This window comes from Nocardia wallacei, assembly GCF_029868745.1.
Taxonomy (GTDB): domain Bacteria; phylum Actinomycetota; class Actinomycetes; order Mycobacteriales; family Mycobacteriaceae; genus Nocardia; species Nocardia wallacei_B.
The window spans coordinates 1-93,264 of sequence record NZ_JARWOP010000235.1 but is presented as its reverse complement, the minus strand read 5'-3'; the positions used below and the strand labels follow the sequence as shown (position 1 = coordinate 93,264).

92 protein-coding genes are annotated in these 93,264 nt (G+C 68.6%); 33 read left to right on the top strand and 59 right to left on the bottom strand.

The genetic code is table 11. The annotated features are described in order from the left end of the window. The first annotated feature begins 126 nt into the window (after positions 1–126). The gene (locus QH470_RS20615; RefSeq protein WP_280274038.1) at positions 127–1,314 is read left to right on the top strand and encodes a WD40 repeat domain-containing protein; all 1,188 of its coding nucleotides are present in this window, start codon (positions 127–129) and stop codon (positions 1,312–1,314) included. Between the two features lie 47 nt (positions 1,315–1,361). On the opposite strand, the gene QH470_RS20610 is transcribed toward QH470_RS20615, so the two are convergent. Continuing rightward, positions 1,362–4,253: a TIR domain-containing protein gene (locus QH470_RS20610; RefSeq protein ID WP_280274035.1), complete on the bottom strand. Its 2,892-nt coding sequence runs from the start codon at positions 4,251–4,253 to the stop codon at positions 1,362–1,364. A gap of 297 nt (positions 4,254–4,550) precedes the next feature. Between QH470_RS20610 and QH470_RS20605 the strand changes: the two genes are divergently transcribed. Both QH470_RS20605 and QH470_RS20600 read left to right on the top strand, forming a co-directional pair. Then, positions 4,551–5,426: a DUF4231 domain-containing protein gene (locus QH470_RS20605; RefSeq protein WP_280274037.1), complete on the top strand. Its 876-nt coding sequence runs from the start codon at positions 4,551–4,553 to the stop codon at positions 5,424–5,426. Positions 5,427–5,535: 109 nt separating this feature from the next. Beyond that, positions 5,536–5,718 (top strand): CGNR zinc finger domain-containing protein, encoded by a 183-nt coding sequence (locus tag QH470_RS20600; protein WP_280274034.1) that lies wholly within the window; start codon positions 5,536–5,538, stop codon positions 5,716–5,718. Between the two features lie 8 nt (positions 5,719–5,726). Here the strand turns inward: QH470_RS20600 and QH470_RS20595 are convergent, their stop codons facing one another. The 6 genes from QH470_RS20595 to QH470_RS20565 form a co-directional block, all read right to left on the bottom strand. Further along, on the bottom strand, positions 5,727–6,569 hold the full coding sequence (locus QH470_RS20595; RefSeq protein ID WP_280274033.1) for an NAD(P)H-binding protein: 843 nt from the start codon (positions 6,567–6,569) through the stop codon (positions 5,727–5,729). Positions 6,570–6,636: 67 nt separating this feature from the next. Next, entirely contained in the window at positions 6,637–6,993 is a 357-nt protein-coding gene (locus QH470_RS20590; RefSeq protein ID WP_280274032.1) for a winged helix-turn-helix transcriptional regulator, read from the bottom strand. A 2-nt stretch (positions 6,994–6,995) separates the two neighbouring features. Continuing rightward, entirely contained in the window at positions 6,996–7,382 is a 387-nt protein-coding gene (locus QH470_RS20585) for a nuclear transport factor 2-like protein (RefSeq protein WP_280274031.1), read from the bottom strand. A 135-nt stretch (positions 7,383–7,517) separates the two neighbouring features. After that, a complete protein-coding gene (locus tag QH470_RS20575; protein ID WP_280274030.1) occupies positions 7,518–7,730 on the bottom strand; it encodes a CDGSH iron-sulfur domain-containing protein in 213 nt (70 codons plus the stop codon). Further along, complete coding sequence (locus QH470_RS20570) at positions 7,708–8,364, bottom strand: HemK2/MTQ2 family protein methyltransferase (protein WP_280274029.1); 657 nt, start codon at positions 8,362–8,364, stop codon at positions 7,708–7,710. Before QH470_RS20570 ends, QH470_RS20575 begins: the two co-directional genes overlap by 23 nt. A gap of 28 nt (positions 8,365–8,392) precedes the next feature. After that, the gene (locus QH470_RS20565; protein WP_280274028.1) at positions 8,393–9,400 is read right to left on the bottom strand and encodes an iron-containing redox enzyme family protein; all 1,008 of its coding nucleotides are present in this window, start codon (positions 9,398–9,400) and stop codon (positions 8,393–8,395) included. Between the two features lie 114 nt (positions 9,401–9,514). Between QH470_RS20565 and QH470_RS20560 the strand changes: the two genes are divergently transcribed. From QH470_RS20560 to QH470_RS20535, 6 genes are all read left to right on the top strand, one after another. After that, positions 9,515–9,886, top strand: coding sequence for a hypothetical protein (locus tag QH470_RS20560; RefSeq protein WP_280274027.1), 372 nt, complete (start codon positions 9,515–9,517; stop codon positions 9,884–9,886). A 33-nt stretch (positions 9,887–9,919) separates the two neighbouring features. Further along, positions 9,920–11,266 (top strand): cytochrome P450, encoded by a 1,347-nt coding sequence (locus QH470_RS20555; RefSeq protein WP_280274026.1) that lies wholly within the window; start codon positions 9,920–9,922, stop codon positions 11,264–11,266. Positions 11,267–11,356: 90 nt separating this feature from the next. Beyond that, positions 11,357–13,144 carry a thiamine pyrophosphate-requiring protein gene (locus tag QH470_RS20550; protein ID WP_280274025.1) on the top strand — a complete coding sequence of 596 codons (1,788 nt, stop codon included), beginning with the start codon at positions 11,357–11,359 and terminating at the stop codon, positions 13,142–13,144. Between the two features lie 19 nt (positions 13,145–13,163). Beyond that, a complete protein-coding gene (locus QH470_RS20545; RefSeq protein WP_280274024.1) occupies positions 13,164–13,487 on the top strand; it encodes a plasmid stabilization protein in 324 nt (107 codons plus the stop codon). Between the two features lie 39 nt (positions 13,488–13,526). Further along, the gene (locus tag QH470_RS20540; RefSeq protein WP_280274023.1) at positions 13,527–14,114 is read left to right on the top strand and encodes an Rv1733c family protein; all 588 of its coding nucleotides are present in this window, start codon (positions 13,527–13,529) and stop codon (positions 14,112–14,114) included. A gap of 60 nt (positions 14,115–14,174) precedes the next feature. Then, positions 14,175–14,612 (top strand): hypothetical protein, encoded by a 438-nt coding sequence (locus QH470_RS20535; protein WP_280274022.1) that lies wholly within the window; start codon positions 14,175–14,177, stop codon positions 14,610–14,612. Between the two features lie 23 nt (positions 14,613–14,635). On the opposite strand, the gene QH470_RS20530 is transcribed toward QH470_RS20535, so the two are convergent. Beyond that, positions 14,636–15,778, bottom strand: coding sequence for an acyl-CoA dehydrogenase family protein (locus QH470_RS20530; RefSeq protein WP_280274021.1), 1,143 nt, complete (start codon positions 15,776–15,778; stop codon positions 14,636–14,638). A 103-nt stretch (positions 15,779–15,881) separates the two neighbouring features. Between QH470_RS20530 and QH470_RS20525 the strand changes: the two genes are divergently transcribed. Next, positions 15,882–16,466, top strand: a complete 585-nt coding sequence (locus QH470_RS20525) for a TetR/AcrR family transcriptional regulator (RefSeq protein ID WP_280274020.1) — start codon at positions 15,882–15,884, stop codon at positions 16,464–16,466. On the opposite strand, the gene QH470_RS20520 is transcribed toward QH470_RS20525, so the two are convergent. From QH470_RS20520 to hpnC, 13 genes are all read right to left on the bottom strand, one after another. Then, positions 16,456–18,192 carry an FAD-dependent oxidoreductase gene (locus tag QH470_RS20520; protein WP_280274019.1) on the bottom strand — a complete coding sequence of 579 codons (1,737 nt, stop codon included), beginning with the start codon at positions 18,190–18,192 and terminating at the stop codon, positions 16,456–16,458. The two genes, QH470_RS20525 and QH470_RS20520, sit on opposite strands and share 11 nt — an antisense overlap. 114 nt (positions 18,193–18,306) lie before the next feature. Further along, the gene (locus QH470_RS20515; RefSeq protein ID WP_280274018.1) at positions 18,307–19,374 is read right to left on the bottom strand and encodes an ABC transporter ATP-binding protein; all 1,068 of its coding nucleotides are present in this window, start codon (positions 19,372–19,374) and stop codon (positions 18,307–18,309) included. Between the two features lie 25 nt (positions 19,375–19,399). Further along, positions 19,400–20,245 carry a carbohydrate ABC transporter permease gene (locus QH470_RS20510; RefSeq protein WP_280274017.1) on the bottom strand — a complete coding sequence of 282 codons (846 nt, stop codon included), beginning with the start codon at positions 20,243–20,245 and terminating at the stop codon, positions 19,400–19,402. Next, on the bottom strand, positions 20,242–21,087 hold the full coding sequence (locus tag QH470_RS20505) for a carbohydrate ABC transporter permease (protein WP_280274016.1): 846 nt from the start codon (positions 21,085–21,087) through the stop codon (positions 20,242–20,244). The genes QH470_RS20510 and QH470_RS20505 overlap by 4 nt, the downstream gene beginning before the upstream one ends. 3 nt (positions 21,088–21,090) lie before the next feature. Beyond that, positions 21,091–22,398 (bottom strand): ABC transporter substrate-binding protein, encoded by a 1,308-nt coding sequence (locus tag QH470_RS20500; RefSeq protein ID WP_280274015.1) that lies wholly within the window; start codon positions 22,396–22,398, stop codon positions 21,091–21,093. Between the two features lie 53 nt (positions 22,399–22,451). Beyond that, on the bottom strand, positions 22,452–23,750 hold the full coding sequence (locus tag QH470_RS20495) for a hypothetical protein (RefSeq protein ID WP_280274014.1): 1,299 nt from the start codon (positions 23,748–23,750) through the stop codon (positions 22,452–22,454). 58 nt (positions 23,751–23,808) lie between these two features. Further along, positions 23,809–24,810 carry an adenosyl-hopene transferase HpnH gene (gene hpnH / locus QH470_RS20490; protein WP_280274013.1) on the bottom strand — a complete coding sequence of 334 codons (1,002 nt, stop codon included), beginning with the start codon at positions 24,808–24,810 and terminating at the stop codon, positions 23,809–23,811. After that, positions 24,811–25,809 carry a phosphorylase family protein gene (locus QH470_RS20485; RefSeq protein ID WP_280274012.1) on the bottom strand — a complete coding sequence of 333 codons (999 nt, stop codon included), beginning with the start codon at positions 25,807–25,809 and terminating at the stop codon, positions 24,811–24,813. A gap of 3 nt (positions 25,810–25,812) precedes the next feature. Further along, a complete protein-coding gene (gene shc, locus QH470_RS20480) occupies positions 25,813–27,744 on the bottom strand; it encodes a squalene--hopene cyclase (RefSeq protein WP_280274011.1) in 1,932 nt (643 codons plus the stop codon). Between the two features lie 2 nt (positions 27,745–27,746). Next, entirely contained in the window at positions 27,747–28,763 is a 1,017-nt protein-coding gene (locus QH470_RS20475; RefSeq protein ID WP_280274010.1) for a polyprenyl synthetase family protein, read from the bottom strand. A gap of 52 nt (positions 28,764–28,815) precedes the next feature. Beyond that, the gene (gene hpnE / locus QH470_RS20470) at positions 28,816–30,210 is read right to left on the bottom strand and encodes a hydroxysqualene dehydroxylase HpnE (protein ID WP_280274009.1); all 1,395 of its coding nucleotides are present in this window, start codon (positions 30,208–30,210) and stop codon (positions 28,816–28,818) included. After that, positions 30,207–31,124: a presqualene diphosphate synthase HpnD gene (gene hpnD / locus QH470_RS20465; protein WP_280274008.1), complete on the bottom strand. Its 918-nt coding sequence runs from the start codon at positions 31,122–31,124 to the stop codon at positions 30,207–30,209. The genes hpnE and hpnD overlap by 4 nt, the downstream gene beginning before the upstream one ends. Beyond that, the gene (gene hpnC, locus QH470_RS20460) at positions 31,121–31,966 is read right to left on the bottom strand and encodes a squalene synthase HpnC (protein ID WP_280274007.1); all 846 of its coding nucleotides are present in this window, start codon (positions 31,964–31,966) and stop codon (positions 31,121–31,123) included. Before hpnC ends, hpnD begins: the two co-directional genes overlap by 4 nt. A gap of 104 nt (positions 31,967–32,070) precedes the next feature. Between hpnC and QH470_RS20455 the strand changes: the two genes are divergently transcribed. Next, positions 32,071–33,288: a PucR family transcriptional regulator gene (locus QH470_RS20455; protein ID WP_483243875.1), complete on the top strand. Its 1,218-nt coding sequence runs from the start codon at positions 32,071–32,073 to the stop codon at positions 33,286–33,288. A 177-nt stretch (positions 33,289–33,465) separates the two neighbouring features. Beyond that, the gene (gene ald / locus QH470_RS20450) at positions 33,466–34,575 is read left to right on the top strand and encodes an alanine dehydrogenase (RefSeq protein ID WP_280274005.1); all 1,110 of its coding nucleotides are present in this window, start codon (positions 33,466–33,468) and stop codon (positions 34,573–34,575) included. Positions 34,576–34,585: 10 nt separating this feature from the next. Here ald and QH470_RS20445 read toward each other — a convergent pair whose 3' ends face one another. From QH470_RS20445 to QH470_RS20435, 3 genes are all read right to left on the bottom strand, one after another. Continuing rightward, complete coding sequence (locus QH470_RS20445; protein ID WP_280274004.1) at positions 34,586–35,071, bottom strand: Lrp/AsnC family transcriptional regulator; 486 nt, start codon at positions 35,069–35,071, stop codon at positions 34,586–34,588. Between the two features lie 105 nt (positions 35,072–35,176). Continuing rightward, entirely contained in the window at positions 35,177–35,572 is a 396-nt protein-coding gene (locus QH470_RS20440; RefSeq protein ID WP_280274003.1) for a rhodanese-like domain-containing protein, read from the bottom strand. A 58-nt stretch (positions 35,573–35,630) separates the two neighbouring features. Then, on the bottom strand, positions 35,631–36,155 hold the full coding sequence (locus QH470_RS20435; protein ID WP_280274002.1) for a cysteine dioxygenase: 525 nt from the start codon (positions 36,153–36,155) through the stop codon (positions 35,631–35,633). 208 nt (positions 36,156–36,363) lie between these two features. Between QH470_RS20435 and QH470_RS20430 the strand changes: the two genes are divergently transcribed. Together QH470_RS20430 and QH470_RS20425 are read left to right on the top strand one after the other, a co-directional pair. Continuing rightward, complete coding sequence (locus QH470_RS20430; RefSeq protein ID WP_280274001.1) at positions 36,364–37,353, top strand: ABC transporter substrate-binding protein; 990 nt, start codon at positions 36,364–36,366, stop codon at positions 37,351–37,353. Between the two features lie 25 nt (positions 37,354–37,378). Then, on the top strand, positions 37,379–38,983 hold the full coding sequence (locus QH470_RS20425) for an ABC transporter substrate-binding protein (protein ID WP_280274000.1): 1,605 nt from the start codon (positions 37,379–37,381) through the stop codon (positions 38,981–38,983). A gap of 5 nt (positions 38,984–38,988) precedes the next feature. Here QH470_RS20425 and QH470_RS20420 read toward each other — a convergent pair whose 3' ends face one another. From QH470_RS20420 to QH470_RS20385, 8 genes are all read right to left on the bottom strand, one after another. Further along, the gene (locus tag QH470_RS20420) at positions 38,989–39,819 is read right to left on the bottom strand and encodes a nitroreductase family protein (RefSeq protein ID WP_280273999.1); all 831 of its coding nucleotides are present in this window, start codon (positions 39,817–39,819) and stop codon (positions 38,989–38,991) included. 22 nt (positions 39,820–39,841) lie between these two features. Then, the gene (locus tag QH470_RS20415) at positions 39,842–41,032 is read right to left on the bottom strand and encodes a questin oxidase family protein (protein ID WP_280273998.1); all 1,191 of its coding nucleotides are present in this window, start codon (positions 41,030–41,032) and stop codon (positions 39,842–39,844) included. Continuing rightward, on the bottom strand, positions 41,029–42,309 hold the full coding sequence (locus QH470_RS20410) for an MFS transporter (RefSeq protein ID WP_280273997.1): 1,281 nt from the start codon (positions 42,307–42,309) through the stop codon (positions 41,029–41,031). Before QH470_RS20410 ends, QH470_RS20415 begins: the two co-directional genes overlap by 4 nt. Before the next feature lie 122 nt (positions 42,310–42,431). Further along, positions 42,432–42,662, bottom strand: a complete 231-nt coding sequence (locus tag QH470_RS20405) for a tautomerase family protein (RefSeq protein ID WP_280273996.1) — start codon at positions 42,660–42,662, stop codon at positions 42,432–42,434. 1 nt (position 42,663) lies between these two features. Beyond that, on the bottom strand, positions 42,664–46,410 hold the full coding sequence (locus QH470_RS20400; RefSeq protein ID WP_280273995.1) for a non-ribosomal peptide synthetase family protein: 3,747 nt from the start codon (positions 46,408–46,410) through the stop codon (positions 42,664–42,666). 3 nt (positions 46,411–46,413) lie between these two features. Further along, the gene (upp, locus tag QH470_RS20395) at positions 46,414–47,118 is read right to left on the bottom strand and encodes a uracil phosphoribosyltransferase (protein WP_280273994.1); all 705 of its coding nucleotides are present in this window, start codon (positions 47,116–47,118) and stop codon (positions 46,414–46,416) included. Positions 47,119–47,127: 9 nt separating this feature from the next. Next, positions 47,128–47,817: an HAD family hydrolase gene (locus QH470_RS20390; RefSeq protein ID WP_280273993.1), complete on the bottom strand. Its 690-nt coding sequence runs from the start codon at positions 47,815–47,817 to the stop codon at positions 47,128–47,130. Continuing rightward, a complete protein-coding gene (locus QH470_RS20385) occupies positions 47,807–48,760 on the bottom strand; it encodes a pseudouridine-5'-phosphate glycosidase (RefSeq protein ID WP_280273992.1) in 954 nt (317 codons plus the stop codon). Before QH470_RS20385 ends, QH470_RS20390 begins: the two co-directional genes overlap by 11 nt. 180 nt (positions 48,761–48,940) lie before the next feature. Between QH470_RS20385 and QH470_RS20380 the strand changes: the two genes are divergently transcribed. Further along, the gene (locus QH470_RS20380; protein ID WP_280273991.1) at positions 48,941–50,152 is read left to right on the top strand and encodes an acyl-CoA dehydrogenase family protein; all 1,212 of its coding nucleotides are present in this window, start codon (positions 48,941–48,943) and stop codon (positions 50,150–50,152) included. Then, positions 50,149–50,640 carry a GNAT family N-acetyltransferase gene (locus QH470_RS20375; protein WP_280273990.1) on the top strand — a complete coding sequence of 164 codons (492 nt, stop codon included), beginning with the start codon at positions 50,149–50,151 and terminating at the stop codon, positions 50,638–50,640. Before QH470_RS20380 ends, QH470_RS20375 begins: the two co-directional genes overlap by 4 nt. 51 nt (positions 50,641–50,691) lie before the next feature. Here the strand turns inward: QH470_RS20375 and QH470_RS20370 are convergent, their stop codons facing one another. Beyond that, positions 50,692–51,783 carry a serine hydrolase domain-containing protein gene (locus QH470_RS20370; RefSeq protein WP_280273989.1) on the bottom strand — a complete coding sequence of 364 codons (1,092 nt, stop codon included), beginning with the start codon at positions 51,781–51,783 and terminating at the stop codon, positions 50,692–50,694. 3 nt (positions 51,784–51,786) lie between these two features. Next, positions 51,787–52,785, bottom strand: coding sequence for a pyridoxamine 5'-phosphate oxidase family protein (locus QH470_RS20365; protein ID WP_280273988.1), 999 nt, complete (start codon positions 52,783–52,785; stop codon positions 51,787–51,789). Between the two features lie 145 nt (positions 52,786–52,930). Between QH470_RS20365 and QH470_RS20360 the strand changes: the two genes are divergently transcribed. Then, the gene (locus QH470_RS20360; RefSeq protein ID WP_280273987.1) at positions 52,931–53,308 is read left to right on the top strand and encodes a cupin domain-containing protein; all 378 of its coding nucleotides are present in this window, start codon (positions 52,931–52,933) and stop codon (positions 53,306–53,308) included. Between the two features lie 540 nt (positions 53,309–53,848). On the opposite strand, the gene QH470_RS20355 is transcribed toward QH470_RS20360, so the two are convergent. Next, positions 53,849–54,355 (bottom strand): hypothetical protein, encoded by a 507-nt coding sequence (locus tag QH470_RS20355; protein WP_280273986.1) that lies wholly within the window; start codon positions 54,353–54,355, stop codon positions 53,849–53,851. Between the two features lie 138 nt (positions 54,356–54,493). Here QH470_RS20355 and QH470_RS20350 point away from each other — a divergent pair, with 138 nt between their 5' ends. Continuing rightward, the gene (locus QH470_RS20350) at positions 54,494–55,885 is read left to right on the top strand and encodes an NsdA family TPR-like regulatory protein (protein WP_483243942.1); all 1,392 of its coding nucleotides are present in this window, start codon (positions 54,494–54,496) and stop codon (positions 55,883–55,885) included. Here QH470_RS20350 and QH470_RS20345 read toward each other — a convergent pair. Next, positions 55,849–56,421: a GNAT family N-acetyltransferase gene (locus tag QH470_RS20345; RefSeq protein WP_280273984.1), complete on the bottom strand. Its 573-nt coding sequence runs from the start codon at positions 56,419–56,421 to the stop codon at positions 55,849–55,851. The two genes, QH470_RS20350 and QH470_RS20345, sit on opposite strands and share 37 nt — an antisense overlap. A 178-nt stretch (positions 56,422–56,599) precedes the next feature. On the opposite strand from QH470_RS20345, the gene QH470_RS20340 reads away from it, so the two are divergent. Continuing rightward, the gene (locus tag QH470_RS20340; protein WP_280273983.1) at positions 56,600–57,760 is read left to right on the top strand and encodes a helix-turn-helix domain-containing protein; all 1,161 of its coding nucleotides are present in this window, start codon (positions 56,600–56,602) and stop codon (positions 57,758–57,760) included. 584 nt (positions 57,761–58,344) lie between these two features. Here QH470_RS20340 and QH470_RS20335 read toward each other — a convergent pair. After that, complete coding sequence (locus QH470_RS20335) at positions 58,345–59,295, bottom strand: MBL fold metallo-hydrolase (protein WP_280273982.1); 951 nt, start codon at positions 59,293–59,295, stop codon at positions 58,345–58,347. 99 nt (positions 59,296–59,394) lie between these two features. On the opposite strand from QH470_RS20335, the gene QH470_RS20330 reads away from it, so the two are divergent. Next, complete coding sequence (locus QH470_RS20330; RefSeq protein ID WP_280273981.1) at positions 59,395–59,940, top strand: MerR family transcriptional regulator; 546 nt, start codon at positions 59,395–59,397, stop codon at positions 59,938–59,940. Here QH470_RS20330 and QH470_RS20325 read toward each other — a convergent pair. The 4 genes from QH470_RS20325 to QH470_RS20310 form a co-directional block, all read right to left on the bottom strand. Beyond that, positions 59,824–60,132, bottom strand: a complete 309-nt coding sequence (locus QH470_RS20325; RefSeq protein WP_280273980.1) for a DUF202 domain-containing protein — start codon at positions 60,130–60,132, stop codon at positions 59,824–59,826. The two genes, QH470_RS20330 and QH470_RS20325, sit on opposite strands and share 117 nt — an antisense overlap. Continuing rightward, on the bottom strand, positions 60,129–60,473 hold the full coding sequence (locus QH470_RS20320; RefSeq protein WP_280273979.1) for a YidH family protein: 345 nt from the start codon (positions 60,471–60,473) through the stop codon (positions 60,129–60,131). The genes QH470_RS20325 and QH470_RS20320 overlap by 4 nt, the downstream gene beginning before the upstream one ends. Continuing rightward, complete coding sequence (locus QH470_RS20315; protein ID WP_280273978.1) at positions 60,470–61,117, bottom strand: DUF3159 domain-containing protein; 648 nt, start codon at positions 61,115–61,117, stop codon at positions 60,470–60,472. The genes QH470_RS20320 and QH470_RS20315 overlap by 4 nt, the downstream gene beginning before the upstream one ends. Positions 61,118–61,213: 96 nt before the next feature. Beyond that, positions 61,214–61,795: a TetR/AcrR family transcriptional regulator gene (locus QH470_RS20310; RefSeq protein ID WP_280273977.1), complete on the bottom strand. Its 582-nt coding sequence runs from the start codon at positions 61,793–61,795 to the stop codon at positions 61,214–61,216. Between the two features lie 159 nt (positions 61,796–61,954). Between QH470_RS20310 and QH470_RS20305 the strand changes: the two genes are divergently transcribed. Next, on the top strand, positions 61,955–62,980 hold the full coding sequence (locus tag QH470_RS20305; protein WP_280273976.1) for an isopenicillin N synthase family dioxygenase: 1,026 nt from the start codon (positions 61,955–61,957) through the stop codon (positions 62,978–62,980). Between the two features lie 12 nt (positions 62,981–62,992). Then, on the top strand, positions 62,993–63,535 hold the full coding sequence (locus QH470_RS20300; RefSeq protein WP_280273975.1) for a YaeQ family protein: 543 nt from the start codon (positions 62,993–62,995) through the stop codon (positions 63,533–63,535). A gap of 2 nt (positions 63,536–63,537) precedes the next feature. Here QH470_RS20300 and QH470_RS20295 read toward each other — a convergent pair whose 3' ends face one another. Next, a complete protein-coding gene (locus QH470_RS20295; protein ID WP_280273974.1) occupies positions 63,538–64,056 on the bottom strand; it encodes a dihydrofolate reductase in 519 nt (172 codons plus the stop codon). A gap of 158 nt (positions 64,057–64,214) precedes the next feature. Here QH470_RS20295 and QH470_RS20290 point away from each other — a divergent pair, with 158 nt between their 5' ends. After that, positions 64,215–64,949 carry an HAD family hydrolase gene (locus tag QH470_RS20290; protein WP_280273973.1) on the top strand — a complete coding sequence of 245 codons (735 nt, stop codon included), beginning with the start codon at positions 64,215–64,217 and terminating at the stop codon, positions 64,947–64,949. 301 nt (positions 64,950–65,250) lie between these two features. Here the strand turns inward: QH470_RS20290 and QH470_RS20285 are convergent, their stop codons facing one another. Further along, a complete protein-coding gene (locus tag QH470_RS20285) occupies positions 65,251–66,549 on the bottom strand; it encodes a diguanylate cyclase domain-containing protein (protein ID WP_280273972.1) in 1,299 nt (432 codons plus the stop codon). 30 nt (positions 66,550–66,579) lie between these two features. Then, positions 66,580–67,389, bottom strand: a complete 810-nt coding sequence (locus QH470_RS20280; RefSeq protein ID WP_280273971.1) for an SAM-dependent methyltransferase — start codon at positions 67,387–67,389, stop codon at positions 66,580–66,582. 261 nt (positions 67,390–67,650) lie between these two features. Between QH470_RS20280 and trpB the strand changes: the two genes are divergently transcribed. Together trpB and QH470_RS20270 are read left to right on the top strand one after the other, a co-directional pair. Further along, complete coding sequence (trpB, locus tag QH470_RS20275) at positions 67,651–68,901, top strand: tryptophan synthase subunit beta (RefSeq protein WP_280273970.1); 1,251 nt, start codon at positions 67,651–67,653, stop codon at positions 68,899–68,901. Positions 68,902–68,911: 10 nt separating this feature from the next. Further along, positions 68,912–69,979, top strand: coding sequence for a threonine aldolase family protein (locus QH470_RS20270; protein ID WP_280273969.1), 1,068 nt, complete (start codon positions 68,912–68,914; stop codon positions 69,977–69,979). 8 nt (positions 69,980–69,987) lie between these two features. On the opposite strand, the gene QH470_RS20265 is transcribed toward QH470_RS20270, so the two are convergent. From QH470_RS20265 to QH470_RS20255, 3 genes are all read right to left on the bottom strand, one after another. Then, a complete protein-coding gene (locus QH470_RS20265) occupies positions 69,988–70,587 on the bottom strand; it encodes a metallophosphoesterase (protein WP_280273968.1) in 600 nt (199 codons plus the stop codon). Further along, positions 70,584–71,264: a nucleotidyltransferase domain-containing protein gene (locus tag QH470_RS20260; protein WP_280273967.1), complete on the bottom strand. Its 681-nt coding sequence runs from the start codon at positions 71,262–71,264 to the stop codon at positions 70,584–70,586. The genes QH470_RS20265 and QH470_RS20260 overlap by 4 nt, the downstream gene beginning before the upstream one ends. A 159-nt stretch (positions 71,265–71,423) precedes the next feature. Beyond that, complete coding sequence (locus QH470_RS20255) at positions 71,424–72,209, bottom strand: maleylpyruvate isomerase N-terminal domain-containing protein (protein ID WP_280273966.1); 786 nt, start codon at positions 72,207–72,209, stop codon at positions 71,424–71,426. 149 nt (positions 72,210–72,358) lie between these two features. Here QH470_RS20255 and QH470_RS20250 point away from each other — a divergent pair, with 149 nt between their 5' ends. Beyond that, the gene (locus QH470_RS20250) at positions 72,359–73,576 is read left to right on the top strand and encodes an oxygenase MpaB family protein (RefSeq protein WP_280273965.1); all 1,218 of its coding nucleotides are present in this window, start codon (positions 72,359–72,361) and stop codon (positions 73,574–73,576) included. Positions 73,577–73,578: 2 nt separating this feature from the next. Here QH470_RS20250 and QH470_RS20245 read toward each other — a convergent pair whose 3' ends face one another. Continuing rightward, on the bottom strand, positions 73,579–73,977 hold the full coding sequence (locus QH470_RS20245; protein ID WP_280273964.1) for a hypothetical protein: 399 nt from the start codon (positions 73,975–73,977) through the stop codon (positions 73,579–73,581). Between the two features lie 118 nt (positions 73,978–74,095). Between QH470_RS20245 and QH470_RS20240 the strand changes: the two genes are divergently transcribed. From QH470_RS20240 to QH470_RS20230, 3 genes are all read left to right on the top strand, one after another. Then, complete coding sequence (locus QH470_RS20240) at positions 74,096–74,857, top strand: DUF6319 family protein (RefSeq protein WP_280273963.1); 762 nt, start codon at positions 74,096–74,098, stop codon at positions 74,855–74,857. Positions 74,858–75,080: 223 nt separating this feature from the next. Next, a complete protein-coding gene (locus QH470_RS20235) occupies positions 75,081–76,826 on the top strand; it encodes a sodium:solute symporter family protein (RefSeq protein WP_425302717.1) in 1,746 nt (581 codons plus the stop codon). Positions 76,827–76,838: 12 nt separating this feature from the next. After that, positions 76,839–77,084 (top strand): hypothetical protein, encoded by a 246-nt coding sequence (locus tag QH470_RS20230; RefSeq protein WP_280273961.1) that lies wholly within the window; start codon positions 76,839–76,841, stop codon positions 77,082–77,084. A gap of 24 nt (positions 77,085–77,108) precedes the next feature. On the opposite strand, the gene QH470_RS20225 is transcribed toward QH470_RS20230, so the two are convergent. The 7 genes from QH470_RS20225 to QH470_RS20190 all read right to left on the bottom strand — a co-directional run bounded on the left by QH470_RS20225 (position 77,109) and on the right by QH470_RS20190 (position 87,254). Then, positions 77,109–77,912 carry an NAD(P)H-binding protein gene (locus QH470_RS20225; RefSeq protein ID WP_280273960.1) on the bottom strand — a complete coding sequence of 268 codons (804 nt, stop codon included), beginning with the start codon at positions 77,910–77,912 and terminating at the stop codon, positions 77,109–77,111. Positions 77,913–77,917: 5 nt separating this feature from the next. Further along, positions 77,918–78,835, bottom strand: a complete 918-nt coding sequence (locus QH470_RS20220) for an NAD(P)H-binding protein (RefSeq protein WP_280273959.1) — start codon at positions 78,833–78,835, stop codon at positions 77,918–77,920. 679 nt (positions 78,836–79,514) lie between these two features. Beyond that, complete coding sequence (locus tag QH470_RS20210; RefSeq protein ID WP_280273958.1) at positions 79,515–80,999, bottom strand: PepSY-associated TM helix domain-containing protein; 1,485 nt, start codon at positions 80,997–80,999, stop codon at positions 79,515–79,517. Positions 81,000–81,645: 646 nt separating this feature from the next. Further along, positions 81,646–82,227 (bottom strand): hypothetical protein, encoded by a 582-nt coding sequence (locus QH470_RS20205; RefSeq protein WP_280273957.1) that lies wholly within the window; start codon positions 82,225–82,227, stop codon positions 81,646–81,648. Positions 82,228–82,307: 80 nt separating this feature from the next. Continuing rightward, positions 82,308–83,915 carry an acyl-CoA synthetase gene (locus tag QH470_RS20200; protein ID WP_280273956.1) on the bottom strand — a complete coding sequence of 536 codons (1,608 nt, stop codon included), beginning with the start codon at positions 83,913–83,915 and terminating at the stop codon, positions 82,308–82,310. A 198-nt stretch (positions 83,916–84,113) separates the two neighbouring features. Then, positions 84,114–85,766 carry an acyl-CoA synthetase gene (locus tag QH470_RS20195; protein ID WP_425302716.1) on the bottom strand — a complete coding sequence of 551 codons (1,653 nt, stop codon included), beginning with the start codon at positions 85,764–85,766 and terminating at the stop codon, positions 84,114–84,116. Between the two features lie 117 nt (positions 85,767–85,883). After that, positions 85,884–87,254, bottom strand: coding sequence for an FAD-binding oxidoreductase (locus QH470_RS20190; protein ID WP_280273955.1), 1,371 nt, complete (start codon positions 87,252–87,254; stop codon positions 85,884–85,886). Positions 87,255–87,465: 211 nt separating this feature from the next. Here QH470_RS20190 and QH470_RS20185 point away from each other — a divergent pair, with 211 nt between their 5' ends. Further along, the gene (locus tag QH470_RS20185; protein ID WP_280273954.1) at positions 87,466–88,101 is read left to right on the top strand and encodes a hypothetical protein; all 636 of its coding nucleotides are present in this window, start codon (positions 87,466–87,468) and stop codon (positions 88,099–88,101) included. An 88-nt stretch (positions 88,102–88,189) separates the two neighbouring features. After that, positions 88,190–89,620, top strand: a complete 1,431-nt coding sequence (locus QH470_RS20180) for a serine/threonine-protein kinase (protein ID WP_280273953.1) — start codon at positions 88,190–88,192, stop codon at positions 89,618–89,620. A gap of 23 nt (positions 89,621–89,643) precedes the next feature. Here the strand turns inward: QH470_RS20180 and QH470_RS20175 are convergent, their stop codons facing one another. The 4 genes from QH470_RS20175 to QH470_RS20160 all read right to left on the bottom strand — a co-directional run bounded on the left by QH470_RS20175 (position 89,644) and on the right by QH470_RS20160 (position 92,216). Further along, positions 89,644–90,081, bottom strand: coding sequence for an NUDIX domain-containing protein (locus QH470_RS20175; RefSeq protein WP_280273952.1), 438 nt, complete (start codon positions 90,079–90,081; stop codon positions 89,644–89,646). A 202-nt stretch (positions 90,082–90,283) separates the two neighbouring features. Then, entirely contained in the window at positions 90,284–90,877 is a 594-nt protein-coding gene (locus QH470_RS20170) for a hypothetical protein (protein WP_280273951.1), read from the bottom strand. Positions 90,878–91,355: 478 nt separating this feature from the next. Beyond that, positions 91,356–91,898 carry a hypothetical protein gene (locus QH470_RS20165; protein ID WP_280273950.1) on the bottom strand — a complete coding sequence of 181 codons (543 nt, stop codon included), beginning with the start codon at positions 91,896–91,898 and terminating at the stop codon, positions 91,356–91,358. A 21-nt stretch (positions 91,899–91,919) separates the two neighbouring features. After that, positions 91,920–92,216, bottom strand: coding sequence for a hypothetical protein (locus tag QH470_RS20160; RefSeq protein WP_280273949.1), 297 nt, complete (start codon positions 92,214–92,216; stop codon positions 91,920–91,922). Between the two features lie 200 nt (positions 92,217–92,416). Between QH470_RS20160 and QH470_RS20155 the strand changes: the two genes are divergently transcribed. Beyond that, the gene (locus QH470_RS20155) at positions 92,417–93,046 is read left to right on the top strand and encodes a helix-turn-helix domain-containing protein (RefSeq protein WP_280273948.1); all 630 of its coding nucleotides are present in this window, start codon (positions 92,417–92,419) and stop codon (positions 93,044–93,046) included. 9 nt (positions 93,047–93,055) lie between these two features. Then, the coding region (locus tag QH470_RS20150) for a transposase (RefSeq protein ID WP_280273947.1) at positions 93,056–93,264 on the top strand (209 nt) is incomplete at its 3' end.

The following is a 93,264-nucleotide window of genomic DNA, read 5'->3' as shown; positions in this document are numbered from 1 at the left end:
GTCGCGCCGTGGGGGCGTCCGCGGGGTGTCATCCCCCCGGGGTGACGGGTTTGGCGGGGGGGGGGGTCATCGCCCCCGCGGGCGACCCCGGGCGCCCCGGGGGGGGGCGCCGACGGCTCCGTCCAACTGTGGGATACCAGGACCGGCGAGCGACTTGGCGAACCGCTCACCGGCCACACGGGCGCGGTCGTCGCGATGTCGTTCGATCGAGACGGTGCGATCCTCGCGACCGGTGGCCTCGATGGCAGCGTGCGACTGTGGGACGCGGCGCTCGGTCAGCCACGCGGCGTGCCGCTCGCCGGTCATTCGGGCGCGATTCGCGCGGTGGCGTTCGGTCCGGGCGGCGTCGTCGCGACTGGGGGCAACGATCGAACGGCGCGGCTGTGGGACGGGCGGTCGGGACTGCCGCGTGGCAAACCATTGGCCGGGCATACGGGGCAGGTCTGGTCGGTGGCCTTCACGCCCGACGGGGCGACAGTCGCGACCGCCGATGCAGACGAACGCGCGGTGCGGCTGTGGAATACCGCGACCGGCGACCAGCGCGGGGCCCCGCTCGCCGGCCAACTCGGTCGCGTCGGCGCCGTCGCGATCAGCCGGGACGGGGCGACCCTGGCCAGCGGCGGCGGCTTCGACGGAACCATCCAACTGTGGGACGTCGCCACCGCCGAGCCGCGCGGCACGGCGTTGACCGGACACCGTGGTCCGATCGCAGCACTCGCGTTCAGCCCGGACGGGACGACTCTGGCCAGCGGCGGAGTCGATGGGACGGTCCGATTCTGGGACCCGGCGAGTGGTCAGCCCAAGCTCGGGCCGCTCGACAGTCACGACGGATCAGTGTGGTCGGTGGCCTACAGCCCTGACGGTACGACTTTGGCCAGCGCCAACGACGCGGGCACGATCCGGCTGTGGGCCACGCGCACCGGCGAACTTGTCGGCGCGCCGCTCGCCGGGCACAACAAGCCAGTGCGGGCGGTCGCGTATAGCCCCGACGGCGCGACCCTCGTCAGTGGCGGCGACGACGGCCGCGCGCGTTTGTGGGACGCACGTACTGGAACTCCGCTCGGGATTCCGTTGAGTGGGCACGCCAAGGAAAGTCTGCTCACGGCCGTTGCGAGCATTCTCGCGGTCGCGTTCAGCCCCGATGGCACGACGCTGGTGACCGGCAGCGACGACGCGACGGCGCTGCTGTGGAACGTGGCGGCCTACTCGGGCGACCCGATCGATACTGCCTGCCGCCAGGCTGGCCGGGACCTCACCGATGCCGAGCGCGCCACATTCCTTTCAGGTCGGGAAGCTCTCCGTATCTGTCCGTAGCCAGGGAATTCAAACCGCTCCTGGCGCGGGCCTCGCCCGGCGTGGAGTCATGGGCACAGTTGTTGGTGTGGCATTCCGGGGGCGAGGCGTTTCCATTCGGCTGGGTTGAATCCGGGTCCGGCTGCCGAGCAGGCGAGGTCGGTGGCGTGGGCGACGATTCCGGTCAGGTCGCTGGTGTTCCAGAGGATTGCGGTGGTGTCCCGGCCGGCGGTGGCCAGGGTCGCGCCGGTTCGGTCGAACGTCACTGCGGCCACGTCGGAGCCGTGCCCGGATAGGGTTGCCACCAGTGCGGGGCGAGTGAGGTCGCCGACATCCCACAGCAGGGGCATGCTGCCCGCGGTGGCGAGTGTGTGCCCGTCCGGGCTGAATGCCAGATCGTCGAGGATGCCGGCGGCTGCCGTCCCGACACGGTGTGGCTGCCGTGGCCGGGAGACGTCCACCAGCATCAGGGTGGTCTCCCGGGCGTGGTCGTAACTTTCGCGTTGCTGTTTGGCGCCGGCGGCCGCCAGGACCGTGCCGTCCGGGTTGAAAGCGAGAGCCTCCGCGCCGGAAGCGTTGTCCAGGTGGGCGAGTTCTTCCGGTGCCGCGCGGTCGGACACGTCCCACAACCGCAGGCCACAGACCTCACCGACGGCGACAGTGTGTCCGTCCGGGCTGAATGCCACGGTGCTCGCGCCCCCGCACTGGCCGAGTTCGTAGCGGCGATCGGGCCGCGCCGGGTCGGTGACGTCCCAGACGAGTACCTGTCCGCCGACCGCGCCGATCAGCCCGCTCGCTGTGACCAGGGTCGTGTTGTCGCGGCTGAACGCGAGGTCGTTCAGTTCGGACGATTTTGGCAGGTCACCAGCCTTTTCCGCCGACTTCGTGCCGGTGACGCGCCAGAGACTGACTGTCCCGTCCTTGCTCGCGGTAGCGAGCAGTTCGCCGTTCGGGCTGAATTCCACGGCGCGGACGTCGTCGGCGTGTGGGAGTTCGGCGAACCGGCGCGGGTGCTGCGGGTCGGCGAGGTCCCAGAGCGCGGCCGTGTTGTCCATGCTCGCTGTCGCCAGCACCCGATCATCGGCCGGGCTGAACGCGACCCTCGCCAGCGAGTTGCGATGCCCCTGTGCGGTCCCGATGGCAGCGGGCCGGGTGTGTCCGGCGACTCGCCACCGGTTGGTCGCGCCGTCAGTGCCCGAGGTGAACACCGTCTCGCCGTCCGCGGTGAAGTTCAGGTGCCGTACCTCGCCGCGCTGGCCCTCGAAGGTGGCCAGCCGGGGTGGATCGCCGGGTGCTGCGAGATCCCACAGGAAGGCCACGCCGTCGGCACCTCCGGTGACCAGTGTGCGACTGTCCGGGCTGAACGCCGCGCTGGCCACCTGCGCCGCGTGTCCGCGCAGCGTCGTCCGCCGGGTGGGTTCCGCACGGTGGTGGTAGTCCCACACCACCGCGGTCCCGTCGCCGCCGCCGGTGACGAGGAACCGCCCGTCGGGGCTGAAGGCCACCGCGTGGACGGCGCCGCCGACATGGCCACCCACGGTGATCGGCGTGTGGCTCGGATCGGTGACGTCCCACAGGGTGGTGCCGGAATGGCCCTTGTCGCCGGCCAAACGGTTCCCGCCGGAAATCAACGCCAGCGTGTGGCCGTCCGGCGCGAAGGCGAGCCGGGCGACCCCGCCGGTGTCGGGCAGCACGTTTGCTGGGGCTGGTGTGTCCCGGTCGGTGATGTTCCAGGTCGCGACCGAATTATCCGCGCCGAGGGCCAGAATCGGCAGATGCGGGCTGAACGCGAGCCCGTTGACCCACCTCCCAGGTATCCGGCCGCGGGCGCGGAGGCCGCCGGGAGCATCCAGGTCCCACAGTGTGGTGGCCTCCCGGTCGGCGACTGCCAGCGTGTGCCCGTTCGTGTCCAGGGCCAGGCGTGGCGGGGCGAACTGCCGGTATTCCGGGAGGGTGCGGATGGGCTGCCAGCGCGCGGGGTCCGTCGAGTCCCATAGCGTCACCTGATACCGGTAGTCCGGGCTGTCCGGCACCCGCCCCACCCAGGTGCTGGTGACCGCGACCCGGCCGTCGGCGCTCATCGCGAAGTCGTCGAGATTGTCGCCGTACACCGCCGGTGTTCCGGCGAAATGGGTCTCCATCAGAGTGTTGACCAGGCCGGTACGGGCTTCCGGGGTCGGATCCACCGTCAATGCCGCCAGACTCGACAGCAGCGACGTACGCGGGTCGTCGGCTCGTCGGCTGTCCGCCTCCGCCACGAATGCCCTGCCGGTGGCGATGCGACGCTGTCGCTCGGCGAGCGACCCCTGATGCACGGCTTCATTGCGCTGCACGACGACCAGCACGGTCGCCAGCACCGCGAGCACAATGAACGCGGACAGCACCATCATCCGGATCCGCTGCGCCCGGCGCTGCGCCCGCAGATCCTCGCGTTCCAGCGACGCCGCCTCCAGCCCGCTGACCGGTGCCGCGAGGCGGACTATCGCGCGGCGGAACGCCGCACTGCGCACCGGCATCCGCCGCGCTGTGCGTAAATCGACCCAGCTCGGCTCGTCGGTCAGCCAGTCCCGCAGCAGCGTCGGTAGGGCAGTGGTGCGTTTCCAGTCGATCCGCCCGCTCCGGGTGACGATCTCGCCGCCGGTCAGCACGATCAGGAAGGGATCGGTCCTGTCCCTGTGCTCCATCCAGCGTTCGATTTCGAAGCGAACCCCGTCCGACTCGGCCGACGCCGGGGAAGCCAGCAGCACGAAACACCGCGACCTGCGGACCGCATCCTCGAGCGAGCCCCACAACGTCTGGGTCGCCATCAGGTTCTTCTCGTCCCAGAACACCTTGGGTTCGGCCGCGCCGTCCACCCGGCGCACCACCGCACGCAGGTCACGGTGGATCGCGCCGGCCAATCGGCGGTCGGTTGTACTGCGATAGGAAAGGAAAGCGTCGTACTGGACGTCGCTGCCCACAACAATGCACCCCCGCATCTGCGCACCGCCGATGTCCGCACAGTGTCGGTGAATACTCAGATAAGGCTCGTCGATCGAAACCGGTTGGAGAGCAAGATATATCGGCAGGCTACGATGACGCCAGCTTGCCGGTGCGTTCTGTCTGGTTCGGGGGCTGCAGCAGTTCGCGAAGCCCTGGTATCGCCCCAGCCCGCCTCCCCTTTCGCGATCGGCCGCACAGCAATGTAGAGCTTCGGTCGACCGGACACACCCGAATCTGGTAGATCTACGTAAATGTCAAGTAGCGGATGGGATTTGGTGCGGCCCGAAGACTATCCCGGCCTGTTCCAGGCAGCCGACCAAGCCTCGACCCACGGACAGAAATCCTACCTACGAGCACTCCGACTGCAACTGTCGCTCGCTGTTCTCGCCGCCGCGTCGGCCGCCTTCACGGTCCGAATCGGTGACTCGCGCACCGACATTGCCGCCGTGATCACCGCACTTGCGTTCGTCTGCGCGCTTGCGGTCGACGTCGCAGTACTGCAACGAGCGCCCGGCAAATCCTGGTACGAAGGCCGCGCTCTGGCCGAATCGGTCAAAACCCTGTCCTGGCGCTACGCGATCGCAGCACAACCATTCCCGCGGACCATGCCCGACGACGAAGCTGACAAGGTGTTCGTGGACCGGGTCAGCCTGATCCAACGCGACCTGCCTGCCGTCGCGATTCAACCGACCACAGCACCCGCAATCACCGATCGCATGCGCCGCCTCCGACACGCGCCACTGAACGAACGACGCGAAGCGTATCTACACCACCGCATAACCGACCAGCAATTCTGGTACGCGACCAAAGCCCAGTACCACCGTCGCCGAGCCGGACGCCTGCAGGCGCTAGTGCTCATGTTCGAAGTAGTCGGCGTGGCTGGGGCACTGGCAAAAGCGTTCGGAGTGGTCGACTTCGACCTGGCCGGAATCATCGCCGCCACCGTGGCCGCTCTGGCCGCTTGGTCGACAGCACGCCAGCACTCGTCCACAGCAACCGCGTATGTCATTGCGTCACACGAACTCAGCGTCATCAGCGAACTACTCCGCAACCAACAAGACGAACAGCGCTGGGCAACCGCCGCCGGCGACGCAGAGGAGGCCATCAGCCGCGAACACACCCTTTGGCGCGCTTCACACGCCGGGATATGAACGATCCGCAACTTCTCTAACGTATCGCCACCGGCGACGCTCCTAGCGCAACGCCCAACACCCACGCCAACGTTCGTCGCCGGCCCTTCGCACTTGTTCGGCATCACCGTTGGCTTCGTCGGCGAGCACGAACGGCCAGCGCCGGCGCGGCGAGGCCGCCGATCACCAGGCGTACTACGCCCACTCCCGCAACAAGTCGCGCACCTGGTGCTCGATGGAAACATGCGGCAATCAGGCCAAGGCTCGCGCATTCCGCCGGAGGCACTGGCCTTCAGGCGGTTTCGTGCCATGAACGGTCTCTCAGCGGGTGAAGGCGGTGGCGTGGTCGGCGGCCCAGGTGGCGAAATCGAGGGCGGGGCGGCCGAGCAGGTCGGCGACCGTCGTCGTGGTCGATCCTGCGGCGCGGGCGTAGTCGGCCAGCGAGCCGAGCAGCCGGTCCGGGACGTCATCCGGTAGGCCCTGCGCCGTCATGGCGGCGCGGACCTGCTCGGGCGTGAGTTCGGCGAAGGACAGGTGGCGGTTGAGGGCCGCACCCAGAAGGCGCACCTTGTCGTATTGGGTGAGTGCGGCAGGGCCGGTGAGGACGTAGTGGCGGCCGTGGTGGTCGTCCTCGGTCAGGGCGCGGACGGCGACGGCGGCGATGTCACGTTCGTGGATGGGTGAGGTGGCGGCCTTTCCGTAGGCGCCGCGCACCACGTCACCGGTTCGCAATTGCGGCGCCCAGGCCAGCGCGTTCGCGTGGAAGTCGCTGCAGCGCAATGAGCTCCAACGCAGTCCCGACGCTTCGGCCGCGTGCTCCAGCGCCCGGAACCCGGCTATGAACCGCGGCTCACCGGCGGGGAACTCGACCGTGGCGGCCGAGATCGCGACTACCCGGCGTACCCCGTGATCTGCTGCGGCCGCGAGTATTTCGGTTGCCGTCCCGAGCGCGGCACGAGAGCTCAGCAGCACTGCCTCCGCGCCGTCCCACGTCGCGTCCGGAAGGCGGGGTATCGATGGATCACCCTGTACGACAACGGTTCCCGGTGGAAACTGCGCCGTCCGGTCGTTCCGGGTCACGGCAGTGACACCGGCGCCGCCCGCGCGCAGCCGACTGACCACTTCCCGGCCCACGATGCCGGTGGCTCCGATGATGACGAACATGACATGACCTCTCCGCTGTCCGGCGGCCCGCCTCGGGCATCTCTCCGGATTTCATAATATATGAGAATCATATCATTCGGTCCGAGTCGCCGGCGCGGTGTTGATTCCACTCCTCGGCCCATCGGGTGAGGGGTTGCAGATGGTCGATCAGGCGGGTGCCGAGGGGGGTCAGGGCGTAGCCGTTGTCGTGCGTGATCAAGCCGGCCTCGGTGAGTTCTTGGAGGCGGCGGGTCAGGACGCTGGAGGAGATGTCGCCGCAGGCGGTGCGGAGTTCGCGGAAGGTCGGCGGGTGTTCGGCTCGGTGGAGTTCCCAGAGCACGCGGAGTACCCAGCGGCGGCCGATCAGGTCGAACAGGGCCATGATCGGGCGGCCGGTGGTGGAGCCGCGGACCGGTCGTCCCGGGGTGGGGAGGTCGGCGGCCACGGCTATGCCGCGGGTTCGGGCAGGGGCGAATCCTCCAGCCGCCGTGCCATTGTCGCGATCGCCGCGCGTAAGACTCGGTACGGCCGCAGGAACAAGGTCACGTGGTGCAGCTTGCCGTCCGCATCGCGTTCCTCGCGGATGACGCCCTGCAGGTTCTCCCCGCCGGCCCGTGCGGTGAAAGCGAACATCCGGTCCCCGTCGCCGGGCCAGACCGAGGACCGATCGACCCCGTCCAGCACCGTCGCGATCACGCTCAGCATGTGTGCGACGTTCGCGCGCCCGTGATAGTCGGCGACCGGGCTGGAGAACACCGCCCCCTCTGCTAATACGGTGGCCAGCGGTCCGGCATCACCGGACCGCCACGTTTCGAGAACAACACTGTCATGCATGCCTCTATAATAGAGGCACCTTGCTCAGCGGAGCCAGAGAAAGTGGTGGACGACGCCGCTCGGACTGGGGATCTTCTCGATGTGGAAGCGGTCGGCGAGTTCGTCCGGGCTCTTCCGGAGTTGTTCTCGGTCGCGTCAGTCGCGGGTGGCGCGCTTGTGGCGGCGGTGGCTGGTATCGCAGAGGGGGTAGGTGCGCGAGCGGCGGCACATGCAGACCGCGACGACGAAGCGGTCGCAGTGGATGGTGGCGCCGTCGTCGGTCACCAGGTCCACGGGGCCCTCGATCAGGGCGGGCCCGTCCTTGGTGAGCGTGACGCGCCTGCTCTCAGAGTGCGGTTCGGTCGGCACGGATCACCACCAGTTCCTCGTGTCGCCGGCCGGGCTCGATCAACCCGACCGCTTCCAGCCAGGAGGCGCGGGCGTGCAGCACGGGACCGAACTCGTTCGGCTCGCGCGCCGCGACCGCCGCCTTCAGCCCGCCGTCGCGCAGCAGGCGCATCGTCTCGTCCGGATCGCACAGCGCGGAATGCACGATCAGCGCCGTCCCGCGCCGGTTCAACAGGCCGGGCATCATCCGGCACAGCGGATCGAGCAGCGCCCGGCCGTTCGGACCGGCCTCCCAGGCCCGCGCGGCGCCGTGCGCGGCGGACGGCTCCGGCCCCGGCACGTACGGCGGATTCGCCAGCACGGTATCGAATCGGCGGTTCCGCAGTACTCGATCGAACTCGCCGTGCAGCAGTTCCAGCCGCCCACCGCGCAGGCGGCTGTTGACCCAAGCGGACAGCAGCGCCGAGCGGGAAACATCCACGGCGGTAACCTTTTTCGCGCCCAGCCGCAGTGCTTCCACCGCGACGGCGCCGGTCCCGGTGCACACGTCGAGCACCTCCGCGTCGCGCGGCATCGCGGCCGCCGCCATGGCTCGCATGAGCAGTCTCGTATCTGCCCGTGGCCGGTAGACACCCGGTGCGCGGAAGAAGATCATGGTCGATGGATAACCCCGATCCGGGCGGTCAATCCGCCGGAACCGCTTCGGTGCCGCGCAGTGAACTCCGCCCGGCCTGCCAGCTGTCGAGCAGTTGCCGATCGATCCGGTTCTCGAGCAGATCGGTCGCCTGGATGCCGAAGACCACCGACTCCGTGAGCGCCGGTTCCCGCTCGAGCAGGTCGCCGATCACGTCGCGGCGCATGACCTGTTCGTGGACGGCGTCGGCCTCGACGTGCTCGGCGTAGAACCGCACGCACGCCGGATCCGCCCGCAACCTCTCCAGGGTCTCCACCATGCGCCGCGACGCGGGCGGCGAGGTGATCTCGACCGTCGCGAAGTGCCCGACCAGCGCGCCGCGCAGCGCCCGGTGCAGGCCGAACAGCGACATCATGTTCACCAGGGCCAGCATCGGCGCGGGGGTGGCATCCAGGTAGTGCAGGTATCCGGAATTCAGCCCGGCGCCGTCGAGCAGATCGGCGAACAGCTGAGCGTGCACGCGCTCACCGCGGCCGCCGCCGAACTCGTCGAATTCCACGGCCACCAGCGCCGCCTTGGCCTGCCCCCGCAGTCGCGGGATCACCCACGCGTACGGGTCTGCCTCCTTGAGGTGGTAGATCGAGCGGTGCACGAAGTACTCCCGCACCTGCCACCATTCGCCCTGATCGCGCAGGAACGCGCCGACGCCGGTCGCCTCGACGGGCTCGGTCACCAGCTGTTCCAGCTCGGCGGCCAGGTCCGACCCGCCGCTCACGTCCCCGCGCAGTGCGGTCGAGAAGCGCTCCTCGAGCCGCGCCCGCAGCCGCAGCAAATCCGGATCCCACTCCCAGGCCGGGTCCACCGCCTCGAAGCCGTGGTAGTGCAGTTCGTAACAGACGTGCAGCGCCAGGTGCAGGTCCTCGCCGTACGGGTCGGCGCCGGAGACATCGGGCTCGGTCCACCCGGTGACGCCGCGCAGCATGTCGAGGACGACGCCGGACAGCTCTCCGCGCGGTGCGGGCAGCGCCGGGGCGATGGGGTCGGTATGGGAAGTCACGACTGTCGAATACCCCGAACGGCGACCGCAATCGTGGTGCGGGCCACCGGCGGGCGGGTCGGTTCGAACCGGATTCGGCGGGTATGCGCGTTGGTGAAGGGAGTGTGATCAACCATGGACCACGTCTACAACCGGCGGGAATCGATTCGCGCCCTCGACTACACGGGCGCCGCCACCACGAGGACCGGCCGCTCGGACGACCGTGACTCGGCCGGATTCCCCGACGACGCGCGCACGTCACGCAACCATGCCGGAGAAGGCCTGGAGGACGGCTACAACGTGCCCGGAATTGTGCTGTGCGCGTTGGGGATCGTTGCCATGGCACTGGCGCTGACCGCCGCCGGATACGGCTTCGCGGGCTGGGCCGTGGTCGCCGGGGTGGTGGCGGCGGTATGCGCGATCACGGGTGTGACCTGGCTGCTGCTCGAGCACCGGCGGGTCAAGGCCAAGGAGGGCTTGGCCCTGAGCGACCAGCAGGGCCACTGACGTCGGAATCGCCGTAGCAGTCTGGAGGAGCACATGGGCGAAGGCCATCGGATCACCGGGGTCCGCGCGGCGGCGATACTGGCCGATCTCGGATTCACGGCGGTGGCGTCGGGCGTGATCGCCCGGCGGCGGGCGGTGATGGGTGCGCTCGAACGCGTGCAGGCCGATCGCCGGACCGTCGGGCGGATCCGGCAGTTGCGCGAGGAATACGGGTCGGGGCCGGTGGAACTGGTGATTCCGGGGCGGCGGTTCGTCATCGTGCTCGATCCCGAGGATGTCGCGACGGTGCTGGCGGGCGCCCCGACGCCGTTCCATCCGGCCAATCGGGAGAAGCGCGCGGCGCTGCGCCAGTTCCAGCCGCACGGCGTGCTGGTGTCCGACGAACCGGTGCGCGAGGAGCGCCGGGCGTTCAACGAGGCGGCGCTCGACACCGCCTCTCCGATGCACCGGCTGGCGGGCCCGTTCGCCGCGGTCGTGGCCGAGGAGGCGAACGAGATCGTCGACTCCGCCCTGCGGCGCGGGCATTTGGATGCGGCGCACTTCACCACCGCATGGTGGCGGCTCGTCCGGCGGATCACGCTCGGCGACCCGGCCCGCGACGACGACGCGATCACCGACGAGCTGTGGCGGCTGCGCTCGGCCGCGAACTGGTCGTTCCTGGTGCCGCCGCGGCGACGGCGTCGCGAACGGTTCTTCGATCGGCTGGAGCGGTATGTCGAGAACGCCGCCCCCGACAGTCTGGCCGGGACGGTGGCCCGTCTGCCGGGCGCCGGCGCCGTCGACCCGGTCGGCCAGATCCCGCACTGGCTGTTCGCCTTCGATGCCGCCGGAATGGCACTGAGCAGGGCGTTGGCCGTGCTGGCGACCCATCCGAGCCAGCACGCCCGCGCGGTGTCGGACGCCGTCGATCCCGAACACCTCGGCCTGCGGCAGTACCTGCGCGCGTGCGTGCTGGAGTCGGTGCGGCTGTGGCCGACGACCCCCATGATCCTGCGGGAGGTGACGGCGGCGGCGACCTGGCGGGCCGGTGCCGAACTGTTCGTGACGGCACCGGGCGCCGCACTGCTCATCACCGTCCCGGCCTTCCATCGCGACCCGGACCTGCTGCCGTTCGCGAACGAGTTCGTGCCCGAGATCTGGCTGGACGGCCGCGCCGAGCAGTATCCGCAACTGGTCCCGTTCAGCGCGGGGCCCGCCGGGTGTCCCGGGCAGAATCTGGTCCTGTTCACCACCAGCGCACTGCTGGCCCATCTGCTGACGGCACTGGATTTCCGGCTGCGCTCACACCCCCGCCCGGGCCCCGAAGCCCCACTTCCGCTGACATTCAACAACTTCGGGCTCGACTTCGCCGTCATGCGAACGGCCGCTCGAGTCCCGTAGGCACTGGGTACGCCCCCGTGATTGGTGGGCCGGTTCCCGGGTATCCGGCCGACAGCGCCCCCGGACGACCCGACACGGACAGGAGAGGCGATGGCTGAGCAACAAGTGGGCGACCACATCGTGCAGCGGCTGCGAGAGTGGGGGGTCGAGCAGGTCTTCGGCTACCCCGGTGACGGGATCAACGGGCTGGTGGCCGCCTTCGGCCGGGCCGCGGACAATCCGGCGTTCATCCAGGCCCGGCACGAGGAGATGGCCGCGTTCCAGGCCACCGGTTACGCCAAGTTCAGCGGGAAGGTCGGGGTGTGCACGGCCACCTCCGGTCCCGGCGCCATCCACCTGCTGAACGGGTTGTACGACGCGAAACTGGACCACGTGCCGGTGGTGGCGATCGTCGGTCAGACGGCCCGCAGCGCCATGGGCGGCAGCTACCAGCAGGAAGTCGATCTGCAAAGCCTCTACAAGGATGTCGCGAGCGACTATCTGGTGGAGGTGAATGTCCCCGCGCAGCTCCCCAACGCGCTCGACCGCGCGATCCGCGTCGCGATGACCCGGCGCGCGCCGACCGCGATCATCGTGCCCGCCGATCTGCAGGAGCAGCCGTACGAGCCGCCGGCGCACGAGTTCAAGCAGGTGCCCTCGAGCGCGCCGGGACCGGTCCACCCGGGCACGGTGCTGCCCCCGGCCGAGGAGGTCCGCCGCGCGGCCGAGATCATCGACGCCGGATCCAAGGTGGCGATCCTGGTCGGGCAGGGCGCCAGGGGAGCGGCGGCGGAGATCACCGAACTCGCCGAGCGCACCGGCGCCGGTGTCGCGAAGGCCCTGCTGGGCAAGGATGTGCTGCCCGACGACCTGCCGTTCGTCACCGGCCCGATCGGGCTGCTCGGCAGCCGCCCGAGCTACGAGCTGATGCGCGATTGCGACACGCTGCTCATCATCGGGTCGAACTTCCCCTATTCCCAGTTCCTGCCCGACTTCCGGCAGGCCCGCGCCGTCGAGATCGACATCGACGGCGCCTTCATCGGCATGCGCTACCCGACCGAGGTGAACTTGATCGGCGACGCCAAAGCTACTGTCGCCCAGCTGATTTCACTGGTGCAGCGGAAGCAGGACCGGTCCTGGCGGGAGACGATCGAAAAGAATGTGCAGCGCTGGTGGGAGGTCGTGGAGCGGCAATCGATGCTCGAGGCGCACCCGGTGAATCCGATGCGGGTGGTCTGGGAGTTGTCGCAGCGAATTCCCGAGAACGCCATCGTGACAGCGGATTCCGGCTCGTCCACCAACTGGTACGCGCGGTGCCTGCGGATGCGCGGCGAGATGCGCGGCTCGCTGTCGGGCACGCTCGCCACCATGGGGCCCGCCGTGCCGTATGCGATCGGCGCCAAATTCGCCCATCCGGATCGGCCCGCGATCGCGCTGGCCGGTGACGGCGCCATGCAGATGAACGGCATGGCCGAACTGCTCACCATCGCCCGCTACCGGGACCGGTGGAGCGACCCGCGCCTGATCGTCTGCGTCTTCCACAACAACGACCTGAACCAGGTCACCTGGGAGTTGCGGGCGATGGGCGGCGCGCCGAAATTCGAAGAGTCCCAGACTCTTCCGGATGTCTCCTACGCCGATATCGCGCGCTGCGCCGGCTTCACCGCGATCTCCGTCGACAACCCGGACCAGCTCGGGGACGCCTGGGACCGCGCCTTCGCAGCCGACGGTCCCGTGCTGCTCGACGTCCGGTGCGATCCGGAGATGCCGCCGATCCCGCCGCACGCCACCTGGGATCAGCTGAAGGACACCGCCTCGGCGCTGCTGCACGGCGATCCCGACGCGTTGCACCTGGTGGCGCAGGGCGCGAAAGCCAAAGTCCAGGAATTCATTCCGTGACGAACACTGGAGGTGTGAGATGCCCAAGGAATGGACCGCGAAACAGGAACGCGAATACGAGCACATCAAGGATTCCGAGCAGAGCCGGGGCGCGAGTACCCGCCGGTCCAAGGAGATCGCGGCGCGCACGGTGAACAAGAACCGCGCCCAGTCCGGACAGTCGCGCACGGCGAGCAAGTCGAGTGTGCGGGACAAATCCCCGCAGCGCCGCGGCGGGCAGCGGTCGCACAGCGGCCCCGGCGGACCGACCCGCGACCAGCTCTACAACGAGGCGCGGCAGCGTGGTATCTCGGGCCGTTCCAAGATGACGAAGAAGGAGCTGGCCTCGGCGCTCGGGAAGTAGCCGAACCGGCCCGTCTGGTGAGTGCGACTCGAGGTCGAGATGGTACGCGACATTTCGATGGTGCGGCGCGCCTGGCGGCTCGCACCGTGGGCGCGAAATCCGATGCTGCGCGGGGTCGACCGGGTGGAGGGCTGGATCCGGCTGCTGGCGGCGGTGGTGGTCCTGCTGGCGATCCCGGCCTCGATACCCGCGGGTGTCGACGGCTACACCGCCGCGGTCGCGCGCATCGAATCGGAGAATGCCGCGAAGGTGACGGTGCCTGCGGTGGTCATCACGGACCCGGTCCGGGTGCCCGCCACCGACCGGGTGACCGTGGACCGAATGCAGGCCGAGGCGCGGTGGAACCACGAGGGCCGCACGGGTGAGGCGCCGGTCGATGTGGCCGGAACCGCGAAGCGCGGCGATCGGATCGAACTGTGGCTGGGGCCCGACGGCCGCCCCACCACCGATCCCGTCGCGGCCGACGCGGCGATCGGCCAGGGCATCGGCCTCGGTCTACTCACCTTTGCGGGAATCGCCACGGCCACAGGCGTTGTGGTGTGGCTGAGCGGCCGACTGCTCGATCGTCGACGCAGCGCCGCGTGGGAACACGAGTGGAAAGAGGTGAGCCCGGCCCTCGGTTCGTAACCCGGCGACCCCGCTCACCAGCGATGGGAGGGACGGGTGGGCCGTGGTGGACTACCGCGCATGGGCACCTCCTACATCGACTACCGCGACGGCGGCTTCTGGTGTCGCGACGAGTCCGCGGAGTTGTGGCTGCATCTGCTCTCGGCGGAAATCGACGCCGACCCGGACCGCCCCGTCTGGCTGGCGGAGGCCGGCGTCGAGTGGCGGAGGCAGGCGAGTGTCACCGGGAGCGTCCGGCCCGCGCTGGACAAGTATCTCGGCAGCGATCCCGGCCGGGTGGCGACCGTGGTGGAGTTGTCCGAGCGCGTGCGTGACCGCCTGCACGGATGGACGCCCGCGATCCCGCAGGAGGTCGTGAACGGCTGGGGGACCGGCGGTGGGGCCACGCGCTACTGCCGCAACGTGGACACCGTGTGGTTGCTGCGCTTCGCCGAGGTCTTCGTCCGGCTGCTGCGCGGCGAACTCACCGCCGACCCGGATCCGACCACGGTGTACTGACGCACCCGAGTCCTGCCCCGGCTTCAGGACCCCGCGAGCGAGCGGGCGATGACCAGGCGCTGAATCTGGTTGGTGCCCTCGAAGATCTGGGTGATCTTGGCCTCGCGCATGTAGCGCTCCACCCGGAAGTCACGGGTGTAGCCGTAGCCGCCGAGCACCTGCACGGCGTCGGTGGTGACCTTCATGGCGGCGTCGGTGGCGACCAGCTTGGCCACGGAAGCGTTGCGGGAGTAGGGAAGTCCGGCGTCGCGGCGGCGGGCGGCGTCGAGATAGGTGGCGCGGGCGGAGTCGACCGCCGCGGCCATGTCCGCCAGCAGGAAGCCCAAGCCCTGATGGTCGATGATCCGGCGGCCGAACGCGGTGCGCTGCCGGGCGTAGTCGACCGCCTCGTCCAGGGCCGCCTGCGCCAGGCCGACCGCCACCGCCGCGATGCCGAGGCGGCCGGAATCCAGTGCGCTGAAAGCGATCTGGAGGCCCTGGCCCTCCGCGCCGATGCGGCGGTCGGCGTCGATCCGGGCGTCGTCGTAGTGGGCGCTGGTCGTGGGCACCGCGGACAGGCCCATCTTCTCCTCCGGCTTGCCGAAACTCAGTCCGGGAGTGTCCTTGTCGACGAGGAAGCAGGAGATGCCGCGCGAGCCCTCGCCGGTGCGGGCGAACAGTGTGTAGAAGTCGGCGCGGCCGCCGTGCGTGATCCACGCCTTGGTGCCGGTGACGCGGTAGCCGTCCGGGCCCGGGACCGCCTTGCAGGTCAGGGCCGCGGCATCGGATCCGGCCTGCGGCTCGGACAGGCTGTAGGCGCCGATCGTGGTACCGCCCAGCATGTCCGGCAGCCACCGCTGCCGCTGCTCCTCGGTGCCGAAGGCCAGCAGCGGATAGCAGGACAGGCTGTGCACGCTCACCGCCACGGCCACCGCCGCCCATCGCGCCGCGATCTCCTCGAGCACCTGGAGGTACACCTCGTAGGGTTGGTCGCCGCCGCCCCATTCGGCCGGGTACGGCAGGCTCAGCAGCCCGGCCTCACCCAGCGTCGCGAACACACCCTCGGGATAGGTCTCGGCCTTCTCGTGCGCGTCGACGATCGGCGCGAGCGTCTTGTCCGCGATATCGCGGGTCAGCTGGATCAGGTCCCGCGCTTCGGCGGTGGGCAGCAGGCGATCGACGGCCACGCGCGGCTCCTTGCTGGTCGAACGGCAGACAGTACCAGATTACCGCTCACGGTACTGTTCCGCCGGACGGTACCGCAAGCAGTACGTCAGTACTATCGCGGATATGGTCCAGCCCACCCGCGCCGAGTTCGCCACCCGGCGGCGCACCGAACTGTTCGACGCGTTGGTCGACCTGTTCCTGACCGAGGGCTTCGCGCATCTGACGCTCGGCGAGATCGCGGCGCGCCTGCGCTGCTCGAAATCCACGCTGTACACCCTCGCCGGGAGTAAGGAACAACTGGTGCGGGCGGCGACCGTGCACTTCTTCCGGCGCGCTACCGACGCGGTGGAGTCGCGGATCGCGGAAGTCGATGGGGCGCAACGGCGTATCGTCGCCTACCTGTCGGCGGTCGGCACCGAGCTGTCGGCCGCCTCCGAGCGGTTCATGACCGACCTGGACGCCTTCGCCCCGGCGCGCGCGGTGTACGAGAAGAACACCAGGATCGCCGCGCGCCGGGTGCGCGAGCTGATCACCGACGGCGTCGCCGCGGGCGAGTTCCGTGACGTCCACGCCGCCTTCGCCGCCGACCTGGCCGCCACCATGATGGTCCGCATCCAGCAGGGCGGCGTGCGCGCCGGCACCGGCATGGACGACGCGCACGCCTACCGGGAGCTGGCGGCGATCCTGACCGCGGGCATCAATTCCTGAGACCGGCGTCGTCGGCCGGGCGGTGGGTGATGTCGACGATCGGCAGCCGCAGCGCGGCCGGTGCGTCGGCGGGCACCACGGGGCGGTGCGGCGTGACGGGGCCGAGGCGGCGGTACGGCGCACCGAGTTCCGGGCGCGGGTCCGCCTCACCACGGTTGGGCCACAGCGACACCGCGCGTTCGGCCTGGGCGGTGATCGTCAGGGACGGATTCACGCCGAGGTTGGCCGAGATCGTCGAGCCGTCGATGACATGCAGCCCGGGGTGGCCGTACATGCGGTGGTACGGGTCGACAACGCCGCTGTCGGGTGAGTCGCCGATGACGCAGCCGCCGATGAAGTGCCCGGTCATGGGGATGCCGAACGGTGTGGTGATGCTTCCGGTGGGAATGCCGTCGATCTTCTCCGCGACCCGCCGGGCCACCTCGTGACCGGCCGGAATCCAGGTCGGGTTCGGTTGTCCCACACCCTGTTTGGTGGTCATGCGGCGGCGGCCGAACGCGCCGCGGCGGGTGTAGGTGGTGATGGAGTTGTCCACCGACTGCATGACCAGCAGCCCGATCATCCGTTCCGACCAGTGCCGCGGATTGAGGATCACGGGCAGATCCCTTCGGCCGCGGCGCAATTCGCGCAGCCACAGCCGGATCGGGGAGGTGTGGCCGTCCTCGTCGAACATCACCGTCGTCATCAGCGAGAGCACATTGCTGCCCTTGCCGTAGCGCACCGGTTCGATGTGGGTGTCGGGGTCGGGATGCACCGAGGAGGTGATGGCCACGCCCTTGGTGAAGTCGGTGGTCTTGTCGCGGCTGCGAACCGACAGCAGCTCTTCGGAATTGGTGCGCGACAGATACCCGAGCCGCGTTGAGATGCCCGGTAGCGACCCGGTATCGCGCAGGCGGTGCAGGAGTTTCTGGGTGCCCAGCGCGGCGGCGGAGAAGACCACCTGTTCGGCGGTGAAGGTTTTGCGCGCCTTACGGACCCAGCGGCCGGTGCGAACGGTCTCGATGGCGTATCCGCCGTCCGGAAGCGGCCGGACGTCGACCACCGTGGTGAGTGCATGCACTGTCGCGCCGGACTTCTCGGCCAGATACAGATAGTTCTTGACCAGAGTGTTCTTGGCGTTGTGGCGGCACCCGGTCATGCACTCGCCACAGTGGGTGCAGGCGCGGCGATCCGGGCCGACGCCACCGAAGAACGGATCGGGGATCTCTTGACCGGGCCGAACCCCGTTGCCGCCGAACAACACTCCGACCGGCGTGCTCCGATAGCCGGCGCCGACGCCCATGTCCTCGGCGACCTCCGCCAGCACCCGGTCGGCCGCGGTGGTGGCCGGGTTGATCGTCACGCCCAGCATCCGCTTGGCCTGGTCGTAGTGCGGGGCGAGTTCGGCGCGCCAATCGGTGATGTGCGCCCACTGCGGGTCCGCGAAGAACTTCTCCGGCGGTTCGTAGAGCGTGTTGGCGTACACCAGCGAGCCGCCGCCGACCCCCGCGCCGCTCATGATGAAGGTGTCCTTCAGTAGTGTCAGGCGCTGGATGCCGAAGCAGCCGAGTTTGGGCGCCCACAGGAAGCGCCGGGCGCGCCAAGAGGTCGCGGCGAACTCGTCGTCGGCGAAGCGGCGGCCGGCCTCGAGTACGCCGACCCGGTACCCCTTCTCGGTCAGGCGCAGCGCGGTGACGCTGCCGCCGAACCCGGACCCGATGACCACCACGTCGTAGTCGAACGCCATGTCCTGCCTTCCGTCGCCGGTACCACCCCACCTGGGACGTTAGCGAGGAAAGCGCCTCGGGTGGCACACAGCTGCGGCCAGGAAATCCGTATTTCCGGCCAGGGTCGGCGGGCGCTACGCGGTGGCGAGCAGCAGTCCGGTGTCCGGGTCGTACCAGCGGCTCGCCTCGGGCGGGAGGCGCAGGGCCAGCGCGCTGCCGGGTTCGGCGCGGAACCCGGCCGGGGCCTGGATCTTCAACGCCTGCCCGGCGACCTCGGCGGTGAGCAGGGTCGACGAGCCGAGCGGCTCGAGCACCTGCAGTTCGCCGCGCACGGTGCCGGGATCGCCCATCACGACCGCTTCGGGCCGGATGCCGAGTCGCAGCTCGCGGCCCTCGAACGACGACAGGGCCGCGGGGACCGCCAGCGATTGGCCGCCCAGCTCGAGGCGCGCGGCCGCGACCGTGCCGGTGAGGAAGTTCATCGGCGGGCTGCCGAGGAAGCCGCCGACGAATTCGGTGGCGGGCCGGTCGTAGACGTCGGTCGGGGTGCCGGTCTGCGCGATCCGCCCGTCGCGCAGCACCGCCACGCGGTGGCCCAGCGACAGGGCCTCCACCTGGTCGTGGGTGACGTACACGGTGGTGGTGCCGAGTTCGGCAACCAGCTTCTTCAACTCGGCCCGGAACGACATCCGCAGCAGCGCATCCAGATTCGACAGCGGCTCGTCCATGAGCAGCACATCGGCGTCCATCACGATCGCGCGGGCGACCGCGACCCGCTGGCGCTGGCCGCCGGACAGCTGCGCCGGGTAGCGGTCCAGATACGGCGTCAGCTGCAGCAGGTCCGCGGCCCAGGCGACCTTGCGGCGGATCTCCTCGGCGGGCACGCCGTGCACCCGCAGGCCGAATCCGATGTTGTCGGACACCTTCTTGTTGGGGAACACCGCATAGGACTGGAACACCATCGACAGGTTGCGCCGCCGCGGTTCGAGATAGGTGACGTCGCGGCCGCCGATGACGATCTGCCCGGAGTCGGGCAGGTCGAGCCCGGCGATCATGCGCAGCAGGGTGGTCTTGCCGCAGCCGGACGGGCCGAGCAGCACCATGAACTCGCCGTCGGCGATCTCCAGCGAGACGTCGTCGGTGGCGCGCACGGTGCCACCCGGATAGGTCTTCACCAGCTCGCGCAGGATCACCTCAGCCATACCGAAACCCCTGTTCTCCGACGTCTCATCGCAGCGTCGTCCCCCACATGTTCACCAGATAGCGCCGCATCACCAGGATGAACAGCAGTGCCGGGACGATCAGCGCGAACCCGCCCGCGAACCGGTACGGCGTGGACGCCTCGCCCAGCGCGGTGAGCACCTGGGCGGGCAGCGTGCGGTGGCTCAGTGTCACGATGGTCGCGCCCAGGATCTCGTTCCAGGACAGTACGAAGGTGAAGATGGACGACGCCGCCAGGCCCGGAAGGGCCAGCGGCACAACGACTCTGCGCGCGGCCTGCCATCTGCTGCAGCCGAAGACGCGGGCCGCCTCCTCGAGATCGGCCGGAACCGAGACGAAGATGCTCGCGGTGATGAGCACCGTGGTGGGCAGCGCCAGCACCGTGTGTACCAGCGTGACCGCCAGCACCGTGTCGTAGACGTGCAGGTGCAGGAAGATCGTCGCCAGCGGCACCGACAGCACCACGATCGGCAATGCCCGCACCAGCAGCACGAACACCTGATACGCGTCCCGTCCACGGAAGCCGTAGCGCGCCAAGGCATATCCCGCCGGAGCACCGACGACCAGCGACCAGAACACGGTGTAGAGCCCGACCAGCACCGAATTCCCCAGGGCCGCGGCCGTTCCGGTGGCGCGGAAGAACGACACCAGGGTGTCGGCCGAGAATTCGTCCGGCGCCAACGGCTTCGGGAAGCGGTTGAGCGCCTCGCGCGAGGAGAACGCCGACAGGGCGACGAGCACGATCGGCAAGGCCATGAACAGCGTGATCACCACGCACGCGACCTGAACACCCACGGCCCGCCACCGCCGCCTGCGCAGCGGCGCGCGATCGATCGGCGGAAGGGTTTTCATCGCGCGCCCTCGGGATCTCGGACGGTGCGGAGGTAGAAGAACGCGGTGGCGAGGGAGATGGCCAGGACGACCAGCGATACGCAGCTCGCGACCGCGGGGTTCTGAAGGTTCGAGTACCACTGGTAGGTCTCGCCGACGAGCAGCGGGAAGTCACGGCCGGTGAGGGCCTGGGCGACGGCGAAGGCCTGGAGCGCCAGGATGGTGCGCAGGATGAGGGCCACCTGGAGACTGGGCCCGAGCAGCGGCAGCGTCACGTGCCGCAGCCGCTGCCACGGATTCGCGCCGAACACCTGGGCGGCCTCGTCGTAATCGCGTGGGAGCAGCTGCATTCCGGCGATCACGATCACGAACACCAGCGATGTCGCCCGCCAGATCTCGGCGACCACCACGGCCAGCAGCATGGTCCCGGTGTGCTGATAGCCGAGCCACTGCACCCCGTCCTCGGACAGCCCCAGCCACACCAGCAGCGAATTCAGGTATCCGCGATTGCCGAAGACGGCCAGCCACACCAGTCCCGCGGCCAGCTCCGAGACCGCCAGCGGCACGCACCACAGGTAGAAATGTGCGGCGGCGAACCGCGGCCGCGCCTGCAACAGCAGCGCCATACCGATCGACAACACCAACTGGATCGGCACCACGATCACGATCAGTAGCAGCGTATTGCGCAGCGCGGGAAAGAAATACGGGTCGTCGACGAGACGCCGCCAGTGCGCGAGGGTGAAGCCGTGGTCGTCGCGGAACGCCGCCGCCACCGCCTGTACCAGCGGCCAGCCGAACAATGCCGCCAGCAGCACGATCGAGGGCAGCAGCAGAAGCCACGGCGAACGCAGTCGTGCGGCCATCGCTCACCCCACCCGGCACGGTTCGGACACGGGATCCGGCGCCCAGCACGGCACGCGCAGATCGTCGAGGATGCCCTGCAATACCCGCGCCTGCTGGTCGAGCGTGGCGCGAATATCGTTACCGCCCAGCACGATCGAACGGAAACTGTCCTGGAACACCTTGCTCACCTCGCCTTCGCGCTTGCCGAGGCCGACCGGCGGCAGCGACAGTAGCGCACCCGGCGCGTCCCGCTGGCGGCGCAGCGCCTCGGCCTCCGATATGGCCGCCGCGGGCAGGTCGCCGGGGACGGCGGTGTCGACGGACGGGAAGAAACCGTTGGAGCGCAGCAACTCGAGCTGTGTCTGCGGCTGGGTGAGGGTCGCGATGGTGCGTTGTGCCAGTTCGGGATCCGGGCTGTGCTTGGGCACCGCCAGCCCGGTGACCACGGCCATGTACCCGAGGCCGTGCGGACCGCGCGGGGCGGGCAGCATGCGCCACCGCTGCGGCTCGCGGGCGGGCGCCTGCGCCAGCCGGACCACGTGATCCCAGGCCATGCGCACCTCGCCGCTGTCCAGCGCGTCCTGCATGAAGTCGTAATTGGTGCTGGAAGGCGCGCAGTTGGACCACAATTCGCGAAAGTACTGCCAGGCCGTCACGGCCTCCGGCGACCGGAAGGTGGTGATCTGGCCGCCGGTGAACGACGGCAGCAGAAAGCCCTGCACGAACCGGTGCAGCAGCCCCTTGGGCCCGGCGGGAAGGCCGAGCATCGGCCGGTTGCCGTTGGCGCGCCGCGCGGCGACGGCCCAATCCAGGAACTGGTCGTAGGTCAGCGCGTTCGCGTCGGCCCCGGAGGGCAGGTGCTGCAACGCGTCGGCGTGCGCAGCGAGCACGTAACTCGCTGTGGCCCAAGGGATGTACCAGGTGCGGTCGGTGCCGACCCGGGCCAGGCGCAGATAGTCGGCCGGCCACCCGCGCTCGCCGAGGTCGGCCAGTAACCCGGTCAGGTCGTTCAGGTAGCCGTCGGCGAGCGGGGCCAGGTCGCCGTGCAGCCCGCCGAGCAGCCCGATCTGTGTCGATCCCGCGTCCACCTGACTGCGCACCTGACCCGCGAACGGGCTCTCCTCGATGGTCACGTAGCTGACCCCCGGCGCGGCGCGGCCGAGCAGGGCCCGGAACCGTTCGGCCTCGTCGGCGGGCCGGAACTGGGTGGACAGGAACACCATTCCGCCGGCGCCGCTGGTCACGAAGCCGGTGCAGGCCGCGGACAGTGCCGCCACACCGAGACCCGCCGCGCGCAGGAACGCGCGTCGCGGCGCACCGGATGCGAGCATCGGCGGCTCCCTGGGGGCAGCGGTGGTGATCTTGGCTCGATGGTCCGGAAAACTTAAGCGCCGTCCCCGGTGTTGTCAACGCGACGGCCACGCAGGAGCCCGGCGAAGACCATGCACCCGGTGATGATCCCGAGGGCCGCCCAGCCCGGGAGCACCGAAGCGCGCCCGTTGAATTCGCACACCAGCCCGCCGCCGGGAGACGGCGACTCGGAACACGAACCGTAACTCAGCCGGGTGCGCAGCACCAGGATCGCCGACGGCGTCACGATCATCACCAGCCCGATCACGCGGGTCGAACCACGCTGCGGCAGCGCCGCTCCGAGCGCGTAACCGGCGATGAACGCGATCACGAAATTGCCGATATTGTCGACGACATCGTTGCGACTGTGCAGATAGGCCAGCAGCGTCGCGCAGAGGGCCAGTGCCGCGGTCGCGGCGAAACCGGCCTCGGGCTTGGGCCACCGCAACCCCGCCGCCAGCCCGGCGCCGGTGAGCACGATGAACCACGGCAGCGACCACACCGGCAGCGTGGCCGAGATCATGGCGTTGCCCGACGCCGTCACCGACACGGCCATCAGCACGAACAGGCCCTCCCGGCCGGGTAGCGCGAGCGCGGTGACGCCGAACACGAGCGTGGCGATCGCGAGCGCCGCGACGACCACGACCATGCTGTCGCCGCGCCGGGACAGCCATTCCGCCGTCGCCGTCTCGGTACCGATCAGCACCAGCGCCGCGACGATCGGCGCCATCGGCAACTCCACCGACAACCGCGGTGCGGTATCGCCGCGGCGATTCAGGTAGGTGCTGACGATCACCATCGCGACCGCGGCGCCGACCAGCCAGGCCGGCGGCGAATCCGTGGCCGTCCAGGCGTCGGTCCGGGTGCCGCCGGAGCGTTGCGTGCTGGGCAGCGCCTCGGCGACGGAGATGCTGGCGACCATGCCGAGCACCCAGCCCGCGCTCGGTATCCGGCGTCCGACGACCGCGGCGCCGATACCGCCGAGCAGAATTCCGCCGGCCACCGAGTCGACGAAGTTCAGCGTGGTCAGGGGTGCCGTCGGGCCGGAGGTGTAGCCGATCTGGTGAACGGCCGCGACGGTCACGATGCCGCCGAGCGTGGTGCACCAGGACGCCAGTTCACTCTCCGCGGCGGTGAGCACCGTCGCCACGACCACGGCCACGACCGCCCCTGCCGCGACGGCGCGCGGCTGGCTGAAGGCGAGCAGGTTCAGTTGCAGCGGCGAGGACTCGCTGGTCCACCGGAAGTCGATGGGCAGGGCCAGCGACAACCCCGCAACGAGGGTCGTCAGGAAGGCCGTGGCCGTGTCCACACCGGTGTGGATGCGTCGCACTTGCCGAAAGTACCTGGTGGCGGCCCCGCGTTCCGGACGAAACGCCGACGGCCCGCGGTCAGCTCACCGCGGCGCGGATGGTCTCCCGCAGCGAGCCGAGCGTGGCGACGACGGCGGTGGGTTCGTAGCCGCAGTGCGCCATGCAGTTCGCGCAGCGGGGATCGTTGCCGCGGCCGAAGTTCGACCAGTCGGTATCGTCGATCAGCTCCCGGTAGCTCGCCGCGTAGCTGTCCTCCAGCAGGTAGCAGGGGCGCTGCCAGCCCTTGAGCGAGTAGGACGGGATGGCCCACGCCGTGCACTGGAAGTCGACCTTGCCCTCCAGGAAATCCAGATACAGCGGGGAGTGGTTGAGCCGCCACTTCTTGCGGCGCCCGTTGCCGAAGGCCTTCGCGAACAGCTGGTGGGTCTGCGAGACGCCGAGCCAATGCTCCTGGTCGGGCGCCTTCTCGTAGGCGTAGCCGGGCGCGATCTGCATGTGGTCGACGCCGAGTTCGTCGTTGAGGTAGTCCAGCACGTCGATGACGTCCTGTGGCGAGTCCAGGTCGTAGAAGGTGGTATTGGTCATCACCCGGAATCCGGCCGCCTGGGCCTGCCGGATCGCGTCCACGGCCTGATCGAAGACGCCGTCCTTGCACACCGACGCGTCGTGCCGTTCCCGCAGTCCGTCGACGTGCACCATCCACGCGAAGTTGCGGTGCGGGGCGAACTTGTGCAGGTGCTTGGGCAGCAGCACGGCGTTGGTGCACAAGAAGACGATCTTGTTGCGGTCCAGCAGTTGCCGCACGATCTCATCGATCTGCGGGTGCATCAGCGGTTCGCCGCCGGCGATGGACACCATCGGCGCGCCGCACTCCTCGATCGCGCCGACGGCCTGTTCCACCGGCATACGTTGTTTGAGCAGCTCGTGTGGATGCTGGATCTTGCCGCAGCCGGCGCACTTGAGATTGCACGCGAACAGCGGCTCCAATTCGACCAGGATGGGGAACTTCTCGCGGCGCAGCACCTTCTGCTTCGCGAGATAGGCTCCCAGGCGCAGAGATTGACGCCAGGGCATGGGCATTCAACTCACCTCCCGAGGGTGGAACGAAAGTTCGTCGGCGACAGTGGTTTCGCGCACCCGGACCGGACCCAGGCCGGACAGGGCGTCGAGCAGATCGGTGGTCAGCGCCGGTGGAGCGGAGGCGGCGGCGACCACCGCGATCCGGCGGGCGCCGCGCAACAGCGCCAGGTCGACGCCCTCCACGCTGTCCACCGGATGTACCGGAATGCCTTGGTTGGCGGCCAATTCCGGCAACCCGGCGGTCAGGCATTCCCGGCCCGGGGCCGAGGGGGCGGTCCAGACGTATTTGCCGGTGACGCGGACCGAGCGGGAATCGAATGCGCGGGTGGCGTCGGCCGCGGCAGAGGAGCGGAGCAGCAGCACGAGATCCACTCCCGGCGCACGCCGTCGCGCGTACCGTGACCCCGGTGGCGCATCGGCGGCGGGGGGACCGAACAGCAGCACCTCGCGCTCGCCGATTGCCGCCGACCACTGATCGAGAACCGGTGCGGCACAGCGCAAGGCGTGCAGGGCGCGGATACCGCGCAGCACCGTGCCCGGATGCACCAGCGGTGCGTCCAGGGTGTCGACGATGGCGCGGATCACGACGGTGCGGCCGTCGGGCACGGCGTCGGCGAGGAACGCCGACTCGGTGTCCACGGCGAGGGCGCCGGTGGCGGCCAGCCGGACGCGAGCCGGGCCGTCGACGACGCGCTGGGCGGAATAGATGGGGCCCAGATGAACTCGCAGGCCGAGGTGCCGCAGGGCCGAGTACAGCAGCGGCGCGGCCTTACTGGGCAGCACCGCCCCGGCGCGGCGGATCTCCTGTGCGACAACGAGATCCCCGGGCAGCACGCGCGGGTCCAGGCCGCCCGCGACACCCGCGACGGCGATCGGACCGGCCGAGGCGTCCAGCCGGTGGGCCGGTCCGCGGCCGGTGCGCACCACGGGAGTGGCGATCGCGCCGCGCAGTGCCGCCCACTCGCTTCGCAGTGGGGCGCAGACGGTTCCGGGTCGCATCGCTCAGCCGCCCGTCTGCCGGTCGCGGATCGCCGCCGGGCCGCGCAGGTACCGGCCCAGCGCCCAGATCGGGAACACCACCCGGTACAGGTGATAGTTGATGTAGAAGTCGCCGGGGAAGCCGGTGCCGGTGAACAGGTCCTCGTCCCAGCCGCCGTCGGGTCGCTGGGTCTCCACCAGCCAGCGGACCCCGCGCTCCACCACCGGCGAGTCCACGCCCGCGGCCAGCAGCGCCAGCAGCGCCCAAGCCGTCTGCGAGGCCGTCGAGTCGCCGTGCCCGATCCAGGCCGCGTCGCGATAGGAGCGCAGGTCCTCGCCCCAGCCGCCGTCGCGGTTCTGGTGGATCTGCAACCACCGCACGGCCGCTCGTATCGGCCGCGAGCGCGGGTCCACACCGGCGGCGATCAGCGCCGGGACCACCGCGCCGGTGCCGTAGATGTGGTTGGCGCCCCAGCGGCCGAACCATGAACCGTCGCGTTCCTGGTGGTCCAGCAGCCAGCGCACGCCGCGCTCGCACTCCGCGTCGGAGGCGCGGCCCAGCGCCGCGAGCATCTCCACCACGTGCGCGGTGACATCGGCCGAGGGCGGATCGGTGACCGCGCCGAAATCACAGAACGGCAGATCCGCGGGCAGGGAGGAGGTGTTGTCGGCGTCGAACGCGGCCCAGCCGCCGTCGGCGGACTGCATGCCGACCGTCCACTCGGCCGCGCGTTCGACCGCCGCCCGCAACCCCGCCGGATCGGGAAGCGAAACCTGGTGCAGGGCAAGGACTATCAGCGCGGTGTCGTCGGTGTCCGGGTAGCGGTCGTTGGCGAATTCGAACGCCCAGCCGCCCGGGGTCAGGTCGGGGCGGCGCACCTGCCAGTCGCCGCCGACGGTGACCTGCTCCGCCAGCAGCCAGTCGGTGGCCCGCAGCACGGCCGGGTCGTCGGCGGGTTCGCCGGCCTCCTGCAGCGCGACCAGCGCCAGCGCGGTGTCCCATACCGGCGATTGGCAGGCCTCCAACCGGCGCAGTTCGCCCTCGGGCGTCTGCTCGCGAACGACGAATCCCTCCAGCCCCTCCAGCCCGGCGCGGACCGCCGGATGATCCAGGGAGTAGCCGAGCAGGTGCAGCGCCAGCAGCGAGTACACCCACGGCGGCTGAATGCCGCCCCACCCGCCGTCGGCCTCTTGGCGGGCCAGGATCCATTCCGCGGCCTGCCTCATCGCCAGATCGCGCACCCAGCCGAGCGGTCGGCGCGCGTAGCCGTGCAGCACGGTGTCCAGCCGCTGGAACACGCCTGCGATGCTGGCGATCGAACTGCGTTGCGCCGGAGCGGTTCCGGCGCGCAGCTCGGCGATGTCGAAGGGCAGCGGGCGGACCGGGCGCAGGGTCGCCACCACGGTCAGCGGCACCACGGTCTGCCGTGCCCAGCAACCCCAGTCGTAGATGTTCAGCGGGAACCAGGAGGGCAGGAAGATGAGTTCCGGCGGCAGATTGGGCAGGTCGTCCCACGACCACAAACCGAACAGCGCCAGCCAGATTCGGGTGAACACGCGGCTCGCCTCGACGCCGCCCCCGGCGCGTACGAACTCCGCGGCCGCGCGCATGTGCGGGGCGTCCGGGGAGTCACCGGCCAGCCGCAGCGCCACCCATGCCTCCGCCGTGGTGGACAGATCGCCGGGGCCGCCGTGGAAGGTCGCCCAGGTTCCGTCCTCGCGCTGCTGGGACCGGATCCAGCGGGCGGCCGGTTCGGTCACCTCCGGTGTGCTGATGCCCAGGAAGGCGCGCAGTAGCAGGTCCTCGGCGTCCATCGTCACGTTGGTGGCCAGTTCGCCCTTCCACCAACCGGTTTCGTCCTGCAACGAGCGCAGGTGGGCGACCGCCGCCCGCAGCGCGTCGTGGACGGACGCGAGATCCTCGGCCCGCGCGTCGGTCGTGTCGATCACTGTCATACTCACGCACTCCGTTCGACGATGAACTTCGCCAGATCCGTCAACTCCCGGTGGCACTGCGGCGGCATGGGGACCGCGGCCAGCGCCTGTTCGGCCAGCGCGACCCGCCGCCGGGCCTCGTTGCGGGCCCAGCGCCGCCCGCCGCCGCGGTCGACCAGCTCCGCGGCGTATCGCAAACCGTCCTCGTCCGGCGCCTCCGGACGCGAGAGCCACTGCGCCAATTCGTGTCCCGTGGTGCCACCCGCCTCCATGGTCCAGACCACCGGCAGCGACTTCTTGCGCGACCGCAGATCCGACCACACCGGCTTGCCGGTCACCTCGGGTTCGCCCCAGATGCCCAGCAGGTCGTCCACCAGCTGGAAGGCCAGGCCGACGTGGTGGCCGTAGCGTTCCATCGCGGTGACCGTGCGGGCCGGGGCGCCGGTGAGCACGGCGCCCACCGCCGCGCTGGCCGACAGCAGCGCCGCCGTCTTGCCCGACGCCATCCGCACGCATTCGGCCAGACTCACCTCGCTGCGCTGCTCGAATTCGACATCGGCGATCTGCCCGCGGATCAGCTCACGGGTCGCCCCGCCGACGATCCGGCTGGCCGGTATCGCATGCGGCACAGCGGGATCCAGCAATACCTCGTGTGCCAGCGACAGCATCGCGTCACCGGCGAGCACCGCGACCGGATCGCCCCAGACCGACCACACCGTCGGGCGGTGCCGGCGGGTGGTGTCGCGGTCCATGAGGTCGTCGTGGACCAGCGAGAAGTTGTGCACCAGCTCCACCGCGACCGCACCGGGTATGGCGTCGGCGGCGTCCCCGCCGGTCGCCTGTGCCGTGAGCAGCGCCAGCCGGGACCGGATGGACTTGCCGCCGTTGCCCGCCACGGCGTGACCGTGCTGGTCGCACCAGCCGAAGTGGTAGGCGACCACGGTGCGGAGGGAATCGTCGAGCCGGCTCACCGCCTCGCGTAACGCGGCCCGCACCGCGTCACTTCCGGTGCCGACGGCAGAAAGGATCGTTGTAGTCACCGAACCACCTCCGTTGCCCGTGCCTGATGCTGTTCGAAGTCGGGTGTGCCGGTCATCGGACGACCTCCGCGGCGGGTGTCCGGGCGTGGTCCGAAACGAGTTCGGCCACAGCGGATTCCCCGCTGCGCACGGCGCCCTCCATGGTCGCGGGCCAGCCGGTGGCGGTCCAGGCGCCGGCCAGGTACAGGCCGGGCAGCGCGGTGCGGGCCGTCGGGCGCAGGCGCGCGCTGCCGGGAGCGGGGCGGAAGGTGGCGTGCCGCTCGCGGGTGACGAAGAAGTCGCGGACCTGCGCCGTGCGAGTGGCGGGCAGCAGCCGGTGCAGGGCCGGGAGGAAGCGGTGGCGCAGTTCGGCGGTGGGCAGGTCGACGAGGTCGTCGGCGGCGGAGACCGAGACGGCGAGATACTGGCCGCCGGTCGCGGTGTCGCCCAGCCCGGAGGCCGCGGTGCGGTCGAAGACCCACTGCGCGTCGGTTCCGAGTCCTGCCAGGAACGGCTCGGTCATCACCGTCCGGTCGTAGACGGCGTGCACGTTGATGATCGGCGAGTTATCCAGCGCCACAGCCCAATTCGATGGGAGGCCCACCGAGTCCGGCGGCAGCAGGGTGGCGGCGGCGTCCGGTGGGACGGCGAGCACGACCGCGTCGGCCGCGGCGGTGTCGCCGTCGACCGAGATCGCCCACCCGCTCCCGTTACGCTGGATCCCCGCCACTTTCGCGCGGGTCACCACCGCGACGCCGGCGGCGGCGAGCGCCCGCTGGGCGGCCTCGCCGTGCAAGCGGCCCAACGGTATTCGCGACCAGCCGATGTCGGCGGCATCCGATCGGGTCAGCAGGCCGATTTGGAAGACCGTGGCGGCCAAGGCCAGCGAGACGTCGTCGGCGCGGGCGTTGAGCGTGGCGATGCCCACCAGCTCCCACAGGCTCTCGATCGCCGCGCGATCCTGCCCGTGTGCGCGGAGCCAGTCCCCGAAACTCGTGTCGTCGGTGCGCGGATCGTCGGCGTCGACCGCGCGCAACGCCAGCGCGGCCCGCACGAAACGAGCCCGCGCGGCCGCCGAAATCCACGGATAGCGCAGCAGCGCCCAGCTCAGATGCAGCGGCGCGGGCACCGGAAGACGGCGCAGCCGACCACTGACGACGGGGAATCCGGCATCGTCGGTGGCGCGGTCGAGGAGCGGGCCGCGCACCGGGATATCCAGGCGCTCTTGCAGATTCACGTCGCTTTCCACGCCGAGCCGGGCCAGCAGCGCGCGGTACCGGTCGCAGCAGCGCAGGAATACATGCTGGCCGTTGTCCACCGCGAGACCGGCGCGGTCGAAGGAATAGGTCAAGCCGCCCAGACGATTTCGCGATTCGAACAGCGTCACCCGATGCCCGGCGTCGGCACAGCCGAGCGCCGCGGTGATGCCCGCGAGGCCGCCGCCGACCACCGCCACCCGCGCGGTCATCGCGGACCCCGCGCCGTGCGGGACCGGTCGCCATCGCCGGTCAGCGCCGCCGAGGACCGCAGCAGCGCGCTGGAGGCGACCCGGGCCTTCTCCCAGGCCGACAGCGACAGCCGCCGGTCGTACACCGCGGCCGGATTGGCGCGGATACGGGCGTTGAGCTGCCGGTAGATGCCCGCCATGGCGGCGCAGCAGGCGGCGCTGCGGCTGTCCAGTTCCGGCAGCAGCCGCAGGCCGAGGCAGTACCAGTTCTCGGCGCGTTCGGTGGCGTCGCGAATCAGCGCCGCGAGCCGGCCGTCCGGGTCGTCGAGTGCGCCCGTGGCGTCGAATTCCAGCCGGATCCCGTACCGGTCCAGCTCGTCGGCGGGCAGGTACACGCGGCCGTTGCCGAGGTCCTCACGGATGTCGCGCAGGATGTTGGTCTGCTGTAGTGCGATGCCCAGCTGATCGGCGAACAGCGGCGCCCGCGGATCGGCGCCCGTGCCGAACACCGACAGGCACAACCGGCCCACCGCACCCGCGACACATCGGCAGTACGTGGTCAGCGCGGCGAAATCGGCGTAGCCGACGCCGTCCACGTCCATCTGCACGCCGTCGATCAATTCGCCGAACGCCGACATCGGCACGGGGTAGCGGCGCGCGGTGTCGGCCACCGCCAGCAGCACCGGATCGTCCTGCCCGGCCGGGTCGTCGAGCCGCTTGCGCAGCACCGCCAGCGCCTCGGTCTTGGCCGCCGGCGCCAGATCGCCGTCGCCGATGTCGTCTATCCGGCGGGCGAGCGCGTAGAGCGCGCACAGGGCCGAGCGTTTGTCCGGCGGCAGCAGCCGGATGCCGTAGAAGAAGTTCTTCGCCTCCGTGCGGGTGATCCGCTCGCACTCGGCGTAGGCCTCGGTGCGAGTGGGAAGAGTGGCCGTCATCGGGTGACCACCGCCGCGCGGCCGAGCAGCGTCACCATCGTGCGGACCGTGTCGACGTGCCGGGGTGTGGGTTTTCGCAGCCACACGTCGCCGTCGGCGGCCCGCAACGCCCGCGCGGTGGCGTAGCCGCCGGCGACGTAACCGGCCACGGCCATCCGCGCCCAGCCGGTGAGCCGGCCGACCAGCGCGGCGCCCTCGTCCAGCAGATCCATCGCCCGGTCCACCTGCCGCAGCACCACCGCCCGGCAGCCGGTCGCGCCGGTGGTGAGTTGCGCCTCGGCCACGCCGAAGTCGGCCAGATCCTCCTGCGGCAGGTAGATCCGCCCGGCCAGGTAGTCCTCGGCGACGTCCTGGCAGTGCTCGAGCACCTGCAGTGCCGTGCACACCCGGTCCGACAGTGCGACCGTCGCGGGCGTGGCCTGGCCGAACACCGCGAGCACCAGCCGCCCGACCGGATCGGCCGACAACCGGCAGTAGCCCAGCAGGTCCTCGAACGTGGGATACCGGGCGACCCGCTGGTCGACCAGGTTGGCCTCGATCAGCTGCTGGAACGGTTCCTGGTCCAGCCCGCACGCGGCCACCGTGGGCGTCAGCGCCGCGAACACCGGATTCGCCGGTTCACCCCCGGACCACACCAGCGCCAGATCGGCACGCAGCGACAGCAGCTGGGCGGTCCGGTCACCGGCCGCCCGGTCGCCGACGTCATCGATCATCCGGGCCGTGGCGTACACCGCGTGCAGGTGATCGCGTTGCTCGCGGGGGAGCCAGCGCAGCGCGACGGGGAAGTTCTCCTCCTGTTCGCGGGCCCGGATTCGTCGGGGCCCGGCCGTGGCTGCGTCCATTATTCGATGGTGAGCGCTACTCTGCGCGCAAATCTTCAACCAACGAGGTGATTTCGGACGGTCGTATTTGTCACGGGGGGATAATCGAGGCCGGAGGGATTCGAATGAGCATCTCCGACAAAGAATTTCAGGTTAAACCGGACGCGGTAGAGCGGCTGGCGACCGAACTCGATGCTAGAATGCCCGTCCTTCTCGACGAGGTCCGGGACATGCTCGCCGCCGAGTGGCCCAACTACGCGGGCTTCCTCGACCAACACCATCCGGACGTGGCCGAGGCGGGCGTGCTGTTCGTGCACAGCCTGCTGGAGATGGCCGAGCACGGGCCCGCACCCGGCCGCGCGCGGGGCGGCGAATACACGCGGGCGCGGCTGGTCTTCGAACAGATCGGCCGGCGGCACTTCCAGGACGGCCTGGAGCTGTCGTACCTGCTCACCGCCTACCAGGTCGGTGCGCGGGTGGCCTGGCACCACGTCGCCGCGACCGCGCTGGAGCTGGAACTCGAGCCGCAGGTGCTCGCCGCCCTCGCCGAGGCCGTGTTCGTCTTCGTCGACGAGTTCTCCACCGCGTCGGCGCACGGGTACGTGCTGGAGCAGTCGGCCGCCAGCGCCGCCCGCGAGCGCCGCCGCGAGGAGTTGGCCGAACTGCTGCTGTCGGGCCGTTCGGACGCCACCGACGTCCGCGCGGCCGCGAACCGCGCCAGCTGGCCGCTGCCCGCCGACGCCGCGGTGGTGCTCGCCGATCCCGACGACGCCGATTCCCGGACCGCCCTGGATCGGCTCGGCCTCAACGCGCTGCCGATCCGCCGCCCCGACGCGACCGGGGTGATCGTGCCGAACACCAACGGCGGCAACGGGCAACTGCCCCGGCTCGCCGCGGTGTTCCGGGGTCGCGCGGTCGTCATCGGCGGCCCGCTGTCGCTGGACCTGCTGCCGGTCGGCATGCACATCGCGCAGACGGCGCTGCGCCTGCGCCGCGGCGGGGTGCTGCGCGACAGTCCGGTGGTCGTCGGCGACCAGCTCGACACCATCATCGCCAACCGCGACGAGTGGCTGCTGTCGGTGCTGCGGGAGCAGGTGCTCAAACCGGTGCTGGAACTGCCCGAGGGCACCCGCGACCGGCTGATCGAGACGCTGCGCAGCTGGCTGTGGCAGATGGGCGATCGACAGGCCATCGCGCACGAACTCCATATCCACCCGCAGACCGTCCGCTATCGCCTGGCCCGGCTGCGCGAGCTGTACGGCGAGCGACTCGAATCGCCCCGCGAGCGCGCCCGCCTGTTCCTGGCGTTGATCTGGGACATGCCGCACGAGCCGCCGGAGTAGGGGTTCGCGGCGACCGAAGATGCTTCGGTCAGCGGCCCGCACCGGCCCGGTATCTCGCTTATATGAATGACACACCGGCGTAATGGAGAATTATCTTCAGCAAGATAGATCTCTGATCGCAGTTTTTTCATACTTTGGTCAACGGGACGATGGCATCCAGCGGACACAGGAGCACAGGTGAAGATCGGAATCCCCCGCGAGGTCAAGAACCACGAGTACCGGGTCGCGGGCACCCCGGCCGGGGTACGCGAACTGGTGGCGCGCGGCCACGAGGTGTTCATCGAGTCCGGCGCCGGCGTCGGATCGCCGTTCGACGACGACGCCTACGCGCTCGTCGGCGCGCGCGTGCTGAATTCGGCGGACGAGGTCTGGGGCGTCGCGGATCTGGTGCTGAAGGTCAAGGAGCCGGTGGCCGAGGAGTATCCGCGGATGCGGGCGGGCCAGGTGCTGTTCACCTACCTGCACCTCGCGGCCTCGGCGGAATGCACCGACGCGCTGCTGCGCTCGGGCATCACCGCGATCGCCTACGAGACGGTGACCGGCCGCGACGGCTCGCTGCCGCTGCTGGCGCCGATGAGCGAGGTGGCGGGACGGCTGGCGCCACAGGCGGGCGCCTATCACCTCATGCGCAGCGGCGGCGGCCGCGGCGTGCTGATGGGCGGCGTGCCCGGTACCCGTCCGGCGAAGGTCGTCGTCATCGGCGCGGGCGTGGCGGGCCGCAATGCCGCGGCGGTCGCCGTGGGCATGCACGCCGACGTCACGGTGCTGGATCTGAACATCGCGCCGCTGCGCGAACTCGACGCGCAGTATCAGGGCCGGGTACACACGGTCATTTCCAACGCGCAGGAGTTGGAGAATTCTGTGCGCGAAGCGGATCTGGTGATCGGGGCGGTGCTCGTGCCGGGCGCGAAGGCGCCGAAGCTGGTCTCCCACGAACTGGTGCAGCAGATGAAGCCGGGCTCGGTGCTCGTCGACATCGCCATCGACCAGGGCGGCTGCTTCGCCGACTCACATCCCACCACGCACGCCGAGCCGACCTATCAGGTGCTCGAGTCGGTGTTCTACTGCGTGGCCAACATGCCCGGCGCGGTGCCCTACACCTCGACCGTCGCGCTCACCAATGCCACACTGCCGTACGTCATTTCGCTCGCCGACCGGGGCTGGCGCGCGGCGGTCGCGGCCGATGCCGGACTGGAACAGGGACTGAGTACCCATCAGGGACTGCTGCTGTCGGAGAGCGTCGCCGCCGCGCACGGCTATACCGCGCAGCCGTTCGCCAAGGTGTGAACGCCCGCGCTCAGCGTCCCGGGCGGACGCGGGGACGGACGTGTTCGAAGATGAGGATCGTCTCGGTGCGGGCGACGGCCGGATGGGCGCTCAGATTCTCCAGCACGAACATGCGCAGCCGCTCGGTGTCGGCGGTGGCGACGTGCACCAGGAAATCGTCGGCGCCCGCGATGAAGTAGACGTTGAGCACCTCGTCGAGCGCGGCCAGCTGGCCGCCGAAGTCGGCGAGGTGCTTGCGCGCGTTGGCCTGCACCCGCACCGAGACCATCGCCTGCAGGCTGCGCCCCAGCGCGGCCGGATCGATATCGGCGTGAAAGCCCCGGATCACCCCGCGTTCGACCAGCGACCGGACCCGCCCCAGACAGGTGGACGGGGCGATCCCGGCGGCCGCGGCCAGCGCGTTGTTCGTCATGCGCCCGTCGCGCGCCAGCTCGTCGAGCAGGACGCGGTCGACGTCGTCCAGGGCTACTGCGGCCGCGGGATCGTTCTTCGGCATGGGCTCACCGTATCGAACGAAATTCGGCGATCCGGCCGAACGAACGCCGAATCCGCTTTCCGCACCGTCCGAATCAGCGCACCGATTCGGAGTCCGTCCGGCCGGTCAGGGGACGGCGGGCGAGCCGCCCGGCGCCACCGGGAGACCGGCGGACTTCCACGCGCGGAAGCCGCCGATCAGATCGGTGGCGTGGGCCAGGCCGAGGCGGTGCGCGTCGGCGGCGGCCAGGCTGGAGGCGTAACCCTCGTTGCAGACCAGGATCACCGGGGTATCGGCCGCGAGCCCCGGCAGCCGGTGGTCGCCGGTCGGGTCAAGCCGCCACTCCAGCACGATGCGCTCCATCACGACCGCACCGGGAATCTCGCCCTCGTCGAGCCGGTTCGCGTGCGGCCGGATATCAACGATCAGCGCGCCCTCGGATTGCAGGGCCGCCGCCTCCCGGGGCTCCACCCGGATCAGGCGCGACCGGGCACGGGTGAGCAGTTCGTCTACGGCACTCATACCTACACCCTTCCGGCACCCGGTTGCCGGTCGATCACCGGGGCACCGCGTCGGCCGCTCATATGCCCGCGAAATCCGTCAGGTCGCGGTATTCGCGCACCGGCCGCAGCGGCGGCGAGTACGCGTGCACCGTGGCCGCCGGGCCCGCGCTGCGGTTGTCGAGCCGGTGGGCGCGCTGCGGGCCGAAGGCCACGGTCTGCCCCGCTCGCCAGTGCGCCCGCTGCACGGGACCGCCCGCATGGCGGTACTCCTCGTTCAGCTCGCCGACGGTGACGGTGAACGCGCCCGACGCCCCGCCGTGGTCGTGCGGTTCGGTGCCCTGGCCGGGCGCCCACGACAGCAGCCACAGCTCCACGCCCATGGTCAGGGCCAGCCGGGTCCACCAGCGCTGGCCGGAGTCGAAGCGGACGATGTCGAGCAGCGGCGTCGCGAATTCGGCGGCGACCGCCTCGGTCAGCTCGCGCAGTTCCGCGGGTGACCACAGCGTGCGGTCCGGGTGTACGGCGTCCTGTAACAGCGGCACGTCTACGGCGGGGTGAATGTCCTTGGCATGCTTCAGATTCACCGGTAGTGACGTGGTCACCCTGTGCGCTCCTGACGGGTCGAATGGACGGAACCAGCTCGGATTGTCCGCTACCGCGGCGGCTCTGCCATCGGACAGGATCAGCGTGAGCAAAATCGCCGGACCGTTCGAACCCGCGGACAAGCATTGCGCTCAGGCCGATCGAGAGTGCAGACACCGCAACCGATTTCCCCCTACGGTCAGCGCAGCCGAGGTAAAAGGAAGTCCGATGTTCTTCGCCCGCAACGGCCGTCGCGGCCGCCGCCGCGCGCTGGTCGCCACGATGCTCGCCGCCGCGGTGCTGCTCACCGGCGCGTGTGGTGCCGACGACCCGGAAAACGAGGTGCGCACGGCCGACGGCCAGAGTTTCGACCTGGCACCGGAACAAGCGGGACGGGTGCACGCGGAGCGAGTGGACGCGATCGCCGCCAAGGTGCCGCAGCCGATTCGCGACCGCGGAACGCTCGTGGTCACGGGCTCGGCCACGACCGGCCCGCCGCTGCGTTTCACCGCCACCGACGACCGGACCTACATCGGCTCGGAGGTCGACTTCGCCGCGCTGGTCGCCGACATTCTGGGCCTGCGGCTGGAGCTGCGTTCCGCCGACTGGGCGCAGAACTTCGTGGCCGTCGACTCCGGCGCGGTGGACGCGTTCATCTCCAATGTCACCGTGACCGAGGAGCGCAAGGAGAAGTACGACTTCGCCACCTATCGCCTCGACACTATCGCGCTGGAGGCGCCGAAGGACGCCACGTGGGCATATCAGGACCGGAAGTCGCTGGCGGGCAAGCGGATCGGTGTGGGCAGCGGCACCAACCAGGAGCAGCTGCTGGTCCGGTGGAACGAGCAGAACGTCGCCGAGGGGCTGCCGAAGATCGATATCGCCTACTACCAGCAGACCACCGACTACTACCTGGCGCTGTCGTCACGGCGCATCGACGGCTTCCTCGGCCCCAATCCCGTTGCGGCATACCACACCGCGACCACCGGCCAGACCAAGATCCTCGCCACCTATTCGGGCGCCGGCGACGCGCTGCAGGCCGAGATCGCCGCGCTGACCCGCAAGGACAACGGCCTGATCGGGCCCATCCACGAGGCGCTGCAATACGCCATCGACCACGGCAGCTATCAGAAGCTGCTGGAGCGCTGGAACCTGCGGAGCGAGGCGGTATCGGCCTCGCGCGTCAACCCGCCGGGACTGCCGAAGCAGCAGCGTTGATCCACCCACACCCCTGGAGAATTCGATGAAACGACCCGTGGCCCTGCTGGGTGCCGTCGCCGCCGTCGCGAGCCTCGCGGCCTGTGGCTCCGACTCCGGCGATACCGCCCCGGCCGGACCGCCGCAGCCGGGCGGCACCCTGCGCTACGGCCTGTCGCTCGCGCCCACCTGCTCCGATCCGGCGCAGTCCGGCACCAACCAAACCCTGTATGTCACAAGGCAAATCGTAGACTCGCTGACCGACCAGAACCCCGAGACGGGCGCGATCACGCCGTGGCTGGCGCAGAGCTGGGAGGTGAGTCCGGATGCCAAATCCTTCACCTTCCACCTGCGGCCTGGCGTGACCTTCAGCGACGGCACGCCGCTCACGGCGACCTCGGTGCAGAAGAACTTCGATGCCATCGTGCGTACGCTGACCGGCGCGAAGGCGCCGCTCGCGGCGAGCTATCTGGCCGGATACACCGGCACCACCCCGGTGGACCCGCTCACGGCCCGAGTGGAATTCGACCGGCCGAACGCGCAGTTCCTGCAGGCGTCCTCGACGCCGCAGCTGGGTATTCTCGCCGACGCCGCCACGGTCGGGTCGGCCGACGAACGCTGCCTGGGCAACAATATCGGCAGCGGGCCGTTCACCTATGCCGAGTACAAGCAGGGCGCCTCGGCCACGCTGGCGAAGCGAGCCGGATATGCCTGGGGGTCAGCGGTTTTCGCGCACCAGGGCGAGGCGTATCTGGACCGGATCGAGTTCACGGTGGTGCCCGAGTCCGGGGTGCGCGCGGGCAGCGTGTCCTCGAACCAGCTCGACGCGGTCAGCGACGCGCTGCCGCAGGACGCGCCGCAGATCGAGGCCACCGGTGGAAAGGTGCAGGTGACGCCGAATCCGGGTCTGCCGTTCGGGATTCAGCCCAACGTCACCCGCGGACCGCTGCGGGACGCGGCCGTGCGCGCCGCGCTGGAACCGGCGATCGACCGCCAGGAACTGGTGGATACGGTGCTGGGTCCACAGTTCCGGCCCGCCAGTAGCCCACTGGGCTCGAAAACTCCTGGCTACGTGGACCTTTCCACCTCGCTGCGATACGACCCCGAGGCCGCGCGCCGCCGCCTCGACCAAGCGGGCTGGGTGCCCGCCGGCGACGGGATCCGGGCCAAGGACGGCGTGCGCCTGTCGTTCGGCATCCTGTTCAGCCGCGCGTTCGCCGGGAACCAGGCGATTCTCGAGCTGATCCAGCAGCAGTTGCGCAAGGTCGGCGTCGATGTGCAGTTGCAGGTCGCCTCCGACGCGGAGTACACGGCGCGGCAGAATGCCAAGGATTTCGACTCGGCGTACTACAACATCACCCGCGCCGACGGCGACATCCTGCGCACCACCTTCGGTCTGGCCGACCGCAATCTCAACGCGCGCGGCCCGATCCCGCCGTTGGATCAGGCGCTCTACGATCAGCTGCAGATCACCGACCCCGCCGCGCGTGCGCAGCTGATCGGCCAGGCACAGCAGCTGGTGCTCGACAACGGGCTGTGGATACCCACCATCGAGCTGTCGCAGGCGATCGGGGTGGCGGGCACGGTGCGGGACTTGAGGTTCGAGGCCTCCGGGCGGTTGCAGTTCCACGACACCTGGTTGCGCAAGTAGGGGACTTACCTCAGCTCGAATCCCTGGTTGCCGAACGTCCGGCGGATGTGCTGGCGGCCGTGCAGACTCTCCTTGGTGGAGATGCGGCCCGCCAGGCGGTTCTTCGCCCAGTCCGCCGGAAGTTCCTGCTCGCGGTAGTAGGCGTTGATGCGGTCGAGGTAGTCCTGGACGTCGGCGGCCGCGGGGGGACTGTAGGTGTTGCGGTGGACGACCACGCTCTGCCCGTAGCGGGGTTTGATGTCGGCGGGATCGGCCGGGTCGGGGACGCCGATGGCCATGCCGTACACCGGGAAGGTCCACTGCGGCAGCCGCAGCTCGGCGATGACGGCGTCGATATTGTTGCGCAACGCGCCCACGAAAGTGATTCCGTAGCCGAGCGATTCGGCCGCCACGGCGGCGTTCTGCGCCGACAGCGTGACATCGACGATGCTGGAGACGGCACTGTCGAGGTAGGCGGTCGCCTCGATGCTGTGGCCGTGCTCGGTGGCGATGGCGATATTGCGCGACCAGTCGGCCACCCAGACCAGGAACACCGCGGCGTCGCGCACCAGCTGCTGACCGCCGACCAACTCCGCCAATCGGTTTCGCAGCGCCGGGTCATCGACCACCACCACGCTGGTGAACTGGAAGTTGGCAGAGGTCGACGCCGATTGCGCCGCGGCGATGATCAGTTGCAGCTCGGTGCCGCTCACGGTCCCGGGTAGGAAACGGCGCGTGGTGCGGTGCCGCAGCAGCACTTCCAGCGTTTCGTTGCCCACACCGTCGGCGATCGGCGCGCCGACGCCGTAGCGCTTGTCGAGCTGCTGCTGTAGTTCGGTCGAAATCACTTCGGTCACAACAGGTCCTGTTCTCTTCGGGTCATTCGGTCGGGGGTTCGTCGAAACTCGGCGGGAGTTCGGGCGTGCGGGTGAATTGGGCGGCGGCGTGGCGGTAGCCGGTCCAGTCGGCGGCGTTCCACCAGGCCCGCAGGACGAAGACCAGCTTGGGATTGTGTTCCTCGTCCTCCAGCCACGCCCGGCGCGCGGCGACCTCGAATTCGTCGAGCGCGTGCGCGGTGCGATCGGATTCCCGGCCCGCATAGAGGGTGTCGAGTTCGCGTAGCTTGTCGGGGTCCGGGACCTTGCGTTCGGCGGCGGTGATGATGCGCGCGCCCGCCCAGTACAGGTCGTAGATCGCGGCGGTGGCCTCGGGCGAGTCGAGGGTTTCGGCGATGATCTCCAGCGCGAACAGCGACGTGATCAGGTGCAGGACAACGAAATCGCCGGGCTGGGCGAGATACAGCAGCGTGACCGCCCGGCGCACTCGGTCGCGTCGCTCGGCGGGCGGCAGGGTGTGGATCCACGCGGGGGTGTCGGTGAGGTCGGCGATGCCGGACCGGGCGACACCGGCGACGCGGGCCTGCAGGCCGGAACGATTGAGTTCGGGGTGCAGTTCGGTGAAGGTGTCGGTATCGGTGATGGTCGACTCGACTGCGGTGCGAAAGCCGTTGTCGCCGCGCCACCGCTCGCTGAGCCGCACCAGCGATTCCAGGGGGTCGGCGGCATCGAAGTCCGGCCCGGCCGCGCGGTTGTCACCGACGGTGCGCACGTGGGAGAACGCCAGGTAGGCAAGGGCTTCCGCGGTCATCGCGGGATGCTCGGCCCACAGCGCCCAGCCCAGGTGAATGGCGGCGTGGGTGAACGCGCCGATCCAGCCCTGCAGCAGTTCCGGGGCGTACTCGGCGACGGTGCCCGCGAGGCCGCGCTCGGCGATCTCGCCGTCGAAGAAGCGCAGATAGGCGTCGAAATGCACTCGCGCGCCCAGGAATTCGCGCCAGTTCCCGCCGTCGATGACCCGCGCGGACGGTCGCCGGGGCTCGAGCGGGAAGCCGTACGGCGTGAGTTCGGCGTAGGTCCGGTAGTAGTCGCGGATGCGCCGCTCGGGTGCGCCGATCGCGGCCAGCGCCACCACCGCGTGCTTGACGTGGTTGGTGAGGTGGCCGTTGAACTCGATGTGGTGGGTACGGTCGTCGAGCAGATCCGCGACGCTCTCCAGTTCCTTGATCGTCATCCGTCGTGCCTCCCGTTGTCGTGGGCCGATTGCCCGGCCACTGGTGCTCGCGGGGCGGCGCCCGCGGTCAATGCGGTCAGTGCCTGGGCCACCGCGGTCGCCAGCAGCACACCGAGCGGCAGCGCCCAGCCGTCGCCGAGCTGCCGAAACAGTCCGATCCCATACGGGCCGACGGCGGCGATCAGATAGCCGACGCCCTGCACCGCCCCGGACACCTCGACCGCCTGTTCCGCGGAACCAGCCCGCACGGTGATCACGGTGAGCGCCAGCGAGAACACGGCCAGCCCGGTTCCGAGCACCAGCGACCACAGCAGCGGCGCGGCCGCCGGAGCGACGAGGAAGGCCAGCACTCCCAGGACGGTGCAGCCACTGAACCCGGCCAGCCAGCGCTCCGGATGCGCCGAACGCGCCACGATCGGCGGCACAGTCAGGCTGATCGGAACGCCCAGAAAGGTCAGCAGCCCGAGATAACCACCGGCCGCCGAGGCACCGACCCCAGCGTCGCGCAGCACGGACGGCAGCCAGCCCATGACCACGAACGCCACCAATGCCTGCAACCCGAAAAAGACTGCGAGACCGGTCGTCCCGGTGCGCCGGAGGATCGTGAGCGGGTTGGCCGTGCCCGCCGGCCGCGAGCGGTTCGGATCGGTCGCGGCGGCTGGATGTGGTGCGGCCGGGCTGTGTGTCGTGGTTGAGGGCGAGCCTTCGGCAGCGGCTGTTGCGGGCGACCACCACAGGGCCGCGATCGCGATCGGGGCGAGGACCGCCCAGATCGCCAGGGCCGGTCGCCAGCCGCCGAGTAGGTCGGACAGTGGTACGACGGCGGCGAAACCCAATGCGGCACCGGCCTGTAGGCCGGTGGTGAAGGTCGCCACCAGCACCCGGGTATTGCCGATCGCGCGTACCGCGGCGGGTAGCAGCACGGTCAGCAGACCTACGCCCAGCGCGGCGGTGAACGTGGCGGCCACGAACAACCACAAGTCTCCCCACGGCCGCACGGCCAGGCTCACTCCGATCACCGCGAGCGCTCCGAACATGCCGCCGCGCAACGTCATTCGCCCCCGAACCAGCGGCACCACCAGGCTCACCACAGCGAACGCCACCACCGGCACAGCGGTGATCACACCCGCGGCTCGCGCACCCGCCCCGTAATACGCGGTGATGTCGTCCAACCGGGGCCCGACGGTCGTGATCCCCGGCCGCAGATTCACCGCGACCGCGGCGATGACCGCCACCAGCACCCCCAGCCGCGCCACCCCGCCCGGCCGCCTTTCCACCCCCGACGACTTCTCTCCGCGTCGTCTCGCTCGGCGAGCCAGAGAGCACCGCGCCCACACCGACGCTCGCCGGCCGCGCACCGCCGTGACGCCGGATGCGGGTGTCGTGGGCTTGGTCGCCATCAGTAGTTGGGGGTGCGCAGGAGGCCGGTGCCCGTGGCGCGATCGGTGATGAGAGGGCCGTAGATCCGCTGTTGCCACTGGTCGCGGGGGATCGGGGTAAGGCCGATCGATACGGCGTCGGAGGTAACCCCGAAGGCCCGCGTCACCGCCTCGACCAAGTCGGCTTCCAAGCGCTGCCGCGCGATGTCGGACAGATCGGCGGGGAAGTGTGAGATCTCCACGTGTGGCATATCAGACCAGCTCCCGATTCATGCTCTGTTCGAGGACCGCCGCGGCGATATCGAGCGCACCCGCGGTGACGATCTCGTAGTGGTGGTATGGCAGGTTGCTCACCGGCGTGCTGCGCAGCCGCAGCGGTGCGACCGGGACATCCGCGAACGCCGGGCCGTCGCCCCGCGCCCGCAGATACAGGCTGCGGTCGAGCAGTTCCTGGTCGACACCGATCGGCTGATGCCGGAAACGGTAGGTGTGCTCGACCACCGACACGATCCGCTCCACGGTGTCACGCGCGAATCCGGTCTCCCGGTCGGCGATCAGCTCCACGAATTCGGCTCGGCTGCACAGTGTGTCGAGTGCGTCCGCGTACACCGGATCCACCCGCCCACTGAACACCGAGCCCAGCACGCGCTTGAAATACGCACTGCCGTAATCGACTCGGCCGGTGTCGGGCCCGGCCGCCGGGATCACCGGCGAGCCCGGTGCGATCAGTACCAGCTCCTCGACCTCGTGCCCGGCCGCGAGCAGCCGTTGCGCCGCCTCCGCTGCCACCCGCGCCCCGAGGGAGTACCCGACCAGGCGCAACGGGCCGGGCAGCGCCGCCGCGAGCAGTTCGGCGACATCGTCGGCGATGAGGTCGCCGAGATCGGTATGCGGCCGCTCGCCGACATTGAGGCCCCGCGCCTGCATGCCGTACACCACGTGGCCGTGCTGGGCGAGCTCGCGGGCCAGGGTGCGCAGGCTCATCGGATAGCCGCCGAGCCCCGGCCACAGCACGGTCGCCGCGGTCCCGCCCGCTCCGGCCAGCCGCAACAGTCGCCCGGCAGTGGTCCGCGTGGCCGCCTCGTCTTCGGCTGTGGCGGCGGCCAATTCGGCCAGCGTCGGAGTCTGGAAGATCGCCTGCACCGGCAGTGCGATGCCCAACTCGTCACCGAGCGCGCGGATGAGCCGCAACGCCGACATGGAATTGCCGCCCTGAGCGAAGAAGTCGTCGCCGCGATACACCGGCTCGTAGCCGAGCACCTGCGCCCACACCCTGGCGACCCGCGCTTCGTGCGCGCCGACGGGCGGATCGGCGGGCCGTGCCGCCCGCTCGTTCAGTTCCGACGCCAGCCGAGACAACCCCGCACGGTCCTGCTTACCATTCTGCGACAATGGGATTCGATCGACCACGTGAATGGTCGGCGGCACCATGTACGGCGGCAGCACCGCCCGCAGGTCGTCCTTCAGCAACTCCTCCGGACCCTTCATGTGCACGGCGTCCTCGGCCATCCCCGTCGACCGCAGCTGTTCCTCGGACACCCGCCCGCCCACCGCGAAATAGCTGAGTTGCCCCGTGCCACCGAGGATTTCGTTCAGTCGGCGCGCGGACGGCAGATCACGTCCGGTCAGCGACGAATACCCGGCCGACATGAACCCCACGCCCGCGCGAGCGCCGATCTGCTGCAGCCGCGCCAGCGCCCGGCCCAGGGCGGTGAAACCGTCCCAACCGGCGTCCGTGGCGGTGACGAGCGCGACCGCGAACCGTGACCGATCGAAGGAGCGCTGATTGATGGCGATCACATGCCGCCGCTCGATCTTGCGGTCGGACACGAATCGCAGTGCGGCGCCGTCGAATCGATACAGGCCGTGCCTCGCGCCACCGACCTCGCCGTGCACCTGCACCAGCACGTCTACCGGCGGCTCGGCCGCGGCGGGCAGCGCGCGGGTGTCGACGGCGACGGTCGCGGTCACCACGCCCTCGTCCACGCCGTCCACCACCCGTACGGCGGCCGGTCGGACGTGCCAGCCGTTGGCCGCGGCCACCTCGTCGAGGACGCCCAGCATGTGTCCTGCCTCGAAATGCAGCACCTCCCGGACGTTGGTCACATACACCGACTCGATCACCCGCGCCAGCCCCACCAGATGCAGGTGCAGCCCGGGGCGCGTAACCGCACCCACCCGATACAGCGCGTGCCGCCGGGGATGGAAGTAATAGACACCCGGTTCGAGCCCGGGGAGCCCGCTGGTCTCCAGGTACACGCGAGTGGCGTTGAGCGCGCCCGGCGAGGCGTAGGAATACTTGGGCAACAAGCGATCCGGGCTCTCGAACGGCCCGAACCAGCGCAGCAGCCCGCCCAGCGACCGCGCGGTGATCTCCACGGGAGCGGCCGGGTCGCGGGGCGGCAGTTGCCGGAGGAGCCGCTCGATCGCCGCCAGGTCGATCGGGGCGTCGGCGAAGCTGCGATAGGTCTTGCGGGCGAACACCCGGCGCCGCTGCTCCTCCGTCGGCTGTGCGCCGGGCAACTCGAGATCGGGCGCGGTCGCGAACTCCCGCACCCCCAGATCGGCGAGCTGCGCGGCCACCTGGGTGCGGGTCGACTTGGAGCGGTGATGCCGCCCGGCCCGGCCCTGGTCCATCAGCGGCGCCTCGTCGGGATCCAGTTCGACGAAACCCGCCAGCTGCGTCACCCCGCGTTCGGACACCCACGGCACCACGGCCGCCGCCCGCACCCAGTGGTGCGCCTCGATCCACGTCCGGATCTCGGTGGTCTCGATCCGGTGCCCGTTCACCTTCACCTGTTCGTCGTTGCGCCCGACGAATTCGAGTACGCCGTCGGCCCTGCGGCGGACCAGATCTCCGGTGCGGTACCGGCGTTCCCGAACGCCGCCGACCGTCAGCTCCGCGAAGCGCTGCGCGGTGGTGTCCGGCCGGTCGCGGTAGACGTCCGCCAATTGCACTCCGCCGATGAGCAATTCGCCGACCTCGGTGTCCGCCGTTTCTCGACCGGCCGCGTCCACCACGACCGTGGTGCAACCGTCCACGGCCCGGCCGATCGGCACCACCGCGGTGCCGGTCAGATCGGTGGTCGTGAAGTCGAACCACGTCGCGTTGATGGTGGTCTCGGTGGGCCCGTACAGATTGAGCTTGCGAGCCCGCGGCAGGACCTCCCGCAGCCGCAGCGCGACCGCGGTGGGCAGCGCCTCGCCGCCGCTGGCTACGGTGCGCAGGGTGCTCGCGGATCCGATGTCCGGAAGCCCGGCCAGCGCCGACCACACCGTGGGCACACATTGCAGCACCGTGATCGCCTCGCGGACAACAAGTTCCAGAATGCCCTCGGGGCTGGTGTGCGTTCCGGCGGGTGCGACGACGACCGTGGCCCCGCACGCGTTGGCCAACAGCTCCCACTGCGCGGCGTCGAAACTGACCGGCGTCTTCAACAGGATCCGCGACCCCGCCCCGAGCGCGAGTTCGCTACCGATCCAGCGCATCTGGTTGCCGATAGCGGCGTGCGAGATCACCACGCCCTTGGGAGATCCGGTAGTACCGGAGGTGTAAATCGTGTACGCCGCCGACAATTCCGGCCGCTGTCCCCCGAACTCACCGCTCAGGCCCGGCACGGGGACGGTACGCACCCCCGCGGGCAGTATGCGACGGGCCCGGTCGTCGGTGCCGGCGTCGGTCAGCACGACCCGCAGGGCGCTGTCGGTGGCCATGTAGGAGAGGCGCTCGGCCGGATAGTCCACCGCCAGTGGCAGATACGACGCACCGGCACGCAGCACGGCCCATACCCCGACCACCAGGTCGACCGACGGCTCCAGATACACGCCCACCACATCGCCCGGCGCCACACCGGCGGCCCGCAGCCCACCGGCGGCATCGCGGGCGCGCCGGGACAGCTCGGCGAAGCTCAGCGCACGCGAATCATCCACGCAGGCAATGGCATCCGGATGTCGATGCACGTGGGCGTCGAGCAGGTCGAGGAGGTTCGTGGTCGCCATGGCTCAGGCCCCCGCCACGGTGCCGTGGAACCGGTCACCGAAATCGCCGATGCCGGGCAGCATGAACGCCTGGTCGGTCAGGGCCTCGTCGATGTGGGAGGTCACGATTCGCAGGTCGGGCCGCCGGGTGAGCACCGTGCCCAGCGCCTCGGGGCAGGTGAGCACGTTCACCACGATGATCCGGTGTTCGGCCACGCCCGCGGCGATCAGCTCGTTCACCGCGGTCAGCAGCGTGCCGCCGGTGGCGATGGTGGGATCGAGCAGCAGCACCTCACTGCCCGCGATACCGGGTGGCAGCTTGCTGTAGAACAGCGTCGGCTGTTTGGAGGTGGGGTCGCGCTGGATGAGGATCTTGCCGAAACGGGTATCCGGGCGGATCTCACGGAGCCCGCCCTCGAGCGCGTCGCCCGCCCGCGGAATGGACACCGCGTACAGCGCGGGGGACGCCGGTTCCAGACCCTCGAAGGTGTAGCCGGTGGGCGTCGTGACGGCGCGGGTGCGATGGTCCAGATGCGACAGTGCGGTTTCCAGCAGCAGCCGGATGATTCGGCCGGTGGTGCGCACGAAACGCTCCTGGCCGGTGTCGGCGTCACGGGCCTGCGTGTGCAGCGCGATCAGGCCGGGCTGCTTGGGCAGTTCGAAGACGTTGACGCCCAGATAGCGGTCCAGCGGTACGGGTTCGGTGGTCGGGCGGGTCCATGTGGTCATGGCCTTGGCTCACTTTCCAGTCCGGAGAAGAACGGCACGGATGACGTCGTCGAAGGTGTGCGCTACGAAATCGGCTGAGGCCGAGGCGATCTGGTACGTCGACCCGACCCCGTAGGTGACGCCGACGGTGAAAGTGCCGATGGCCGAACCCAATCCGATATCCGCGGCGGTGTCGCCGACGACCGCGCCCGAAGGCCCGGCGTCGGGGAAGCCGAGGATCGCCAGCGCGGCGTCGGCGCTGTCGCGATGCGGTTTGGGATGCACCACGTCGTCGGCGCCCACCACGGCCGCGAACTGCTCGCGGATGCCCGCCGCCTCCAGGATCAGCTCGGCGCTGTGGTGTTTCTTGCTGGTCACCACGGCCAGCGCCAGGCCGGACCGGGCGAGTCGCTCCAGGCCGCCGCGCACCCCGGCGAACAGCAGATCGGCCGCCTTCGGCACGATGAGTTCGCGGTACCGGGTCAGGTAGTCGGCCGAAACCCGCTGTGCGGTAGTCGAATCCGGGGCCGTTCCGGACAGCGCGCCGGCCATCTGCTCCAGCGGCGCGCCGATCAGCGCGCGTGCGGTCTCCAGGTCCGGGAGGACGCCGGTCACCGCTTCCACTGCCAGCGACATCTGTTCCGCGATCGCTCGCGGGGTGTCCAGCAATGTTCCGTCCAGGTCGAACAACACCGCCGAGCGTGCCGATTCAGCCGACATGGGCCACTCCTCGCTCCAGGGCGGCGCGCGCCGCCTCGATCTCCGCGGCGGCCGCCGCGGTGCTGATCAGGACCGCGCGATTGGCGGCGGCCGCGGCGCCACCGGTGGCGGCGTCGACGGCCTTCAGTACGAATGTGGTGACGGCCGGTCCCGTGACGTGCTCGGCGTCGGCCCGGGCCAGCGCCTGGCGGATCGCCGCCTCGATGGCGTCGCCGTCGAGCGCGTCCGCCGCCGGAATCGGGTGGGTGATCAGCAGCGAACTGCTGCCGGCCAGCTGCCGGTGGAAGCGGGCGATCTCGGCGATCCGGTGCGGATCATCGATGCGGACCTGGGTGTCGTAACCGCTGTCGCGGCAGTAGAACGCGGGAAAGCCCCGATGCCGGTACCCGATCACCGGCGTGCCCTGGGTCTCCAGGAATTCCAGGGTGAGCCCGGCATCGAGGATCTTCTTCACTCCCGCGCACACCACCAGCAGGCGGGTGCGGGCCAGTTCGGTGAGGTCGGCGGAGATGTCCATGGTCGTCTCCGCGCCCCGGTGCACGCCGCCGAGCCCGGCCGAGGCCACCGTCGCGATCCCCACCTGGTTCGCGACCGCCATCGTCGCCGAGATCGAGGTGGCGCCGAGCCCTCCCCGTGCCAGCGCCACCGCTAGGTCGCGGGACGTCACCTTCGCGACATCGGTTGTGGTGCCGAGCCTTTCGAGTTCCTGCGAGTTCGCCCCGACCACGATATGGCCGTCGGCGACGGCGATGGTCGCGGGCACCGCGCCGCCATCACGGACCGCTTGCTCGACCTCGAGTGCGATCGCGACATTGGCGGGCCGCCGGAAACCGTGCGCCACCACGTTGGACTCGAGCGCGACGACCGGCCGTCCGGTGTGCAGCGCGTCGCGGACCTCGTCGGAGAGGCGAAACAACGGTGCGGAAACAACGACATCAGACATACGTACGACGTCCGTTCGTAGAGTCGTAGAAAAGTGGAGACAGACCCCCTTGGTCCCAGGTCATGCTGCGGGAGAAGGGCTGGGCTGTAAACAATTTCGACCAGCGTGAGCGCATACCTGTTGTGTGGTAGCCGGTACCGGGTCGAATGCGAATGGGTCCGCACGATGAATGGAGCTGGAATGGTCGCGGTCGACGATGATCTTTCGGCGCGGCTGCGTGCCATCGCCGCGGTGGTGTCCGGGCTCGGCGCCGAGGCGGCCGACCGCGAGGCCGAGCACAAGTTGCCCACCGAGCAGGTTTCGCAGTTGCTGGCGGCCGGTGCCGGGGCGTTGCGGGTGCCGGTGGAGTTCGGCGGGTCAGGCGCGCCGGTGCGTGTGCTGGCCGAGGTGCTCATCGATATCGCGGCGGGGGATTCCAATCTGGCCCAGATCTTTCGGGGCCACCTCGGACTGACCGAGATCCTGCGATTCACCGAGCCCGGCCCCGCCCGCGACACGCTGCTGCGGTCCGCGGCGGACGGCGCGTTCTTCGGCCCGGCCGGTGCGGAGCTGAGTACCCCGAATCTCACGGCGCTGGCCACCACGCTGCGCCGCGACGGCGACCATTACGTGCTGTCCGGCCGCAAGTACTACACCACCGGCAGCCTCTACGCCGACTGGCTCAATGTGCTGGTGTCCGAGAACGGGGAGTTCGTCTCCGCCATCGTGCCGCGACGCAGCGAGGGCGTCACGATCATCGATGATTGGGACGGTTTCGGGCAGCGGTTGACAGCGAGCGGCACCGCGATCTTCGAATCGGTCCGGGTGGACCCGGATTACCTACTGCACCACCGCAATTCACTGACCAACGATTACATGGAGGCGTTCTACCAGTTCGTGCATTCGGCCACCCAGGCCGGAATCGCACGGGCCGCCGCGGACGATCTGGCCGAACTGGTCCGGGGCCGCACCCGGTCCTATCCGCTGGCGTCCACGCCCGAGCCCGCGGCAGACCCGCAGGTGCTGCAGACCGTGGGGCAGGTGCGCAGCAAGGCGTACGCGGCACGAGCGAACGTGCTGCAACTCGCCGACACCCTGGACGGTTTCCTCAGCGACCCCACCCGGCAGCGGGCCGAACGCGCGCTGCTCGATTCCGCCGCGACACAGGTGGTGAACACCGACCTGGTGGGCGCGGCGACGTGGCAGCTGTTCGACGCCGGTAGCGCGAGCGCGCTGAAGAGTCGGCTCGGACTGGATCGGCACTGGCGCAATGCCCGCACCGTCTCCTCGCACAACCCGGCCGTCTACAAGGCGTCGCTGCTCGGCGACCACGCGGTGAACGGGACGGCGCCGCGCGCGTTCCTCAACAGCCTGGGCGCGAGCAAAGCCTCGGAGCAAGGGAAAGCGCTGTGACAGGCACTCTTTCGCGGACGAGACAGGTTTCGGACATCACGTTGCGGGCTGTCGGCTGGACCGATCCCGACGCCGTGCTGCTGCGCGAGGAAATGGCGGCCGAGGTAGGCCCGCGCTATGCCCGTCTGATGCGGACATTGGCGACCGACCCGCACCGCATCGATCCCGCGACCGTGGTCCGCACCGTGGTCGCGTACGGCCCGGAGCCGGTCGGTCACGCCGCAATCCGTTGGAACGGCGGGGATCTCGAACTGAAGCGAATGTTCGTGCGTCCGGGTCAACGTGGTCGCGGCATCTCGGACCTGCTGCTCACCGCCGCCGAGAACACCGCACGCGAGCACGGCGTACCGCGGCTCGTCCTGCAGACCGGACACCTGCAACCGGCGGCGGTCCGCTTCTATCTGCGGCGCGGCTACCACTGGATCCCTCTCTTCTCGCCCTATGAAGACCTGCCGTTGTCGAATTGCTTTGGTAAGCAACTGAATTGATTCGGGCTCGGCACCACATGCACGCTTCGGCGCACTTCTCGATATCGGGACTCAGGCAGATGAGTTGATCTCGGTTGTGGTGAGGTCCGCGAGTCTTCGAGCAGTGTCGAAATGGGGGGTGAGGCGGGTCTTGGTCACGGCGAAGGAGATGCCCGTGGCGGTGTCGGCGTAGACATAGCTGCCGCCGCCACCGACCCAGCCGAACGCGGTCGGGGACTCGTCGGGCCGAGCGCCGAGGCGGCCGAGCGGATAGCCCAGGGCCAGTCGCGCCGGGTTGCCGAAGACCTGGTCGGTGCCCTCGAAGGCAACCGCCGTCAATTCCTCGAGCTGACGTGGATCGATGAGCCTGCCGTCGAGGAGCGCGGCGTGCGCTGCGGCGATCGCCCGTGCGGTGAAGGTACCGACCGACGGGATGTCCGCTCGCAGGATCTCGGGGCTGTTGCCCATCGCCGCGGTCGGCCGCATCTCCCAGGGCGCGAGAACGGCCTCGCTGTCGGGCTGGGTGCGCGGGGGTGGTGCGGCGTCTTCCAGTCGTGCCAGTCGTGCCAGATCCGGCTGCGGCACACCGAAATACAGTTCCCCGTCGAGATCGAGCGGTGCGGCGATCCATTCGTGGAGGAGTTGCCGCATCGGTTTGCCGGTGGCCCGGCGCGCGATTTCGCCGACGAGGAATCCGAAGGTGAACGAGTGGTAGCCCGTCTGCGTCCCGGGCCGCCAGCGTGGTTCGGCGTCGGCGATCGCGCCACAGACCCGCGACCAGTCGGTCAGTTCCGCGGGCCCGATGTCGCGAGGCATCGCAGGTATGCCCGCCGAATGCGTGAGCACATGCCGAAGAGTCGCGAACTCCTTGCCGTGCGCGCCGAACTCCGGCCACAGCTCGACCAGCCGGGTGTCGTATCCGACAACGCCTCTCCCGACGAGCAGATGCGCGATCAGCGACGCCATCGTCTTACCGGAGGAGAAGCTGAAAAACGGCGTGCCAGCGGTCACCTCGCGCCCGGCCCGACTGTCGGCGAGCCCGGCGACGGCATCGGCGACCAGAACACCACGGTGATACACGGCCACCTGCAAGCCGGTTTCCGCTCCGGTGTCGACGAGTTCGTCTAGGACACTGCGGATTCGGTGTTGTAGGTCGGGAATCATTTGTCACCGCCTCGGCCAGGTGTAGCGAGTCTGACTGGACATCGGCAACTTGCCGAAAGCGAATCCGACAGTCGGCGCGACTCGATACAGCCTGACGTCACCGGCGACAACCGCGTCACCCAGCCGATGCCAGCTGCCCTCCGGGCTGGTCAGATGCGTGCCGTACTTCCGCTCCAAATCCGTGACAGCCCGTGCGCGCTCGGACCGCTCATCTACCGCGGACGCCACGCCCTCGATAGCGACGTCCACGCCGGTCAACGAATTCGTGCCGGTCGTCAGCACACAATGCGGATTGTGCTCGAGGTTGCGCGCCTTCCGCTCCTGACCTCCGGTGGTGAAGTACATGCCGCCCTGACTCCACGCAGCCAGCAACGGTGTCACGTGCGGCCGCCCGTCCGGGCGCACCGTGGAAAGCCAGAACACCTCCGCCGCACCGAGCACCGCCAACGCCGCCGCCCACGACGTCGCGTGTGCGCCCGGAGAAGAGAACGGCCCGAGCACGACTTCGGGTTCGCTGTCCGACATGTCACTTCCTCGACTCCCAGCCGAGCCTCGCATTGCTCCCTCGGGCCAGACGACCTCGATGGGTAGCCCTTTCTCCCGGGCGAGCGCGACGACGCTTCCGGTGCCGCTGCGCTCGCCGGATCGGCCATCCCACACAGCGATCAGCAGGTCACAGGATTCGAGCACCGCTTTATTCGCCGCCTCGTAGGCGTCGGCATCAGCGTCGGCGAAGTCCATCTCGCGGACCGATTCCGCACGGCGCAGCAGGTTGTCGAACTGCTCGGCATGGTCGGGTTTGACCTTGCGCTCCCGGTAATTCCGCGAGGGAATCACGACCTCCAAACGGCCACCGAGGTCGAGCACAGCCTGTGCGAAAACTGAATCGGCGCCGCGAGCGACACAGCTGACCCCGACCAACTCCGCCGGATCGCTTGCTTGCTCGACAAGCCGGACGATCTCCGCATATACGAGCGGCACCGTGTCCGTCGTGATGTTCATATGCCCAGTAACACCTATGCGCACTATCAACTCCCTCTGTTCAGGTGCCTCCTTGTAGATGACCAGAACTCGCCCGGAAATTCATCGGTCAGGGAGCCGGCGTGCGGGGTGGTGCGAGATATTCCAGCGCATAACCGTTGCCGGAGTGGGTGACGCGGGCGATGCCGGGGCCGCGTCCGGCGTGGCAGTGGTCATGCGCAAGAACGACCGCCCCGTTTTCCGTGACCCGGAAACCGGCTTCGAACGCCACATGGTGTCGGCGGCCCCGGGCGCGGGCGGAGCCGAGATGATCGTTCACTACCTCGCCGCACAGGTCTCTACCGGACTGTTGCCCGCGTACCCGCCGGGCACGGAGAAACAACTCGTGGTGCTCGAAGGCACCCTCACCGTCGCGATCGGCGGAATCAGCGAAACCCTGAACACCGGCGACTCCCTGTTCTTCCAGGCCGACGCCGACCACGGCTTCGCCAACCGCACGAACGCTCCCTGCGAATACATCATGATCATCTCGCGCAGAACCTGATCCCGCGCCGACCCGACTTCCGCATTCGCCCTGGATCATCCGCCCTTCGGCATATCCGGATGACCCTGCGCAGGAGGCCATCCTCCGCCCGCCTGATAGCCGCGTGCGAAGTACGGCACGATATGCGGCCGATGACTGTCGGCGACGAACCGTACCGCCTGCTCCGCCTCGTAAAGGCTGCCGTACGGCCCCCACACCCCGTTCGGACATGGCCCTTCGTGCGATGGGCAACTCCCGCTGCACGCCACAATCGCCCACCGGGTGTGCGGCCCGAATCGCCTGCCGGTCACCGAATCGCCCGATTCCGTGCTGTCGAATATGTTGGAGGCGTCGCCATTTCGCTCCAGAACTCACGTCGTACCCTGTCCCACAACAATTCCCACTGCGGCCGCTGTACCCGAGCCTCAGCCAGATCGGTCTTCGGCGCGAACCACACCACCACGGAGCACTCACCGGTCTTGTCGTGCACAGCTACCACCTCGATCCGTCTGCTGAGGTCATGAGTGGGCCGCCACAAGGCCTCGAGCCCACCCACCCGCGTCACCCGCTCGCTGTCCATGACTCGGACCGCTGCATGGCCGCGGCCGGACATGCCCGACCTACCTCGTCGATCCCAGGCGACAGACGCGCCGCGAGCATCCGGTGATCGGCGTCGGCATCAGCAAGGCCTTCGAGCACCGCCAGTAAGGTGTCCACATCCGGTCCGGTGTCCGCCGCCGATTTCGGCACCGCCGCCGTCCATGTCTCCGGCGGACTGACCGTTTCGAGGTCGAACATGTCGCACACCCGAGACGGCTGGTTATCGACGGTAGCCAGGTCGTACACGACAACAGCGTCGACACCGAGCCCGGCCGCAATGCCGAGCCCGTACTCCACCGGATCCGGATGATCCGCAGGCGGCCGCACCGTATACAAACACGCGTACCCCAGCCGCATGGCGTGCCGTTGCACCAGCGTCGCCTGTAGTGCTCCGTCGAGTCCCGACAGACCGGCGCGGACCAGACATACCGCAGTGGGCCGGCGCTGTTCTCGTTGAACGGAATCCATGTGCTTCCTCTCAGCTGCTCTGGTCGGCGGTGGCGCTGTTCCACCGTCTCGCACAGGCCGCTTCCGCGGAATCCGCTGCTGTCGGCGCAGTGTTGACCTACCGTTGCAGTCGGCTACTGGCAGATCGGGGGAGGCGCTGTGGTGCTCGCGAGGGGTTGGACAGGGTTCGAGGCAACCGCGCTCCAAGCGGCGACTCGCACGTCGGTCCGCGAGTTCGCCGAGTTGGTTTCGGTCGAACCGCGAACTGTCGCGAATTGGCGGAAGCGTGGCCGCGCGGCCATTCCGAGACCGTTCACCCAAGGACTCCTCGACACCGTGCTGTCGCGGGTGGACGATCAGGTGCGTGCGCGGTTCGACCGTCTCATCGAAGCCGGTGACGCGGCCTTGCACCGCACCGATCGACTCGACTCGGATTCGGTGACGGCCGTACCGTGGACCTCAGAAAATGTGCAGATAGACGCGGAATTGCGAGCTTGGATAGAGATGAACCGTCGCCAGCTGGTCCGATTGTTCGCCGGGGTGGGAGTTCTCCCGGCAGTCGCCGCGGTCTTCGCTGATCTGAACGACGACGAGCGCGACCGAATCGCCGGTGTGCTCGTCGATCCGAGCAGGGTCGACGATGCCGCCGTGGACAACATCGAGAAGGCGCTGAGCGTGCTGCTCGCCCAGAACGATGTGTTCGGGCCGGAGGCGGTGCTCGCTATGGTCCAAGGGCAACGCACCTTGGCCGGGGCATTGGTCGAAGAGTGCCCGGAACGCCTGAGGCCCCGATTGCACAACCTGCACGGAGCGCTATCTCAACTGGCCGGCTGGATGCAATTCGATCTGCACGACCTCGACGGGGCTTACGAGAATTACAAGCAGGCGCGCAGGTCGGCACACGAGGCCCGGAACAGCGAGCTGGCGGCTCTCGTACTCTGCAACATGGCATATCTGGAGGTGTGGCGAAACGAGCCACGCCTCGGTATCGATCACGCGGTGGCCGCGCAGAATTGGGCACGTCGATCCGGCGACCATCGATTGAGGGCTTACGCGGATGATATGGCCGCGATTGCTTTCGCCAAGGATAATCAACGCAGCCAATGCATTTCGGCGATGATCGAGGCGGACAACGCGATCGCGGCTGCGGGGCGGCAACCAGCTGAGGAGTCCGTCGCCTACTTCCAAAGTCCGGGCCTGGTGGCATCCCTGCGCAGCGACTGCCTGCACCAGCTCGGCTCCGGCCACGACGCTCGTGCGGCGGCGGAGGAAGCCCTGGAACTCATCGACGCCTCGTTCGTCCGCAACCGCGCCCTGGCTCATGTGGATCTGGCCAATGCCCACGCCGATCTCGGCGATATCGAGGCGGCTGTCGGAGCCATCCGCGACAGTGCTGATCTAGCTAGGTCCTGCCGTTCCGATCGACTGTCCGGCAGGATCGGAGCCGCTCGTAATGAACTCGAGCAGTGGAGCAATGTGGTTTGCGTGCGGGAACTCGATGATGAGCTGGCGTCCTACGGGTTCGCTGTGCCGGGCAAATCCGCGATGTAGATGTCGAATTGCGAGGAGACGTAGTCCGGCGTGTCTTGGCGGCCGACCAGCTGCCAGCCTCCGATTGCGGCGTAGAACGCGTGCGAGTCCGCTGCGTGGGGCTGAACCGCGAGGGTTGCGCGTTCTTCTGAGCGGGTGTTGAGTAGGACGTTCAACAGGCGGTGTCCGATTCCCTTTCTGCGCCAATCGTTCTGGACTGCGAGGTCGATCACCGCGAAGGTTCGGCCCGTCCATTCTCGGGTTACATGGTTGGGGACGGGTTGTTGAAAACCATTCCACCAGTTCGTGTCTGGCTTCAATCCCACGCCGTAGACGAATCCGACGAGGTTGTCCGCCGTGGTCGCGAACGCTATCCCGAATGTCGGGTCGAAGGTGAGACGGTCCAGCATCTGCCGATGCCGCACCGACTCGTCCTCCGGCCACACGAACGGCGGAACGGAGAACACCTCGTCGTACAGCGCGCACACGGCATCCATCTCCCGCCGAGCCTCCACCGCCGACCCCGCCACCACCGTCACCTGCGCACCCTCACCCATGCGGCGACCATACGGGTTGAGCCGTGGGACCGGGCTAGGGTCGCTGCGCGATGGGTCAAGTTGTCGCGCATCTGTGCACCCGGTCCTGGCGAGATGGTCACCCGAACCCGGGCGCTATGTCAACTGGCATCCCACCACTGGTGTTGGGATATTCCCAACGCGAGTGTAGGCTGGGCGTATGGACAACGAGCTGCTAGCAGTAGGTGATCGAATCCGGTCACGTATGCCGTTCGGCATGAGTCAGCGGCAGCTCGCAGAACGAGTGAACATGAAGACCGATGCGTTGTCGCGAGCTCTCAACGGGCAGCGAGGATTCTCGTCAGTCGAACTCGCCCGTATTGCGGACGAACTCGGGACCGACCTCTATTGGCTGGTGACGGGCGACCCGGATCCGCATCGCGTCAGGATCGCTGCTCGGCACAGTTGGGATGCTGGTCAAGGTCTTCGAATCAACCCGGGACGACAGCACGATGACGAGATACTTCAGCGTGTGGCCGTAACTTACGAAGCGGCATTTCCCGAAGGGCCTTCGCCGAGTATGCCGCTACCCGATAACGCACCAGCCATGCGGGAAATGCTGGGCGAACATTTCGTGAGAAGTTACGGCGAGGTTGTCGAGGATCGGTTACGGGTCGACGTTGTCCGCTTGCCGATGTTGTCTACCGATTACTCTCTGAGTATCGGTTCACGGTCAATCGTGATACTCGCAACAACGCCGTACTGGTTCCGGAGCAATTGGTCGTTGGCTCATGAGCTGGCTCATTTTGCGCTCGGACATCATGATGGAGAATCTGAACCGGGAGAAAAGGATGAGGCGCCCGCAGATCACTTCGCGGCAGAGTTGCTTCTACCGGAGGCCCTGATTGTCGGGCAAGATTGGAAGCGGATGGACCAGCGCGGCGTTGCCGAATTTCTTTGGCAAACGGGCGTATCCACGATGGCCCTGAAGAATCGACTCGCTTCGCTTGGAGTTCAAGTGGCAGCGGAAGTGGCTGCCGCGCTAAAGCAGACCACGCCAAATCTGATTCGCGCCAATGCAGGCGAAGATCAAGGACCAATCGGTGGAGCGAAACAGGTGATTGTGCGTCAGCAACAGTCGGCTGCTCGCGTGTTCCCTTCTGTTCTGGTCGATGCGCTCCAGCGTCGGGTCGAGTCTGGCGCTGTCTCGCCCGAGCACCTCGCGTGGGTGCTGGACGTACCTGTGGACCAGATAGACTTTCCCGAACCCGACGATGATCAAGACTTCGTCGACGCCTATGAGCAAGTTCTCGCCGCTCGGCCGAGCCATGCTGATCTGGAGGAATGGTTGGCTACAACAAACAGCCAGCCTGCACAGTGAATCCGGCTGATATCCGCTGGGGCACGATTGCTGATCGCACGGAAGCGAGAAAACATCCATTTCAAGAGTTTTCGTGCACTGAGCCGCGGCCTAAGTCCCCGGAGGGGCGGAGGCTTCCGCATCCGAAACCGTGGGAGTGGCATGCGCAAAGCATCCTTCGACAGAGTTCGCAGTGTTTGAAGGCAGGCAGTCGACTGGTGGTCGGGTGGTCTGAATGCAGCAACGAAATCCTCGCAGTCGCTCACATAATGCCGGAAGCCTCTCCCGCTCTGCTCTCTGCTCATATCGCTGCTATCGGCGTTAGCAGGACTATGCGTGGGCAGGGTGGGGCGATTGCGGATCGGGCATTAGAGGAAGTGCGCAGCGTTGTCACTGAACTTGCACGAGCAAGCATGGCGCCTGTGGTGCTGGCAACTGCGAATATTCATACCAGGAACTTCCCAAGTCAACGACTCTTCGAGCGCGCTGGCTACGAGCCGAGATCGGTTCCTAGCGGCGAGTTACAACAGTGGTTTTGCCGCTTTGATACCTGACACAGAGGTTCGGGTGCCTGGAACACGATCAGCCTCGCATTTGACTGCGTCTCAATCTTTCACGCCACCATCGACAAGATCGGCCAACTTCAAAGCGGCGTCATGGTCATGCGTCGGGACGATGGTGACGACCTCGCGCGCCAAGTGCAGCCGATGCAAGGTCCGGAAGGTCGCCTCACGATCGGCATCTACGAGATTGCCTGGGAAGCTTGCCTTCTGACGCACGGTATCGATCTGCAGATGGTGCCAGGCAGAGTCACCCGCGAGCAGAACCCAGCCGCGCGGCGTGTAGGCGAGCACCCCGACGCTCCCCGGGGTATGCCCCGCCAAATCCACCAGCACGACAGTCCCGTCCCCGAATAGATCGTGGCTGCGGGTGAAGGTGAGCACCGGCGGTCCGTCCAGTTCGTACTCGGCGATCGGGCGATCCCGCAGCGCGTCGCGCACCCCGCCGACCGGAGCCACCCGGCCGCTCGCGATCCACTCGTGCTCGGTGCGATGCAGGTGCACCGGCAATTGCGGAAAGTCCAGTAACCCGCACACGTGGTCCCAGTGCGCGTGCGTCGGCAGGGCGAAATCCGGTCGCGGCAGGTGCGGCGCCGCGGCCAGCGCGTCGACGGTGGCGACGGTATCCGCGGGCGGCCGCACGGCGGCCCGCAGCACCGCGGGCAGTTGCGCGATCGCCCGATGCTCGGCATCCACGCACACGCTCGGGTCGACGAGGAACGTCGCCTCCGGGTGCCGCACCACGAATGTCGTCAGCGCGTTGGCGACCCGCCGCGGCGTGAACACACCCTCCACGATCGCCGCGGTCGGCACCGGTCGCGGCGCCTGCGGCAGCGCCGTCACGGTCACCGTGCGCGGTGGAGTCGGCAGTCCCGCGTCGGTGATCGAGCGCAGCAACCGCTCGTCGCGCTGCCGCGGCCGCACCATGCCGTGTACGAGACCTATTGCCGCCGAGCAACATTGGATGACGCCGGGCGTCTGTACCGGATCCGACACGCGGTCCTCCGTTCGATGCCGAGGCGGCGGGACCGTCCCCGCCGCTACCCTCGGTGTCACCGTAAAACTTCATGTCGACGTGAAGTAAAGAGGAGATTCGTGAGTACCAGGGCAGGTCTGAGAATCGGCGACGCCGCCGCCACCCTCGGCATCGCCGCGCACGTGCTGCGGCACTGGGAGTCGGTCGGCCTGCTCGCGCCGCCGCGCAGCCCGTCGGGCCACCGCACCTACGACGAGCAGACCCTGAATCAAGCGCGCCTGATCCGGACACTGCAACGCACCGGACTGTCACTGAGCCGGATCCGCGGCATGGCCCACGCCGGCCACGACGACCGAATCGCGCTGATCGATGCCAAGCGCGCCGAAATCCGGGACCGCATCGCGCTGCTGCGCGCCACCGACCGCTTCCTGTCCCACATCCTCAGCTGCCGTCACCCGGTCATCGCCGAATGCCCGGACTGCGCCCGTTTCGTCGCCCGGCAGTTCCGCCCCGACCTCGACGCGCCAGAATCCTTCCCGCACGCCGCGCTAGAACAGGGGATTCACGGACCCGATCACGGCCGCCACGATCGCGACCCCGATGACCGCGACCGTCGTCACCGCGACAACCGCCGTCCCGTGTCCCCAATGTCCGTGCCGCAGTGAACGATTACGCACATAACTGACGACCGCGAGGGCCAGCAGTCCCAGCGCCGCGGCCACCGGCGCCGCCGACGCGGCGCGCCACCCCGTGACCACGGTCTCGTGCACGAACAGCGCCGAGGTGCCCATCGCCGCCACGGCCGTCCGGCGCCAGGCGAGCGCGGTGCGTTCGGCGGCGAGTGTCGGCGCGGTCATCGGTAGAGCACCGCCACCGCGGCCACGACGGAGACGACCGCGATGCCCACGGCGAGCAGCGGCACCATCACCGTGTCGGCGAGCGGCTCACCGCGCCGCATGCGCCGCTGTACGTCCCGCCAATGTGTATAGGCCCCGACCGACACCAGCACCGCCAGCACGATGCAACTCACCGCCAGCGTCCGGCGCAGGCCGACGTGATGGAACGGCTGGGCCAGCGTATGCACGGCGACACCACCGGCCAGCAACCCGAGCGCCGTGCGGATCCACGCCAGGAAGGTGCGCTCGTTGGCCAGCGTGAAGCGATAGTCGAGGTCCTCGTCGTCCTGTTCCTCGGTCATGGTGCGACCGTAGGCCGCGGCGTCGGGTGCCGCAGCGATCGCCGCACCCACAGCCAGGTGCCCGCGATCATCACCACCAGCGCGGGTTTGCCCAGTACCAGCGCGACCGTGCCGAGCAGCACCACCTTGTCCGCGACGTACAGCGGCACCATCACCACCAGGTGCACCGCCCAGAACACGAACCACGCCAGCGTGACCCGCCGATGCAGCCGCAGCCGGGCCCGGGGATCCGCCGCGTCCGCGGGCTCGAGACCGATGCGCCGGCACACCCAATGCGTGAGCGGGCGCCCGGTGAGCAGCGTGAGACCGAACGCGACCGCGAATACCGCGCAGAGGATCAGGTCGGGCAGGTAGAAACCGCGGCCCTCGCCGGTGATTCCGACGAACAGCGAGAACACCACCACCACGGCCACCGAGATCGCGACCACCTTCACCGAGTCACCCTTCAGCAATCGAAAGGCGCCGAGTCCGACGGCGACGGCCAGCGCGAGGAGAACCCCGATTTTGGCGTTCACGGTCGCGTACCCGACAAGGAATGCGATGGCCGGTGCAGCGCCGTCGATCAGGTGTTGAACACCGCCCAGCGCGCGGAACTTGCCCCATGCCTCGGCAGCGCCCGAACGCTGCTGGTCGATCGATTCCACGGCCACCATCCTGTGAGACGGTTACACAGTTGACGATCAGCAAACTAGATACTGCCACGATGCTCGCGGCGGGGACAGCTTCTCGCGACGGAGCCGCTACGCCTGGCTGCGCAGCCCGGCGAGGGTGACCGAGATCAGCCGGTCGGCGGCGTCCGGGGAGGTTTCGCAGGCGACGCCGATGCCGTGCCCCAGGCGCAGCAGATCGCGCGGCTGGATGTCGTCGCGGACCAGTCCCGCCTCCTGGGTGGGACGCAGGACGGCGGCGGCCGCGTCGGTGATCAGGCTCGAGCAGAGGGTGAAGGTCGCGGAGTCGCGGTCGATGGCGGCCTTGAGCGTGGCCGCGAGACTGCGCTTGTCCATCACGAAGTCGACCTGGGCCCGGAACCACTGCTCCAAAGCGTCTGTGGGGGAGCGGGTCTCGACGAGCTTGTGGGCCTCGGCGGCCAGCCCCTCGATGCTGGATCGGTAGACCGCCTCGATCAGCGCGTCGCGCTGCGGGAAATGCCGGTACAGCGTGCCCGGCCCGACACCGGCCCGGCGGGCGATATCGTCCAGCGGGGCCTGCGGGCCGTGCTCGGCGAACGCCTCGCGCGCGCACTCGATGATGCGCTCGTAGTTGCGGCGGGCGTCGGCGCGCATCGGCCGCGCCGTCGGCGTCGTTGTCGGCGATGCGTCCACGGTTCCTCCATCGAGAACGGATGAACTCCCCGTTCGGTCTTGCGTAAGTGGAGATGTTCTCCATATTCTATCCGGCGCAGCCGCTGAGCTCGCCGGTGCTTGCGTTCACCTCGAGCGGAACGGTTTCCCGCCGCGACGGCCGTCCCTACGATCGTGCGTGTGAACGCCCGCCTGCCGCTCATCGACATTTCGCGCTTCCGCGGGACAACCGCGGAACGTGCGCGATTTCTGGACGAATTGCGTTATGCCGCACACGAAATCGGGTTCTTCTACGTCGTGGGCCACGGAGTTCCGGAGTCGTTGACCAATGGAATTTTCGAGGTGGCGAAGCAGTTCTTCGCGCTGCCGCTGGAACAACGGCTGGAGATCGAGAACATCCACTCCCCGCAGTTCCGCGGGTACACCGGTACCGGTCACGAATACACCGCCGGTTCGCCCGACCGACGCGAGCAGATCGACATCGGTCCCGAGCGCGAGCCCCTCCCGTCCGCGCCCGGACAGCCCGCGTGGCAGCGGCTGATCGGTCCCAACCAGTGGCCCGCGGCGCTGCCGCGACTCCGCGCGACGACGCTGGCCTGGCAGGCGGAGGTGCTGCGGGTGAGCCGGGAAGTGTTGCGCGCGTTGGCCGTAGCGCTCGGCCAGGACGAGGGCTATTTCGACGCCTGGTTCGACGAGGAGGCGTCGGCGCACATCAAGATCATCCACTATCCCGGCCGCGACACCGGCGACGATCAAGGAGTCGGCGCGCACAAGGACTACGGCTACCTGGCCCTGCTACAGCAGGACGAGGTCGGCGGCCTCCAGGTGCAGGGCCCGGACGGCTGGATCGATGCGGTGCCGGTCGCGGGCAGCTTCGTGTTCAATATCGGCGAGATGCTGGAGATCGCCACCCAGGGCTACCTGACCGCGACCAATCATCGCGTGCTGAGCCCGCCGCCGGGTGTCGACCGCTACTCGGTGCCGTTCTTCCTCGGCCCGCGCCTGGACGCCGTGGTCGAACCGCTGGAGCTACCGGCGGAACTGGCGGCCCGGGCCCGCGGCGTCAGCACCGACGCCGACAATCCGCTACTGGCGCAGTACGGCGAGAACGCGCTGATCGGCTGGCTGCGCTCACATCCGGCCGTCGCCGAGCGCTGGTGGGGCGACGTGCTGGCCGAACGTACTCGAGCGGTGGCGGGCGGCTAAGCTCCTGCGGCTATGGCCCTCAGCGCGACCGTGTACAACTTCGCCGTCCAGCTCGCCGATGTGGACCGCGGCGTCTACGCGGACGTCGAACTGCGGGTAGCGCGCCACCCGTCGGAAACGGCCGAATTCATGGTGACCCGGCTGCTGGCCTATCTCCTCGAATACGAAGAGGGCATCGCGTTCAGCGACGGTGGCGTGTCGTCCACCGACGAGCCCGCCGTGCTGGTGCGGGATCTCACCGGTCGGCTCACCGCTTGGATCGAGATCGGCGCGCCCGCGGCCGAGCGCGTGCATCGCGGCAGCAAACTGGCCGATCGGGTCGCCATCTACACCCACCGCGAGCCCGCGCGGGTGCTGGCGCAGCTGAGCGGCAAACGCATTCACCGCGCCGAGGCGATCCCGCTGTACGGCATCGATCCCGGCTTCGTCGACGCCGTCGTCGCGCAGGTCGAACGCCGCAATACCGTCGGGGTGTCCGTCACCGAACGCCAGGTGTACCTGGACCTCAACGGCGTAGGCCTGAGCACGCCGATCGAGGAGCACCGGCTCGGGTGAGCCTACGGCCTGGCGTAGCTGCGGAAAACGTAGTAGTCCTTGCCGTTCGACGACTTCGACAGCCCGGTGGTGAAGGCCATGACGAACTCGCGCGAGATCTGCGGCGCGTACACGTCACCGGTCACGTCGGCGGATACCTCCGTCACCGAGATCACCGTGGCGTAAGGCATTGCCGTGCGGAGGGTCTCGCCGCCGCCGATCACCCACACCTCGTCGGGATCGGTGGCGGTCAGCGCTTCCTCGATCGAGGCGGCACGCTCGGCGCCCGGGGCGGACCAGTCCGGATCGCGGGTGACGACGAGGGTGCGCCGACCCTCCTCGACGCGCGCCTCCGCGGGCAGCGCGTCCCAGGTCTTGCGGCCCATGACGACCGCGCGGCCGGTGATGATCTCCTGGAAGTGCGCCAGGTCCTCCGGGATGTGCCACGGCACGGTGCCGTTCGCGCCGATGACGCCCGACCGGGTCTGCGCCCAGATCAGACCGATGGTCCGCTTGCCGGTGGGGGTGGTCGCTGGGCTCACGAGGCTCAGGATAGCCACCGGATCGGCCGTCCTAGCTATTGACGAGCAATCGGTCTGTCGGCGTGGTGCGCGGGGTGGCCGCCGCGCGGGTGGAGTCGTCTCGTGACAGTGTGGCGGGGATGCGGCGGCAACGGCCGCCGGATCGAAGGGAGGGCAGGATGAGTGCCGAGGACGCGGAGCCGACCGCGGTGACCACCGAGAAACCGGTGCGCGCAGTGGTTTTCGATATGGACGGCCTGCTGCTGGACTCCGAGCGGCTGGCGCTCGAGTCGCTGACCGGTGCGGCCGCGGAGCTGGGTTACGAAGTGCCGCCGGAGTTCTGCCGCAGCATGATCGGGCAACCCGCCGACCGCTCGCGCGCCCTCGTCACCGCCACCTACGGGCCGGAGTTCCCGGTCGAGGAGTTCTTCGCTCGTCACGAGAGCACGCTGGCCCGGCTCGTCGACGACGGGCGCCTGACCCTCAAGCCGGGAGTGCCCGAGATTCTGGACGAACTGGACGCGCGGGCGCTACCGCGCGCGATCGCGACCTCCTCGGGACGCGCGCGCACAGATCACCATCTGCGCGCGGCCGGCATCGCGGAACGCTTCGACGCGGTAGTGACCCGGCAGGACGTCCGGCAGGGCAAACCGCACCCCGAGCCGTATCTGACCGCGACGGCGGCCCTCGCCGCCGAGCCGGAATACACACTGGCACTGGAAGATTCACCGAACGGCTTACGCGCCGCACACGCCGCCGGCCTGCGCTGCCTGCTCATCCCGGACCTGGTCGATCCCACCACCGAAACCCGGCACCTGGCACACCGCGTCCTCCCGGACCTGTACCAGGCGATCGCCTACCTGGCCGAAACCGATTCCCCGCTCTCCACAAGCCGCGCCGCGCCCGGCCGGTGAGGAAGTGCCGGGGTGTTCGCATAGTTCGGCCCGTGGCGGGTATGCGCGAGACGTACACACCGTCGTCGCGAGGAGTGAACGCCCATGCGAGCCGTCACGAGGGCATGGCAGCGGATTACGGCGCTGGCGGAGTCGGCGCTCCGGCGTGATCACCGGCCCGGCGCTCGCCGCCACCTCCGGCTGGTCTCGGCATCGGATAGGGATTCCGGAGCCGAGCACAGTTCACTCACCACGGACCGGCCGCGGGGCGAGCCGGAGTCCTCCCCGCGCGGGCTCGGCGGCATGGACTTTTAAGCGGCCGCTATTGGTGCTGGCGTGAACGTGAACCCGGCCGGTGCCGCGCGGCCTTGTTGCGGTACATGGCGGTATCGACGGTGTGCATGAGATCGTCGATGGCGTCGGGATGCTGGGTCACCAGCGCCGTGCCCACCGACGCGCCGACCGAAATCGATTGCCCGGCAACGATGATCGGCTCGGCCAGCGCGGCGAGCAGCCGCCCCGACAGCGACACCAACTGCTCGGCTCCGGTGCACCGCTCGCGCAGCACGATGAATTCGTCGCCGCCGAGCCGCGCGGCCAGGCCGTCGGGGGACGCGGCGGCCCGCAACCGTTCGGCGACGGCGCGCAGCACCCGGTCGCCGACGGTGTGCCCGTGCTCGTCGTTGACCTCCTTGAATCCGTCCAGATCCAGGTAGCACAGGCCGATGGGCGGGGTGGCGTGCGCGAGCCGGTCGAAGAACAGCACCCGGTTCGCCAGGCCGGTCAGGTTGTCGTGGTGGGCGTCGTGCCACAGCCGATCGGCGAGCGCTTGGCGTTCGGTGATGTCGACGGAGACGCCGATGAGGAAGCGGATCTGCCCGCGCGCGTCCCGCACCGCCGACATCGAAAGGTCGATGATGGCCGTGGTGCCGTCGGGCCGCAGGGTCTTGGTCTCTATCCGGAACCGGTCGATCCGGCCCGCCATCAACTGCTGGAACTGTGCGTAGGCCGGGCCGATATTGTCCGCGCCCAGCACCTCGGCGACCGTGCGGCCGGGAATGAATCCCGCTGGGACGCCGAGCATTTCGGCCATCGCCGCGTTCACGTCCAGCACCGTGCCGGTCGCGGCATCGATGGTTCCGATACCGACCGAGGCGCCGGCGAAGATCGCCGCGAAACGCGCCTCCGACAACTGTCGCTGGGCCTGCGCCTGCTCGACCGCGCCCAGCGCGGCGGTCAGCGTCGCCTCCTGCTCGGTCAGCGCCCTGGTCCGCAGCGCCGCGGTGAATCCGGCCGCGAACTCGGCCGCGACGGTGACGGCCCGGTCCCGCAGCCGCTCGTACTCGGCCCCCGCACGCTGCGGGCACAGCGCCTCGACCATGTCGCGGCAGATGATCGGCACGCTCCGGGCGACCGCCGCCGAGTCCTTGTAGTTGGCGGCGACCAGCGCCGTCGCCGCGGACCGGGCCACCATGGCAGGGTCGTCGCCACCGCGCAGCACGGCCAGCAGTTGCTCGCACAGATCGCTGAGCAGGTCCTCGATCTGGGTCCGGGTGAGGGTCGGCGCGACGACGCCGTCGAGCGCGTCGGCCCACCGCCGTGTCACCTCGCGCGCCGCCACCTACTGCACCTGCCTACTCGAATGCCCTGCTCAGACCCGTAAGCCTACGCCCGCCAGGCCGAGCGAACGGCCGGGCGCCTCATGCAGATCGCGCTCGGATTCCGGTCGCCACTGCGGTATCTCGACCACGCCCGGCTCGACCAGTTCCCAGCCGGTGAACAGGTCGGTGATGGCCGCGCGGTCGCGGAAGCGGATGCCGACGCGGCTCTCGTTGGCGGAATGGTCGCCGAGCCGGGCGGCATCCTCCGGGCGCTGTGCCGAGGTCAGGTGCGAGATGGCCACGTGGCTGCCCGCCGGCACCGCCTCGCGCAGTGCCGTCACCCGCTCCCTCGGCAGGTCGGCGTCCTGCAGCAGATGCAGCACCGCGACCAGCAGCAGCCCCACCGGCTCGGTGAAGTCGATCAGACCCGAATCTTCGGTCCGGGCGAGCAACTCGTCCGGCTTGCGCAGGTCCGCCTGGATCGCGTCGGCGCGGTCGTTGCCCACCAGGATGGTGCGCGCGTGCGTGACGGCCACGGGATCGATGTCGACGTAGAGCACCCGGATGGCCGGATCGATCGCCTGCGCCACCTCGTGCACGTTGCCCGCGGTCGGGATGCCCGAGCCGACGTCGAGGAACTGCCGGATGCCGCGGTCGGCGAGGAAGCGGACCGCCCGGCGCAGGAATGCCCGGTTGCTCAGGGCCAATCGGGGCAGGTCGGGCACGAGCCGCTTGCCCGCTTCCGCGGCGAACCGGTCGACCTCGAAATTGTGCGACCCGCCCAGCAGGGCGTCGTACATCCGAGCCGGACTCGCCCGGCTCATGTCCACGCCCTCGGGCGCCCACGCCGGCCTCTCCACTGGCAACCCCTCTTGTGCCTGCTCCCCGGGCCGCCCCCGAGCGGGCGGTCCGGGCCCTGCGGATGCTGTGTGAACGTTCACCCGCACGGGTGTACTGCGCATATTAGCCCGCGTTCCTGTGAGCGGGATCGGCGCGAAGGTCAGCCTTTTAACTTCACTAACAAACTGTTAACTATTTCATTGCCGACAGGGCATAGCGCCGGTCGCACGGGTAAGACAGAGTGCACGATGTGGGTTCGGCAGTGAGACGTGTTGGTATCGATGGTTGTTGATCACGGCGTGGCGCAGGAATCCTGCGAGCCCGCTTCGCTCCCGGACGAGCAGGGACGATTCGGCCGCTTCGGCGGACGGTATGTACCCGAGGGACTGATGGCCGCGCTGGCCGAACTCGATGTGGCCTATCGGCAAGCGTGCGCGGATCCACGGTTCGGCGTCGAACTGGGGGAGTTGCTGCGCGACCGCGTGGGCCGCCCCACGCTGCTGCACCGGGCGCCGCGTTTCGCGGAATCGCTACCGGCGCCGGGCATCCGGGTCTATCTGAAGCGCGAGGATATGACCCACACCGGCGCACACAAGATCAACAATGCGCTCGGGCAGGCACTGCTGGCCCGGCGCATGGGCAAGACCCGGATCGTGGCGGAGACGGGCGCGGGCCAGCACGGCGTGGCGGTGGCGACGGTGTGCGCGATGCTCGGATTGTCCTGTGTGGTCTACATGGGCGCGCACGACATGCGGCGGCAGGCGTCGAACGTGCTGCGCATGCAGCTGCTCGGGGCGCAGGTGCGGGCCGTGCACGCCGGGCGGCGGCGGTTGAAGGACGCCGTCAGCGAGGCGGTGCGGGACTGGGTCACCAACGTGGACACCACCCACTATCTGTTCGGCACCGCCGCCGGTCCGGCGCCCTACCCGAGGATCGTGCGGGACTTCCAGACGACGATCGGCGTGGAGGCCCGGGCACAGATTCTGAAAGCCGAAGGGCGGCTGCCGGATTACGTGCTCGCCTGCGTCGGTGGCGGCAGCAACGCCATCGGGCTGTTCCACCCCTTCCTCGACGATCCGCAGGTTCGGCTGATCGGGGTGGAAGCGGCCGGGCGCGGCATCGAAACAGGTTGGCACGCGGCCACATTGAGCGTCGGCACGCCCGGTGAGATGGACGGCTCGTTCAGCTACCTGCTCCAGGACGAGGACGGCCAGATCGCCGGGACACACAGCATCGCGGCGGGGCTGGACTATCCGGGTGTCGGCCCGGAACTCAGCCACCTCAAGGACAGCGGCCGGGTGAGCTACCCCGCGGTGACCGATGCCGTCGCCCTGCGCGGGATGGACGCCCTCACCCGCACCGAGGGCATCATCACCGCCCTGGAGTCCGCCCACGCCGTGGGTCACCTGATCGAGCTGTCCGAACGCGGTGCGCTGCCCGCCGGGGCGGTCGTGCTGGTCTGCCTGTCCGGACGCGGCGACAAGGATCTGGAGATAGCCGCACAGCAGCTGGGTATCGACGCCCCGCACTAGTCTGGACGGGGTGACCGACGCACTTCGCCGACACGACACCACCGCGCGCGCCTTCGCCAGCGACAACTGGGCCGGTATCCATCCGGACGTGCTGGCGGCCCTGGCTGCGGCCAACGGCGGGCACCAACCCTCCTACGGCACCGACGAATACACCACCGCGCTGCGCCAGATCTTCGCCCGCCGTTTCGGCGACGCCGCGCAGGTCTATCCGATGTGTACCGGCACCGGAGCCAATGTCGTTGCGCTGCAAGCGTTGCTGCCGCGCTGGGGCGCGGTGATCACCGCCGAGTCCGCGCACGTCAACTCCGACGAATGCGGCGCCGCGGAGAAGGTGGCCGGAATCAAGATCTATCCGGTGATCGCGCCCGGCGGCAAACTCACGCCCGAACTCGTCGACACGCAGGCGTGGGGCCGCGGCAACGAGCACCGTGCCCAGCCGCTCGCGCTCTCGATCACGCAGACCACCGAGCTGGGCACCTGCTATTCGGTCGAGGAGATCCGGGCGCTCTGCGACCACGCGCACGGCCTGGGCATGCTGGTGCACATGGACGGCGCCCGGCTGTGCAACGCGGCGGCGACGCTCGGCCTGGGGTTGCGCGAGTTCACCACCGACGCCGGGGTGGACATCGTGTCCTTCGGCGGCACCAAGAACGGCCTGATGCTCGGCGAGGCGGTGGTCGTCCTGCGGCCGGACCGCATCCACGACATCACCTACCTGCGCATGCTGACCACGCAGCTGGCCTCCAAGATGCGCTTCCTCTCGGTTCAGTTCGAGGCGCTGCTCGGCGGCGACCTGTGGTTGCGAAATGCCCTGCACGCCAACGCCATGGCCACCCGGCTGGCCACCGCGGCGCGGGCGGCGGGAGTGGAGATCGCCTATCCGGTGCAGTCCAATGCCGTCTTCGCGATCCTGCCCCCGGACGTCACCGCCCGCCTGCGCCGGCGCTTCCCGTTCCACGTCTGGGACGAGGACACCGGCGAGGTCCGCTGGATGTGCGCCTTCGACACCACCCCGGCGGACGTGGACGCCTTCGCCGCCGCCCTCGCACAGGAGATGAGCGCCGCGACCGCCGGCTGAGCGTCGGGTCAGGCCGCGGCGCCCGCGAGGACGTCCGCCACCCACGCCAGCGGCACCGGTTTCAGACCGTGCGCGTCCAGCCCCACGTGGATCTGCCGCCCCCGCACCCGGTCGCGGCTGTGCGTGTGGCCGTGCAGCAGCCAGCGCCCGGCATTGTCGCCCGTGGCGGGCAGCCGCCACTCCTCGAACCGGCTCTCCGGGCTGTGATCGCCATCCCCGCTGCCCTGGAACGGGAAGTGCGACAACAGGATCCGAGTGCCACCGACCTTCCGGATGGCGGACTGCTGCACGCTGTCGAACGCGGTGTCGAGGTAGATGCGCTGCCACCGGTGCGCCTCGCTGCGCATCGGGTGGCAGCCGTCGTGATTGCCCGTGATCAGGTGCTTGCGACCCGGCCGCCGCGACACCCAGTCCAGCGCGGCGAGTTGCGCCTGCTTGCCGCCGACGGAGATGTCGCCGAGCACCCACACCGGATCGTCGGCGCCGATCAGCCGGTCCCAGTGGGCCGCCAGCGCGGCATCGTGTTCGGGCACCGACCCGAAGCCGCGCAGCTCGGCGAGGAGCCGGTGCCCCACGTGCAGGTCGGCGGTGAACCACACCTCGCTCATGAGTCCTCCCGGTCCAGGTGCGCGCGGCGGATGCGTTGCAGCAGATCCTCCAAGGGTTCCTCGTCCGGCTGCTGCGGCAGCGCGCTCACCGCGGCGTCGAAGCGCGACTCGTAGGCGGCGAGCAGATCCCGTGCCGCCCGCGCCTCGGGATCGCTTGCGACACTGCGGCCGAAGGCGAAGTACGGCTCCGGATCCGGCACCCGGATCGGCAGCGTACCGGTGGTGTAGAGCCGATAGCCCTGCCACAGCAGCCGCATCGTGTGGCGTGCGTGCTTCTCCCGCCGCGCGGCCGCGCCACCGCGAGCGAGCAGCCGCAACTGTGAACTCGCGTAACCGAAGAACGCGTCCCGCACCCGCCGCGCGGACGGGAAGCAGCTCCGCAACGCGACCAGCTCCGAGCCGAATTCGGTGGTGGCCGTGTACTCGTCGAGCCACAGCAGCTCCATGGCCGTCGGGTTGCACGACAGCATCAGCCCCATCGCCTTGCCGACCTCGTGATAGGTCGCGTCCGCGCCGTCGCGCCCCTGCCTGGTCGAGCGCTCGCGGGTCGGCGGGTGCAGGCCGAGCAGGGTCCGGGTCGGGGCCGCGAAGATTCCGGCGTAGTCGACATCGCTGGCGGGCGTGCTCAGGCCGTAGGCGGTCGAGCCGACGACGCCCTCGAGTAGCAGGTCTTTCATGCTGGTAGCCCCCGATGAAATCCGATCGCCGTCCGACGCCCGAAAGCACGCGGTGCCCCCGGGTCGGACGGGCCTCGGCGCCTCCTCCGTCGCCTCGGCCATACCGACTGTAGCGTTCGTTGTCGCGGATCGGCATCCGATTATCCGGCGGTCGCGGTCTCACACCAGATTGATGGAATCCAGCACTCGCGTGCCGAGATCGACGTCACCCGTGACGGCGACCGCGCACGTCCGCCAGGCCAGGCGTCCGGTGCTCCACAACGGGAATTCCTCTGCGAGAGCGGCGATTCGGGCCGCGGCCGTGGTGACCGGGCCGGGTCGCACCCGGATCCGCCCGCCGCGCGGCTCCAGACACCAACTGCCGCCGCCCGGGCCGGTGAGGGTGAGCGCGACGGGGGAGTCCAGCCAGCTCAACGCTTCTCGATGGGAGCGTTCCAGCAGCACGGTGAGCCAGGTCAGCAGCGTGGCCATGCGGCGCGGGTCGGTGGGCGGGATCGGGCGGTCGAGGGCCACCGCGAGGTCGTGGCGCACGTGGGTGTGCCAGTCGAAGACGAGCATGGCGGGGACGAGACCCAGTGGGTACCAACCCAATTCGCCGACGCGGAACGGAATCCGGTCGATTCCCGGCGCCGTCAGCACCGTCAGGGCGGCGCACCCGCGACCGCTCCACTTGGTGAACTCCGACGTCACGTGCTTGGTCGAATGCGAGCGCCGGACGTCCACCAGTTGCGTGTTCAGGCGTTCGAGATCGCGGGTGGTCGCGAGCGCGAACGCGGTCGGCGTGACGATCGCCCGCGCGGTGACGGTCAGGTGGATGAGCACGTCGGCAACCGACCATCCCGGCGCCGCGCTCGGGGCGGCCAGATCCGCCACGCTCAGCTCCGCACAGAAGTCGAGCACGGCCTGTCGCTCGTCGCGCAGCGCGAGCAGGTGCCGCGAACTCATCGCGTGCCCTTCCCGACCGCCGAACACTTCATGAACAGCGCACGCTACCGCGTGGGCGGGCAACCGTCGCGCGATCGCACTCTTGACGCAATGAGAGAAATTCGAGTAAATTCTCTCATAACCCGGCGTCAGCTCGAAGGAGAGCAGCGATGAACCCAGCCGTGCCGCACCGGCATCCCGATACGCCGCGCCAGGTTCCGGGCCTGCGCCCGTTCGCGCGGCTGATGCGGATCGGCAATCCCTCCCCGGGGCAGTGGCAGGCGCTGGGTGCGGCGCTGCTGGTCGGCGACGAGCCGATGGACCGTGTCGTCGACTGGATGTACGCCGAGGGCATGGAGCGCACTCGCCCGCTGTTCGAGCAGGCGTTGCGCGAGGGCATCGACGCCGTGCCGCGGGCGCCGGAACCGTTGCGCGAGTTCTTCCTCCGATACGAGCCGGTGCCGGACTGGGTGGACTGGGATCAGATCCGCCGCGCCGAGCGGGTGTTCCGGATGGGCGGCACCGACGGGCTCTACATCGCGCGGGACGTCTCGCTGCTGGGCGGCTACCTGGCCTCCGGATTCAACAAGACCCTCATTCGCACGGGCGCTCTGGAGAAGGGCCCGGCGAAACGCTTCGCCGAGACTCTGCAGTGGGCGCTCGACGTCACCTCCGACGACGGCATGCGGCCGCTGGGTATCGGCTATCGCTCCACCCTGCACGTCCGGCTGATCCACGGGTTCGTGCGGCGGCACGTCGCCGCGCTGCCGGACTGGGACACCGACGAGTGGGGTGTGCCGATCAACCAGACCGATATGGCGGCCACCCTGGTCGGCGCGCTGATCGCGCCGTTCATCGGGGCCATGCCGATGGGCATCGTCCCCGTGCGCGCCGATCTCGAGGCCGGGGCACACCTCGCCCGCTACGTCGGCTGGCTGATCGGGGTGCAGGACGAATGGCTGCCGGACGGGTTCCGGGACGCGGTGCGCATCCTCTACCACTGCATGACGGCCATCACCAACCCCGACGAGACCACTCCGCAGCTGGCGATGCCGATGGGTGACGATCCGCTCGGCTGGCACTACCGCAATTTCCCGGCGCTGCGCGGCCGTATCGCGCGGGCGCAGCACCTGTCGGTCGCCAGTACCTTCCTCGGCCCCAAAGCGATGCGGCAGCTCGGCCTGCCGCCGTACATGCCGCCGTGGTATCCGCTGCTGCGAATCCCGGTGAACCTCACCAGAAGTGGCGCCGCGCTGCTGCTGCCCGGCGGCACTGAACGCGCCGCCGCCCGCGGCCGCCGCGAGCAGGAGGCGTTCCTGCGGCAGCTGATCGGGGAGCGGCCCGCGGTCATCGGCGACTCGGCGAAGCATGTGAGCCACGCCGCCTGAGTTCAGCGCGGGAGCGGATATACCTGCGACCCGCCGTCGCCGGCGACGGTCTCCAGCCGGGTGAACATCCCGGCCTCGGGCGCGGACAGCCGGACCGCCACCGGCGTCGATTGTTGCTGTCCCGAGGCGCAATTCGGGTCGCAGGCGCCCAGCCGCTGGATTCCCGCGCCGTGCGCCGAGCCGGAAGTCCAGCTTTCCCAGCGGATATCGGTGACCGCCAGGTTGCCGTCGGCGCAGGTGACGATGATTTCGGCGGGTTCGGTGTGTGGCCGGGAGGTGCAGTCCCGGACGTGTGCGGCGGTCGCGCCGCCGGATTGCGGTGCGGCGGACTGCCCTCCGTCGGCGGCACATCCGGCGACGGCGAGTGCGGCGGCTACGGCCGCGACGCGAAGCGAGCGCATACGATTCTCCTGTGGGTCGAGATCGGCGGTCCGACAATATTGCCGGGCGATGTGGACTTGTCGGTGGCATGGGGCATGCTCATGGCACGCAGATGTCCACTAGCGCCCGGAGAGCACCATGTCGTCCCGTCGAACCAAGTCGCAACCCTTGTCGGACATCGAGATTCGGCAGATAGCCGCCGAGATCACCGACGGCCACCCGCCGATGGTGTGGTTCACCGCGGATGCGGTGGGTGTGCCGGAGGGTCGTTCGGGCAAGGTGGTCGCACTCGGTGATCCCGCCGAGGGCGATTTCCTGCAGGTGCGCCCCACCGGCTCCAAGGATGTGCTGTCGTTCTCGCCGACCGAGGTCACGCTGACCAAACCGGTCCGCGCGAAACCGCCGGCCACGAAGCAGACCGCCAAGAAGACAACGGCAACCAGGAAGGACACCGCAGTGAGCATGCCGTCGACCGTCAACCCTGCGCCGACGCCGCCCAGCCCGGCCCCGGTGCAGCCCGCTGTCACCGAGGCGCCGAAACCGGCCGCCCCGGCCCCGAAACCGGCCGCCAAGCAGAGCCAGGGCGCCGCCCCGCGCCCGGCCCGCGAGAAGAGCGCCACCACCGCCCGCAAGTCCAAGACCCCGGAGGTGACGGTCACCCTGTCCGGCACCGCCGACGGGGAGTGGACCGTGGATGTGGCGCACGGCAAGAAACGCACCCGCGGTCTGTCGGTCCCCGGCGCCACGGTGGCCCAGGCCGCGAAAATCCTGCACCCCGAGGTCGCCGAGGTGGTCGACACGGTGCTGGAGTCGGTGCGCAGCAGTCAGCGCGCGAAAGTGGAACAGCTGCAGGCGGAATTGGAGCAGGCCCGCCGCCTGCTCGACGACCTGTCGGGCTGAGCGGGCCGCCCGGCGGCGTGCCGAGCGCGGCGTGCGGGACGGCCGATGCCGTGTGGTGTCGGACGTCCGGTCGGCGCGGGCGCTCGGCGCCACATACTCGCGGCACGGCACCGACACGGCTCCGCCGAGTCGCTGGTTCTGCTCCTGTGAGCGTTAACAACCCGCTAGGATCCGGATTCGGCCGATTGGTCGTCCGGTGATCCCGTCGACAGGAGATAGCTATATGTCGCCCGCCGCTGCTGAGCCGCCAGGAGTATTCGACGCTGTGCTGGCAGGGGGTCCCGCACACTCGCTCCTCGCCGAGGGCACCCAGCTCCGCCTGGATGCCGCACCCGTCGACTACATCCTGGTCGCACTGTATTTCGTCTTCGTTCTCGGCATCGGCCTGCTGGCCCGTCAGCGGGTGTCGTCGAGTATCGACTTCTTCCTGTCCGGTCGTTCGCTGCCGGCCTGGGTCACCGGCCTGGCGTTCATCTCCGCCAACCTCGGCGCGGTCGAGATCATGGGCATGTCGGCCAACGGCGCCCAGTACGGCATGCCGACCATGCATTACTTCTGGATCGGCGCGGTCCCGGCCATGCTGTTCCTCGGCGTGGTGATGATGCCGTTCTACTACGGCTCCAAGGTGCGCAGCGTGCCCGAGTTCATGCGCCGGCGCTTCGGTACCGGGGCGCATTTGGTCAACGCGATCAGTTTCGCGATCGCGCAGGTGCTCATCGCGGGCGTCAATCTATATCTGCTCGGCTCGATCCTGAACGTGCTGCTGGGCTGGCCGCTGTGGGTGTCGATCATCGTGGCCGCCGTGATCGTGCTGTCCTACATCACCCTCGGTGGTCTGTCGGCGGCGATCTACAACGAGGTGCTGCAGTTCTTCGTCATCGTGGCCGCGCTGTTGCCGCTGACCCTGGTGGGCTTGCACCGCGTCGGCGGCGTCGGCGGGTTGAAGGACAAGGTGCTGGGGCAGCCCGACGGTGCGGAGCAGTGGCACTCGTGGCCGGGCAACGAGTTGAGCGGATTCGGCAACAATGTCCTGTCGGTGGTCGGCATCGTGTTCGGTCTCGGCTTCGTGCTCTCGTTCGGCTACTGGACGACCAACTTCGTCGAGGTGCAGCGCGCGCTGGCAACGCATTCCATCTCCGCGGCCCGGCGCACCCCGATCATCGGCGCCTTCCCGAAGATGTTCATCCCGTTCATCGTCGTGATCCCCGGCATGATCGCCGCCATCCTGGTCCCGCAGATCGCCGACCTCAAGGCCACCGGCTCGGGCGACGCCACCTACAACCAGTCACTGCTGTATCTGATGAAGGCGGTGCTGCCGAACGGTCTGCTCGGCGTGGCGCTCGCGGGTCTGCTCGCGGCGTTCATGGCCGGTATGGCGGCCAACATCTCGGCGTTCAACACCGTATTCAGCTACGACCTGTGGCAGCAGTACGTGCGGAAGGACGCGCCGGACCAGTACTACCTGAACATCGGCCGCCTGGCCACGGTCGGCGCGACCGTGATCGCGATCGGCACGGCGTTCATCGCCGGCAACTTCTCGAACATGATGGACTACCTGCAGACGCTGTTCAGCTTCTTCAACGCGCCGCTGTTCGCGACGTTCATCCTCGGCATGTTCTGGAAGCGGATGACGCCCACGGCCGGTTGGGTCGGCCTGGTGTTCGGCACGCTGTCCGCGGTGGTGGTCTTCATCCTGCATCAGACCGACGTGTTCCACCTGTCGGGCCAGGGGTCGAGCTTCCTCGCCGCCGGTGTGGCGTTCGTGGTCGACATCGTGCTCAGCGTCATCGTCACCCAGGTGACCACGCCGAAGCCCGCGGCCGAACTCGTCGGCCTGGTCTACTCCGAGACGCCGAAGGAACAGCTGAACGACCCGGACGCCGCCTCGCTGCCCTGGTACCAGCGTCCGGTCCTGCTCGCCGGCATCGCCCTGGTGCTGGTGATCGCGCTGAATATCCTCGTCCGATAAGGAAGTGACGCAATGCTTTTCGACATTCGAACCATAGTCGGCACCCTGATCGGCCTCTACGGCGTGATCCTGGTGGTGACGGGACTGGTGAGCAATTCCGACGCCGACCTGGCCCGCTCCGGCGGCTGGAACACCAACCTGTGGTCCGGCATCGGCATGGTCGTGGTCTCCGTGGCCTTCCTCGCCTGGGTAATCCTGCGCCCGGTCAAGGAACTGGTCCACCAGACCGACACCCAACCCACCGAGACCCCCGAGTAAGGCGGCCGACCTGCGCACGACAGATCAGCGGAACAGCGCGGCGTTCGCGGCGGCCCAGGAAGCGAATGCGGTGGCACGACCGGTGAGGTCGGCGACCGTGCCGGTGGCGCTCTGCGGGTGATCGACTCGGGCGGCGAGGCCCTCGACAAACCACCGCGCGAAGAATTCGCCCATCGCCGGCTCGAGGCGGGCGGTGAGTTCGTCGGGGGACACCGTCACGAACGACAGCTCGCGGCCGATCGCCTCGGCCAGGAACTGGAGACGCGCTGCCCTGGTGAAGGTTTCGGGGCCGGTGAGTGTGTAGGTCGCGCCGAGGTGCCCGTCGCCGAGCAGCACGGTCGCGGCGACACGAGCGATGTCGTCCATGGCGATGGGGGCGTCCGCGGAGTCCGGATATGGTTCGCGCACTTCGCCTGTCGCACGAATCTGCTCCGCCCAGTCGGTGGCGTTCTCCATGAATTCGTACGCGTGCAGGTGAGTCCAGCCGACGCCCGACTTCTCGACCGCCCGCGCGATGGGCTGCCAGGTGGAGGTCTCGTCGCCGGACAGATCGACGATGTGCTCGATCCCCGCCGCGCGGGCCGAAGCGACTACCTCGGTGACGGTTTCGAGAGCCGGTGCGAGATACATCCGGTCGACACCCTCGAAAGCACGGGGAAGCGAGGACGGTCTCCGCAGGTAGCCCTCGACCACTTCGACCTCGGGCGGGAAGGCCGTGCGTTCCGGATGGTTCGACAGCGCGCGAATGTCGTCGGCGCCCAGGCGTACCAGGTGGTCGACGACCATGCGGCCGATATTTCCGGTGGCACCCGTAACGAGAATCTTCATAACTCCTACTCCGGCAAGGGGATTGACGGCGATTGAAAGTCGGCCCGGTGATCGATGGCCCACTGCGCGAAGCTGCGCGGTGACCCTCCGGTGATCCGGTGGAAGGTGTCGGTCGGTGGAACCGACCCGGTCCCGGTGACCGAGTCGGCCCGTAGCTCGAGCATCCAGTCGACGTACTCGTCCGGGTACCCGTTGCGGAGCCAGTGCTCGCGCACCTGCCCGGGAGTCAGTTCCTCGAATCGGATGACGTCGTCGATCGCAGCGGCGATGGCCCGAACCTGTTCGGCCTGAGTTACTTTGGCCGGTCCAGTGAGGGTGTACGCCGCGCCGACGTGCGCGTCCGTCAGTAAGGCCGCGGCGGCGACCTCGGCGATATCGGCTTCGTGGATCCACGGGTAGCCGGACGCGGGGTACGGTTCCCGGACGACGCGCTCGGTGCGAATGGACTCCGCCCAGCTCAGCGCATTGACCGCCAGCAGGCCGGGGCGCAGATGAGTCCATTCGGCGCCGGTGGCCTCGACCCACTGTTCGAGTTCCCGATGGGCACGCCGCTCTACCGCCAGGTGTCGTTTCAAATGCTTCAGGCCGGGATCGGCGGGCTCGTCGCCGGTGAAACCGGCCGCGGCGGCGGAATGCACCACGAAGCGGCGCGTGCCCGCCCGCGCCGCCCGGTCGATGAAGTGACCGCCGGGCGTATCGACGTCGTAGATGTGTGGGAACAGATAGACGCGCTCGACACCCTCGAGCACGTCGGGCCAGGTGTCGGGCTTCTCGAAGTCCCCATATCTGACATCCACCGAGCCGGGAAGGTGCGCGGCGTGCGGCGTGCGGGTCATGGCCCGTACTGCTTGCCCGGCGTCGACGAGCCGGTGAACGAGGCAGCGGCCGATATTTCCGGTCGCGCCGGTAACGAGAATGGTCATAGCACTCCTGGTCGTAACGTGCGGATCAGCGGAAGTCGCTCGCAGACGGCGCCCGTGCGCAGAGTCGTGGGGTCGTCGGGTAATCCCTGCTCGAACCGCTGTCTGCGCGAAGGTAGCGCGCGGAGAAGCGCCCGCGCACATGGTTGTCGGTCTTCCCACACACTGTTGCGCGCAGCGATTTTGTGCCATCTCCGGACGGAACGGCGCGAAAACCGTTGCGGGCAAAGGTATTTCAGCTGAGCAGCGATACAGCCGCGTCGCGGGCCTGCGCGATCGGGTCCGGGGTGACGTGCATGCCGTGGCACACCAGGGCGCCTTCGTGCAGCAGGGTGATGGTATCGGCCACGGTGTCCGGGTCCGGCGTAGGTCAATTCGCTGATGTTCCTGATGGCCCCGACCACCGCCGTCTGGGGTGCGGTGATGTTCGGCGAGTCCTTCACGGCAGTAACGGCGGTGGGCCTGGTCATCGCCACGTCCGCTGTTGTTGTCGTGAACATGCCGCGCGGCAACGCGGGTGACGGCGTTCGCCGCCGGGGCGGCGGGTGTGGTCGGCCCCCTCATACGTGCCCACCACACCCGCGTTCACCGACTTCCGTTTCTCCCGCGGCCCGGTGCCGGCACAGCGACGGGCAAGGCTTGGGCATTGTGCCGAAGCCGTTGTGCGGGAAGGGTTATGGAGTCAGCTGGCCGTACGGCGGCGGGACAATCCCACTATCACGTCGACGGCCAGGAATGCCAGCAGGCTGATGCCCAGCAACGGCGCGAACCAGCCGATCGCCACGGCGACGGCCGGCACCGTCACCATGAGATACAGCGGTGCGCGACGCAGCACTCCGCGGCGCGGCGGCCTGCCGAACGCGAACCGGCCGCCCGCCCGGGTGGGACGGCGGCGCCACCACATCAGGTAACCGCGCACGAGCACAGTGATCAGGGCGATCATCGTGACCAGCAACAGCAACTGATTGGCCAGACCGAACAGCATGCCCATGTGCAACTGGATGCCCCAGTTGGCGAGCTTGGCCATCAGCGGCCAATCGCTGTACCGGAGCACGTCGGTCACGTCGCCGGTGCGTCCGTCCACGGCGATCGAATCCTGCGTGTACACCCCGGACAATCGCCGTTCCTGCGCCACGAAGGCGGTGCCGTCCGCGGCCGGGATACTGATTTCCAGCGGCCCCTCCAGCCCGTGCCCTCGCGCGACCGCGTACACCTTGTCCGCCTGCGCGGCCCGGTCCGCAGGCACCGGTGCGCCCATCTCGTGGCCGCCGCCGTGTCCGGCGTGCTCACCCCCGGCGGCCACGGCGGGACCGGCGGTTCCCGGCAGGGTGGCGCCCACGGCCGGTTTGGTCCAGCTGAGTTCGGCACGCAGCTTCTCGATGTGACCACCGGCGTATGTCGACCAGGTCATGCCGGTCGCGGACAGGAAGAGCAACGGCAGCAGAATCCAGAAGCCCACGGCCGCATGCCAATTCAGCGTCCGATTGCGCCCCGTCCCGGACCGGTCGGGCCGCGCCAGCCAGCCGAGGGACCGCCGTTCCCGCCGTGACCGCACCCGCCGTATCCAGAGCACGAGTCCCGCCAGCGCGATCACCCACATCCACGAAGCGGCCATCTCACTGTAGAGACGCCCGGTCTCGCCCAAATGCAGATTCCGGTGCAGCAGATCGATCCAGGTGCGGGTGGGCAACGCACCCGAGCTGCCGTAAACCACGCTGGTGCCGACTGTTTCGGCCGTCGCCGGATCGACGAAGACCGCCCGTCGCTCGGACTCACCCAGCGCCGGATCGGTGAACACGACCCGCGTGGTATCGCCCGGACCCTGCGCGGGCGCAACAGCATTCAACGCCAGCCCCGGCTCCCGCGCCACCGCCGCCGCGATCTGCTCCGACAGTGGCCGCGCCGCCCCGGTCGAATCCACGTGCAGCAGATCGCGATCCACGATCGACTCCAGCGTGGGCGAGATCGCGTACAGCGCACCGGTGACCGCCGCGATCAGAATGAACGGCGCAACGAAAACTCCGGCATAGAAATGCAGCCGCATCGCCAGGGCGAATATCGCCCCACGCCTACGGCGGCCGCGATCCGGCGGCGCGGGCGCGCCGGACGCCTCCGGCGCACTCTGTGGTGGTTCCGTCGCGGGAACCGGTGAATCGGTAATGCTCAAGGGAAGTGCTCCTGTTCAAGAGGCACCCGCACGCACCGCTGCCGCCCGATGGCCCCGGGCCACCTGACCGGATGGCAACTCATGCTCGCCACCACCGCCTCGGCCAGCGGGCATCCGACTCGCGCTCACCGCCACAGCTCTGCAACTCGCGTGGCGGCTCGCGGTCGCCACTGTGGTCCTGCTGACCGAGCGGCAGGCTTGTGCTCATCAACGTGGCGTCGCCACTCGGCCGACGGACTCGTGCTCGCCCTGCTGCCGAGGCACCGGATTCGTCCGCAACGCGGGCCGGTGCCTGGTCGGCACCGTGTCCGTGCTGCGGCCTTGCGACCGGTCGCGATCCTGCTCCCGATGTGTGCCGAGATGGCACGGCGAGTGCGGCCGATCGTCGTCAGTGACGGGATCGTGCCGTGGTCACCGTGCCGCACATGTGGTTGTCGGATATGGTGCGGAGCAGCATTCATCATCCATGCGGCGAAAGGTCCCGGAGTACCGGAATTTCCGGCCTGCGGACATCACCCAGCCCTGATAAGAGCATTGTGATCTCGAAAGCCGTTCCAGCGTAGGGATTTTGCAGCTGGATGATCAGCCTGGACGTTCACGCGAGACAGTGTTGGATACGAAACGTGCGTACGGGTGTAGGGAATGTTCAGCCTCGAACAAGTAGCGGCGGGCCGCGCGTGCGGAAAGCGTCGGCGGCGAAGACCCGCAGGATCACTCGGTCGCGATGGGCGGTCCGCAGCAGTCGCGGGCCCGCGATCACGGGCGACCGCAACAGCTTCGGCAGCACCCGGGACAATGCCGTACCGATCCGGTACGCCGCCTCGGCCGCATGGATCACCACCGCGGCACACAACGCGGCGGCGATATGGGCGCACAGCATCACCGGCGTCCACATCGACTCACCATGCGACATACCCGCCATCCCGAACGACAGCACAGCGTGGCCGAGCAATTGCCCGCCGACCAGCGCTGCGGCCAGCGCGGACCGCGTATGACGCAACGGCCTCAGCCCGGCCACCAGCGCGCCGACCACCGTGCAGGCGGCCACGAGCAGCGCCACGGTGGCGGTCCCCACCGGCATCCCGCCCGATGCCCAGCCGTGCGCGGCCACGGAGAGCGCGCCGGAAACCGACCCGGCCGATCCCCCGCGCAACCGCGCGGTCGCCGTGCGGCGCATACGCACCGCCGCGGCGTCGCGGGCCGGGGATCGGCCGGAGTCGATAATCACCTGCTGATAATAACGGATTGTTTACCGTCAATTACCCGACCTCGCACAGCAATTCCACGCAGGACTACCCCGCGCCGGAACTACTCGGCGTCGGTCTCCATCTCCACGAGCGGTTTGCGAAGCAGTTTGCCGGTGGCATTGCGGGGGAGTTCGTCCAGGAAGATGACCTCGCGCGGAACCTTGTAGCGAGCGAGGTTCGCCTTGACGAATTCCTTGATCTCCTGCGGGTCGCGGGCGGAATCGGGTCCTGGGACGACGATGGCGCGCAACCGCTTACCGAATTCCCGATCCTCGACGCCGACGACGGCGGCCTCGAGCACATCGGGCCGGTTGGCGATGAGATGCTCGACTTCCTGCGGGAAGACGTTCTCGCCGCCGGAGACGATCATGTCGTCGTCGCGGCCGTCGATGAACAGCAGCCCGTTCTCGTCGAAGTGGCCGACGTCGCCCGAGGACATCATGCCGTCGACGGTCTCCTTGGTGCGGCCGTCGGTGTAGGCGGTGAACGAGTGCGCGTTGGCGATGAAGATCGTGCCGGTGACGTGCGGCTCGGTGATCTTCTTACGATTCTCGTCGTACAGGGCCAGGCGAATGCCGACCGGTGGGCGCCCGGCCGTGGTCGGTGCGATCCGCAAATCCTGCGGGCTCGCGACCGTGATCACGGCGCATTCGGTGGAGCCGTACACGTTGTAGAGGACGTCACCGAAGTAGTCGAGACTGCGCGTGACCACGTCCGGCGGGATCGCCGAGCCGGCGGCGAACAGCATGCGCAGCGACGACATGTCGTACCGGGCCAGCGTCTCCGCGGGCAGGTCGAGCATGCGTTGCAGCATCGTCGGCACCACCACGAGCGACGACGCCTGATACTTCGTGATGTTGGCGAGCGTCTTCTCCGGATCGAAACGCCGCTGCTGGAACACCATTCGGTTGCCCAGCGCCAGCCCGAGGGTGAACTGCGACAGTCCGGTGGCGTGGAAGATCGGCGCGGCCACCACCATGGTGCCGTTGCGCGGCAACGGAATTCGATCGAGGAACTGCGCGGAGATGAACGGGCTGACCTTCTCCCGCGGTGCGCCCTTGGGCGTGCCGGTGGTGCCGGAGGTCAGGATGATCATCCCGCCCGGCTTCTCCGGAGCCGGCACCGGATCGCCGGACCTGTTCTCCCGCAACGAATCCAGCGTCGGAATGGCCGGATCCACCCCGTCCTTCTCGTCCACCCACGTCAGAATGCGCGGGATGTCCGCCGGGATCGCGCTCATCAAGTCGACGAACTCGCTGTCGTGCAGGACCGCCTTCACCTGCTCGCGCGCGGCGACGTCGGCGAACTGCGGCTTGGCGAAACCGGTGTTCATCAGCACCGCGCGCACCCCGAGCTTGCCGGTGGCGGCCAGGCTCAGCACCATGCCGCGGTGGTCGCGGGCGAGCAGCCCCACGACATCGCCCTGCCCCAGACCCAGTGCGGCCAGGCCGCGCGCGACCTGATTGGACTGGGCATCGATCTCCGCGAAGGTGAGTTCCCCGCGTTCGTCGACGATGGCCGGTGCGTGCGCGTTGGTCTTGGCGGCGTGCATGATCACGCCCGCGAACGGGCCGAACTTGCCGACATTGAGCGCCGAGCCGATCGCGTGATCGGGCCGCAGCGGACTGAACAGCCCCCGCTTGCGCATGGCATTGACGCTGAGAGCCATATCTCCGGCCTTGCGGAGAGCCCCGCTGACTGACGGAAGGACAGCTGACATAGGTACAACCTTCCGCGGATTCCGCCGATCGGGCTGGCGGGACCGCAACATCGAGATCCAGTGCGCTGCTAACCCTAGCAAGCAGGTCAGACGGGATGTGGTCGGTGTCTCTGTAACCGAGAGTACGCGTATAACTGGACGGTCGATCTACCGTGTGGCGGGGTATTCGCTGAGCACTCGCCGCAGCAGTTTGCCGGTTGTATTGCGGGGGAGTTCATCGAGGAAGACGACCTCGCGCGGCACCTTGTAGCGGGCCAGGTTGCCCTTGACGTATGCCTTGATCTCGTCGGCGTCGGGTGTGACGCCCGGCTCGGGCACCACGAACGCGCGCAGCCGTTTGCCGAACTCCGCATCGTCCACTCCGATGACGGCGGCGTCGAACACATCGGGCCGCTCCAGCAGCAGGTTCTCGACCTCCTGCGGGAAGACGTTCTCGCCGCCGGAGACGATCATGTCGTCGTCGCGGCCGTCGACGAACAGCAGGCCGTGCTCGTCGAAATGGCCGACATCGCCGGAGGACATGTAGTCGCCGATGATCTGCTTGTGCCGGCCGTCGGTGTAGCCCTTGAACGGCGCGCCGGAGCGGATGAAGATGCGGCCGGTGACGTGCCGGTCGCGGATGCGACGGCCGTCGTCGTCGAACAGCGCGACCTCGCAGGTGGTGGGCGCGCGCCCGGCGGTGCCGGGTGCGATGGCCAGGTCCGCCGGTTGCGCCACGGTCGCGACCGCGCATTCGGTCGAGCCGTACAGGTTGTAGACGACCGGGCCGAACGCCTCGGTGGCGCGCAGGGTCAGCTCCGGTGACAGCGCCGAACCGGCCAGCACGATCGACTTCAGCGACGACAGGTCGTACTTCGCCCGGATCGCCGGATCCAGTTCCACCATGCGGTGCAGCATGGTCGGTACCGCGACCAGCATCTCCACCCGATGTTCGGCGATCTTGCGCAGCGTCGTCTCGGCGTCGAAACGGCGGATCAGCACCACCTCGTTGCCGAGACCCGCGGCCACCAGCCAGGTCGCCTGGCCGGTGCTGTGGAAGATGGGCGAGACGATCATCATCCGGCCCTGGCGCGGGAACGGCAGCCGGTCGATCACCTGCACCGTGGACAGCGGCGAAACCTTGTCGCGCGGAGCGCCTTTCGACAATCCGGTGGTGCCGCTGGTGAGGATGATGAAGCCGCCGGGCTTGTCGGGCAGCGGCAGGGGAGCGCTGGAGTTGGCGGCGATGAGGGCCTCGACGGTGGTGGCGCCCTCGGGCGCCTCGTGGCCCTCGTCGACCCAGGTGAGCACGCGCGGCAGCTCCGGCGGCAGCGCGTCGAGCAGTCCGACGAATTCGCTGTCGTGCAGCACCGCCTTGACGTTCTCGCGCTGGCAGACCTCGGCGAACTGTGGCTTCGCGAAGCCGGTGTTCATCAACGCCAGCCGGGCGCCGAGCTTGCCGGCCGCCGCCATCGCCAGCAGCAGGCCGCGGTGGTCGCGGGCCAGGATGCCGAGCACCGTGCCCGGCGTGATGCCGAGGCCGCGCAACCCGTGTGCCAGCGCGTTCGAGCCCTCGTCCAGCTCCCGGTAGGTCAGCGCGCCGCGCTCGTCGACGGCGGCCACGTTGGCGGGCCAGGTTCGGGCGGCATGCCGGACCATGGTCGCCTGCGGGCCCAGGACGCGCGACTCCTTGATGGTCCGCAGCGTCTCCACCGGATCGCGGGGATCGATGAAACCGCGCGTCCGCAACACGTTCAACCCGCGCAGCGCCTCCACCGTGTGGGCCGTCCTGCGCTGCACTTCCTCCAGAATCGAGGTCACCTCGAACACCTCCGCGTGCCCCACGTGCGACATCGCACGCAACCCGTCCGTGTTGTGGAAGGTAGCAGTCGGGTGTGACCTGGGATACACAAATTCGGCCAAGTCGGGCGGCCCGTTCTACCCGCCGCGCACGCATTTGTCGTACAGGTCGGGGAAGCGGCCGTCGGGGTCGTAGGCGGCCTTCAGCCGGTGGTAGGTGCCGCCGCCGTACAGCTGCCAGAATTCCTCTTCGCCGTAGTGGGCCGTCGAGTACAGCGGTTTTCGGCCGCCGAGTTCGGTGATCTTCCGCTCGATCAGCCGGTTGTGGTGGCCCGGCGCCTGACCGCGGCGTAACCGGACCGGCGCCCAGAAGCCGACGCTGACGAACAGGCGGCCGGTCTCGATCGGATACAGGCTCGCGGGCCTGCGCATGACGAAAGGGCACAGCCAGACCGGTGCGATGCCGACCTCGCGATCGAAGAACTCCAGGAATTCCGGCACCGTCTCCACCGGCAGGTCCGCGTCCTGCAACACCCATTCCACCGGGCGCCCGACCGCGGCGAGGGCACGGTCGACGCGGCCGTCGCGCCGCGCCCACATCTGCAGGCGGCGCAGGGTCTCGGCATTGCGGTAGCGCTGCGGCCAAAGTTGCCGCACCACAGGGTTTTCCAGGCCGAACGACTTCGAGGTCCAGTACAGATCGGTGTCCCAGCGCCACAGATAGTCGCGGATGGCGAGGTAATCCTCGGTGTGGGAACGGACGGCGTGGTAGTAGATCCGCCGGCCGGTGTAGTCCGACAGGTAGGGCGCGGTGTCGGTGAAGGTGCCCAGGCTGAGATAGACCGCGTCCGGGCCGAAGTAGGTGCCGTCCACGAAATCGACTCGCTCCCCGTCGAACTCGCGGATCTCGGTGATCTTGCGCAGTGCCGATACCCACTCGCCGGTCGAGCCCGTCCGCACGTGTCGCAGCCGGACGAACCGTTGTGCCGGTTCCAGATCGATCCGTAGCCGCAGGGCGTAGCCGAGACAGCCGTAGGAGTGCGGGAAGGCGTGGAAGAGTTCGGCGTGCTCGTTGTCCGCGGTGGCCGTCACGATGCGTCCGTCGCCGGTCAGGATCTCCATCTCGGTGACGCTGTCGTGCGGCAGACCGGCACGGAACGAGGAGGATTCGGCGCCCGTGCCCACGACCGCGCCGCCGAGGGTGATGGTCTTGCAGTCCAGCACCAGCGGCGGCAGCATGCGCTGGGCGAGGGCCGCGTCGGCGATGGTCTCATAGGTCGCCATGCCCTCGACCTCGGCCGTGCGACTGCCCGGATCGACAGTCAGCACCCGGTCGAATGTCCGGACGTCCAGGCCGTTTCCGCGCTGGACGCGGGGCCGCCACAGGTTGGAGGTGGACTTGACCAGGTGTACCGGCTCGCCGGCCGGTAGTGCCTCGAACCTGTCGTGCAGTTCGGCGACATCCCGGCGATGGCGGGCGATCGCTATATCGGACGGTATTTCGGACATGGCATCCCCACTCACTTGTCGTGCGAATCTGCCTGCGCTGGTGCGCTTTCAGGCCTGTCTCGACCGCGGAACCCCAGCATGACACGCACCTCCGACACATTCCGCCGATTCCGCGTGTCCCGACTTTTCGGCCCGGCGCGTCTCCGGCCGGAACGCAGCCCGGGCGCCGGGAGCGCACCGCGCGGCCGCATCACCGCTTAGTGTGAGCGGCATGCGTATCGCGGTGTTGACGATGCTCGTGCTCCTGGCGGCCGGTTGCTCCCTGACGAAAGACGGCGAGCCACATCCCGTTTCCGATGCCGTCACGCAAGCGCCCGCCCGCGGCGCCTCGTTCGCCGACGTCGCCGCCTGGGTGCAGGCCGGAAAACCGGTCGACACCGCACAGTTCGGCACCGCCACCCGAGACGGCAAGTCCACACCGCTCAACGGCGATATCGCCTTCGTCAGCCCCACCGGAAAGATCAAGTGCACCACCGATTTCCGCGGCCGCGTCGACGACTTGAGCTGTCTGGTGGAGCTTCAGCACCCGCCCACTCGCCCCCCTGGCGAGTACATCGGCAACTGGGTTCCCAACTGGATCGACTACTCGGGCGCAGCCCTCTCCGTCGGCTCCCTGCACGGTGACCCGGGCCCCTTCATTCTTGGGGACGGCGCGCCCCTGCCCTACGGCAGCCGCATCACTGCCAAGGACTACACCTGCCGCCTCGAAACAGACGGCCTCGTATGCATTCACACAGTGGTGAAATCCGGTGCGCGAATAAGTGATGCGGGCGTCGTCCCGTTCGGTTGCCTGCGCGAGAAGACGGCCGACCCGAAAGAGAATGTCGGCCAGGCCTTCGGTTGCTGAGTGCCGCCGTCCTCCTCGACGCCGAGAGGTCGCTCGCTCCGGCACGGTCGGCTACCGTAATCGGAGCTTCGGGTGGAGGAGGACGGGGTTGGGTAACACGCTGGTGCACGGGCAGGTCTTCGCCGGCTATCGCATCGAACGGTTGCTGGGTGTCGGCGGCATGGGGGAGGTGTATCTCGCGCACGACCGTGATCTGCCGCGGTTCGTCGCGTTGAAGCTGCTCAGCCATGCCATGGCCGGTGATCCGGATGTCCGGGCGCGATTCCAACGCGAGGCGGATACCGTGGCGCGGCTGGCACATCCGAACATCGTCGCCATTCACGCGCGCGGTGAGCACGAGGGCCGGCTGTGGATCGCGATGGAGTACGTCGACGGCACCGATGTCGCGGCCGTGGTGCGCAATGGTCCGATCCCGCCGGAACAATCGGTGCGGATCATTACCGAAACCGCCCGTGCATTGGACCATGCCCATGCGGCCGGGATCCTGCATCGTGACGTCAAACCGGCCAATATCCTGCTCGCGCGCGGCCCGCAGCAGCGAGTACTGCTCGCCGACTTCGGCATCGCCAAGGCCCTCGACGAGTCCGTCGGCCTCACCCGCACCGGCGACGTCTACGCCAGCCTCCAATACGCCGCGCCCGAACAGTTCGACGTCGGCACACCGGTCGATCACCGCACCGACGTATACGCGCTCGGCGGCACGCTCTGCCACATGCTCACCGGCGATCACCCGTATCCCGGAACCAACTCCGCCCAGCTCATCACCGCCCACCTGCACCAGCCCCCGCCGGTGCCGAGCCACCGAAATCCCGCGCTGCCACCGGGTTTCGACGCCGTGATAGCGCGTGCGCTGGCCAAGGACCCGCGACAGCGGTTCGGCAGCTGTGGAGAACTGGCCGCCGAGGCGGCAAATGCGCTGGCGGGCAGGCATATTCCGCAACCGGCGGCCTTCACCCCCGCGCACCCGATGGCCTTCGCGCCCTCGGCATCGTCGGTGCCGAAGCGTCGCCGCCGCGGAATGTTCATCGCCGCGGTGCTGGGTATCGTCCTGGTCCTCGGCGGTGCTGCCACGACTGTTGTTCTGGTGCTGCACAATTCGTCCAGCAAACAGCACGAGCAACAGTCCGCCGAAGCAGCACGCGAGGCGGCCCGCGTGTTCGCCTGCGACTTCGGTCGCACCATGATGACCTACGACTACAAAAATCTCGATTTGTACAAGAAGTCGCTCGACGACGGCGCGGCGGGGGATCTCCAGGCTCAGTTCGACAGCTCGTGGCCCACGCTGCAAGGCGCCATGACCCAGAGCCAGGTGTCTTCTCAGGCCAGCGATGCCCAGTGCTACTTCAAGTCCGGTGACTCGACCCGCGCGGAAATCGCCGCACTACTCACCCAGACGCTCCGCAACGTGAGCACCAGCTCGAGTCCACAAGCCAAACAAGTCCCGCTCACCATGACCGTCGAATATCTCGACGGCCGCTGGCAATGCACCAAGATGGACACGCCCCAGCCACCGAACTGACCTGCCGTTAACCGATTCCCGCCTTATGTCCGCCGATATTCCGCGAGCACCCGCCGGACGGCCTCGGTAACCGGCAGTTCCTCGGTGAGCGCCGTCCAGGTGTACGCATCGTGCTCTTGAAGCAGCACCGGTTCAGTGTCGCTCACATCGACTGCGAAGTTGAACTGCCGGGCCTTCTTCCCGCTGCCGGATTCATAGTCGAAACTACCGAGGTAGCTGCGTATAGCAGTCACCCCGAGCCCCGTCTCTTCCTTGACCTCACGAATCAAGGCATGATCGAGCGATTCGCCGGATTCGACTTTCCCACTGGGCAACTCCCAGATACCGCCCATGAAGTCGTCCTCAGGCCGCTGAAGGAGCAGCACCCTACCGGCATGCTGGACGACCCCACCAACGACGAGTTGCTGCACGCCGTCGCTGGCCGCGTCGATGGTCAGTTGTTCGATCAAAGCAGGATCCACGAGATCATCCTTTCGGTTCAGCGATGTGCTGGATCACATTGCTCGTGCCACGAGTCAAATATCGAGTTCTTTGCTCCCGGCCGGTACGCTGTCATCTTCGAAGTAGGCGAACAATCCATAGCAATGCCGCTGACATCAAGTCCGCGTAGAGTTCGGAGTTCTACGGCCGTTCTAGGCCGGTGTTTCGGTGTCTCTTGTTCGTCTAGTCGCGGGTGCGTTCTCGTCCGCCGCGCTCGCGGCTACGTTCCTCTCTGCCGCCGCGAGTCCGGCCCGCTTGCGGGGGTTCCCGGTGCGGGAGTTCGATTCCGGGTGTCGGTCGGGTGACATGCAATATGTCGGCGACTTCTCGTGTCATCTCGCCGGGTTGTCGATTGTCCGCTAATTCGCGTGCTCGTCGCGCTTCGAGTGCGAGCCGGTCGGCTGCCTCACGCTGTTTCTGCCGGGCTTTCTCGTCGGCCTGGTCGCGCTCATGCTGCTGCAATTTCTCGGCTGCGTCGGTTTCGTCCCGCACCCGTGCCGAGTCGCCTTGGCTCGGTTCCCGGTCCCGAGACAGCAGCGCTCGGTACTTCTCCGCGAACTCCCGAGCTACCCGCTCGGCCGCTTCGCGCTGTACCCGTTCGCGTTCCTCACGGGCCTTACGCTCGCGTTCGGCCTTGGCGCGTTCCTGACGCGCTTTCTCTTCTCGGGCTTTCCTCTCCGCCCTTACTCTGGCCCTTTCTTCTTTCTCCCGGCGCTTGCGCTGTCTTTCCAGGTTCTTCGCTACCGTCAACGCAAGCCGGAATTGCTCGCGCGACACTTCCTGAACCCTGAATTGCCGAGCATACTTTTCTCGGAGTTCTTTAAATCTCTCCCGAACCTCTTTATCTATCCGAGCGCCTGCTACGACTGTCCAGCCGATTTCGTAACCTCGCTGCATCAAGTATTCTTCTTGACCAGCTGAGGGAGAGCCTTCTCTTTGTCGACTCTGCCTGATTTGTACTCCTGCCCTTCGCGAGCTTTCGTGTTGGATATATCGTGAACCCTGACGCCGCTCGGCGTCTGGTGCCGTACTTCCTTCTCGTAACCGCGCTCAGCGGTCTGGCCGCGTATGAAGGCCATACCATCCCGGAATCGGTTACCAACTTCTCGGGATCTCTGCCATTGGTTCCTGGCTTCGCGGTAGCCTTGGCGGTCGCGAGCATTGAGCCCTTGAAACCATTTGCCTCCGACGTAGTGCCGATAGTCTTTCTCTAGCCGTTCATTCCATTCATACCCCATAACCCCCCTTTGGTGACCTATGACGATTCTTGTATTCTCAGCCACTCATGAAGGGAAGGCTTCCCGGCTTCAACCCAACTCTTATGAGTTTCGATACTGTTGGAGTAGATCCCAGACCAGTAATCCCCCCACTTTCGATGTACGGCGGCGGTAACGAGATTCGCTGTGTCTAGATACGCGTCACTCCATTCATCGCGAATCACGGGGCCGAAATCGGAGTAGCGTTCGCCGCTCATTTCGGGAACGTTGTACCATTCTCCGTCGAAGTTTCGCCGGAACACTTCGCCGATAAACCGGGTGAGCTGATCAGCGATATCCCGATTCTCGGGCTTGTCTACGTCATCCATTGATGAGAACCGGTCCAATGCATATCGCTCCGCACGGTCTAGCCCTTCGGGTGACCATGGATTGTCCGGTATATCCGGAACTGTTTCGTTCAGTAACTTGTAAATCTGAGCGTTCATTCGAATGGGGTCAACCCATTCGAGCCATTTCGGGTCTTGCTGGTCGCGTTCCTTCTGTTCAAGCTCGGCTTGTGTGTACGTCCGGTAATCGCCCATTTTGTCGATCCCCTCAGCTCATCAGTTCTGGATGCCTTCGGAGCCTAATAGGTCCGGCCTGAGTCGGGCTTGATTCAGTGTCCATCGGGCGAAACTCATTCGCGGAGAGATAGTTTCGATCTCGTCGAAGTACAGCACCCCGTTCAACTCGAGCGGGCTCAGGTGTTGCGGTGACGGAGTGATCACGGCATCTACATCGGCAGTACGCACCTGGTCCGCTAGCGGGGTGAGCGATGGTTCAGGCCAGACGTTCAGGTACCCGAGCGAGCGCGCCTGGCGTTGCACCTGAGCGCGGTCCCACATCAGCGCGTCGGACACCTCCGGATCTACCCATCCCAATGCGGTCGGTCGAAAGCGCATCGTTTTGTACTCCCGTCGCCATGTAGTCGGCGTGCTAGAGGCGTCCGCAGAGGAAGAACCGGGCCGGGGGTGAGTTGATTGGCTGCAACCCCCTCTGCGAAGCCAGTAACGAGCATCCGTGACCCGCAGGTGAGTTCGGAGGACTAGCGTGTTTGCACGTGTTCGCAGATTCGGACGTGACCGGAACACTGTTGCGTGAACTTCGCACAGTGGCCGGTATCGGCCTGCGTCGTATGGCTGAGAAAACCCACTACTCACCGGCGTATCTGTCGCAGATAGAGAACGGGCAACGCCCGGTGCCCGAGGGGGTGGCCGCTGCGTATCGCCGCGTGCTGGGTGATGATCCAGTGGCGGGCAGGCTCAGCGCTATAGCCACCGATCCGGACGGGACCGGTGCTGCCGATGTGGCTGTCATCCTGGAGCGCACCCGACACCTAGAAGACCGGATAGGCGCGGCTCCCGTCCTTCCTGTGGTACGCGGAATTGATACTCTCGCAAGAGGTTTGGATAACGGCTTAGCGTCCGAAGTCACGCGGTACCGGGGTTGGCTGGAGCACGCCACGGGTCAGCGGGCGATTGCCGACAAAGTTCTCGCCGACGCGGCCGAACTGGCACAGGACGGACCGCAACGAGCACACGCGTTGTCGTTCCGGTCGCTCACGGCTCGGCACACCGGGGACCTTGCGAAGGCACTCGACCTTGCCGACGCGACGCTCGCCGAGGACGGCGTGAGGTTCACCCCGGGGAGTGGACACCGAGTTAGCGGGATGGTTGTTCCCGCTGGTTAGGATGTCTGTGTGCCTCCTCGTAAGCGTCGGTCGTTCACGGCCGAGTACAAGGTCGAGGCTGCGCATCGTGTGATCGATTCGGGTCGCACGGTCGCTGAAGTTGCCCGGGAGCTGGGTATTCACGAGAGTCTGCTGGGGACGTGGGTCAAAGATGAGCGGCGCAGGATCGCCGCGGCCGAGATCCACGGGGAAAAGCCCTTGGATGCTGCGGAGCGGGC

Bases quoted from the DNA above. Each gene is read 5' to 3' on its own strand.
- QH470_RS20230 (WP_280273961.1), top strand. From the start codon at position 76,839: ATGCTTTTCGACATTCGAACCATAGTCGGCACCCTGATCGGCCTCTAC.
- QH470_RS20265 (WP_280273968.1), bottom strand. From the start codon at position 70,587: ATGAGCGAGGTGTGGTTCACCGCCGACCTGCACGTGGGGCACCGGCTC.
- QH470_RS20445 (WP_280274004.1), bottom strand. From the start codon at position 35,071: ATGCCGAAGAACGATCCCGCGGCCGCAGTAGCCCTGGACGACGTCGAC.
- QH470_RS20485 (WP_280274012.1), bottom strand. From the start codon at position 25,809: ATGCGACCCGGAACCGTCTGCGCCCCACTGCGAAGCGAGTGGGCGGCA.
- QH470_RS20380 (WP_280273991.1), top strand. From the start codon at position 48,941: ATGGTCGCGGTCGACGATGATCTTTCGGCGCGGCTGCGTGCCATCGCC.
- QH470_RS20425 (WP_280274000.1), top strand. From the start codon at position 37,379: ATGAAACGACCCGTGGCCCTGCTGGGTGCCGTCGCCGCCGTCGCGAGC.
- QH470_RS20535 (WP_280274022.1), top strand. From the start codon at position 14,175: ATGGGCACCTCCTACATCGACTACCGCGACGGCGGCTTCTGGTGTCGC.
- QH470_RS20500 (WP_280274015.1), bottom strand. From the start codon at position 22,398: ATGCTCGCATCCGGTGCGCCGCGACGCGCGTTCCTGCGCGCGGCGGGT.
- QH470_RS20365 (WP_280273988.1), bottom strand. From the start codon at position 52,785: ATGAACATCACGACGGACACGGTGCCGCTCGTATATGCGGAGATCGTC.
- hpnE (WP_280274009.1), bottom strand. From the start codon at position 30,210: ATGACCGCGCGGGTGGCGGTGGTCGGCGGCGGCCTCGCGGGCATCACC.
- QH470_RS20290 (WP_280273973.1), top strand. From the start codon at position 64,215: ATGAGTGCCGAGGACGCGGAGCCGACCGCGGTGACCACCGAGAAACCG.
- QH470_RS20555 (WP_280274026.1), top strand. From the start codon at position 9,920: ATGGGCGAAGGCCATCGGATCACCGGGGTCCGCGCGGCGGCGATACTG.
- QH470_RS20585 (WP_280274031.1), bottom strand. From the start codon at position 7,382: ATGCATGACAGTGTTGTTCTCGAAACGTGGCGGTCCGGTGATGCCGGA.
- QH470_RS20510 (WP_280274017.1), bottom strand. From the start codon at position 20,245: ATGAAAACCCTTCCGCCGATCGATCGCGCGCCGCTGCGCAGGCGGCGG.
- QH470_RS20355 (WP_280273986.1), bottom strand. From the start codon at position 54,355: ATGGATTCCGTTCAACGAGAACAGCGCCGGCCCACTGCGGTATGTCTG.
- QH470_RS20255 (WP_280273966.1), bottom strand. From the start codon at position 72,209: ATGAGTTCGCGGCACCTGCTCGCGCTGCGCGACGAGCGACAGGCCGTG.
- QH470_RS20390 (WP_280273993.1), bottom strand. From the start codon at position 47,817: ATGTCGGCTGAATCGGCACGCTCGGCGGTGTTGTTCGACCTGGACGGA.
- QH470_RS20245 (WP_280273964.1), bottom strand. From the start codon at position 73,977: ATGCGCTCGCTTCGCGTCGCGGCCGTAGCCGCCGCACTCGCCGTCGCC.
- QH470_RS20560 (WP_280274027.1), top strand. From the start codon at position 9,515: ATGGACCACGTCTACAACCGGCGGGAATCGATTCGCGCCCTCGACTAC.
- QH470_RS20240 (WP_280273963.1), top strand. From the start codon at position 74,096: ATGTCGTCCCGTCGAACCAAGTCGCAACCCTTGTCGGACATCGAGATT.
- QH470_RS20320 (WP_280273979.1), bottom strand. From the start codon at position 60,473: ATGACCGAGGAACAGGACGACGAGGACCTCGACTATCGCTTCACGCTG.
- QH470_RS20545 (WP_280274024.1), top strand. From the start codon at position 13,164: ATGCCCAAGGAATGGACCGCGAAACAGGAACGCGAATACGAGCACATC.
- QH470_RS20220 (WP_280273959.1), bottom strand. From the start codon at position 78,835: ATGACCATTCTCGTTACCGGCGCGACCGGAAATATCGGCCGCTGCCTC.
- shc (WP_280274011.1), bottom strand. From the start codon at position 27,744: ATGACAGTGATCGACACGACCGACGCGCGGGCCGAGGATCTCGCGTCC.
- QH470_RS20235 (WP_425302717.1), top strand. From the start codon at position 75,081: ATGTCGCCCGCCGCTGCTGAGCCGCCAGGAGTATTCGACGCTGTGCTG.
- QH470_RS20370 (WP_280273989.1), bottom strand. From the start codon at position 51,783: ATGATTCCCGACCTACAACACCGAATCCGCAGTGTCCTAGACGAACTC.
- QH470_RS20505 (WP_280274016.1), bottom strand. From the start codon at position 21,087: ATGGCCGCACGACTGCGTTCGCCGTGGCTTCTGCTGCTGCCCTCGATC.
- hpnC (WP_280274007.1), bottom strand. From the start codon at position 31,966: ATGGACGCAGCCACGGCCGGGCCCCGACGAATCCGGGCCCGCGAACAG.
- QH470_RS20570 (WP_280274029.1), bottom strand. From the start codon at position 8,364: ATGATCTTCTTCCGCGCACCGGGTGTCTACCGGCCACGGGCAGATACG.
- QH470_RS20250 (WP_280273965.1), top strand. From the start codon at position 72,359: ATGAACCCAGCCGTGCCGCACCGGCATCCCGATACGCCGCGCCAGGTT.
- QH470_RS20345 (WP_280273984.1), bottom strand. From the start codon at position 56,421: ATGGGTGAGGGTGCGCAGGTGACGGTGGTGGCGGGGTCGGCGGTGGAG.
- QH470_RS20595 (WP_280274033.1), bottom strand. From the start codon at position 6,569: ATGTTCGTCATCATCGGAGCCACCGGCATCGTGGGCCGGGAAGTGGTC.
- QH470_RS20405 (WP_280273996.1), bottom strand. From the start codon at position 42,662: ATGCCACACGTGGAGATCTCACACTTCCCCGCCGATCTGTCCGACATC.
- QH470_RS20190 (WP_280273955.1), bottom strand. From the start codon at position 87,254: ATGTCCGAAATACCGTCCGATATAGCGATCGCCCGCCATCGCCGGGAT.
- QH470_RS20300 (WP_280273975.1), top strand. From the start codon at position 62,993: ATGGCCCTCAGCGCGACCGTGTACAACTTCGCCGTCCAGCTCGCCGAT.
- upp (WP_280273994.1), bottom strand. From the start codon at position 47,118: ATGACCACATGGACCCGCCCGACCACCGAACCCGTACCGCTGGACCGC.
- QH470_RS20415 (WP_280273998.1), bottom strand. From the start codon at position 41,032: ATGACGATCAAGGAACTGGAGAGCGTCGCGGATCTGCTCGACGACCGT.
- hpnH (WP_280274013.1), bottom strand. From the start codon at position 24,810: ATGCCCATGCCCTGGCGTCAATCTCTGCGCCTGGGAGCCTATCTCGCG.
- QH470_RS20340 (WP_280273983.1), top strand. From the start codon at position 56,600: ATGGACAACGAGCTGCTAGCAGTAGGTGATCGAATCCGGTCACGTATG.
- QH470_RS20550 (WP_280274025.1), top strand. From the start codon at position 11,357: ATGGCTGAGCAACAAGTGGGCGACCACATCGTGCAGCGGCTGCGAGAG.
- QH470_RS20185 (WP_280273954.1), top strand. From the start codon at position 87,466: ATGCGTATCGCGGTGTTGACGATGCTCGTGCTCCTGGCGGCCGGTTGC.
- QH470_RS20400 (WP_280273995.1), bottom strand. From the start codon at position 46,410: ATGGCGACCACGAACCTCCTCGACCTGCTCGACGCCCACGTGCATCGA.
- QH470_RS20385 (WP_280273992.1), bottom strand. From the start codon at position 48,760: ATGTCTGATGTCGTTGTTTCCGCACCGTTGTTTCGCCTCTCCGACGAG.
- QH470_RS20540 (WP_280274023.1), top strand. From the start codon at position 13,527: ATGGTACGCGACATTTCGATGGTGCGGCGCGCCTGGCGGCTCGCACCG.
- QH470_RS20440 (WP_280274003.1), bottom strand. From the start codon at position 35,572: ATGAGTGCCGTAGACGAACTGCTCACCCGTGCCCGGTCGCGCCTGATC.
- QH470_RS20520 (WP_280274019.1), bottom strand. From the start codon at position 18,192: ATGGCGTTCGACTACGACGTGGTGGTCATCGGGTCCGGGTTCGGCGGC.
- QH470_RS20165 (WP_280273950.1), bottom strand. From the start codon at position 91,898: ATGGGCGATTACCGGACGTACACACAAGCCGAGCTTGAACAGAAGGAA.
- hpnD (WP_280274008.1), bottom strand. From the start codon at position 31,124: ATGACGGCCACTCTTCCCACTCGCACCGAGGCCTACGCCGAGTGCGAG.
- QH470_RS20515 (WP_280274018.1), bottom strand. From the start codon at position 19,374: ATGGCTGAGGTGATCCTGCGCGAGCTGGTGAAGACCTATCCGGGTGGC.
- QH470_RS20455 (WP_483243875.1), top strand. From the start codon at position 32,071: ATGAGCATCTCCGACAAAGAATTTCAGGTTAAACCGGACGCGGTAGAG.
- QH470_RS20260 (WP_280273967.1), bottom strand. From the start codon at position 71,264: ATGAAAGACCTGCTACTCGAGGGCGTCGTCGGCTCGACCGCCTACGGC.
- QH470_RS20430 (WP_280274001.1), top strand. From the start codon at position 36,364: ATGTTCTTCGCCCGCAACGGCCGTCGCGGCCGCCGCCGCGCGCTGGTC.
- QH470_RS20325 (WP_280273980.1), bottom strand. From the start codon at position 60,132: ATGACCGCGCCGACACTCGCCGCCGAACGCACCGCGCTCGCCTGGCGC.
- trpB (WP_280273970.1), top strand. From the start codon at position 67,651: ATGGTTGTTGATCACGGCGTGGCGCAGGAATCCTGCGAGCCCGCTTCG.
- QH470_RS20525 (WP_280274020.1), top strand. From the start codon at position 15,882: ATGGTCCAGCCCACCCGCGCCGAGTTCGCCACCCGGCGGCGCACCGAA.
- QH470_RS20200 (WP_280273956.1), bottom strand. From the start codon at position 83,915: ATGGCTCTCAGCGTCAATGCCATGCGCAAGCGGGGGCTGTTCAGTCCG.
- QH470_RS20225 (WP_280273960.1), bottom strand. From the start codon at position 77,912: ATGAAGATTCTCGTTACGGGTGCCACCGGAAATATCGGCCGCATGGTC.